Raw genomic sequence first — 115,343 nt, forward strand, 5'->3', positions numbered from 1 at the left:
CATCGGCTAAGGCGACGATTCGGCCGTAAATATGAATATCGTTACCCTTCAATCCGCGCGGATACCCGCTACCGTCCCATTTCTCATGATGTTCGTGAGCGATGACGGCGGCGGATTTAATGATTCTTCGATCCGAACGGCATAGTAATTGATAACCGTTAGTGGTATGCGACTTGATGACATTAAATTCGTCCTCGGTCAATCGCCCCGGCTTATTCAATATTTCCTTGGGTATCATCATCTTGCCGATATCATGCATCGGGGAGGCGTGATACAACATATCCATATCGTGAACGGAGAGGCTTTTATGATATTTAGCCAGCAATGCTGAAATCTCGGACAAGCGCTTGATATGCTTTCCGGTTTCATCCGAAGTCGATTCCATTAATTCGGTCAGCATAAATATCATTTCTTTTTGATTTTCTTCCAACTCCGTAAGTAAGCGGACCCGCTCATAGGCGACTTTTGCTTCCAATGCGATATTATGTTCGCGCAGTATTTTTTTTGCATGAAACAAATCGATATGCGTCTTGACGCGCGCCAACAATTCATCGGCATGAAAAGGCTTGGTTATATAATCGACGCCGCCGACGGTAAAGCCTTTCGCCATCGAATCGACATCGACACGGGCGGTCAAAAAAATAATCGGCACATCTTGATAGCGCGGATTGGCTTTTAAAATTCGACAAACCTCGAAGCCGTCCATGCCCGGCATCATAATGTCCAGCAGAATCAAATCGAACGGCGCAGGATTATCTCGAATCAACCGTAACGCTTCTTCTCCGCTGCCGGCAAACGAAAGATCGTAATTGTCTTCCTTTAAAAAGTTCATGGCGACACGAATGTTATCGATGACGTCATCGACAATCAGAATACGATTGGATGTAAGCATGGGGATTGTTGAGTTGCCTTGATATTGAAACTAAAGCGTAGCAATCAAAGCCTAAATTGTCTACCCCCCTATTGTAGACCGCAACTGTCATACATTTAGCCTATAGCTGTCGCACTTCAAATTTCGGCATCACCGGATGAGGCGCCGGGGTGTTAGGCAAAGCATTCGGTTCATGGCAATCCAGCCATAAAGTCATAAATGGGCAGTTATTCAAGGCAAAAACAACTATAATCTAGAAAATTCCACTCAAATAGCGATTCCGTATTAACAATCATTCATGTATTCCATTGTGCAGCTGATCATTCCCTTCATTTTTCTTTTTTTGTCGATACCGTCGGTTGCTGCTGATATATCAAACGATAAGGCTTCCGAACCGATACGTAGCATAACTTTAAACCCGAAAGAGCAAAAATGGCTGGAAAAACATAAAAAGATCCGAATCGCTTTCGACGGAGACTTTCCACCCTTTAGCTTTGTCAATGAAAAAGGTATTGTTGAAGGTGTCGCCGTCGAAATCATTAGCCTGATAAGTCGACGCCTTGGCATTGACTTCGAAATTTATCCGCATACCGAATGGAGCCGAGTTTACGAAGCAGCCGTAACGAGACAAACCGATGTCGTGGCAACAATGGTTAATAGACCGGAGCGTCGCACATGGTTTTTCTTTACTCAACCCTATCTCAACAAATCGCTAGTCATCATTACCCGAAAAGACAATTTCACCATCAAGCGACGCACCGATATCGCCGGCAAAAAAATTGCCCTGGTCAACAATTACCAATATATCGATCGAGTTCGCGAAGAATTTCCTTCGATCAAAATACACGCAGTCGAATCTTTCCTTGAAGGGCTTAAGGCAGTTGCGAATCGACAAGCAGATGCCGCAATCACTTTTACCGGAACCGGTCATTTTTTAATCGATAAACACCAACTCAACGACCTTAATATAGCGGCTTTCTACGATCACAACAGCGCAAACGAAAGCATCGCGATACGTAAAGATTGGCCGGAATTGGCTTCGATATTACAAAAAGGGCTCGACTCGCTCAGCTCCGATGAAAAACAGGCGATCTTCGAAAAATGGGTTCCCAAAGTTGAAACCGTAGTCACCGACTATGTGCTGATCGGAAAAATTGTCGCGGCATTCGCACTGGTACTGCTCATTATGCTGCTATGGATTATTCAAGTCCGCAGACAAAATCGCCGTATCGAGCAATCCAAGGATGAAGTGTTACTCGTCAATCAACAGTTAGTCAATCTACAAAACGAATTGGAAAACTTGGTCGAGCAAAGGACTGCCGAACTTAAAGCCAGCGAACAAAAATACCGTAGTTTGGTCGAGAATTTGCGCCACGAATATTTTTTCTATCGCCAAGACCGTTCGGGGTTATTGACCTATGTGAGTCCCTCGGTCAGTAAGATACTCGGCTATAACGTAGAGGAATTTATCGTCAATCACCGCGCTTTCCTGACCGACAACCCCGCTAACTTAAATATCGATAAAAACACGGATTTATGCTTAAAAGGCATGCCTCAACCGCCTTACGAAGTCGAGGTTTATGATAGCAATGGTTATATTCATTGGCTTGAAGTCATGGACTCGCCCGTATTTGACCAAAACGGCCAATGCATAGGCGTCGACGGTATTGCACACGATATTACCGAGCGTAAAGAAACGCATGAATTACTCACATCGCTTTCTTATTATGACGATCTGACCGGTTTGGCCAACCGTCGCTTATTTGCCGATCGTTTACAACAAGCGATCAATCTTGCGCACCGGAATAAAGCTTCGATTACGCTATTTTATCTTGACCTGGATAAGTTTAAATCGATCAATGACACGCTCGGTCATGCCGCAGGAGACGAAGTTCTTAAGGAAACGGCGCAAAAAATACTGTCGGCCATACGCGACTCCGATATTGCGGCCCGCATGGGCGGAGATGAATTCGTCATACTTCTACCTGATTCCGATGCCCAAGCCGCCATATCGGTCGCTGACAAGCTCATTAAAGTCTTGCAACAGCCTTATTACATCGGCGAACAAATGCTGACTGTCGGAAGCAGTATCGGTATTTCGGTGTATCCGAACAACGGCACCGACGGCGACAGCCTAATCAATCATGCCGATACCGCAATGTATCACGCCAAGAAGGAAAAATTAGGTTATGCCTTTTATTCCGAGGACATGCAACCGGCTTTCATAAGCTCAGAACAACTGACCGAAGACTTGGCGAAAACCGTTAAACATTGCTTGCGAATAAGCCGGATAACCTCAGCAAGCTCGTTGGAAAATACTCAAAATCCAGGCATGAACGGTCACTTTTTGATTTATTATCAAAGTCGACATTCATTAATCAACAGCGACATAATCGGTTTCGAGAGTTTAGTCCGCTGGTATCATCCCGAACAAGGCATCTTATCGCCTTCGGAATTTTTACCGCTCGCCGAAAAAGCCGGTTTAATCGATAAAATTACCGATTGGGTCGTCAGGCAGGTCTGTAGTCAGGCACTGGCTTGGGAAAAAATAAACCTTAGACCCGCCAAAATCAGCATTAATCTTTCGATCAATCAAATTCAACAACAGAGTTTGTTAGAAAGAATTCTACGCGATATCGATAACTTCGGAGTAACTCCGAACTGGCTGGAAATTGAGATTAAAGAGAGTACGATCATGCAAAATATCGATCATGCCGTTGATATCATCGATCAACTCAATGCTGCAGGCCTTTCGGTTGCCATAGACGATATCAGTTCCGACTCGCCTATTTTGGAGCGGCTCGATTCCCTTCCGGTGCAAACCATCAAAATCGATCGCGCACTCATTCGCACTCTACCTGTGAATATCGAAAATGCGGACAGCGTCATATCGATCATCAATAAAGCGCATGCTCAAGGTAAAGCTGTTACGGCGGAAGGCGTGGAAAGTGAAAATCAATTGAATTTTCTCAAAACAAGCCGCTGCGATAACGTGCAAGGATTCTATTTCAGCAAGCCCCTACCAGCTGCCGACGCAGAAAACTTTCTTAAAAGTTTGTCATGGTTTCTTGATAAAAATGACTAAGGAATATGCACAAATTTACTTCTACAAGTTTTAGGCACTGTGGAGGTTCAGCGACTCGCTTGACAGGACGCCGTGAATACATCCATGTAGACTCGACGGCGGCTATCCTTGCCGCCGACGCCTGTCAAACGAGCCACCGAACCCCCTTTCAGCATTTGTCGAAGTTATTTCATGCTCGTTCCTAAATTAAAACTATCCACACTACAAATTTCGGAATTGAGATGTCTATTGTTACCAAAATTTGATTAGCAATGTGGCGTATATTGACTCTGCTCATCAAGACATACACCGGGCCGGCAAACCAACTTCATTGCTAAGACCAACACCCCAATTCCATTGAAAATGCTTTATCATAGCGCACTCGAAACAGCATACTCTTACAGCCGATAATAATAATGAACACCCCGTCACTCTCCTTACAAGACCGCAGGCTCTCGCTCATTCTGCTTTTCGCCGCGACGCTATTCACCAGCGCCACATTGATGTTTAGCCTACAACCGATGTTCGGCAAGCTGATTTTGCCTAAATTGGGCGGTACGCCCGCGGTTTGGAATACCTGCATGGTGTTTTATCAAAGCATCCTATTCCTAGGTTATATGTATGCGCACTTTTTATCGACACGCCAAGATACTCGGCGACAGCTTCAGATTCATGCCGCCGTCCTATTCATCAGTCTGGTGATATTGCCGGTTGCCTTGCCGGATAATCTTTCGCCTCCAACCGAGAGCAACCCGACGTTATGGCTGCTTGGCACACTATTCCTTGCGATCGGCCTGCCCTTCTTTGTCGTTTCGACCACAGCGCCGCTGTTGCAAAAATGGTTCGCGCAAGTCGGCCACCACACCAGTCACGACCCTTATTATCTTTATGCCGCAAGCAATGCCGGCAGCCTGTTGGCCTTATTAAGCTACCCGTTTGTGATCGAACCGAATATCGGACTGGCTTCGCAACAAATCGCTTGGAGCGGAGGCTATGCAATCTTATGTTTGATGATTGCCGGTTGCGGTTGGCGCTTGTGGCAAAACAAGCCGCGAACGGACGCATCGGCACAGGAAGACATCCTGCTGTCCCCTGAGCTCGACAACAAAACCCGCCTGCATTGGCTCGTCTTGGCCTTCGTTCCGTCGAGCTTGCTATTAGGCTTGACTAACTTTATCAGCACCGATATCGCATCGGTGCCGCTGCTGTGGATCATTCCGCTAACGCTCTATTTGCTGTCTTTCATCATCGTGTTTTCGAAATGGAACCTCAAAACACATCCGGTCATGACGGCACTGCAGCCGGTAATATTGCTGCCGTTTATCGCTTATTCGTTCATCAACCCGGCAATCTTGCCCTATTGGCTTGATTTAGCGCTGCATTCGACCGCCTTTTTCCTGGCAATCATGGTTTGTCACGGCGAACTAGCCAGACTCCGCCCACACACGCGCCATCTGACCGACTTTTATTTGATCATGTCGTTCGCCGGCATGCTCGGCGGCATGTTCAACACCTTTGTGGCGCCGTTCGTTTTCAACGCGGTTTACGAATATCCAATCATGATCATTGCGGCATTACTGCTGCGTCCCGGACTGGATATTTCGACCGGTTATCGCTGGGCTATGCAAGCCGTTTTTCCGGCCATCGTGATTGCCTGCGGATTGATCATCTATTTAACGGTCGACGATCTACTGCAATATCTGGACACGATCGGCACAGCCTTGATTCTATTGGCCGGTCTCACTTATGCGTTCAGAAATCAGCCTTTATCTTTGGCCTTGCTCGCGGGAACGTTAATCTTCTTCACGCAGGGTTTGCATGGTTTGGTGTCCAACACGATTTTTCAGGATAGAACCTTTTTTGGCGTACTGTCGGTGCGTGAAAATGTTTTACTCGATGAACAAAACCGTCCGGAAAAATACCGTGAGCTGTTTCATGGCACGACCAAGCACGGCGCGCAACGCTTAGCAGCTCATTTGGAAACCGTTCCGTTGACCTATTACAGCCGCCCCGGACCGATGGGTCAGTTATTTAAAAGTTACGACGAACAAAACGGCGATTGGGTCGTCGGCGCGGTCGGCCTCGGCGCCGGCGCATTGGCTTGTTACGCCAAGGATAATCAGCAATGGACTTTTTACGAGATCGACCCGTTGGTCGTCGAAATTGCCGAAAACCCGGACTATTTCACTTATCTGAAACGTTGCGCCCGCAATTTGACCCATAATATCGGCGATGCTCGCCTATCGCTGGCGGAAGAACCGAACCACAAATTCGATTTGTTGATCATGGATGCATTCAGCTCGGATGCCGTACCGACCCATCTATTGACACGCGAAGCACTCGATTTGTATTTCGAAAAACTTAAACCGAATGGTATTTTGGCGTTTCATATCACCAATCGCCATTTGGCCTTGAAAAAAGTGCTGGCCGACCATGCCAAACAAATGCAATTAGCCGCATTGATCCAAGAATTTAAAACGGACGGCTCGATTCCATTGGTCACGGCTACCGATTGGGTCGTGATGGCGAAAGACGAGAAGATATTGAACCCGCTCATCGCCAGTCGGCTCGGAAATTGGGAAAAAATGCCGTTGTATTTCGGCATGCGGCCCTGGACCGACGATTTCACGAATATCATCAGCATTTGGAAGTAACATGGCAAAAGCAGCAGCGCATTGGTCTGTGCTGCTACTTTGTTGCGCCCTGCCTGTTCACGCGATCGACTGGACTGCGAGCAATGTTCAGTTGTTGTATGGAGGAGATTTCGAATTCGGCGAGCCGAAACGCACGACGATCACGGTCGAACATGCCCATGGCTGGCAATACGGAACCAATTTTTTCTTTGTCGACATCATGCCTCGCAACGATGTCGGCACCGAAGTCTATGCCGAAGTCTACACCTATTTAAGTTGGAATAAAGTAACCGGGCTCAATCTGACATTGGGTCCGATCAAGGACATTTCGTTGGCGCTAGGCCTTAACATCAGCAATCTACCGGCACAAGACCACTTTAAAGCCTACATGTTCGGCTTGAGCTTCGACCTGGCGAACAGTCTATTCGATTATCTGCAATTCGACGTAACCGTCTATAAAGCGGACGATGTGAGCAGTCGCTATGGCTTGCAGTTTACACCGGTGTGGAGCCTGCCCTTTTCGATAGGCTGTGTGGACTTTAAATTTCGGGGTTTTACCGACTTCAGAACCGGAAATACCAATACATCGGGAAACTTCAACATTCTGGCACAGCCGCAGTTATTGGTCGACATCGGCAATTTGGCCAATTGGAAAAAGGACACGGTTTACATCGGCACCGAATATTCGCATTGGTACAACAAATACGGCGTCAAGGGTGTCGATGAAAGAGCGATTCAGGCCATGATCATCGGATTTTTTTAATGCTTACTCCGGCAGAGATGCAAACCAAATGTATACCTTTCGCACTTCAAATTTCGGCAGTGCCTGAGGAGGCGCCGGGGTGCTCGGTCGATTTTCGCTCCTGCGCTGAAAATCTTGGAAACGGAGCGCTAGCGAAGTGAAGATTTTTAGTCCCCGATAGCCGTAGCGCCGGGTGTTTTGCCGGAGTCTGCGCGAATAGCGCAGGCGGAGGCAAAATACAAGGCATCGCGACACGGCGTAAAGCCATTTGCGGGAGTGCTACGGAGCCGCATCGAGTATACGAGGATGTGGCGTAGTGGCACGGACGCAGGGCGAATCGGGGCCGCCGAAGGCATTAGCAGTCGCGTAATTTTTGCTGATTTTTCAAGCAGGATGCCCGGAAAATTCTTTCGCAAAAATAGCGACTCCCTGTCAAAATCGACATTCACGCCATCCATGGCGCTCGCAAAGGCTTTGCCAGCATGGAGCTGGCTAGAGCCTACAGGGGACGTATTCACGGCGTCCTTTGACGTGCATCCCGGTGCCGAATTTTGATCTACGATGGGTATAGCGCGCTTAATGTGTCGAAGCGAAACAAAAGCGTTAGCTTGCATCTCTAAGGGAAACTATAGGTCAACCGTTAATCAGCATATGCGCGCCGATACTGGCCGCATAGCCTAATGCGATCGCGGGTGTCCATTTCAGATGACTGAAAAAGGTATAACTGCCGCGTGCCTGACCCATCAACGCAACACCTGCCGCCGAACCGATCGACAACAAACTGCCTCCGACACCAGCGGTCAACGTTACCAACAGCCACTGCACTTCGGGCATGTCAGGGTTCATCGTCAATACCGCGAACATGACCGGAATGTTATCGACAATCGCAGACATCACGCCAACGATAATATTCGCGTAAGTCGCACCCAATTCACCGTAAATGAATTCCGAAGCGATGCTTAAATAACCGATGAAACCCAAGCCGCCGACGCACATGATGACGCCGTAGAAAAAGAACAGCGTATCCCACTCGGCTTTAGCGATCTGGCTGAACACATTAAAACCGCTGCCTTGCCCTTCGCTGCCCGGAACCGAATCGAAACTGGAAAACTCGCGGCGATGCTTCATGCGCAGGTAATAACCGAAAAATTTCAGGTACCCAAGACCGGTCAACATGCCGAAAGCCGACGGCAAATGCAAAATCTGATGAAATAATACTGCTGTTAAGATAGTCATTAAGAACAAACCGACAATGACTAAGCCTCCATGTTTGATCTCGGCGCTATCTTCCTCGGGCAAGGCCGGCAAACCCACCGGAATAAAATAGTGCATGATCGCGGCAGGCACGACAAAATTGATTACCGAAGGAATAAATAGCTTGAAGAATCCGGAAAATTCGATGATGCCTTTTTGCCAAACCATCAGTGTCGTGATATCGCCAAACGGACTGAATGCGCCTCCGGCATTCGCTGCCACGACGATATTCACACAAGCTATCGCGACAAACTCCGGTCTGGTTGCGCCAACCGTCATCACCACGGTACACATAATCAGCGCGGTAGTCAGGTTATCGGCTATCGGCGAAATAAAGAAGGCCAGAATACCGGTCATCCAAAACATTTGCCGATAACTGAAGCCTTTCGAAACCAACCAAAAATGCAGAGCCTGAAACACATCCCGCTCTATCATCGCGCTGATATAGGTCATCGCCACTAACAAAAAGAAAAATAGCTCGGCATATTCCAAAAAGTTATGGCGCAACGCTTCTTCGGTCGTTTCATTTAAACCGTGCGATGCATAAACGGCGGCGATCATCGCCCAAATAATACCTGCAGCCAGTAGAACCGGCTTGGATTTTTGTAAGTGTAATTGTTCCTCGAGAATCACCAGCGCATAAGCAAAAACAAAAATCAACAATGCAAAATAACCGACCCCATGATCGGTCAAATTGAGTATTTCGTGCCCTGCGGCCGAAGCGAATGCGGACACCGGCAATAAGAAAGAAAACAATAGTAAAGAGATAAATCGGATAGGCAACATTTTCTTCACAGAATATATCCTAATTGACGAGAGGAGAATCGCAAGGAGAAATAGAGTTCGCTTGCACAAAAGCCGCCATTATCCAATAAGTTGTAGAACGATGCAAAGCAATCGCCCCTAAAAACAAACTTAAAATACTCTTTAAAAAAATTATATTACTTATATTTCAACAACATAATAAATATCAAAAAAGCATTGAATCGATACTTTTTATGCATTCATAACCTCGAATTCCGATTCTCCTAAAAAAATCAGTTGGGTTGTCAATATCCAGGACACATGAATGTGAAGCTACGCATTGCCATCCTTGGCACTGGATTCCGCCAATCCCTGACGGAATGACGCGTTCTTTCCTTAAGTTGGCGCTTATCCCTTTATACTGAAAATCGTTCAAGCTTATTGAAGGTACTTTGTAGGCTTGAAGCATCCCCGCAAAGTTGAATAATATTTCAGTAAGAAGGAGGCATAATCGGCTCAATGCCTTCGAACTCGGCGGTTGGATGGTGCTTTTTGATCAACAGCCTAATTTCATCAATTTATGCTTCAGCTTGCTGAAGCCAATTGTCCGAGCAGTGGACATTCGTAGCCACTTCTGCGGGACGGGTTATTTAACCCGTCCCCAACGTTTCGGTTTGCCCTAAACATTTCGGCTAACTTCGGCCAAAGTCAAAACGTTTAGGACGGGGTTGCAAACCCCGTCCTGCTAGGGCCTGGGAAAGAGCGGGATGCGGGTTGGCCATTTTTAGCTTGATGCATATGGATTGCAAACCCCGTTCTGCCGAGGCGCGGGGTTTGCTTACCGTTATCGAAGAATCCACGCAAAGCTGAACCTGATTAGCAAGATGCTTCAGCTTGCTGAAGCCAATTGTCCGAGCAGTGGCCAGTCGTAGCCACTTCTGCGGGACGGGTTATTTAACCCGTCCCCAACGTTTCGGTTTGCCCTAAACATTTCGGCTAACTTCGGCCAAAGTCAAAACCTTTAGGACGGGGTTGCAAACCCCGCCCTGCTAGGGATATGTGTGAGTCGCAGGTACCAACGGCTCAGTCTTAAACGGTGCGACCTATCGTGACAGGAACGTTGCGATGTGTCTAATCCTACCTGTGCGAATCCGTATTTGTACAGAAATGCTTGCTCGAACTCGTCTTAGACGGGGTACGCAGTTAGGGTCACTCAGGTAACTGGTGGCGTTGAAGGAGCCAGGCAAGCATAGTCAGGGAGGTGGCAGGTTTTCAGCCTCGAATCAGGTGTCAGGGTCTATGTCCGCCTGAAACACTGGGGAGTTTTTTTTTCTTCTCTCACTGGGATTTATACGGTTATTCTCAGTGGCTATTAGGGGTGCTTGCTGTTGTCGCCCAGACATAATGGTTATTGGTACTGACCGATGAAAGTCCTACGGCGTCTCTTGATTTTAACCCCTTCAAGAGTAATGCCCGCCTATAAGTTTATGGCGAAATGGCGGGTTTATGCGCTGGTGTGTGAGATTCCCCAAACTGAGCACTTTAAGGATGGCAGCGTCTTCGGTGTAGCCACGCAATTGCGCGGTGATAGAAGACTCCGTTGTTAGAAATACGTTGTCATGGTTTTTCCATGAAGAAAGTTAGTCCGTCGGCTACGACCCCAAAATGGTCTGTCCTTCCTCTTTTGGAAAACCCGACGGTCGCTAAGAAACGCCTTCCACGGCACGACCGTTGGCAAGGTATTGGTTAGTGTATGAGGGGTAAATCAGGTTGTCTTTATGTTAGTGAAACCGCTTAAGATTAAACATCATTCTTTAACAGGCAGAATAACCATCGAACGGGTGCGCAAGGCATTTCTTAATGTCAAACGTAACCGGGGCGCTGCCGGCGTTGATAAGCAAAGCATTGTGATGTTCGAGGCGAATCTTGAACAGAATTTGCAAGCATTGTTGAGCGATTTAAAAACGCGGGGGACATTTTCTCCGCATCCGCTCAAACGTGTGCGTATCGACAAAGGGAATGGGAAATTTCGCCCGTTGGGCATTCCCGTGGTCCGTGACAGGATTGCGCAGGATGTCTTGCGGCAACTGCTGGAACCGTTGTTCGAGCCTTTGTTCCATCCAAACTCGTGTGGGTTTCGGCCAAATAGGAACTGTCATCAGGCCATTGAACGGGTGCTGGACATCTGGCGCGAGGGCAATCGCTATGTGCTGGATGCGGATATATCGGGATTTTTCGATAACATCCCGCACCATGTCATCATGACGGGGCTATCCAATGTGGTCGCTGATGGGAATATTCTGGGTATTATTGAACGGTTTCTTAGGTCTGGCGTCATGGAAGACGGCGTTTTTAAACCAACGACGATCGGCACGCCGCAAGGCGGTGTCATTTCGCCTTTGTTGGCAAATATTGCGCTGAACTATCTGGATTGGCATCTGCATGAGCATGGCTTGAACTTTGTGCGTTTATGCGGATGACTTTGTCGTTCTATGCCCATCCGAGGAACAGGCAAAAGAGGCATTGGTTCTTGTCGGGGCGTTTTTAAACACGCATCTTGAGTTGAAACTCTGCCCTGAGAAATCGCAGGTCACCACATTTAGTGAGGGTTTTGCATTCTGGGGTTTGATATTAGCTCAAGGGCGGTCACGATGCGCCCAAAGTCCATAGAGAAATTCAAAGATAAAATCCGGGAGTTGACCTGTCGCTCCTATAACTTGGATAGTTACCGCATCATGCGGGTTAATCAGGTGATACGAGGGACGGCAAATTATTTTGCAACGCCGTTCTCTCATAATCGTTATCTGTTTACGGAATTGGACAAGTGGATTCGAGTTCGCTTACGGTGCATGAAGTTTAACAGGAAATGGAAGACCGATAACAGGCGTCTACGTCTGAAGCACTTTAAGAATAAAGGGTTGTTGAGTCTCAGGGCGTTCTATCATGAACCTGCATAGCAAATACAATGACTCCCTTTCGAGGGCAATCTAGGCGGAGCCGCCCATTGTCTGAAAGAGACACGATGGTAAATAGAGGGAATTAACCTTCTTGCGGCAACGGGGGGCTGGTGGTGATCCTCCAGCCTACCCACTGCTGGTTTTTGGGCTTTAGCTGAAGAAACTTGCTAATCAGGAAGCTGAATGATTTTTCAGTAAGAAGGAGGCAAAATTGGCTCAATGCCTTCGAACTCGGCGGTTGGATGGTGCTTTTTGATCAACAGCCTAATTTCATCAATTTCATTTTTATTAATATCGACCAACACTAACAATTGCCCTGCTTCGATAGCTTGCTCGAATTGCCTCAAGCGAGAATTACCCGAATTCATCCCCGAAAGCCCTCCCATTAAAGAGCCAATGGTCGCGCCGGCCAAAAGTACGCCCAATAAAGGACCACCGGCAATCGCAAAACCGGCAAACCGCAATGCCACCAACCCCGCCAGCACGCCTGTCGAACCGCCCAGCGCCGCGCCTCGTTCGACTGCCGCAAGAAAATCCGTTTTTATTGTCACGCCCGCTTCCGGCAACCCCTCGAGCGGCGTATCGCGTTTAGCCAAAATATGAATATGGCGCTCCTCGATGCCTTCGGACATAAGTTCATCGACAATTTTATGCGTGGTAGCAATATCCGGAACCAAAAAATAGATTCGTCTCATGATCTTCTCCGCAAAATTAGCTGGATAACATCCCAATCGATATAAAAACTCCCTTCTTTTCATTGATACTAATTAACAAGGCTCGGTTCAACAATTATTCAAAGTTGACAATAGCGACCGATTAAGAATTACGGCCTGCTCCTAACTTAAATCTTAATTCGCTTCCCCTTTCCCCTTTCCCCTTTCCCCTTTCCCCTTTCCCCTTTCATCTTTCACCTTTCATCTTTCACCTTTCATCTCACCTATTTCCTCCCATCCCGTAATTCATTAAACAGCATGATGTAAAGCTTCGTGCTAATTATCTCGTTTTTACTCAACTTGGCCAGCGTCTCCATTTGCTGGGCGTCGAGCGTTTTTTGCCCGCTAATCGAATTGAAATCCGTCAACAATTCGTAATTCGACTCAATCATCTTATCGAGGTTTTGCTTTGTATTCGCAGCCAAGGCTTTGTATAGATCGATAGTTCGACACAATGCATCGGCGTCGTCGAAAATCTCGCCTAGACTGGTATTTTGTAAACCCTCCAACCTCCCGACCACCGTTTCGAGCATTTGATATTGAGTCCGGTAATAAATATAAAGCTCTTGAGGCTGCAAATTCTGCGACGACAAAAATAACAATCTTCGCACGCCATTGATCAGATGCTCTATTCCGTCCACCGGAAACTTCTCGTCCAATTTATTTAACTGAGAATGCCCTTTTTCGATACGGGCCATTTGAATATCCAGCAAATTGAGAATTTTTTTATAAACTTTCTCATTAATGTCACCGCGATGATAGATTTCTTTCAATTCGCTCTTTTCCATGCCCAACACAAAAATACGCAGTAACTTCTCAGTCAATTCCGCAGCATTCGGAAACTTGCCTTTATATTCGCTCAAAGCCTTGTCATGTAACCGCTGATAACTGTCGCGCATCGTCCGGTATTGTTCCTCGCTGATTTTTCTATCTTGAAACAAACGTTCCAGAGAGCTCAAGACTTCATCATATATCAATGCCTTACCTTTGTAATAACTGACTTCTTCATAATCCGTCAAAGCGTCGATACCGAGCGCGTGCATCACTTTACCGATCGTGGTCGCCTTGACCAACAAGGTAAAATAAATACAACCGATCGTGATTGCGGTAACGAAATCCTTAACCGAAAAGTCATAAGTCCAACCCGGCAAGGTCGCATCGTCAGGAATCAATAAGACCATGATGACCGCTAACGACCCTCTTAAACTACCCCAGGACAACAAATGCATCCAGGAAACGGGAATCGGCTCTTCCTTCCGAGTCAGATTCAACAAACCCAGCAACGGATAAATCGACAACGCGCGCCCCAGCATCACGACAACAATCGCCAGTAATATAGGCAGAATAGCAACATGCAAATCGATCGATTGTTTGACGAACAATAAACCCATTAATATGAAAACCAGAGAATTCGTTACGAACCCGAAATAACTCCAAAACTTTTCCATGTATTCTTCGACGCCGTGCGACATTTTGAATCGGCCGAAATTACCGATCACCATCGACGCGACCAAGGTTGCGATAATCGATGAGAAGCGAAGCTGCTGACCGAATAACACAATATGCTCGGAGATCACCTCGGTCAAAATGAACGTAAAATGCGCAACCAGCAACGTCAGCGTAATTTCTAAATGCTCATGACCTTTGACCCATTCGATCAGTTTCGCGAATACAAAACCCATTAACAAGCCGAACAAAATTCCGCCGAACAGCATGATAAAAAAATTCAAAAAACCGTTCGCAATCGAAGTCGATCCGGCAAAACCATGCAGTAAAATTTCAAGAAAAACCAAAAAAATAGCGAACGCGGTACCGTCGTTAAACAAGCTTTCGCCTTCGAAAATCAACGTGAGCCTTTTCGGCGCTCCGTAATCTTTGAATAAAGACAATACGGCGACCGGATCGGTCGAAGATATGATCGCGCCGAATAACAAGGTCACGATAATCGGCACTTCAAAGCCAATCCATCTGAACACATAAAAACCGGCGATACCGATAAAAAAAGTCGACACCAACATGCCCGGTATCGCCAGCAAACTGATCGCCCGGATATTGTTAATCATGTCGCCGATTTTGATGTTATAAGCCGATTCGAAAATCAAAATCGGTAAAAATACGAAAAACAACAACTCGGGCGTCAGCTCGAAACTATTGATAAACGCGAAGGCTTCGACCCGCGACAAGGGCACCAATAACGAACCGACGATCACCAACAGCACGGTATAAGGGATGCGGGCCTTTTGCGCCGCCATGTATACACCCAACGAAATTAGCATCAAGCTAAACAACGCTAAAAATACTTCAAGATTCATTCAGAGGCCTCGAATAGAGAAGAACGGCAAATGCCGGTGAGCAGCTTTTCACAAACGATTTCGGACCGGCCGGCCATTTTAACGCCCAATCGGCTTTTTACATATACTTCGCGCGGTCATGTTTGCGGATTTTATGACAAGGCCATTTTGTTCGACGCTTACTGGGAAGTCAGAGTTAGACTGTGCGAAAACTGACAGTCGACAATATCCGCAACTGTCGAACAAATGATCACATCAAATTGCTCGATGGTAAAAGTCAGCTATGTTGACTATTACCGCTATCGCAGACAATGTTTTTAAAAACCCTATTTTGCCGTATATTAGCGACTACTCTAATCGTTAGGAACGCACTTATGAGCCGACATAAAAACCCTTGGAATATTGACGGCATTATCCGGAATATCTATCTCAATGAAATTATTTTTCTAGGCCTAATCGGATTGTGTTTTATCGGCGACCTGATCGGCTACTTATCCGAACGAGCGGTGCTTTTTTACTGGTTGACGATGACGCCGATTTTTTTTATTAGCTCTGTTATTAGCGAAAAAGCCGCCGCACTGCAAAGCGGAAGAGATACACCGCATTTTCTAAAATACGAAGCGATTTTTTGGCTGAGTGCTTTCATTGCGGTAATGCTAATCATGCTACTTTGGCATGCCAGCATTATCGAAACCGAAGCAACCGGTTTGATTATTCATATCATTCTTGCTCATACCATGCTCCTAACCGGAACGCTACTCGGAATTCGCTTCTATTTAATCGGTTTTTTTCTATTTTTAACGGCAGGGTTAACGATTGCAGTGGAAGGCGAAGTCGGACGCTCGGTATTCATCGCGGTACCCGTTATTATTTTAGGACTCTATTACGAAAAATATTTTTTGTTTCCTTCCATCCGAAACAAAATCGAACAGGCTTATCGAGGCGATGAAATTTACGAAGATGAAGAGTAAACCCTGTTCGACTTCGGCAAATTTTATTTGTCGACCGCCATCTTAAAAGGCAGTCCTCTAATAATAGGCCAACATAAGTTCTGTTTTGCGAGAATGCCGGTAACATTCAAACTAACGCCAAGCCTCCAACTATACCCATCGTAGATCAAAATTCGGTACCGGGGTGCACGTCAAAGGACGCCGTGAATACGTCTCTGTAGGCTCTATGCCAGCTCCATGCTGGCAAAGCCTTTGCAATCGCCAAGGATGGCGTGAATGTCGATTTTGCAGGAGCAAAAATCGACCTAACACCCCGGCGTCCCCTTAAACAATACCGAAATTTGAAGTGTGAAAGGTATAACTATAAAAATTTATTAAATAGGCTCCTCGCCTGTCACACCCCATGCCTTTAACCGATTTTTTAGTCAAGCATTTAAGGGAGTCATTCGTTTTCTATGAATTGGTTTATCGAGCTCATCAGCGAGGAATCGGTCCCGCACAGCCTAATCGTCATCAGTCTGGTTTCCGCGTCGGGGCTAGCCCTAGGCCGGCTCAAACTATTCAACTTTAACCTAGGAATTGCAGGCGTATTGTTTACCGGATTGGCTTTCGGCCATTTCGAGGTCACCATTTCCTCCGAAATCCTGTATTTTTTGAGAGAATTCGGCCTTATTCTGTTCGTTTATGCAATCGGACTTCAAGTCGGTCCCGGCTTTATTCATGCGTTTTATCATCACGGCATATTGTTAAACATCTTGGCCGCGACGATCGTGCTGCTTGGCGCCCTAACGGCCGTGTCGATCGGGCTGATCGAAAATATTCCGATTGCCGCGATAGTCGGTTTATTTTCGGGCGCGACGACCAATACACCGTCCCTTGCTGCGGCTCAAGAAGTCTTAGGCGGTTTACCGATGATCGACGCCGAAACCTTAAAACTCCCCGGCATGGGCTATGCGGTCGCCTATCCGTTCGGAATTATCGGCATCATTTTATCCATGCTTCTGATCAAGCGGGTTTTCAACGTGATGATTCAGCACGAAGCCGATGTGTTCTCGCGTATTCAACGGGCCAATGCTCAAGCACCGGTCTGGAAAGATCTAACGGTCGAAAATCCGAATCTTAATAATATCGCGATCGGCGAGATTTCATTTTTCGAAGCAATGGGCGTCGTGGTAACTCGAATACTTCATGACGGGCAAGTCCATGTTGCCTCAATTGACAGCAGACTGCATACCGGCGACTCGATTCGTCTAGTCGGCAGCCCGAAACAATTGGCAAAACTAAAAATGTTGATCGGCCCGGAGGCTATCGTCAATCTTCATGATATAAGCAGTAACCTTCACACCGGCCGTTTCGTCGTCACTAACAAAAAGGCCGTCGGACAATCGATCGCTCAACTTCGCGCTTTATTCGGCGTCACGATATCGAGAATACATCGGCCTGATGTGGAATTTACGCCGACCGGCGCGATGCACGTCCATTTCGGCGACGAGTTGCTGGCTGTCGGCAGCAAGGAAGGCCTGGCAGGCCTCGAGGAACTGCTGGGCAATTCGCTCGAAACTTTGAATCATCCGCAAATCGTGCCGATCTTCATCGGCATCGGCCTTGGTATCTTACTCGGCAGTTGGCCGATCTGGATTCCCGGCATGCCTTCGGCGGTCAAATTAGGCCTGGCCGGGGGACCTTTGATTATCGCGATTATATTGAGCCGCATCGGCAATTGGGGCACGATGACTTGGCATTTGCCGAAAAGCTCGAACATTATTCTCAAAGATATGGGAATCGTTTTATTTCTCGCCGCAGTGGGCCTTCATTCCGGCGACAGATTCATCGAAACGCTCATTCATGGCGACGGTTTCTATTGGATGGCCTGCGCGGCATTGATTACGCTATTGCCGTTGCTGCTCGTCGGTTTTTTTGCACGATTGTTTTTTAAGCTGAATTATCTATCGCTATGCGGCTTGTTGGCCGGCAGCATGACCGATCCGCCGGCCCTGGCTTTCGCTAACGGACTTAGCCCTTCTCCGGCTGTCTCGATCGCCTATGCAACCGTTTATCCGTTAGTCATGATTCTCAGAATCATTGCCGCACAATTGATGATCATCTTGTTAATTTAAGAATTTGCGTGTTTCATGGGCAAATTACTTAGGAACGAGCATGAAATAACTTCGACAACTTCTGGGAGGGGGTTCGGTGGCTCGATTGACAGGTGTCGGCGGCAGGGAAAGCCGCCGTCAAGCCTACAGGGACGTATTCACGGCGTCCTGTCAAGCGAGTCACCGAATCGCCGCAAAGCCTACTACTTGTAGCAGTTATTTTGGGCATATTCCTTACTTGAAATTCAAGGCTTATTCGAATCGAGTACTTGTTCCTGCATTAAAGCGCGTATCACGACCGATGCGCAGACCCCGCCGAAAGCCGCCGGCAAATACGAGATCGTTCCGTAGGCGGATTTTTTATACTGACTACCTTCGGTCATCATCAACGATTCCTTGATCACGGCTTCTGGCGAAAACACGGTTTTAACGCCGTTTCGGATGCCCATTTTTCGCAAGCGAATCCGAATGAACTGTGCAAACGGACAATGATAGGTCTTGGAAATATCGACTACTTTGATTTGTGTCGGATCAAGCTTGCCCCCCGCTCCCATCGAACTAACGATCTTCATTTTGCGTCGCTTGGCCGCCTGTATCAACGTAATTTTCGGCTTCAAACTATCGATTGCATCGACCACATAGTCGTATGGCGTGTTCAATATCTCGGGCGCGGTATCGGGCGTGATGAATTCATGCCTGACGTGCAGTTTCAAATCGGGGTTGATCGCAAGCAGGCGCTCGCCCATGATATCGGCTTTCGATTGACCATGCGTCGTCGCCAACGCCGGCAATTGGCGATTACGGTTACTCGGCTCGACCACGTCGCCGTCTACGATGGTCATTTCGCCGACACCGGCACGGCATATGAATTCGGCCGCGAACGAGCCGACTCCGCCCATACCTACCACTAAAACATGGGCCTTCTGCAAACTCTCCAGTTTGGCAGGTCCGATTAATAATTCGGTACGGGACAGCCAGCTTAAATCAGTCATGTAAAAAAACTCGGTTAAAATTATTTTCGAGGTGTTGTTGAAGTTCGGGCAAATCGATTTGCAAAATAGCCGCCGCAGCCCGGTATATACTATCGATAGCCAGACCGGAATCGTCGGTTTCCAAAAAAAACCGGTCTCTGGACACGGAGGGCAATACCTTAGCGGCATTACTATTAGGATGCAACAAAGCCTTACCGAACGACAGATAACACCCTCGCTCAATCAAGCTCGCTGCGATTGAAGACTTATTGTTGAAGCCATGCACGACCCAAGGCACAGAGGGTTTTCGTGTCGATTTGATACGGAGTAATTCGTTGAAGGCGCGAACGCAATGAATCACAACCGGTTTCCCGGATTGCTCAGCGAGCTCAAGCTGCGCAATGAAGATCGATTCTTGCTCGGAAAAAGGCGCGCCGGTCAGTCTATCGAGACCGCATTCGCCGAGTGCCAGTAAATTCGTATCGGCTAATGCGGACTCTAGAGTTTGCAGGGCAGCCCTACAATTCTGCTGTTCGATAAACCACGGATGAATTCCTAATGAATAATAACCGGTTCGCGGTTCTTGGCCGGCCCATTCCGAGGTATCGAAATTGACAATGACCCTGCCCTCGCCTTTGCCATGCCTGTGAATATCGATAAAAACACCGGGCGGCATCGATAGACTGGATTCAAACGTGATTTAGTGGAGGGAATCGAACAACACCGAACTCAAATAGCGTTCGCCGGAATCGGGCAGGATCACGACGATGGTTTTACCCGCAAATTCGTCTTGTTCGGCTAACCGAATCGCCGCGACCATAGCCGCGCCGCAGGATATACCGCAAAGAATGCCTTCCTCTTGCGCTAATCGTCTAGCCATCTCAACCGCCTCCATACTTTCGACTTGTTCGACCCGATCGACGACGGACAAATCGAGCGTATCCGGAATGAAACCGGCGCCGATACCTTGAATTTTGTGCGGTCCCGGTTGCAATTCCTGACCGGCTAATTTTTGCGAAATCACCGGACTTTCCTTCGGCTCGACCGCGACGGACAAGATATTTTTGCCTTGGGTCTGTTTGATATAGCGCGACACACCGGTGATCGTTCCACCGGTACCGACACCGCTAACTAGTACATCGACACTGCCGTCGGTATCGTTCCAAATTTCAGGACCGGTGGTTTTTTCATGAATCGCGGGATTGGCCGGATTTTTAAATTGCTGCGGCATAAAATAACGATCCGGATCGCTTTGCACGATTTCTTCGGCGCGCTGAATCGCGCCCTTCATGCCTTCGGCGCCCGGCGTCAAAAATAATTGGGCGCCGAACGCGGCCAAGACTTTACGCCGCTCGATACTCATCGTGTCGGGCATCGTCAAGGTCAATGAATAACCGCGCGCCGCGGCGACATAAGCTAGGGCAATACCGGTATTGCCGCTGGTCGGTTCGACGATTTCGATGCCGGGTTTCAAGATACCTCGTTGTTCGGCATCCCAAATCATCGCCGCGCCTATTCTGCATTTAACCGAATATGCCGGGTTCCGGCCTTCGATCTTGGCCAATACCGTAGCCTTGTCGCCGGCGATACGGTTTAGTTTCACTAATGGCGTACGGCCTATCGATAATGAATTGTCATCGAAAATATTCATATCCCCCTCCTGTTTTTGTTAACTTGACGAGGGCCTGATGATTTCATTATTGGTCCTAACCTGGCAAGTTTTTTCTTGCCGGTCGAATTCTGACAACTTGACATCATGCGAAAAGTTTATTGCGAACCCATCACCCCGGTGGCCAGCGCATCGAACGTCCGCCGAGCAAATGCAAATGCAGATGATACACCGCTTGGCCGCCATGCTCGTTGCAGTTAATGACGGTCCGGTAACCGTCCTCGGCCAAGCCTTCCTGAGCCGCCAACTTCGATGCGGTCAGCAATAAATGACCGGCCAAGCCGGCATCGTCGAGCTCGTTCAACGTGGCGATATGAATTTTCGGAATGATCAAGATATGAACCGGCGCTTGCGGATGAATATCCCTGAACGCCAAGACTTTATCGTCTTCATAAACCGTATCCGGCTTGATCTCGCCGCTCACCATTTTGCAAAACAAACAATCTGTCATCGTAAACTCCTCAAACTTGCCGGCGTCCGTTAAACGCGTGCGATAACGTGCCGCTGTCGATATATTCCAATTCGCCGCCCATCGGCACGCCGTGTGCGATACGCGTGGCCTTGACTTGATATTTCTTCGCCATCTCGGCAATCAGGTGCGCGGTCGCTTCGCCTTCAACGGTAGAATTGGTCGCTAAAATAATTTCGCCGACATCGCCTGCCGCCAATCTATTCTCTAGCAAATTCAATCCGATTTCTTCGGGGCCAATGCCATCGAGCGGAGAGAGGTGTCCATGCAACACAAAATAAACGCCCTTAAAAGTTGCGGCTTGCTCGACCGCCCAAACATCGGCCGGACTTTCAACGACGCAAACCATCGATGAATCGCGAGATTTATCGGCACACAACCGGCACAGCTTATCCTCGGTCAAGGTTCTGCATTGCTCGCAATAAGCGATTTTTTTGCTGGCCGATAACAACGTTTCGGCCAAGCGTATAGCGCCCCCCCTGTCTCGCTGCAACAAATAAAACGCCATTCGCTGCGCCGATTTAGGACCGACTCCAGGCAAGGCGCATAAATCCGAAATCAATTGCCCGAGCAATCCCTGCCTGATCATATCAGAACGGCATTTGAAAACCGGGAGGCATCGGAAAACCGGAAGTGAATGCGGACATTTTTTCTTCCTTCATTTTAGCGACTTTATGAACTGCATCATTAATCGCTGCCGCCACTAAATCTTCCAGCATATCCTTGTCGTCGCCGACCAACGAGTCATCGATGCTGATTTTTCTCACTTCCCGTTTACCGGTCATCACCACTGTTACGAGGCCGCCGCCGGATTCGCCCTGCACTTGCATCAGCGCAAGTTCTTCCTGGGCTTTTTTCAATTCTTCCTGCACTTTTTGGGCTTGTTGCATTAATGAGCCTAAGGCATTTTTCATGTGTTTCTCCTATCTTGTTGAGCGACCGGTTCTATCGTTCCGGGCAAAATTCTTGCGTCGAATCGTTCTTTAAGCGCATGTACCGTCTCGTCGTTTTCAATAGCCTCGACCGCCGAACGCTGCAATTCTTCACGGTCTTTTTGCAATTGTACCGCAGGCGTATCGACTTCGGCTTTCTCGGTAATAATGTTCAGCTTTATCGGTTTACCGCAAAAGTCTTGCAACGATTTTTGTAATTTCTCTACCGTTCGGGCGCCGCTTAATTGCTTATGTCCCGGGTCCAGCAGCAATGTACAGACTTTATCATCAATACTTTGCAGCACACAATTATTCGCCAATTCGCGGGTCATACCGCCGATTCTCATTGCGGCTATCATGTCAGCCCACTGACTTGTTTCCGATCCGGACGGACCGGACTCAAAAGCGTCCACCGGTTTTATAGTGTGTTCGGTACTCTTGAGCGATGCAACGGATTTGTTCGTAGTGTTTTTTACCGGCTCGCTGTTTGCCGGTTGCGGGACCGACGAAGTTGGCGTCTGCAACGAGGAAGGCTTAAAAGCAAGCATTCTCAGCATGACCATTTCAAAACCGCTTTTAGGATCGGGAGCCAAATCCAAATCGCGCCGGCCGATCAATGCGATTTGATAATAAAGCTGAATATCCTCGGGGCTGAAAAGTTTAGCCAACTCGACAATCATATCCGCATCGAACTCGTGTTCGATCGAGGAAGGCACTGCTTGATAAAGCGCGATCCTGTGCAACGCTTGCAAAATTTGTTGCAATACATCGCCGAAGTCGGGAGTCAAATCGGCCATTTCGCCTATCACTTTAAGCATTTCCTGCGCATTGGCAGCCGCCAAGGCGGTCAGCAAATCATTGACGGGATGTTGTGCAATGGTTCCAAGCATCAAACACACATCGTCGAGGCCAACCTTACCGTTGCCGTAAACAATCGCTTGGTCGAGCAAACTCAAGCCGTCGCGCATACTCCCGTCAGCCGCGCGCGCAAGCAATCTCAGCGCCGCCGATTCCGACTCGATGCCTTCTTGCTGAAGAATAAATTCCATTTGCTTAAATACCTGCTCCGGCAGCATTCTTTTCAAATTGAACTGCAGGCAGCGGGATAGTACGGTTACCGGAATTTTATGGGGATCGGTCGTAGCCAGCAAAAACTTGACGTGCGGAGGGGGTTCTTCGAGCGTTTTCAATAAGGCGTTAAAGCTATGCCCCGACAGCATATGGACTTCGTCGATCAGATAGACTTTGTAACGACCGCTATTCGGCGCATATTGCGCATTTTCGAGCAAATCTCGGGTATCTTCGACTTTGGTTCGGGAAGCGGCATCGACTTCGATTAAATCCAGAAAGCGGCCCTGGTCGAGTTGAGTGCAGACATTACATTCGCCGCAAGGATTATGACCTTGAAGGTTTTCGCAGTTGATGGCCTTGGCGAGAATTCGGGCTATCGTGGTTTTACCCACGCCGCGCGTACCGGTGAATAAATAGGCATGATGTAGACGATCATGTTGCAATGCATTGATCAGCGATTTGACAACATGTTCTTGACCAACAATTTCGGAGAAATTATGAGGCCGCCATTTTCTGGCGAGAACCTGGTAAGTCATTACAGACTCGGGGAGAAGGTTACTTTAAGATTGGGCGGTAACCTTGCCAGCCGCATCCCGGCACACGAATCTGCTGCTACCGTTGCTCCCTTCCGGGCCTGGCGGGGTTTACAGCGTATCGTTGCGGGAGGACCGACACGGTTACCATAATTACTTAACAGCCTGCTTGGCTGAGAACGAGCATTATCCTTGAATCATTCGTTTAATTCAACCGTAATTTTGAATTTATTTTACTTTGCCGAACTAAATTCAATGTATACCTTTCGCACTTCAAATTTCGGCAATGCCGGAGGAGGACTCGGGGTGCTAGGTCGATTTTTGCTCCTCGGCAATTGCTCCTGCATTGCCCTAATACACGCCATCCGTGGCGTAATGCAAAATCGACATTCACGCCATCCATAGCGTTCATAAAGGCTTTGCCAGCATGGAGCTGGCATAGAGCCTACATGGACGTATTTACGGCGTCCTTTAACGGGCACCCCGAGGCCGAATTTTCATCTACGATGGTATACTTGTCTCGCCACCTTATTCCTTCATCACATTCAATTATCGAAAAAGCATTATCGCCAAGAAGGGTAATGATGCAAACTTAGCGGTCTTTCAACAATTGCTCGATCAACTTCCTTTGTAAATCGATAATTTCATCTTTAGCCGCAATGGTTTTATCTTTTTCCAGCAACAATTCGTTCAGCAATTTTTCTTTTTCATTCATTTCAGGAACAGCATATTCTTTCCAATCGACCGACTTGGCCTCAACTGCCGATGTGGACGGTTCTTTTTTTAAAAACCCCGTAATATCGACCGGATTTTTATCCCAATTCATTTGCGGCTCTTTTTTAAGTCTCGAGTAAACCCCGCCGCTCCATTCCGGTTCATTGTCATTTTCAGTTAATTCATTAGGAAATGATAATTTAGGTTCGCTCATGGATACATCCCCGAAGAAGCATTAATTTAGCCAAAAAACATAAAAATTGTTTAAAGAAGTTTCGCTAACAGTATAAATTATTAACTGAAAACCACATATAAATTTTACGGCAAATAAACCTGCCAGCGCATGCCGCCCAGACTTTGACTTTTATCGCCCAACAATTGCCCCCCCAACAAATCGATAATTTCATTGACCACCGCCATGCCTATCCCATGCCCGTCGGTATTTTGATCGGCCCGGACACCCCGTTTAAGAATATCGTTCAGATGGTCGACAGGAATCCCCGGACCGTCGTCTTCGATTTGCAATAAAAACGAAAATCCTTCCTGCTTGATTTGATTTTTATTCAGAATACTGACCTTGACTTTTTTATCACACCATTTACAAGCATTGTCGATCAAATTACCGGCGATTTCGTAAAAATCCCCTTGTTCGCAATAAATCTTGAATTTATCGGGCTTTTTGATCTCGAACACAATCGGTTTATCCGCATGTACTTTTTTCATTGACGCAATAATTTTATCAACTCCCAGAGAGGCATCCATCGTGCCGGTTATCTTTTTTTCGCCCTTAGCCGCGGCCCGTTGAAGTTGATATTCAACGATTTCGTCCATCCGAGAAATCTGATCATGCACGGTCTTTTTATTCAACACAGGCGAATCAATACTCCCCCTTAGAATTGCTAGCGGCGTTTTTAAACTATGCGCCAAATCCGCCAAAGTATTACGATAACGCTCAAGATGCGCCCGCTCGCTACTGATCAATGCATTAAGGTTTCTAGCCAATCCTCGCAATTCCGTCGCATAACTACCATCAAGTAAAGACTTTTCTCCTCGCTCGATTGCTTCCAGATCTCTCACGATCAAACGAAGCGGACTCAAACCCCAGCGCAGAACTAAAAATTGAATCAGAATTAAAATCAAGCCCATCGCCAACAACCAAGAACCTAATGCAGTTTTAAATCGATCGACTTGCTTAGCGACAAACAAACTTTCCTCGGCTACGCTGAAAATATATTCTTGCTCCTTGCCTCGGTGATTTTCCCAAATCACTTTGTAATGCAAAACATAACGACCTTGTTCGTCGAGCAAAAATACAAATTTACCGGACTCCATCTCCGGTGCTGAAGAGGCATTCAAACCGATTGCCGAAGGGGAAAACCACACGACATCCCCATCGACCGGCTGTATCCAAGCATAAAGGCCGGAACCCGGATTAGAAAAGCGCGGCTCTCGTAACTCTTTGGGCATCTTGATTTGCCCGGCTCGAGTCAGCTCAGCTGCCGACAACAGCGAGTAAACTTGAATTTTTAAGTTTTCCCGGAGCGTTTGCTCGGCGCTTTCTCGATAACCTTGCTCCAAGACAATGGCAACCAATATAAAAAACGAGGCCAAAACGACGCCGGCGGAAACCAATAAACGAAAACTGAGCGATTTAGAATTCAAAGCAGACCACAGTAGTAAGTGACAAAAAGAAAGGTTTTATCCTAAATTCGGCAGTTCAACCATGAAGCTCATGAAAGATTTCAATAAATTACCAAAACATTCTCGCTAACCTTTTTGGTGAACGAAAGCTCTATAGAGACGTATAACAAGTTATTGAATTGACTTCTTATTCTTCATGACGCTCATGGTAAAACGCTTTTTCTAGGTTTATTCTGACGATCATGAAGTCGGAAGTTTCACCTCTGATCAAGAAAATAGTCGTTCAGGGCATATTATTTCCTGATTAGCAAGATGCTTTAGCTGAAGAAACTTATTAATTAGGTATTATTTTGTATTTTGGGAACTCATTATCGCCCCTATTCTCACTCAAAAGTCATATTCACAAATATTACCCAATCTCTGTGAACATGACTTGTTCCGATTACCGACCACTGAGAAAGTAAAAAATTAACCCATCGAATTGCATGAAGAAATCATACTCCCTTATGATTGAAAAACCGTCTAAGAATAAAAGGCATGGGATATGTCTATCGAGGACCGCCGTAAACCCATCCATGGGGGCTTGACGGCAGCGCTCGAACGCCAAGGATGGCGTGAATGCAGATTTTGCAGGAGCAAAAATCTGCCCTGCCGCCGACATCCTCGCTAGCCACCTCGTACCCTCATAAAGCAAACCATTTTTTTAGTATAAAGGGAGTAACTCGTACCCTATATCGTCATTCGCAGGTATAATCGAAACAAATTAATCCACGCATCCAAGCCGATCGTAAGCGCTCCTAAACGCTCGAGCCAACACGTAGGCAAATCTTATGCCAGAGATTAATTAAGGAATCAGGCAAAAGTGGCACATATTATTATTTCATCCGAAACTCCAAATCAAGCCGAACGCTGGGCAAGCATCCTCAGCGAGGAACATAAAACCAAAGTTTTGCATGATCTGAACAAAGTTTCTGAAAATACCGCTCACGATACTGTTAACTTGGTCGTTATCGATGCGAAACTTCTCGATTCGAGTTTTTCCTCCTTAGTTTCACTAGCGCAATTAAACCTTAAAGTACTTGTCATAGGTCAAAATTGGTCCGACGACAATCAAATCGAAGCCCTGGTTTCCGGATGCTCCGGTTACTGCGAAATGGATACCGTCGATCAATTACTCCTGAAAGCTGCGAACCACCTTCTGACAGGAGATATCTGGATACAAAGACACTTAATCCCTCGCTTAATCAATGCGCTGTCAGAGTTAAGTGGAGACTTAAGAAAAAATCGACATCACCAACAAGACATTGAAAATAAATTAACCCTGCTTTCTAAACGCGAATTAGATGTAGCCGAGCTTATCAAAACCGGCGAAAGCAACAAAGCAATCGCAGCCAAGCTCAACATATCCGAAAGAACGGTCAAAGCCCATTTAACCTCTATTTTCAATAAATTAGAAATACAGGACCGACTACATCTAGCATTATTTCTAAAAGAAATGAGTTCGCCATAATAAACGCTTAAGAAACTAACCTTGCCTATCCATTGGCGTCAATGCCATCAAGTTAGGCTATGTTCGCATTAATATACCCTTTGCTAGTCAAATTTCGGCAGTCCCTTAGGAGGCGCCGAATTTTGATCTACGACGGGTATAACTCGTAACAAGTTATTGAGTTAACTTCTTACTCTTCATGATCTTCATGGTGAAATACTTTTCTAGGATAATATCCTCTTTAAAAACTAAACCGTTTAGTTTAGTATTGCCTCAAACAAACAATCGCTCAGTCTATCTATGTCATCGGAATCTTGCGAACCTAAACGAGAAGCCATCATCGAAGGCGCGACACGCATGTTTATAAAACATGGCTTCCATCAAGTCAGCATGGACAGAATCGCTAAAGAAGCACCGGTTTCCAAAGCGACTCTCTACCAATATTTCGAAAATAAAAACGCGCTTTTTTCTGCGGTCATTTTTGAATTATGCCGATCCTTACTGGACACCATGGCCGAAATCACCCCCGATTCGAACGATATCAAAAAAAATCTTCGTGAAATCGCCCAAGCATTCATCGATTTAATCTATACCGAGGAAGCCTTGGCGATATATCGGCTCGTAATCGCTGAATGCCGAGATTTTCCTGAGTTGGGAGAAGTCGTTTACGACAGCGCTCCCAAAATAGCATTGACTCAATTGGAGCGTTATCTCGATAACTTGAAAGCCGGCGGACGCATCGATATTCCCGATATTGAATTTGCCGCCGATGCTTTTTTCAGCCTTCTCAAAGGCGATTTGCATTTTCAATGCTTGCTTGGCATCAGTGCACCGCCCTCCCCCGAACAAAAACGTCTCTTGATCGACCAAGTTATTGAGTTTTACCTGCGAGGTGTTTTGAATGCGACCAATTAGCATTAAACAATACAGCGCATTGTTGGCAATATTGCCGGTTTTTTGCGCTCAAGCCGAAACACTAGAAGAAGCTTTCGAACATGCATTGAATCAAAATCACCTAATTAAATCGGCCAAAGCCGATACCGAGGCATCCGAACAACAACTATACTCGGCGCAAAATCAACGTTTGCCATCGCTCAACATCAAAGGGGGCTACACTCAATTGAGCGAAACCCCCGCCGCGAAAACCGAGATCGAAGGTCAAGCCGCACAATTTCCGATGTCACAAGCCGGTAGCGGCCAAGCCGAAGTGATTGCGTCGGTTCCGATCTTCACTAGCGGGCGCATCAGTCATGGTATCGATGCGGCCGAAGCCGCCCTATCGGCGACACAGCAGAATGAAGTCGCAACCGCATTGACGATTAAATTACAGATAGCCGAAGCCTTTCTGGCAGTATTACGTGCGCAAAGCGCGCTGCAAGTAACGGAAAGTCACGCCGAAACACTGAAAGCTAACGCCGTCGATGTTGAGCGCTTGCATAGCCAAGGCATGGTTTCGAAAAACGACCGACTAGCCGCCGAAGTCGAATACGCCAATGCCCGGCAACTCGTCGTGCAAAACGACAATCGGCTTGATATCGCCAAAGCGCAATACAACCGGTTACTGAATCGCCGACTCGACGACCCTGTCGAACTGGAAGAACGCTTTCCGAGTTCCCCCGACGGCGCACCGGACGAATTATCCACCGAGGCACTCGCCCAACGCCCTGAACTTAACGCATTAAACAGCCAAATTACCGCCTTGCAAGAACAAGCCAGAAGCATTCAATCCGGCCTATTACCGCAAGTCGCTGTCAACGGCGGCTATCAATACCAGGAAAACCGTTACATGGCATTCGAAGGCATGTGGATGGTCAATGTCGGCATGGAATGGAAACTCGACGGCGGCACGCACCATCAGAGTCAATCGCTCAACAGACAGGCGTTGGCCTTGCAGGCACAGCGGGATGACATGGCTAGCATGATCGGACTTGAAGTCCGGCGCGCCTGGCTGGACATTCAGGAAACCGAAAAGCGTATCGAGGTCAGCCAACAAGCGATCGCCCAAGCCGATGAAAATTTGCGGGTCAACCGCGAACGCTATCGGCAGGGCTTATCCACGCAGACCGAAGTGCTGAAGGCCGAAGAACTCAGAATCACGACGCACAACAACTTCAATAATGCCCGTTACGATGCGGCGTTGGCGAAATTGAATTTGCGCCGTGCGCTCGGGATTTTGTAATCCGCCCAACGCATCTCGAAATATACCTTTCGCACTTCAAATTTCGGCAGTGCCTAAGGAGGCGCCGGGGTGCTCGGTCGATTTTTGCTCCTCGGCAATTGCTCCTGCATTGCCCTAATACACGCCATCCATGGCGTAATGCAAAATCGACATTCACGACATCCATGTCGATCGCAAAGGCTTTGCCTACATGGATGTATTCACGGCGTCCTTTGACGGGCCCCCGGCGCCGAATTTTGATCTACGATGAGTACAATCATTATCTTGACACTCTACCTATCTTTGCAAAGGAATCGTAACATGGGGAAATCCAAATCGACCGGACAAGCGGTTTTATTACTTGTTATCACGGCGTTGCTCAGCGCCTGCGGCAATAACGACGGAGAACCTGAACAAGAAATCGTCCGCACCGTGCGTATCGAAACGGTCAAGGTTACCGAGGCGCTTGCGCAACGCCGCTTCGTCGGCCGCGTGGACGCGTTAAAAACGGTCGATCTCTCGTTTCAAGTCGGCGGACGCCTGGCCGAATTGCCGGTACAACAAGGTACCGTGGTTGCCAAGGGCGGCTTGATTGCTGCGCTCGATCCGACCGATTTTCGACTGAACGAACAAGAAGCCAAAACACAATACGCCTTCGCACAACTCGATCTCGGTCGCAAACGCAATCTCGCGGCCTCGGATACGATACCGAAGATCATGCTGGACGAAGCCGAAACCGCCTTTAAACTGCGCCAAGTCGCACTGGACAATGCCCGCCGTAACCTATCGTATGCCCGTATCGCCGCACCATTCGATGCGTTAATTACGCGCCGTTTGTTGGATATCCATACCCATGTTGCGCCGCACCAAGCCGTAGTCAGGCTTCAGGACGTCAGTGCTTTACACGTCAAGATTAATGTACCGGAAGATCTAATCAGACTAATCGGCCTTGCCGACGCAATGAGTATCGAGGCGGAGTTTCCGGGTCAGCCCGGTAAACGCCTGCCGCTACGCTATCTGGAACATGCCACTGAAGCCGATGCGGTCGCGCAGACCTACGAAGTGACACTGGAATTGCAACGCCCGCACGATATGAAGATATTACCGGGCATGACCGTCAGCGTCTCGGTCGGCAGCCCTTTCGTCAACGGATCGACCGAAATCACGATCCCGCTCTCTGCGATCGATACCGATGAACATGGAAAGACCCGAGTTTGGCTATTTGATACGCAGACCGAAACCGTCTCGCCGCACGTTATCGAAATCGGCGCCGTCGCCGCCAGCCGCGTACCGGTATTATCAGGCTTGAGCGGCGGTGAACATATCATCACGGCCGGCGGACATTTGCTGCATGACGGCATGACGGTACGCCTTTTTACCGGATTTTAAGGACTATCGCCATGTCTATCGATATCGCACGCGCGGCCATCGAACGCCCGGTCAATACCTGGCTGATCATCCTGACTTGCCTGATCGGAGGCCTGTGGGGCCTATCCACGGTCGGGCGCCTCGAAGACCCTGCCTTTACCATTAAACAAGCCTTAGTCATTACGCCGTATCCTGGCGCGACGGCCGAAGAGGTCGAACTGGAAGTCACGGAACCCTTGGAATCGGCGATTCAACAATTACCGCAAATCAAACACATCACCTCGCGATCCAAACCCGGCATTTCCGAAATCGAAGTCGAAATCAAGGACACCTACGATGGCAATACGATGCCGCAGGTCTGGGACGAGCTGAGGCGCAAAGTCGGCGATGCTCAAAAAACCTTGCCGGAAGGCGCGAACCCATCGACCGTCAACGACGACTTCGGCGATGTATTCGGTATTTTTTATGCAATCACCGCACCGGGATTTTCGGATCGGGAAATCTTAGATCTGGCTAAATTTTTACGCCGCGAGCTGCTGACCGTGACCAATGTAGCAAAAGTCGAAACCGCCGGCATGCGCACCGAAACCATCTATGTCGAGGTATCGAATGCCAGGCTCGCGCGTTTCGGGCTACCGATGGCTCAGGTCTTAAATACCATTTCTTCGGAAAACAGGATCGCCGATGCCGGCGCGGTCACGATCGACGACCGGCGCATCCGCATTACCACTTCCGCCGGCTTCGATTCAGTCTCCGCGATCGAAGCGTTGCGCATCGGTCGTCCCGGAAGCACGGAACAAATCAGCTTGATCGATCTTGCCGAGATCCGCCGCGAACCGACCGAAATCCCGGACCATCTCGTGCACTTCAACGGCATGCCGGCCTTTACGTTGGCGATTTCTGGCGTCACCGACGCCAACATCGTCACGATCGGCCAGGCGGTCGAGGCGCGCCTGGCCGAACTGGCGCCGCGCATTCCTTTAGGGATCGAGATTCATCCGATTTACGAGCAACACAAAGTCGTTGACCAATCGATCGATGACTTCATCGTCAATCTAATCGTATCGGTCTCGATCGTGATTCTGTCGCTGTGCCTAATGATGGGCTGGCGCGTCGGTTTGATAGTCGGCGCGACGCTGCTGCTAACCGTGCTCGGTACGGTGTTCTTGATGCGTGTTTTTCATATCGATATGGAGCGCATTTCGCTCGGCGCGTTGATTATCGCGATGGGCATGCTGGTCGATAACGCGATCGTGGTTGCCGAAGGCATGCTGATTAACATGCAGCACGGCATGAACGGCAAGGACGCCGCGACCATATCGGTCAAACGCACGCAACTGCCGCTGCTCGGCGCGACCGTGATCGGCATCATGGCCTTTTCCGGCATAGGGCTGTCGCCGGACGTCACCGGTGAATTTTTGTTTTCGCTGTTTGCGGTAATCGGGATGTCGCTGCTGTTAAGCTGGATCTTAGCGATCACGGTAACTCCTTTGTTCGGTCATTTATTCTTGAAAGTCGAGCAAACCGGTGAGGACCCCTACCGTGCGTGGGTCTATCAAGCCTACCGCAAAACGCTAACCGCTACCTTAAAAGCCAGAGCCTTGACCGCTTTGATCATGGTCCTGTTGACTGCGGCCTGCTTCGCCGGTTTCGGCATGGTCAAGCAAGCCTTTTTTCCCGACGCCAACACGCCGTTGTTCTACATTCATTATCAACTGCCGCAAGGCAGCGATATCCGCTCGACCGAACGCGATATCGGCGAAATCGACGCAATTATCCGCGCCAAACCGGACGTTGTGTCAGTGGCAAGCTTCATCGGCCGCGGCGCCAGCCGCTATATGCTGACTTACGCGCCGGAACAACCGAACAGCTCCTATGGACTGTTTATTGTCCGTACAGAAAATCTCGACCCCATTCCCGCCTTGGCCGCGGAATTGAAAAACGAACTGAACGCCGCCTATCCCAATGCCGAAATCCGCACCGAACGACTGATGTTCGGTCCCGGCGGCGGCGCGAAAATCGAAGCGCGTTTTTCAGGTCCCGACTCCGCCGTGCTGCGCCGGCTCGGCAACGAAGCTTTGGATATCATGCGCGCCGACGGCAATCTCATCGATCTGCGCACGAATTGGCGGCAAAAGGAACTGGTGATGAAACCTGTCTATAGTCCCGAACGCGCGCGTATTGCCGGCATCGGTTTGAGCGACTTGGCGCAGGCCCTGCAATTCGCCAGCACCGGCATCCAAGCCGGTACTTACCGCGAGGACGACAAACAAATCCCCATCGTCGTTCGCCCGCCGGATGCCGAGCGGCGCGATGCCAAACAATTGCGCGACCGCTTGGTTTGGAGCAATGCCGACCAATCTTATATCCCGATCGCGCAAATCGCCGAACATTTCGAAACGGTCAGCGAGGATACCTTAATACACCGGCGCAACCGGGTGCGTACATTGATCGCGCAGGCCGACCCGTTACCGGAACTGACCGCCGATCAAGCCTTCCGCCGCATCCGCGCGCAAATCGAAGCCATTCCGCTACCGTCCGGTTATCGTTTCGAATGGGGCGGCGAATACGAAAGCTCGACCGACGCACAAACCGCGCTCAACGCCCAGATACCGGTCGGCTTCGTCGTCATGCTAGTCATCAGTATTTTGTTGTTCGGCAAAGTGCGTCAACCGCTGATCATCTGGCTGGTCGTGCCGATGTCGGTCTGCGGCGTCGTGATCGGTCTGCTGATTTCCAATCAGCCGTTCAGCTTCATGGCCCTACTCGGTCTGTTGAGCCTGTCCGGCATGCTAATGAAAAATGCGATCGTGCTGGTCGACGAAATCGACGCGCAAATCGACGAAGGTAAACACGGCCATGCCGCGATCGTCGACGCCGGCGTTAGCCGTCTACGCCCGGTATTCCTTGCCGCCGGCACGACGATACTCGGTATGATCCCATTGTTAACCGATGCCTTTTTTGCCAGCATGGCGGTCACGATCATGGGAGGACTGGCCTTCGCGACTGTGTTGACCCTGATCGCCGTGCCGGTGTTGTATGCGTTGTTTTTTGGGGTAAAAGCCGAAGCTGCGGCGAAATAGCTCTCTGCGGGACGGTTACAGACTTCGAAAATGGACAACGGCAACTTGAACGACGCCGGCCTCGACATCGCGACGAAGGCATCGCTCCTACAGCGACTGAAAGCCTTTGTGGGAGCGATCCCCTGATCGCGATCGTCGAAGTCGATACGACCGAAAACCGCACAACGGTATCGAAGTCGCAACGCCAAAGCCCCGAAAAAAACGGCTAAACGTTACAGACTTCGAAAAAGGACAACGACAACTTGAACGACGCCGGCCTCGACATCGCGACGAAGGCGTCGCTCCCACAGCGACGGGAAGCCTTTGTAGGAGCGATCCCCTGATCGCGATCGTCGAACTCGATACGACCGAAAAACGCACAACGGTATCGAAGTCGCAACGCCAAAGCCCCGAAAAAAACGCCTAAACGTTACAGACTTCGAAAAAGGACAACGACAACTTGAACGACGCCGGCCTCGACATCGCGACGAAGGCGTCGCTCCCACAGCGACGGGAAGCCTTTGTGGGAGCGATCCCCTGATCGCGATCGTCGAACTCGATACGACCGAAAAACGCACAACGGTATCGAAGTCGTAGCGCCAAAGCCCCGAAAAAAACGGCTAAACGTTACAGACTTCGAAAAAAGACAACGACAACTTGAACGACGCCGGCCTCGACATCGCGACGAAGGCGTCGCTACCACAGCGACGGGAAGCCTTTGTGGGAGCGATCCCCTGATCGCGATCGTCGAACTCGATACGACCGAAAAACGCACAACGGTATCGAAGTCGCAACGCCAAAGCCCCGAAATAAACGGCTAAACGTTACAGACTTCGAAAAAGGACAACGGCAACTTGAACGACGCCGGCCTCGACATCGCGACGAAGGCGTCGCTCCCACAAAAGATTTTTCTCCTGCGGGACGGAGTTGCAAACCCCGTCCCGCCAATGAACAAAAATCGTGGAGTCGGGTGCGTTCCTTATTCAGCAGAGATTAAGCGTCAAATGCGACAATCTCTCAAGTGCGGGAAAATTGACCGACGCCGATATCCGACGATCGCATGCCTTTCCTGCCTAACCCGCCAAGGCCCAAGCCTGGAGGCAAATACGATGAAAACGATTATCATGCTGCTTGTCGCGTTGATATCTTACGTGCCGACCGCATCCGCTCAACAAGAGAATCCGGCTTTCAGTCAAGCCGAACTCGATCAAATGCTGGCGCCGATCGCGTTGTATCCCGACGCACTATTGTCGCAAATACTGGTGGCGGCCACCTACCCTTTAGAAGTCGTCGAAGCGGCCCGTTGGTCGGTAGACAATCCGGGCCTCGAAGGCGAACAGGCTGCAAATGCCGCCGAACATCAACCCTGGGACCCCAGCGTCAAAGCCTTGGTTGCATTTCCGGGCGTCCTGAACCGGATGAACGACGACCTGAACTGGACTCGCGCGCTCGGCGACGCGTTTTTATTTCAAGAAGCGCAAGTCATGGATAGCGTTCAGAACCTGCGGCAACGAGCCTATGAGGCGGGCAACCTCAATTCGACGGAAAACGCGCGAGTCGTACGAGAAAATCAAGTTATCGTTATCGAACCGGCCAACCCTCAAGTCGTCTATGTGCCTTATTATAATCCACAGATCGTTTACGGCTCATGGTGGTGGCCCGGTTACGCCCCCATTTACTGGGGGCCGCCGCCCGGCATTCATTTGAACTTGGGCTTTAATTGGGGCTGGGGACGCGGCATCTTCGTATCGCCGGGTTTTTTCTTCAGCAGCTTCGACTGGTATCGACGCCAGACCGTAGTTGTCCATCGCCATCATATTTATCAACACAGACCTCATTTTTATTCGGGACGACACGTACGCTATGCAGACTTTCCTAGATGGCAGCATAATTCGAATCACCGCAGAGGTGTTGCCTATCGCCATGATTCGCTGCAGCGTCAATTCGGAACGTCAAGACGTTTCGGTGCCGACTATGCCAATACTCGCCGAAATAAATTCGATCGCACCGATAACATAAACCGGTCTCAATCGGGACGGCGCAACCAAGGCTGGAGCGGTTATGCCTCCACGCGAAATAATGACGATCGATCAACGGCCAAAAGCACCGGGCGGAGAGATAATCGCTCCGACACCGACAGAATGACAACAAGAGATCGTTGGCGCACTAATAGCACCAACTGGCCCCAATCCGACCAGCGCAATCGAGGCTGGAGCAATAATGCCGCCACGCAAAGTCATGACGATCGATCAACGGCCCAAAGCTCCGGACGCAGAGATAATCGCTCCGACACCGACAGAATGACAACAAGAGATCGTTGGCGCACTAATAGCACCAACCGGCCCCAATCCGACCAGCGCAATCGAGATCGGAGCAGTTATGCCACCACGCAAAGTCATGACGATCGATCAACGGCCCAAAGCTCCGGACGCAGAGATAATCGCTCCGACACCGACAGAATGTCGACAAGAGATCGTTGGCGCCAATCCAGCGGAATTTCGTCAAGCGGTTTGTCAAACGATTTAGGTTCGCGCAATTCCAGCACAAACGCTCAAAGCGCTTCATTCGGCAATACCCGGAGGCAAAGCAGTACCTATAATCGTGGCAACGCGCAACGGCGAGAAATTTCTTCGCAGCGAACGGCCTCCGATTTATCTTCAAACCGCGAAGCCGGGAGTCTTCCTGCGCAACGACGCTCTAGCGCCCCTAACCGAGAAACTAATCGAAACCAAGATTTTCATCGTCAAATTTCTAGTGGAGCAACTATTCAAAATAGACGCGCCAGCTCATACGGACCAACGTCTCCAGCTTTTTCACCAGAACGTCAACAAACCCGCCCCTCCACTAATGCGCGCGTAACAAGAACCGAAAACCGACTTCAGACTCCGTCTTCCTCGACGACCGTTAGTCGCGATAGAGGCGGCTCATCGACAGGTGTGCGTTATCGACCCTCAAACAGTAACAATAGTCGCGGCGACTCAGGCGGTTATTCCTCCGGCAGGTCATTCAATCGAAGAGAGTCATCAAATTCACGCTGACATACTTCGTGAGTAAAATCTCGCATTTAGGTTTATTCTAAAGTAGCATTTCACCATGAAGAATAAGAAGTTATAACTTTCGCACTTCAAATTTCGGCATTAGCCAACCTGATTAGCAAGATACCTCAGCTTGCCGAAGCCAAGTGTCCGAGCAGGGGCCAGTCGTAGTCGAAAAAACTAAAATATGCCTTCTGCGGGACGGGTTATTTAACCCGTCCCCAACGTTTCGGTTTGCCCTAAACATTTCGGCTGACTTCGGCCAAAGTCAAAACGTTTAGGACGGGGTTGCAAACCCCGTCTTGCTAGGGATATGCTGGTTTTTGGGCTTTAGCTGAAGAAACTTGCTAATCAGGTTAGCCAATGGAGGTGCCGGGGTGTTCGGCAAAGGCTTTGATAGCATGGATGCTATCATAGAGCCTACATGGACGTATTTACGGCGTCCTTTGACGGGCACCCCGGCACCGAAATTTGACAAGCAAAGGGTATAATACAATAACGTGTTATTCGTTTGTATAGAGCTTTCGTTCACGCAAGAGGTTAGCAGGAATGTTCAGATAATCTCTTAAAATACGTCAACTGCTTCATGGTTAAACTACCGAATTTAGGTTTATGCCCAACAATTCATTGCTTGGCATAAACCTAATCCGTAAAAATCAACCTACTTCTCAGTCGACGTTTGCTTAAACACCACATCGGCTTTCGTCCCACCCTTGCCTGGCGAAGTGCCGAGAACTAGCTCCGCTTGATGTAAGTCGGCAATTTCCTTGACAATCGGAAGTCCTAATCCGCAGCCATCCCCAGGACTTCCCGGAATTCGATAAAAGCGCTCGAAGATTTTATCCATTTCGGATACCGGTATGCCCGGCCCATCGTCCTCGACAGTCAACGTAGGCGAAGAACCCGGCTTTAACCTTACGATTATGCTACCGTTCTCTCGTCCGTAACAAATCGCGTTATCGAGAAGATTGACCAATAACTCGCGAATTAAAATTTCGTTGCCATTGATATAAACCGCATGTTTAGGGCCTTCGAAACTGAGCTCGATATTATTCTGCAAGGCCTTAGGAACCCATTCGCTGCTGACCTCCCTCACCAGCGCCAATAAATCGAACTTTTCCAAAAGCAGCCCGCTTTCAATTGCACCCGATTTAGCTAATGCCAAAAGTTGAGAGATGATATGAGAAACCCTGTCGGCACTGCTTTGAATTTGCAGTAAGGCCGGCTTCATTGCCGCCATGTTATCTTCCCGTAACGCTCTCTCCGATTGCAATTTCAGCCCCGCTAGCGGCGTACGAAGTTGATGCGCGGCATTAGCGATAAAGCGTTGCTGAGAAGCAATCGCGCCATCCAAGCGCTTCAACAAGCCATTAATGGTATCGGTCAAAATCCGTACTTCCGCAAAAACATGCGCTTCAGGGATCGGACTTAAGTCTTTCGGGGAGCGCATCGCAATTTCATCGGCCAATCCGCGTAAAGGACTCAAGCCTCGATAAACGGCCTTGCGCATATAGAAACCAATAAAAATCGCTAAAACAATCGGCGGAATCAAATCGGCCAATAAAATATCCATCATCATGTTGCGGCGCTTGTTGAGCGTCTCGGCAACATGCACGAATACGATTTCCGGAAGATCTTCCCGCGCGACAAGGATAGAGACTCCTCGGACAGACTCGCCTCGAACCGTATCATTGAAAAAAACCGGCGTCGACCAATCGGTCGATTCATCGAAAGGTTCGGGAACGAAGCTATCTCCGGCGATCATGCCTTGGTTTTCAGCGATGATTTTGAAATAAGTCTTGTCTAATTCATCCCATTTGAAAATGGTCAACGCAGCCGGGGGTAATTCCGCAATAATCCGATTGTCATTCACTTTGATTTCCTGCACCAAAGAACCTGCCGAATCCAATAGCCATCGATCGTAAGCTTCATCGACATAATGCCGCGTAACATAATAGGAACTAACGGCTTCAAACACGACAAACAGCAAAACCGGCGTGATTAACCGAATCAGTATTTCGGTTCTTAGCGTTCTATTTTGCTCCATCGCTACCCGTCTCCAGCAAGTAACCTAAACCCCGTACTGTCCGTATAACGGCGTCGTAAGGTTCGATGCGCTTTCGAACGCGGTGCACATATACTTCGATCGCATTATCGGCCAATGCATCGCCGTCCGCCGACAAACGCTGCGCGATACGATCCTTGCAAACCACTTTGCCTGCTTGTAACAGCAAAATTTCGAGAACCGCCGCTTCACGAGCCGATAACACCAATAACTGCCCATCCGCGGAAACTTGGTTATTTTGAGTATCGAGCGAAAGACGACCCACTTCGATGGTATAGCTGAAGCCCCCATAACAACGCCTGATCAAAGCGTGAATACGCGCTTCCAACTCCATTAGCTCGAAAGGTTTGGTCATGTAGTCGTCCGCACCTTGACGAATACCCTCGATGCGGTCGTTCATACTTTCCCGTGCCGTCAAAATCAATATTGGCAATGAAACCTTGCGGTTACGAAATTTGCGCAATAATTCTAAACCGTCCATATCGGGCAACCCCAAGTCGAGCACAATCAAATCGAAATCTTGTGCTTCTACCAATTGCTCGGCATAACGCCCGCTTTTGGTGGCGGTAACAACGTAACCGGTTTTTTTAAGCGTATGAATCAATCCATCGGTAAGAACGGAATCATCTTCGATCAATAAAATATTCATAATAGTTAAAGCATAAACAAAACGATAAACCTAAAAAATCAGTCGGAGCGCTTGGAATTCGTTCGTGTTGGGCAAAGAGAGCCCCTCATGGACGGGTTCACCCCGCATAGGCGCCAACTTAAGGAAAAACGCGCCATTCCGCCAGGTTGGCGGAATCCAGGGCCAGGGATGGCAATGCTTAGCTTCACACTCATGTAGACAATCCATGCCGATATGACGAATAAAGCCACAAATACACCATAGTATAGGCACTAAGTTGGCGATTATGGGGTCACCCCGCACCAAAAATTATCTAAATAGTCATTTACTGTGAAAGTCCGCAAATCCGAAGTCCTTATCTAATTTTTCGATATGCAAAGCTCAGCAACGAAAATGCCGGTTCCGAAGAGGGTGCGGTTACTCGTCCGACAGGCGTCGGCGGCAAGGATAGCCGCCGTCGAGACTACATGGACGTATTCAAGGCGTCCTGTCGGGCGAGTGACCGCACCCTCCCCAACGCCCCGCACTTTCATTTACTGGGGCGATTGCCAGGCTTTCATGAACTTTAGGCTATCGAACATTGATACTGAGTTCATAACGTTCCGTAATAAGCATACCTCATACCTAACAAAATTGAACGATTATTAAGTAAGAATGGACCAGAAATCAATGCCTAATACTAAACTGCATACTCAGGCTAAATAGTTATACCCATCGCACTTCAAATTTCGGCATTGACGTATGGAGGCGCCGGGGTGTTCGGCAAAGGCTTTGACAGCAGGGATGCTGTCACAGAGCCTACATGGACGTATTCACGGCGTCCTTTGACGGACACCCCTGCGCCGAAATTTGACCAGCAAAGGGTATACAATCCGGTTAAAAATAAACATCGTTGAATTGAAAGCATTTTGAAAGGTAGTATCGATACAATACCTTCCAAACCAAACTATCGGTCCTCATTAGATTCGATAATCGCTAATTGATGCGATTGGTTTAAACCAAACAAAATTAATTTGTAACAATTCGGTTTTTTGCCGGACTGGTCTAGTGTATTGATTTAACAGGAAGCGTTTCACTGACACATAAATTCTTTTTCACTGTATCGAACTTTAAGAATTTAAGCGTCCGTTGTACCTCCCTTTGAAAACTCTAAAACATGGACTCGCAGGTCACCGCCTCGAACAAAACGAAACGAAGACCAGTGAAGAGTATATGAAGAAAATCTGTCTTGCCGTTGTAAAGCCGACAAATCAATAAGCTATAACATCCAGATTAAACAGATCGAAACGTTACGATTTTCAACTATAGAAAATTGCAAACAGCAAGGCGGAAACTATGAAATCATTCGAAAAGCTGTTAATGGAAAACAAAAAATGGGCCTCTGACAAGCAAAGCATAGACCCCAATTTTTTTAAACATCTTGCAAAAGAGCAAAGACCCGAATTCCTTTGGATCGGATGTTCGGATAGCCGTGTTCCGGCAGAACTCATCGTAAATGCCGAACCCGGCGAAATTTTCATTCATCGCAACATTGCTAATCAGATGGTGGCGACCGACTTCAATTGCTTAAGCGTCTTGCAATATGCGGTAGCTGTGTTGAAAGTCAAGCACATTATCGTTTGCGGTCATTACAACTGCGGCGGAGTTAAAGCCGCTTTATCCAAACAACACCCGAAATTGGTGCTGACCAATAAATGGCTCATGCATATCAAGGACGTCTATCGCTTAAATAAAGATGAAATCGACAGCCTTCCCACCGAAGAACAGCGCGTTAACCGGCTGGTAGAGCTCAATATTCTCGAGCAAGTCCAAACTCTCGCGCATACATCGATTATTCAACAAGCCTGGCATCAAGAACAGCGACCGATCATTCACGGCTGGGTCTATGGCCTGGAGAACGGCTTATTAAACTCGCTAGCGACGATTTATCCGGATGCCGAAATTGACCCGATATTCAAATACGATTATCAATATGCATGAATATAGAGCGGACAATACGTCCCAAATCACGAGGAAATGAACGATGATTTTGCAACGTTTACGACTATTTAACACATTTTTCGACAGTCGCTGGGAGGACCTGACCCGCGACACTTGGATGCAAACGACCTATCGAGATTTCAGCGCCGGCTTGATCGTGGCACTGACAGCAATCCCGATGGCCATGGGCTTTGCAATGGCCATGGGCTTGCGTCCCGAACAAGGCATTATCGCCGGAGCGTTAGCTTGTGCAGTCGGGCGAACCTGGGGCGGCTCAAAATATCAAGTTTACGGCCCTACCGCAGCCTTTATTCCCTTAATTGCCGCACTGATGATGAAGTACGGCGAAACCAATGGGGGCAGCGCTCAGGAAGCCCACGGCTTTCTCGTATTAGTCTCGATCATAGCCGGCGTGATATTGATGCTAATGGGCGTCTTCGGTCTCGGCAAATACGCCAAGCTGGTCCCGAACTCGATTGTCGTCGGCTTTACGGTCGGCATCGCAATCGTGATTGCGCTCACCAATGTCGAAGATATCCTAGGCGTGGAAAACTTCAAGGATATGCTCGGCCAAGATGAGGGAATCACCGGAGGTTTGACTCATAATATTGCAGCCGCGTTTAACAATCTCCACATGATCAATGGCTGGTCTGTCGCAATAGGCTTGGGTACGTTTGTCCTGACGAAGTTTTTGCTGCGCATCTCGATTTTTATTCCGGCACCGCTGATTGCGATCGCTGCCTCGACTATCGTGACCGCGACACTGCTGAAAGATAAAGGTATTATTTTAGTTGGCGATATTTACGGTTCCATTCCCAACAATTTCTTCGTCTTCACCCCGCCGGTGATGCCGACGATGACTTCGGGTGTTATGGTCGATATCGTTTATTTCACACTAGCCATCGTTTTCGTATCGGGCGTCGAAAGCTTGCTGTGTTCGTCGATGGCCGACCGCCTTGCCGATAATCGTAAAACCCCGTTCAATCCCGATAAGGAATTTTGGGGACAAGGCTTGGTACAAGTTCTGGTCCCGATGGTAAACGGCTTTCCTTGCACCGGCGCCTTGGCGAGAACCGCGACCAGCATCAAGGCCGGCGCGGTGACGCCTTTGGCCGGTTATTTCAAAGCCGTTCTCAAATTGGCGTTGGCTTATTACATCGCCAGCTATCTGGAAGCCGTACCCATGGCTTGCATCGGCGGTATTTTATTATGGGTGGCCACCAACATGGTTAAACCATCCGAAATGAAGGAAGTGCTGGGACACAATAAATTCCATGCCGGATTGATGATTTACACTGCGGTAATGGTGCCGATGACCGACTTTTTGACCGGCGTACTTTCCGCTTTAGTTATTTATGTCTTGTTGTTTAAATTTCTGGACAAGCCCGTCAAGCGCGAAGAAGAGCACGTTGCCGAGGTGGTCGGCGCGGATCAAGCCATTATTTCCGCCCCAGGCCGTTTTAACAGGGTAACGATTCCTTTGGCGATGACCGCCGAAGACGCGGAATTACTGCATTACGCCGCCAAATTGGCGGAACGCGATATTGCCAAGGAATTTCATTTCGTCCATGTCATTCCTCCGCAAAAACAACCTATTAAACCGAATCAAGAAGCATCGATCAAACAAAGTATACGCGACGAAGTCGAGAAGTATTTCGATACCGATATCGAGCATGTGACTTTTATGTCGCATGTACTGAGCGGTCCATCGCGTCTCGATAAGTTGATTGAATATACTGTCGCCTCCAATTCGGACCTGATCCTATTAGGTCACCGGAAAAACCGTACCGGACAACGCTCGTTGGGCCGCCGTCTGGCAATGGTAACCAAGGCATCTGTTTGGATGGTTCCCGAAGGCACGAGCCGGGATATCAAGCGCATTATCGCTCCGGTGGATTTCTCGCAGCCTTCGGCCGATAGCTTATCTCATGCGACTGCAATAGCTAAATTGCATGGCCTGAATGAAGTTACAGCCTTGCATGTTTATTTCGATCCGTCGACGATTCGCTATGATGAACATATCGATGAAGTCAAGTGGCACGAACAACAAGCTTTCGAAGAGTTTTTAGCTAAAATAGAAACTCACGGCATCACCGTAAAACCGGAATTTGTCGAAAGCAGTATTCCGAGCAACGCGATTCTGCATAGAGCCAAGGAACTGGATGGCGACTTGATCGTAATGAGTACCCGCGGGCGAAGCAACACCGCGACTATTCTACTCGGCAGTGCAACATCGCAAATCATGATGGACTCTCCGATTCCGATTGTTGCGATTAAGCATTACGGGGATCAATTAGATTTGCTCGATGCCTTAATCGCCAGTCGATTCTGGGAGCGCTCAGACCCGAAAACGAACTAACTATTCGTCACAACCGGTCTGCAACTCCTTCGTTGCAGGCCGGTTGTGCAATTGAACCAAGTCGCCGAAACCAAACCATGACCTTGGTTTCCGCCCCCCAAAAATAGATATTTCCTCTATCGCTTATACAAGCTCGCAATACTTGACCGCACAGTTGCCCGTTTCACTGTTATAATCTTTAACAGGACTTGAGTTATCAAACTTCCTGATCGCCGCCTGATACGACCATCATACAAAGACTTAGGATTTCGCGATAAATAACTCCCTGGAGCTACCAGCTTTGTCGAGAATTCGATTACTCGTTTGACAGGATTACGTCCTTGTACACTTCCCTGCGGCCGATACCAGTTAATCGAGCAACCGAACCCTCCATAAAATAGGGAAATTGTTGATGACCAAATCCTTACGCGTCTATTGAAATGATATTGTCAGCATAAAATCAACCATAAAGGAGCTTTATATGGGCAAATCAAAGCAAAAAGTCGAGAAAATAGCGAAGATCGATTGGCACGCATCATCGACCGAGAAAGTTCTCAAACAACTCGGCGGCAACCCGGACGGACTTTCCGGACAAGAAGCCGTATCCCGTCTGCAAAAATATGGCGCAAATCGTTTGCCCCCGGCCAAAACCCGAGGTCCGTTACTGCGCTTTTTTTCCCAATTTCATAACTTATTAATCTACGTCTTGATAGGTGCAGCAGTCGTCACGGCATTGCTCGATCATTGGATCGATACTTACGTGATCATCGCCGTCGTGTTTGTCAATTCGATTATCGGTTTCGTTCAAGAAGGCAAGGCTGAAAAATCGCTCGAAGCAATTCGACATATGTTGGCGCCACGCGCGACGGCATTGCGCGACGGTAATCGAATAGGGATTCCGGCCGAAGAATTGGTTCCCGGCGATATCGTGATTCTCGAACCGGGCGATAAAGTTCCCGCCGACCTGCGCTTAATTTCGGCAAAGGGCCTGCAAATCCAAGAGGCCGTCCTGACCGGCGAATCGGTCGCTGTCGAAAAAACAACCCAAGCGGTCGAAGCAAATGCCGACTTAGGGGACCGTTTTCCGATGGCCTATTCCGGAACGATGGTTGCAGCCGGACACGGCAAAGCGATCGTCGTAGCGACCGGTGCCGATACCGAAATCGGCCGCATCAGCGGCATGATTTCTAGTATCGAAGAGTTGACTACTCCGCTGCTTAAACAAATCGCGATTTTTTCCCGCTGGCTGACCTTGGCGATCATCCTGATTGCCGCAAGCGTCTTTGCTTTCGGTTTTTATATCCAGGGAACCGATCCCTCGGAAATGTTCATGACCGTGGTCGGCCTCGCTGTAGCGGCCATTCCTGAAGGTTTACCGGCAATCCTAACGGTAACATTGGCCATCGGCGTCCAGCGCATGGCCTCCCGCAATGCCATTATCCGCCGACTGCCGGCAGTCGAAACACTCGGCGCCGTATCGATCATTTGTTCGGACAAAACCGGCACACTGACGCGTAACGAAATGACCGTCAAATCCATCGTAACGTCATCCAAACTCTATGAAATCAGCGGCGTCGGCTATGAGCCTTCCGGCGACTTTTTCTCGGGCGGCGAACATGTCGCTATCGACAAGCGCCCTATTTTGCAGCAAATCGTTAAATACGGCGCCTTATGTAACGATTCGTCCCTGCGCCAAAAAGACGATCAATGGATTGTCGACGGCGACCCGATGGAAGGCGCCTTATTAACCGTTGCCATGAAAGGCGGTTTCGAACCTACCGACCTGCACCGCAAAAATACTCGAGGCGATGTGATTCCGTTCGATGCCCAACACCGCTTCATGGCTACCTTGAATCACGACCATGAAAACCATCAGTATATTATCGTCAAAGGCGCACCGGAACGTTTGATCGAACTATGCACCTTAGAACGTCAAAAAGACGGCGATGTTGCTATCAATCCTGCTTATTGGACCGGCTGGATCGATGAGGTCGCCTCACTCGGACAACGCGTTTTGGCCATCGCTTTCAAACCGGTCGAAGAAGGTAAAACCGAGCTTAATTTTTCGGACCTGGATGACGGTTTGATACTGTTGGGACTTATCGGCCTAATCGACCCGCCGCGCGAGGAAGCGATACAAGCCGTCAAGGAATGCCGCGCGGCCGGTATCCGCGTCAAAATGATCACTGGCGATCACGCCGCGACTGCCCGCGCGATTGCCGCGCAATTACACCTTGAAAATCACGATGAAGTCATGACCGGCCAAGACCTGTCTTCGATCGGCGACGATGAATTGATCGAAGTCGCCGCGCGCGTCGATATCTTCGCCCGAACATCGCCGGAACACAAATTGCGACTGGTTACCGCCATGCAGGCAGGCGGCAATGTCATTGCCATGACCGGAGATGGGGTTAACGATGCTCCAGCTTTGAAACGAGCCGATGTTGGTATCGCAATGGGTCGGACCGGAACCGAAGCCGCCAAGGAAGCTTCGGAAATGGTGCTGGCGGACGACAATTTCGCATCGATCGCACGCGCAGTCCGCGAAGGCCGTACCGTCTACGATAATTTAAAGAAAGCCATCATTTTTTTATTGCCGGTCAACGGCGGCGAATCGATGAGCATCATCGCCGCGGTATTGACCGGCCTGACTTTGCCGATCACGCCGCTACAAGTCCTTTGGGTCAATATGGTCAGCTCGGTCGCCTTGGCAATGGCGCTGGCCTTCGAGCCGTCCGAGCCTAGCGTCATGCAGCGTCCTCCGAGACCTAAAGACGAAGCGATGTTGTCCGGCTTTTTATTGTGGCGCATCACCTTCGTTTCGCTGCTGTTTTTTGCCGGCATTTACGGTATTTTCCTCTGGAGCCAACTGCACGGCTCGACGCTCGAAGAAGCACGAACTTATGCGGTCAATACGTTGGTTATGCTGGAAGTCTTTTACCTTTTAAATGTACGTTACCTAAGCAGTTCCTCTCTATCGTTCAAACACTTATTCAGCTCTAAAGCCGTTTTAATCGCAATTTTTGTCGTTATTACGCTTCAAGCCATATTTACTTATGCACCGTTCATGGAACACTTTTTCGACACCCGTCCGGTCGACTTCATCCATGGCATGGAAATCGTCGGAATCGGCCTGTTCTTGTTCATCATACTGGAATTGGAAAAATTGATTAGACGCCTATTTTCTAACCGTCGGGCTAAAAACCTTAAAGCCCAACCGAAAGCCAAGAGGTAAATCTTAAGGAACGTGCATTTTCCTCAAACAGTTTCTATGCAGAGCATCACTGCTATTAAGTTAACGGAAACTCGTCATTCCGACATGGACTGGCGGAATCCAGTGCCATGGATGGCAAGCTTTTGAGGTGTATTAGAGCCTGAATGCAAGCATTATTTATTTCTGTGATGGCTTAACTTAATGGCATTGATGTAGAGACTGGGAACCATAGACAACGCCCATGACGCTCGGACCACATTCTCGTTTACATTTGGGTATAATACCTTTTTGTTTTCAATAGAATCAGCTCATTGAACGTGCAATACTCTAAAGTTAGCGTGATAGCCCCCGCCCGTCTGCATATGGGCTTTATCGATTTGAGCGGCGCGCTGGGGCGCCACTTCGGCAGCATCGGCGTCGCGCTGAATGAAATCAACACCCGCTTAAGTATTAGACCGGCCGATCATTTGACCGTAACCGGGATGTCCGCTTCTCGAGCCGAAAAATGTGCGCGCAAACTCTGTGCGGCACTCAATCTTCCCGAGTCATTTAGCATCGATGTCGAAACGTCGATCCCGGAACATGTCGGATTAGGCTCCGGTACGCAAATGTCGCTGGCGGTCGGCATGGGCTTGAACCATTATTTCGGCTTAAATCTAACGGTTCGCGATATCGCGCGATTAACCGATAGAGGCATGCGTTCGGGTATCGGCATCGGTGTATTTGAACGAGGAGGATTGGTTGTCGATGGCGGACGGGGCGAGCGAACGGTGACCCCCCCGGTATTGGCGCACATGCAAATTCCCGACGATTGGCGCATTATTTTAGTGTTCGACAAGCGCGGACAAGGCTTGCATGGTAAGCAAGAAATTCAGGCTTTCGAAGCGCTACCCCCATTTCCGCAACAAGAAGCGGCTCGGCTTTGTTATTTATTGATGATGCAAGGATTACCCGCAGTTGCCGAACACGATATTGTCAGATTCGGCGAAGTCGTTACGCAATTGCAGCGCTCGGTCGGCGAACATTTCGCTCCGGCACAGGGCGGCATTTTCACCAGCCCGGAAGTTGCCGAATCCATGGCATGGTTGGAAGCGCAAGGCTGCGTCGCGATCGGCCAGACCTCCTGGGGGCCGACCGGCTTTTGCGCTTTGCTGGGAGCCGAGCAAGCCGAAGCGATCACCGAACAAGCGCGCCGACAATTTTCACGCCATCCTCATTTGAGTTTTGTCACGGTCGGCGTCAGTAACAGCGGCGGCCAAGTATCGGCCGTCTAATTCGCTTATTGATTCCTAAAGCCGGCACATACTCGCTTAAGCGATAGACTTTTAACATCATAAACTGCCATTTTTGAATCCCAGCATTAACAACCCTATTTTGATTATTGCCAACTCCGGCCGCATGCTGGCCGAGGCAGCCTTCCAGTCGGGGTTCATGCCGTGGGTAATCGATTTGTTTGCCGACCAAGATACCCTGAAATATTCCGAACGGTTATTTCGAATCGAAGCATTGGACGAACCCTTTTTAAAAGCCATTATTGCCGGTTTCAGCTCCCTGCACCCGATGTCTCCAGCGGTATATGGCAGCGGCCTCGAGCATTATCCCAAGGCGCTCGAGCTCATTAGCCGCGAATGCGAATTAGTCGGCAACGATATAAAAACCATTCGACTGATTCAGCAAAAAAAATGTTTTTTCGAATTACTCGATCATTTGGAAATAGACTATCCTCACGTCTCCTTTACCGAACCGAAAGGGACTGAACAATGGTTGGTCAAACCCGAAACCGGTGAAGGCGGCCTGGGTATTCGTCTGTTTCGAGCCGGCATGCCGACCCAACGAAACCTCTACTGGCAAGAATTTATCGAAGGGACGGCCTGTTCCGCTTTATTTCTTGCAGACGGAAGAAATATTCGCATTATCGGTTTCCATACGCAATGGTGCGAAAACCTGAATGCCGACCAACCCTTCCTATTTGCCGGCGTCATCAATCGCTGCCCCCTGTCCGCCGAGCAAGCCGATATCATTCATTCGTGGATCACCGCCATTGTGCGAGCAATCCCGCTTAAAGGCCTCAACACCCTCGATTTCATTATCCAAAGTGAGCGAATTTATGTATTGGAGATCAATCCCCGCCCATCGGCTAGCATGCAATTATATGATGCCGATTTATTCCGAGCGCATCTCAATGCCTGTCGGGGCAACTTAGACAATACGAACTTTACGAGTCGTACGGTTTGCGCTTATCGAATCATTTACGCCGACAGAAGCATCACTATTCCCGATGCCTTTTGCTGGCCGAAAGCCTGCCGGGATTTACCGATTGCCGGCTCGATAATTCGCAAAGGACAGCCTATATGCAGTATCATTGCCCGCGATATAAACGTTCGGAACGTTCAGCGGCAATTGAACGAAATCCGGCAAACCATTTTTCAATCATTCAATTAAAGGTGTTTTAGGTCATGGCATCAAAAGCGAGCGTTAATAGACTAGCGCAGCCTCTGGTTAGAGAACTCATCGAAAATGCGGCTAAATTACGAGTCGGCGTAGAAAAGTTGGCGAACGGCTGCACCATCATCGACGCCGGCATCGACATGCCGGGCGGTTTGGAAGCAGGCCGAATCATTGCCGAAATTTGTTTGGGCGGCATGGGCTCGGTCTCTATCTCGCACAGTTGTTACACCGCGAATTGGCCATTGACAGTCAATGTGCATACCGGTAACCCGGTCTTGGCCTGTCTCGGCAGCCAATACGCCGGCTGGAGTTTGTCGCATGAAAAATATTACGCGCTCGGCTCCGGTCCTGCACGGGCCATGGCGGTCAAAATCAAGGATGGCCAACAAGAGCCTGTCGAGGAGCTATACAAAGAATTGGCCTATCGCGACGATGCGGAAAACACCGTATTGGTGATCGAAAACGATGCGATCCCGCCGCTCGAAATCGTCGAAAAAGTAGCAAACGCTTGTCAAGTAGACCCTTGCAACTTAACCATCATCGTCACGCCGACCAGCAGCCTGGCAGGCGGCGTTCAGGTCGTCGCGCGGGTTTTGGAAGTTGCGATGCATAAGGCGCATGCCTTGCATTTTCCGCTGGAAAACATCGTCGACGGTAGCGGCAGCGCGCCAATCTGCCCGCCGCATCCGGATTTTATCAAGGCGATGGGGCGCACCAACGATGCGATATTGTTCGCGGGGCAAGTTCATATTTTCGTCAAAGGCAGCGACGAAGCAGCCGAGAAGCTCGCAAAAGAGTTGCCTAGCTCGACTTCGAAGGATTACGGCAAACCGTTCGCGCAAGTCTTCAAAGAATACAATTACGACTTTTTCAAGGTCGATGCAATGCTGTTCAGCCCGGCAAGTGTCATCGTGACCGCAGTCGAATCCGGCAAGAGTTTCCGCGCCGGCAAACTCGACAATGCGTTGCTCGATCAATCGTTCGGCGCTTAAGAGTTTCGACACATGGGTAGAATTGCCGTTTTCACAGACGATCCGGGTTGGCACGGCAAAGCATTGCGTCTTGCATTCGCCGCTCGCGGCTATTCGGCGGACTATGTATCGTTAACTGAGTGCCGCTTGAATCTGGTTTCGGAAGGACTTCCTGTTTCGATTCCGGGTTTCGAGCATGCCCTGCCCGACGCCGTGTTTGTACGCGGCGTACCGGGCGGCTCCCTCGAGGAAGTCGTGTTTTATCTCGACATCCTCCATGCGCTGAAGATCATCGGCGTTCCGGTGTACAACGACGCCGGAGCAATCGAACGCAGCGTCGACAAGGCGATGACCAGCTTCCTGCTTCGGCAAAACGATTTGCCGACGCCTCCGACCTGGGTTTTACGCGATAGAAAAGAAGCATTAACCATCGCCGAATGCGAACTCGCGCAAGGCCGCATGATCATCAGCAAACCTTTATTCGGCTCGCAAGGCGAAGGCGTCCGACGCATCGAAAAAATGCTGGATTTGTTTTGGTTAACCGGCAGCCGCGGCATCTATTATTTGCAACGCTTTGTCGATTGTTACGGCGAAGGCTATTCCGATACGCGAGTATTCGTTATCAACGGCCGCGCGGTCGCCGCGATGCGGAGGAAAGGTACATTTTGGTTGAATAATGTTGCCAAAGGCGCTAGTTGCGAACGGGTCCAATTGGAATCCGAATTATCGAAATTAGCTATCAAGACAGCGGAAGTCGTCAAAATGGACTATGCCGGCGTCGATATCATTCGCGAAAAAAACGGCGATTACACCGTGATCGAGGTCAACAGTATTCCCGCATGGAAGGGCCTGCAAAGCGTTTGTGATATCAATATCGCCGAATTACTCGTCGCGGATTTACTGGACAGGCTTGTCGGCGATCATCGCCCCGAATTGCAAACGGTTGCCTCATGATGACTATCGAAACGCTTGAAGATTTGTACCGACAAGCTTGCGAGATCGAATTACAGGCTTTTAAGCCGGGCAACGTCAGTGTTCATGCAGACGGGCACGACATGTCCGTCGATGATTTCAGAATCAGCGCAAAGGTCAGCGCACCGCATATCGCAAATCCAAATTACTCGCTTGGCGAAAAAATTTATTATGCGATCAAGGCCACGCGCGATGCAGTCGGCTGTAATACCAATCTGGGCATTGTTTTATTATGCGCGCCACTTCTTCAAGCCGCATTATTACGAAAACCGAATTCGACGTTAAGACAAGCTTTACACGACGTATTAAATAATACGTCAGTCGACGATGCCGACTGGGTCTTCAAAGCGATCGTTTTAGCCTCTCCGGGCGGTTTAGGCCACTCATCCGAACAAGACGTTTCAGAGCGGCCGGCCGTCAATTTGACTGAAGCGATGCGAATCGCGGCCGACAAGGATCGCATCGCTTTACAGTACTGCTCGGATTATAAAGATATTTTTGATTTCGGAGTTTTAAGGTATAATGCTTGGCTAACTCGATGGGCTGAAGCTAATTGGGCGGCTGTAGCAGTCTATGTCGGGTTGCTGAGCCTTTATCCCGATAGTCATATCGAGCGGAAATACGGCAATCGCTTTACGCTTTCGGTGACATCCAAAATGGACATGGTTAACCAAGCCCTGCAAGATTCTGATAATCCGAAAGAAATCGAACCTTTACTGCGTAGGATTGACGCGGAATTTAAATCCGAAGGCATCAATCCGGGCACGACGGCCGATTTAACAGTAGCGACGATTTTAGCGGTATTTCTGGAGGATCATATTAGCAATTCGAATTGCTAATGGGTCTTCAAAACGGATTTACACTTAAAGTAAATAAATTAATTCTCACTGTTCATATTATTCTTCAAAGGAGACAACTAGCATGGCTAAAATCAACAACCTGCGCGTAGGCGAATCATTGGTAGGTGACGGCAACGAAGTTGCGCACATCGACTTGATCATCGGCCCACGCGGCTCGGCTGCCGAAACCGCTTTCGCTAACTGCTTGACTAACAACAAAGACGGTTTCTCCAGCTTGTTGGCTGTTGTTGCACCTAACCTGATGGTTAAACCTGCAACTGTTATGTTCAACAAAGTAACCATCAAAGGCTCGAAACAAGCCGTTCAAATGTTCGGCCCTGCGCAACGCGGCGTAGCCATGGCTGTTGCGGATTCAGTTGAAAACGGCACCATTCCTGCCGATGAAGCTGACAACCTGTTCATTTCTGTTGGTGTTTTCATTCACTGGATGGCTGAAGACGACGCAAAAATTCAACAATACAACTACGAAGCAACTAAAGAAGCTATCGAACGCGCTGTTGCCGGCTCTCCAACAGCTCAAGAAGTTGTTGCTGCTAAAGCCACTGCAACACACCCATTCGCTGCCAACTAAAATTTAGCTCGGCATAGAATGACCAAAAACCCCGGCTAGCCCGGGGTTTTTTTTGCCTAAAAGAAATTGGATAGCGGTGAGTAGTAAGCGGCCGAATCCGGGCTTTTATCCTAGAATGGGCAGATATATATCTTTCGCACGTCAAATTTCGGCAGTGCCTGAAGAGTGCCGCCGCGCTGCCGACATCTTAGCCGAACACGTACCCTACCTTCAATGCAGCTTAACTATTTTCAGTAAAATACGTTATACCCATCGCACTTCAAATTTCGGCATTGATGCGTGGAGGTGCCGGGGTGTTCGGCAAAGGCTTTGACAGCAGGGATGCTGTCACAGAGCCTACATGGACGTATTCACGGCGTCCTTTGACGGACACTCCGGCGCCGAAATTTGACCAGCAAAGGGTATATAACAATAGGAGCCGTGCTTCAGCTGGCTCGTTCTCAATGGAACATAAGCCCAATACAAAAGAACTAACAGAATATGAAAAAGATAAGAAGCATCGCGCTTTATTTCACAGCGTTTGCGTCACTGACGTTTTTGATAGGACTGGGCGGCACTTATTGGTTACTGCAAGAATCGATGCCGAAACTGGACGGCGAAATCGAATTAACCGGTCTTGTCGAACCCGTTACAGTCGACTCCGATGAATTCGGAATACCCGCCGTACACGCCGAAAATCGCCTCGACGCGATTCGAGCACTCGGCTATCTAAGCGCGCGCGACCGCTTATTTCAAATGGACTTGATGAGACGAAAAACCGCAGGACGTCTAGCAGAAATATTCGGCGAAATGGCCGTCAGTAGCGACACCAGAGCCCGAACGCTCGGTTTCAATCAAGTTGCCGAAAAAACGGTAACACAACTGCCGCGACGCCATAAGCACTTCCTCGATGCCTATGCCGAAGGCGTCAACAGCTATATCGAGCAAACTAATGCCTTAACCTTTGAGTTTAGCGTATTGAATTATCGCCCCTCCCCTTGGCAAGCCGAAGACAGCATTCTGGTCATGCTCGGCATGTTCGATACGCTCACGGGTTGGACCGAAAGAGAGGAACGCATGTTGTCCGTGATGGAAAAAACCTTGCCTCCCGATCTGATTGCATTTTTGACACCGGACACCGACCGATTTACCGAGCAATTACAAGATTATCGCGAATCATCGCGACCGGCTCGGCCTATCCCTTTAGCCTCGATGACGGCGGCCCTTGATCAATACTCCTCGGATGCCCTGAGAGTAGCCGACGCCGTGCAATTACACGACACTCTGCCGGGATCCAATGCGTGGGCCGTCAGCGGCAAGAAAACCCAGGACGGACGCGCGATACTTGCCAACGATATGCACTTAGGCATTACCGTGCCCAATTTATGGTATCGAATCGAAGTTCATTATACCGAAACTCATGCAAGCGGCGTGATGCTACCCGGCGTACCGATAATAATTGCCGGCAGCAACAAGCATTTAGCTTGGGGTGCAACCAATCTTTCCGGTGATTTTCTGGATCTGGTCAGCCTTGAAATCAATCCTGACAACTCAAATGAATATCGTGTTGACGGAGGCTGGCAACGGTTTGAGCAACGGCGTGAAATCATCGCCGTGAAAGGAGGGGATTCTCGAGAAATAACAGTCAAACAAACGGAGTGGGGCCCGGTTGCCTCCGAACCTCTGATGGATAACTTAGTGGCCGTCCGCTGGACCGCATTGGACCCTAACGCCATCAATATCGAATTGATCGACTTGGAGCAAAATCGAACGTTGGAACAAGCCATTCCGACGATCAACCAAAGCGGCGGGCCGCAATTGAATTTTTTACTGGCCGATAAGACAGGCCGAATCGCCTGGACGCTGATGGGACGCATACCTAAGCGGTACGGCAACGACGGCTCGGTAAGCCGATCTTGGGCTGACGGTTCCGCGGGCTGGAACGGTTATTTGGCTCCTGAGACATTGCCCCACATAATCGATCCGCCGGAAGGTATTTTAGTTTCGGCCAATGATCGTCGCTTCGACAAAAACTACCCCTATATCATCGGACGACAGTTTGCCAACGGCTATCGAGCTTACCGAATTACTGAGCGGCTTGGACAAATTGAGATACTGAACGAACAAACGATGTTCGCATTACAACTCGATAGCAAGAGCGAGTTTTATCAGTTTTACCAGCAATTGGCGTTATCGGTTCTGACGCCGAAAAATTTCGAGCAAGAACCGGAGTTAACCGAATTGCGAGGCTACATTCAATCCTGGAACGGTAATGCGGATCGAGACAGTTTGGGGTTTGCGTTATTGGTGGAATTTCGCAAGCAATTGGCAAAATCGGTATTCGAGCCTTTTTTATCGGCATGCCGCAAATCGGATAGGAATTTCAACTATTCCTGGACATACATCGACACGCCATTACAACGGCTTTTGACTGAAAAACCGGCCGAACTATTACCTGACCCGGCGCGCTTTCAAAATTGGGATGCGTTCATTCTAAACCAATTAAAAAAAAGCCTCAGTCGACTCAAAAACCTACGCCCCGAAGCGAGCTTTCCGGAGCTGACTTGGGGAAAAATCAACCAAGCGCAATTTCGTCATCCATTCTCAAGGGTTTTGCCATGGGCCGGACGTTTCCTTGATATGCCGGAGGACCCATTATCGGGCTGTTCTTATTGCATTCGAGTGGCCGGACCCGATTTCGGCGCCAGCGAACGACTTGTGGTTTCTCCGCGTCATATCGATGCAGGAATACTGCACATGCCAGGCGGCCAATCGAATCATCCTTTATCGCCTCATTACCGCGACCAACAAGCATACTGGGTGGAAGGTTTACCGATACCGCTCCAGGTAAGACAACCCGAGCATCGATTGGTTTTGCAGCCGCGGAGGGATAGTGAACAGTAAATAGTTAGCGGTAAGCAGTTAGCCGTAAATAGCGAATGAAGCGATATACCCCTATAAGCGCCAACTTAAGAAAATAACGCGTCATTCCGCCAGGGATTGGCGGAATCCAGTGCCATGGATGGCAATACATAGCCTCCCCCCATGTAACTTGAATATCGGCAATCCATGCCGATATGACGAATAATGCAGTAAATACACTATAGAGTGGGTGCTAAGTTAGCGCCTATGCGATATACCACTGTGTCGAACAAATTGACAGAATCTTCTACAGAATTAACAAACAATTTATTCGAATTCATTGTTAGCGATTTGTTTAATGTCGTTCTCCGACAATGCGCCGGAATGTAAGGCGCTGGCTATCAAGACATCGTTCACGCCGATTTTTTGTAGCTCGACTAGGTCTTGTTTGTGCCGAATACCGCCGGCGGCGATGATCCGTTTTTCAGGAAACTCTCGACAATAATAGTCCAGCTTCGCGAAATCCGGACCGAGCTCGCTACCGACTTGCGCTAGCGTCATGATAATAATTGCGTTCGGCCATAACTTAGGATTGTCAAAAATCAACGACGAGCCGAGCCGGCCGTTTGCCGAATAATCGAGCGATAGCACAAAATCATCCGGTAATCGTTCGATATGCTCGACATCGTCATCGATCAACGACTCGGAGCCGATAACCGGCAAATAATTTGCACAACCTTGGTAATGCCGCTGGACCCCATGATTTCCCGAGTCGACCCAAAACCGTCTATCCGGATAGCGGCTGAATACATCGAGTAAAAGGCTTTGATGAACCGACTCGCAAGCGGTAATGGCATTCAGATCGGCGATATAAAACACTTTAAAATCGTATAGCGACAAAAAAGCCTCGATTACGCGATCGATGCTCGGCTCTTTGCATAATGAAGAACAAACCGGCGCGTATTCGGCCCGATTACCTCTGACGGCATGAACGACATGATGGTCTTTGAGATCGATGACCGGAATAATTTGCATATTACTCCCTTTATACTCAAAAAATGGTTAGCTTTATGAAGGTATGGGATGTGACCAGCGAGGATGTCGGCAGCTGGGAGAGCTGCCGTCAAGCCCCCATGGATGGGTTTACGGCGGTCCTCGATAGACATATCCCATACCTTTTATTCTTAGGCGGTTTTTCAATCAAAAGGGAGTACGAAACCAACCCTCTGAATTTTTAAGAAATGATATGTATTATACTGTGCGCAATGAAAATACTCGTTTTTGAATATGTCACCGGCGGCGGCTTTAACCGTGAACGCATTCCCGATACACTCGCCACGGAAGGCCTGTTGATGCTGAAGGCTTTATTACAGGATTTATCGGAAATAGCCGATATCAAGTTGATAGTGATGCTCGATACTCGATTTGCCGACTCAATATCGGAATATGCCGGAACTATCGAAATTGTGCCGATTGATGCGCACCAATCGGTACTCGAAACATTTCAAAAACAAGTCGTGCGTTGCGATGCGGTTTGGTCGGTCGCTCCCGAAATAAACAATATTTTGTTCGATTTAACGCGCATGATCGAACGCCTTGGGAAAAGACTGCTGTCATCTTCGTCCGAAGCCGTCGCAATCACCTCGAATAAGCTCGAAACATTTCGTTATCTGACACAACACCGGATCGAAACCGTGCCATCGGAACCATTCATTCCGCATCGCTTCCAACCGATCGGTAGACAAGTGATCAAACCGGTAGACGGCATGGGTTGCGAACGAACATTCCGAGTCGATAACGCCGAGGATTGGGCGCTCGTCAGACCGCAACTCGGTGAAGAACCTTATATTGTTCAGCCTTACATCGACGGGACGCCGGCTAGTTTGAGTTGTTTATTCAACCATGGCAAGGGGTGGCTCTTGTGCCATAATGTGCAACGAATCGAAATCAAGGACTGCCGATTTAAGTTGAACGCTTGCCGAGTCAACGAACCCGGCGTGAATGCTAATTATAAAGCCCTGGTCGACCGTGTCGCCCATGCATTACCAGGCTTATCCGGTTATGCCGGAATCGATATCATCGAAACACCTGAATACATTACAGTATTAGAAATCAATCCGCGTTTGACAACGTCTTACGCGGGAATACGAGAGGCCTTGGGGATTAATGTCGCGGCAGAGGTTTTGCGAATGCCGCAAAACCGACCAAGCGTGAATCCCATTATCAATCGAAGCATCAATCTACTCATCGACGGAGACGAAACCTATGCAAACTAACATTATCGGCTGGGATATCGGCGGCGCCCATTTAAAAGCGGCGCTGATTAACGAATTGGGCGAAGCTCTGGCAATCGTTCAACGACCCTGCGCGTTATGGCAAGGCATCGAACAATTGCAACAAGCCGTACAAGCCGTTACCGCCGAACTGCCGGAAGCCCGATACCGGCATGCGATTACGATGACGGGGGAATTAGTCGATCATTTCGAGAGCCGAGAGCAAGGCGTTCAACGTATCGTCGAAGCCATGTCGGTTTACTTTCCAGGCGATCCACTGTGGATTTATGCCGGCTTGTCCGGATTCATTCGAGCCGGTTCGGTGCTGCCTGAGCATAGCGAAAGCATCGCGTCGGCGAACTGGTTGGCGAGCGCATCTTTTGCCGCACGCAACATAGACAGCGGATTATTTATCGACATCGGCAGCACCACAACCGATATCATTGCGATGGCAAACGGAAAAATTAATGCCAAAGGTTTTACCGATTATAAGCGGCTCATTTCCGAAGAGTTAGTTTATACCGGCGTCGTGCGCACCCCGGTAATGGCCATCGCGCAAACAGCCATATTCAAAGGCGTCAAAATCGGCTTGATGGCCGAGTATTTCGCGACGATGGCCGATGTATACCGCATAACCGGCGAACTGGACGAAGCCCATGATCAAAACGATACCGCCGATGGCGGCGAAAAAACCGTTACGGCCAGCGCCAGGCGTTTATCGCGTATGATCGGTCATGAAGTCGAACACGAGTTGCCGGAATGCTGGCGCCATTTCGCGCTTTATCTTCGCAACCAACAATTGCACAAAATACAAATGGGCTGCGAAAGGCAAATATCCAGAATTCGTTTACCTTCAGATCAGCCTTTTGTCGGCGCCGGTGTTGGCCGCTTTTTGGTCAAACAATTAGCCGCCAACTTAGGTCACCCTTATCTGGATTTCAACGATTTATTCGAACAGTCTTTAGTCTCCTCGCCAATGTCCGCTGCCGATTGCGCACCGGCCATCGCAGTAGCCTATTTAGCGTTGGCGCAATTCAAATAAGGGAAACAAGGGGCAATTCCCAATTTACTCCCTTTTGATCGAAAAACCGTCTAAAAATAAAAGGTATGGGGTGTGTCTATCGAGGACCGCCGTGAACCCATCCATGGGGGCTTGACGGCAGCAATCGAACGCCAAGGATGGCGTGAATGCAGATTTTGCATGGAGCAAAAATCTGCCCTGCTGCCGACATCCTTGTCGAATACGTCAGCATCCTCCGTGATATTCCTAGAGAATGTTGAGTTTCGGGCGCCGAAGAGGCGCCCGGTATTTATTTTGCCTGGTAATATTGAGCCAATTCCTTGATTTCCTCGGCAGTCAATTGCTTACTGAGAATTCTCATACGGCCGAAAATATCGTTACGCCGCTCGTCTTTTTGGTAGGCCTCAAGGGTCTGCACGAAATAGTCCGCTTGTTGACCGGCTAACGCCGGAATATCCATTTTTTCTCCTTTTCCTTCGACCCCATGACATACCGCACAAGGCGGCAGAGTCCGTTTGCCGTCGCCCTTCTTGACTAAAAATTCGGCTTTAGCCAGCGATTGGCGACTTCCCTGGGGTTTGGGAGTAGGTAACGTACTAAACCAAACGGCAAGATCGGCCATATCCTGATTGCTCAACCCGGTCACCATCGACCCCATCAGCTCATGCTTTCGATGACCGGTTTTATAATCCTGTAACTGTTTATAAGTATACGTCGCCAACTGTCCCGCCAAAGACGGATAATTCGGCACCTGACTCACGCCTTGCTCTCCATGACAACCCGTACAGGTCGCGGATAATTCCTTGCCTTTGGCGGCGCTGCCTTTTTTGACGAAGTTCAACTGCTCCGGCGTCCAGGCGACTTTTGACGCCGGCTCGGCCTGGGCGGCAGTCGAAACGAGAAGACCCGTAAGGGCCGCGACAACCATTTTATTCATGTTCAAAATCCCCACGCGCTTGAGCCGAATGTTTTCATAAAAAAGAATTGCAGAATCGGTACGCCGAAACTCACAGCCATCAAACCGGCAATGACTTTATTCCATAGCGTAAAATCGTTCAGGTATTCAGGCAGATCGGTAACCGGGTGAATCGGCTCGGCATATTCGATTTCGGCTTCGAATACCTCTTGCGAACGGTGCGTCATCGCTAAATTGTAAACAAACAAACACGCGGAACCGAGCATCACCAAACCGCCGAAGATCATCGCCAGCTCATAAGGATCCCAGGCCAGCGTCAACAGCGAGTTATATTCGACACCGGAAATGCGCCTTGGCTGCCCCAACAAACCGAGCACATGCCAAGGCGTGGTTAAAATCGTCATGCCGATAAACCAGGTCCATAATTGCACCAGCGCCATATCTTTGGAAAATAGCGGCTTACCGGCCATGATCGGCCAAAGATAATAAGCAATCGCAAAATACATGATCACTGTCGTACCGGCGAAGATCAAATGAAAATGTCCCGGCACCCAAGCCGTGTTATGAATCATTGCATTCATTGCATAACTGGCATTGACTAGGCCGCCGAAGCCGCCGAGAATCAGCATTAACAAAGCCAGAATAACCGACAGCACCATCGGATTACGCCAGGGCAGCGAACCGATCCAACCGAACAACCCCTTGCCGCCGCGCAACCGGCCGGCGATTTCGAGCGATGCAATCACGGTAAAACCGGTAATGAAGGTCGGAAGCGAAACAACGAAAGTCCCGACGCCATGCAGCAATTTCCACCCCTTGGCTTGCTCGGGGTCCATATATAAATGATGAAAACCGATCGGCAACGCAAAGACGATCAAGACCACGAAGGCGGCACGGGCAATTTCATCGCTGAACAAATAACCGCCGGCCTGTTTCGGAACGAAGACATAAAAGGCGGTATATGCCGGTATCAACCAGAAATAAACGATCGGATGCAAGGTCCATGCAAACAAAGTGCGCGCGAGGCCCGGATCGAGCGTATCCATCCAGCCGAGTGCCATCGGAATCAATTGGAAGAGCACTTCCAGCGCGACACCGGCACTAGTCCAAAGCCACAATAGCGCATTGCCGGCGGTTGCAAACATCGCGAGCGGCACCGGCGCGCCGGGATTGGCCTTCTTCCATTCGCGCATCATCATGATCATGATGACGCACCACAACCAGGAACCGACAATCAATAATGTCGCACCGACATAAAACATCCAATGCCCGATAATCGGCGGATAAAACGTATATAAAACCGAGGCTTTACCGGTCAATAGCGGTATTGCCGCCAGCACGGTGCCGAACGACGATATTCCGAATCCGGCCCAGGCCCATTGAGGATTCCAAATAGGTTGCTTCAGACTAGTCGTCGCGACGACATAACCGAAACCCATGATGAAAAATGTCGTTAGCACGAAAGCCATCAATACGCCGTGCGTACTGACCGATGCAAAATACACCGACGGCGATTCGATTGCCGGAATGAAACCGCTCCGTTCCAAGACTTGATACTCGCCCATGAAACAGGCCAAAAGAAACGCGCCGAAGGCGACCCACAGATGGCAGAACGCCAGTTTTTTGGTGACCGCATCAATCATTGTCTTTTCCTCCTTTTGAAGGGGCTTTTCCCGGCGCGGCCCAATGTTCTTTTGCGACAACCGAAACATTGCTCCACATGTGGTCGTGCCCTATGCCGCAATATTCATTACATAGCAGCGGATATTCGCCGGGTTTCGGCAAGGTTGTCGTCACTTGCGCGACATAGCCCGGTACGATCATCGTGCTCATATTCGTCATCGGCATATGCACGCCATGAAGTACGTCCATGCTGACCCAGCGGAATGTCAAAGAAGTATCCGCAGGGACGGTAATGTGTTTCGGATAAAAACCGTAGCGCCCGGCAACCATTCGGATGGTTATATTGCCGCTTTCGTCGACTTGCACGCCCAGGTTATCTTCGTCGAATTCCTCGCTCAGATGCAGACTCGCCGAGTCGATGGTCTCGACATGACTCGGAGCATTAATGCCGTGAAATAATGCGTCGATCAAGATAATGCCGACAAAAAGACCGGCGATGCCGACCGCCGCATAGGCCCATTTTTTTTCAAGAGGATCTATATGCATAAACTCACCACTAATTGATCGCGCCGCGCGGCAAGAATACCCCGTAGTAAAGGAACAGCCATGCGACAACCATGCTTGCGCCGACAGCGATCATCAACGCCCAAGTGCCGACCGGCGAGCTGTTCAGGATTTTTTCACGTTCATCTTCACTTAATGGTTTCATGGCTTCCTCTTAATTTATTTTTATTAATTTGGTATGAATCGTACGGATATTAGCGGCAAGTAAACGCGAAGGAAACGTTAGCGTCAAGCAGTTTTACAAGTCCCGCGCCGCCCATAAAGCCGCGACCTCGCCCAAATCGCGGCATTGTAGGTGTGATAATTCGCTGGTATAAAGGTCGGCCGGCAATACCGACGGAATATAGACGGTAAAAGCACCGGACGCAGACGCCGCCATCACACCGGCAGTGGAATCTTCCAATGCTAGACAACGTGAAATAGGAATCGACAAACGTTCGGCCGCATTCAAGAAAATATCGGGCGCCGGCTTGCCTAGCTCAACATGATCGCGAGCGACAATCGTCTCAAAAACATTGCCGAGACCGGCAAAATCGAGACACTCGAGTGCATTATTCAGGCGACTGTTAGTCGCAAGACCGTAGGGAATGCCGGAATCCTGCAATAACCTAAGCAACGTCAAAAAACCCTTTTTTATGCCGATGCCTTGTTTTTCGACGATGCGATACCAACACACACCGCTCAGACGGTTAAATTCCTGAAGATCGAAAGCATTCCCGCAAAATTCGAGCAAGCGCATTTCGACATCGCGATAATGAAGTCCCGACAAAGACAAACAAAAAGCACTCGGCAGCTGATATCCCATGTGCTCGGCAGCTTGACGCCACGCCATAAAATAAGTGCTCTCGGTATCCAACACCAAGCCATCCAGATCGAATATCACCCCCTCGACAGCCCTCAAAGCCTGCCGAACGGCATCCGCCTCACCGTTCACCATTCACCTTTACTAAGGAATATGCACAAAATAACTTCTACAAATAGTCGGCTTTTTCGCCATTGTGATAAATCGCGGGCTTGATTAATGGCGGCATTACCGCAACCGTACCTGCGCTCAAAAAAAAACGATGGGTTTCCGCTTCGCTGCTACCCATCCTACGGCGCTTAACCAATGTGACTTCGATACCAAATTAGTGTTATCCAAGCTTATCGACTCCGAAATCGCGATCTGGGGATCGCTCCCACAAAGACCTCCATTCACCCCCCTTTCACCTTTCACCTTTCACCTTTCACCTTTCACCTTTCACCTTTCACCTTTCACCTTTCACCTTTATATACTCCCCTTTCGCCTCGCGGCTCGAACCGACGATAATACGCTTCAAACCGCTCTGTGACTCTTCCAACAAACCGCAAACCTCGATTTCTTCTCCGTTTTGCGCTTGACCGGTATAAGTCGCGGTAAAAACGACAATCTCATCGATAGTCGGATCATTGCACTTAAACAGCGCCGGATAATCGAAAGCCCGGCTATCGTCTATCACGACGCAACGCAATAAGATTTCGCCGCATTTGCGGTAAGTCTCGGTAGCAAACGACTCTGGATCGATGAAATTCAAATCGAATTTACGATCATTGACCAAAGCCTTATTGAATTTGCGCTGTTCATGCCAAACATAATCATCGAAATCGATATGACAATCCCGGCGACGGAAACTCTCTTGCCAATGCCTCAGGTCGAGCTCATGCAGCAAGCCGGCTTGAATCAACTCACGGTTAATCGCTCTGGCCTGATGAAACAGATCCCTGTCATAAAAAACCAAATCGATATCCGATAACTTGCCTTGAGCGCCGATTAGCAAAGAGCCGGTCACGCCCATTTGCTTAACATCCAACCCCCGACTTTGATACAGATTCGATAATCGAAGCAAATCTTGTTCGACCGGGTCTAGCCGCGCCGCCGATAATAGCTCGCTCAAGCGTTGTCGCGGCTGATAATGCCTAATCACTCGTTCTTCTGGAACGGCATGAACACGGACATCCCGCATCGGGCAATAATACAAATATTCAGGATGATTTCGGCTCAATAAGTCGTCCGCTTGCCGGGTGGATTGCTTTTGCCAGCCGTCTGCGCTTCGCCGATAACGTAAAAAACACAACACCCTGCCCTGCTCGATACCGTGCTCCACTACGGCAAAAACCAGCCCTTCAGCAGTCTCAATGAAATCTTTCGCTAAATACATAATAATTACTAAATTCCGATAAAAACATTCGTTTAAATCGTTTTATTCGACACATCCTGGCCTACTAAATGCTCAGACACTCTCGAGCCGGTTTCGGCCTTTTTCCTTGGCTCGATAGAGCGCGTCGTCGGATGCTTTCATCAATTCATCAATGTTTTTAAACTGACCGTTGTAGGTTGCAAGACCCAAACTCAGCGAAACATAACTATCGGCTTTCGACCCTTCATGAGGAATTTGCCGAGCGGACACGGCCGACCTAATTTTTTCGGCTAAACCCCTGCCTACCTGCCAGTCCGTATTCGGCATGATCACAGCAAATTCCTCGCCGCCGTAACGGCAGGCCAAATCGGTCGCGCGCTGAGGCACCGAAGCGATCGCCTCGGCGACTTTTTTCAAGCAGTCATCGCCCGCCATATGCCCATACCGATCGTTATAAACTTTAAAATAATCGATATCGCACATCAACAACGAAAGCGGTTGCTTGTCTCGTCTGGCATGATTAAATTCCCTTGACAAGGTAGTATCGAAATTGCGTCGATTCGCGATACCGGTCAGTTGGTCGTGTAGCGATGCAAAACTGAGCGCTTCATTGGCATGCATCAAATCCCGTTGGACGGCATGCAGTTTTCGCCGCATTTCATAAATGCGCTCCATCGCAACGATTTGCATTTCCAAACGCTTCGGACTAATCGGCTTGGCCAGATACGCATCGCCGCCCGCTCTGATACATGCGGCATAGGAGTCGTCATCGGTTTTGATCGTTAAAAAAATAATCGGAAACCAATCGTCGCCTTTCAAAGACCGGATCGCTTGTGTCGTCTCGAATCCGTTCAAACCGGGCATTTCAATATCCATCATGACCAAATCGACATCGTTCGATCGAATAAATTCAAGCCCCTCTGCTCCGTTTTCGGCATGAATCACATGATGTCCAAGCTCCTTGACACACTCCGCAACCAGCATTCGAATGGCTTTACTATCGTCTATTACCAATATTTTCATAAGAATTTCTTTACTATAAACCCGATTTCCAATACTAATTTTCCCGAAAAAGCGCCCTTTAAAATAGACTATGTTCGCGTTAATAGTTGAAATTAATACCACACCAATTTCAAAACTTGAAGACTGTAGGTACGCACAGCGTAACCTACAATTCACATTGAATTGTAATTATTCCCCCCCCTATCGTTCCCACGCTCTGCGTGGGAATGAAGACCGAGACGCTCTAGCGTCTCGTACCGCTGGAGCGGTTCTCAGGCATTCCCACGCAGAGCGTGGGAACGATAATTGTCGGGGGACTGAATAGTTACATTGAATTTTAAGTGCGTCCGGTAATGGCGCGTGTTTTCAACTATTAACGCATACATAGCCATAAAATAACGCTTATCCAGATATCCGGAATAAATGTTGTTTGCGAAATCTAAAATAACGTCTCTTTACACATCCAAGAATTAGCCGATCAGTGCTTAATACTAGCACTCCTTAAAATAAATATGGGAGTTCGTCACCAGCCTCTCATTGGGTAATCGTTTAGCCCCCCCCTGTTCCTATCACGCCAAAACCGGCATAGGCAAACGAGGGACGGGTTGGTTTTTACGGCGTTCGGCCAGTGTTTGAGCAATAAACTCCCAAGGATTCAGGTCTCTCAAACGCGCGGTATCAATCACGCTCGCCAGCAAGGCAACCACGCGACTGCCTTGTGCCGTCCGCGAACCGAAGGTGATTTTGCGCAGCAATACCCAGTGCCGCAAACTGCGTTCCGCCACGTTGTTGGTCAATGGATGCGCCGGCGTTTCGACCACGCGCACGATGGCCTCCCAATCGTTGAGAAATTCGCCGGCTAATTGTCGGCTGTCAACATGCGCGATGTCTCGGTGCGTCTCGCAGAGCGAGCGCAGCAAGGTCAGCAACTGTTGATTCTGCGCCCATAAGGATTCGGCATCCGGCGGCGATTCGCGGAGTCGGTGGATGTTGCGCATCAACAGGATCATGGCCAATAACAAGGCTTCGCCGAAAGCTTGTCCTTCGCTATCCAGGCACTGATACAGTGCTCGGGCCTTGCGCACCAAGTGCGCCCAACAGCGCAAGCGCCTAGGAAAGATGCGATAGACGCTTAGCCGTCGGTCATCAGTAAGCCGCAAAACGCTTCCCCTAAGAGCTGGTTCACGACGAGACGATGGCGTTTGCCCACTTGATAAATCACCGTCTGTGCGCTGACAAAGACCCAGAGCCAAAATAACTGCCCGGCTTCTTTCCAGGGTGTTTCATCGATATGTAAGAGGCCGGCGGCCTTGAGTTCCGCGATCAACTGCTCGTCGACGACCGGCGCAACGGCACGTCCCGCTTCATGAATGCATTGATTGATGGTGCTGGTGCTGAGGTAGATTCCCAGCCAATCGCGCAAATAGGCTTGGATTCTGCTGCGCGATGCCCGTAGGGACAATGAGAGATAAACCAAAAAGCTAACCAACCGAGGGCCGCACAGATGCCATTCGCTCAGGGCTACGCTCCAGCCATCTTCGTCGGCGCCTCGCCCGGGCTCGGCGCGGGTTTGATGACCGCAGGGACAGGTCGCCGAGAAGTAGTCATGTCGGCTATGTTCGATTTGTAATTTCGGCGATTCGGCGTTGCCGATTTCAAGCTCCAGTTCGAACCGGGCGTTCCAGGGTCGGTAGTCGGTGTTGTCGGCAAACGATTGCCTACACGCGGCGCAGCAATCCGGGCGATGCTCAATTGTCCGTGTCACCGGTAAGGTCAGGTTGCGGCTATAGCCTGGGCTACCGACTTGGCGCCCGGCTTTTTTAGGCTTTCCGCTATCACCGGTCGCCGCCGGAGGTGTTGCCGAGTCCTGGCTAGGTAAGTCATCTGACGAAGACTCAGACGAATCCAGTGCCGACAAGTCGTCCGTTGCCGGCGCTTCTTCCGACGGTTCGGCGCTGGATTGATTCGATTGCCAAGGCTCCCGGGATGACGGCGGACGCGAACTCGTATCCGGGGATTGTTTGAGTCGTTCTCGGGCTTCTTTGAGATCCGCCAACAGTTGCTTACTCAATGGACGCAACTCACCCTCCGGCAAATCATCCAGATAGTCCGTGTCCATTTGGCTAAGGTCTCGGTCGCTCAACGTCATGTCCTATAGCTTTTCATGTTTTAACGGGAGATGCTACTTTTTTAGTGATGGGGGGCTAAACGATTACCTCATTGGTTTTATTAATACCCCAAAATTATGAGGTAGGGAATTTTTTATAAATCGTCCACTTTCGAGTTGATTCGTTATAATACGTTGCTAAAAAACAATTACCGCGACAAGCGGAAAATAAGCTGGGGGATGCATGAGTGATAGCAACAACGAACTTCATAAGATTCTGATTGTCGGCGGCGGCGCGGCCGGACTGGAGTTGGCAACGACACTGGGTAATAAACTAGGCAAAGCGGGGTTGGCTGAAATCAACCTCATCGATGCCTCCTCGACTCATATTTGGAAACCCTTATTGCATGAGGTCGCGGCAGGTACCTTAGATGAAACCGAGCAAGTCGACTATCTGGCGCAGGCCTATCGCAGTCATTTCCGTTTCCGCCTCGGCAAAATGGCCGGTTTAAACCGGATTAAAAAAGAAGTCTATCTAAGCCCGACTTACAGCGATAGCGGCGAAGAACTGATACCTGAACGCACATTCAAATACGACACCTTGGTCATGGCTGTCGGTAGCGTCAGCAACACTTTCAATATCAAAGGCGTGGCCGAACACTGCATGTTTCTCGATACCACCTCGCAGGCTTTCAAGTTTCAAAAACAATTGGTCGAAACCTATATCAAACGCCATGTCAGTAAAGGCGGCAGCAAGGACAAACCGTTATCGATCGCGATCGTCGGCGCCGGTGCAACCGGCGTCGAATTATCAGCCGAACTGCACGAAGTGACGCATCTTTTGAACGTCTACGGACTCGACCAAGCCGGCGATGTAAAAATCACGATTATCGAAGCGGCCACGCAATTATTGCCCGCTCTCCCGACTAAGCTGGCACACGCGACGCAACAACAATTGGTCAAGCTCAATATCGACCTAAAGCTTGGACGTCGCGTAACCGAAGTGTCGAAAGTCGGCATCACGACCCATGACGGCGAATTCATTCCAGCCGACCTCAAAGTCTGGGCGGCGGGTATTAAAGCTCCGGACTGGCTGCAACAAATCGACGGATTGGAAACGAACCGAATTAATCAGTTAGTCGTCGATGACACTTTACAAACAGCCGACCCTACCATTTTCGCGATTGGCGATTGCGCAGCCTGTTCGTGGCCGGGGCATGAACAAAACGTTCCTCCGCGCGCTCAGGCCGCTCATCAACAAGCCTCGACCGTGGCCAAATCCATCGTCAATCGCTTGCAAGGCAAAGACCCCGTCAAATTTGTATATCACGACTACGGTTCGCTAGTCTCGTTGGGCAAATATTCCACCGTCGGCAATTTGATGGGCAACTTAATGGGCTCGGTCACGATCGGCGGCTTTATCGCCCGCATTGTTTATCTGTCGCTTTATAAAATGCATCAGGTCGCGATACACGGTTATTTTAGAACCGCGATGTTGACACTTTCCAATTTATTCCGACGCAGTGCCCATGCCAAAATCAAAATGCACTAAGAACCAGACTCAATCAGCTTCTTTTTTACAAACCACATACCTTTAATAACTATCATGTTTGAAATTGAATACATTTTTCGTGAAGAGGATTTAATCCATTTCAACGAAGTCCAACTGCAACAAAACGACGAAGTCCTGAATAATATCCGTAAAAACCGGCTAGTTTTCCCCGGTGCGCTAGTGATTATCGGTATTTTTTATTATTTGTACTATGGCGATATGATGACGGCGGCCTATATTTCCAGCATTGCCATCCTTTGGGCGCTGCTCTCGCCGAAAATCATGATGCTCGACATGCGTCGCCAAATCATGAAAAACTATACCGAAAAAGAAAAAGCCGATATGTTCGGCCGATATACGCTCAAGATAGAACCCGATCATTTGCTCGAAATATCGCCGAGCGGCAAACACAAAATGCCGTGGAACGAATTGATCCGAGTCGAACAAGAAGGCGATCATTATGTCTATATTTTTATTAGTCTCAATACGGCTTTGGTCATTCCTGCAAAAACCGTTAAAAAAGGCAAACTGAAAGAATTTGCTGAACAAGTGCAGAGTATGATCGATCGAAAAGGCTAAACCCAAGCATGTTGAACTTTAAAAACGTATCCTTGAGACGTGGCCCTAACGTTCTGTTCAGCCAAGCGTCTTTTACGATTCATCAAGGCCAAAAAGTCGGCCTGACCGGTGCGAACGGCGCGGGAAAATCCAGCCTTTTCGCACTACTGAGGGGCGAGTTGCACACCGATGAAGGCGACTTTTCGATGCCGCCAGGCCTCGAAGTCGCCCATGTCGCACAAGAAACGCCGGCAGTCGCCTGCTCTGCGATCGATTACGTGATCGATGGGGATCAAGAGTTAAGACGACTGCAAAAACAGTTAAGCGCAGCCGAACAAACCGGCGACGGGCTAAAACTGGCAGAATTACATGCGGCCTTGGATATCATCGGCGGTTATACCGCCGAAGCCCGCGCCGCCCGTTTGATGAACGGATTAGGGTTTCGCCCCGATCAAGAACAAAACCCGGTAGGTTCGTTTTCGGGCGGTTGGCGCATGCGCTTGAATCTGGCGCAAGCCTTGATGTGCCGTTCGGATCTTTTACTACTCGACGAACCGACCAATCATCTCGATCTGGATGCGGTCATTTGGCTGCAGGATTGGCTTTGCAAATATCCAGGCACCCTATTGTTGATCTCGCACGATCGCGACTTCCTCGATGCCATCGCTAGCCATATCGCGCATATCGAACAACAAAAAATCGAGCTCTATACCGGCAATTATTCGGCTTTCGAAAAAATGCGCGCGGAAAAACTCGCACAGCAACAATCCGCATTCGAAAAACAGCAACGCGAAATCGCTCATATTCAAAGTTTTGTAGACCGGTTCAAAGCCAAGGCCACCAAAGCCAAACAAGCGCAAAGCCGAATTAAATCGCTTGAACGCATGGAACTCATCGCTCAAGCGCACGTCGATTCGCCCTTTAATTTCAGTTTCCGTAAACCGCAAAAAATGCCTAACCCGCTGCTCAAATTGCAAGAGGCCGGTATCGGTTACGGAACGACAATAGTGATCGACGGTGCGGAATTGACGCTTGCTCCCGGCGATCGAATCGGCTTATTAGGCCCCAACGGCGCAGGCAAATCTAGCTTAATCAAAGTATTAGCTGGAGAAATGCAGCCTCTGGCCGGCAAAATACTGATCGCCGACGCACTGAACATCGGCTATTTCGCCCAGCATCAACTCGAGCAATTGCGAATCGATGAAAGTCCGCTGCAGCATCTGCAAAGACTCGATAAACAAGCGACCGAAAAGGATTTACGCAATTATCTCGGCGGTTTCGATTTTAGGGGCGACAAAGTTCTGGAACCGGTCGGTCCCTTTTCCGGAGGCGAAAAAGCACGCTTGGTTTTAGCGATTTTGGTGTATCAAAACCCGAACTTATTGCTGCTGGACGAACCGACCAACCATCTCGACTTGGAAATGCGCCACGCTTTGAGCGTCGCGCTGCAAGATTATGAAGGCGCCATGCTGATCGTCTCGCACGACCGTCATTTACTGCGCTCGGTCACCGACCAACTCCTTTTAGTCGCGGACGGCAAGGTTAGGCCTTTCGACGGCGATCTGGACGATTACCGCTCCTGGCTGACCGAACAAACTAAAAACGAAGAACCGCCTGAGGACATCCCCAATCAATCGCTTTCGCGAAAAGATCAGCGCAAGCTCGACGCCGAACGCCGGCAAAAAAACAAGCCGCTGCTCGACGCACTGAAAAAAGCCGAACTCGCTGTAGAAAATCTACATCGGGAACAATATGAATTGGAACAGCAATTAGCCGATCCGGCTGTTTATCAAGACCAGGAAAAAGACCGTTTGAAACAACTACTGGCGCGCAAAACCCGGATCGATAAGGACCTTGAAGAAGCCGAAGCGGAATGGCTCGAGGCCGAAACGAAACTTGAAGAGGCCGACTAGCTTATGTACGGATGGGTCCTGCTATTTTTCGATCTTTGCCGATTTCGGAAAGGCCCGCAAGACCTTCCATATTCTCAGGCTTTGCTGCTGAGTTCTATTACGGCCTATGCCATACTGGGATTTTTGATGCTGTATATCGAAAGCGGCTGGTTTAACGCAATTATGCAGGTATCGGTCGGCGCCTTATTATTGCTGGCTTTCGCCAAAATCATATTGCTCATTTCACGGAAACCCGGCCGTTTTGTGCAAACATCGAGCGCGCTCTTTGGAACCGATGCCTTAATCAGCTTTTTCGCGATCCCGATCATTGCCGGAATGACTACGGGCAGGGTTTCAATGTTATCTTTCGCGGCAATGGTTGCGCTAATGATCTGGAATTGGCTAATCATCGGCCACATCTTGCGTCATGCTTTGTCCGAAACTTTTAGTTTCGGTTTGGGTATCGCATTCTTGTATATCATGGCCTCTTATTGGGTCATGGCTCAGTTGTTCCCCTAACACCGGCATTTCAACAGGAATCCTTATGAAAAACTATACCCATATCTTACTCGCGGTTGACTTTTCCGATCATACCGATCCCATTGCTGAACGCGCACGCGACTTGGCCGATAAATCCCAAGCTAAAATAAGCCTGCTGCATGTCGTCGATAACCTTCCGATTGTCGACACAGTGAACGGGCCGATTATCCCCTATGAAATCGACTTGACCGAGCAATTAATGGAGTCGGCCAAATTACGACTGGAAAAACTCGCAGAACGATTCAAAATTCCCGAAAACAATCGCTTCCTCGAATTAGGCAGCCCGAAAATCGAAATCGTCAGAATTGCCGAGGAAAACGCGGTCGACTTGATCGTCGTCGGCTCGCACGGCCGGCACGGACTCGCATTGCTGCTAGGATCAACGGCTAATGGCGTATTACATCATGCCAAATGCGATGTCCTTGCGGTACGCATCAAAGACGAATAACCCCCCTCGACCTTAAACCCTAAACCTTGAACCTCATTTTACAAACATGATCGGACATATAGAAAGTTTTGACCTCGGCAGACAAACCGGCGTAATAAAAAGCGGCGACTCTTTTTACGAGTTTCATCTCGACAGCTGGCAATCGCCCGGCTTACCGGAACCGGGCGACGATATCAATTTCGAATTGGAAGAAGGCGAAGCCAAATCGGTTATCTTGATCGGATCCTATCTCAATCCGCACAAACCGGTAAAATCTCGACTGCTGGCAACGATACTCGCGTTGCTTTTGGGCGGCGTCGGCGCGCATCGTTTTTATCTCGGCTATTATTGGATCGGTCTTGCTCAGATCGCAGTGACCGTTTTAACCATCGGTTTCGGCGTGGTATGGGGCTTTATTGAATTCGCCCTGTTACTCAGCAAAAATTTCGATATAGACGCCAAAGGCAGACCGTTGAAATAAACGATCATTATGCCTTTCGCACTTCAAATTTCGGCAATGTCCGAGGAGGCGTCGGAGTGTTCGACAAAGGCTTTTCCAGCATAGAGCCTACATGGATGTATTTACGGCGTCCTTTGACGGACACCCCGGCACCGAAATTTGACTAGCAAAGGATATAACTTGCGAAAGGTATATATCGAATGACAGAATCTAAACCGCTTTACCTCATTCACTCCGATGAGTTGGATAAAAAGAATTTGGTTCTAGTCAAGCAACATCCGCTAATTGTTGAGAACGACATCTCAATTCGCCCGATTAAGGTGTCGAACCTTAGCGGACTGCATGTCAACGGCAATCTAAATCATGCCTTGGTTTGGGTTAAACATACCGAATTTCAAGCCGTACTGACTGCTGCATTCAATAAAACCATCGCATTAAGTTTTCTGCCGTATCCCAACGAATTACGACCCGTATTTTTCGATCATCTCGGTCTGCCCAATAAGCTTGACGACTGCTTGGCCTTAGTATTAGAAACAGAAAGAGTTCCGGTCGATTTGATCCGCTGCAACGGAGAATTCATTAGCCGCGGCATCGGCCTGTTGAATCAAACAGCACTAGCCGAATTGATCGAGGCCGGCAATACGCGAAATCTCTTCAAGAAAACAAAGTTTTATTGTCAGCGTTTGATTCATGCCTTCAACTTACAACCGATTGCCATCGAAATAGAAACCGCGAAAGGAAAATCAGTCAAAACGGCGATCATCGGCTTGTATCTATTGGATCTTGCAAAACGAAATCCATTCGCCAAACTTTTCGGCGAATCGGCATCGCTTAAAGATGGCCGATTGTCGTTCGTGTTCTTTGCACCGCAATCGATTTTAAGCTACATACAATCGACATCGATAACTATTCCGCAGGCTTCGGCACAACTACCGAGACAACTAGGATTCGTTCGAAGCGTTTCTTTGCGCATAACTGCAAAACAGGATATTGACTTTTGGATAGAACACAAACCGGTCTCGACTCGCGAGCTATTGTTAGAAACGGTTCCTGCAGCCCTTAAAATCACCGTCGGCGACAGTTTTCGATCGCTCAACTCGCAATCCGGCGACAAAGAAAATTTCAATGTCGAAAACCTGCCGCAAGGGGAAGCGCGGCTGAAATATTTCAGTAAAACCTTACCGTTTTTTCCCCATGCGCTCGAATCCGACTTTAAGGACTTGTTCCTAGCACTCAAGGAAAACGCCAGGACGACGAGTACCTATGTCTTATTAATGGTACTCAGTTCCATGCTGGCCACGTTGGGTTTATTCCTGAGTAGTCCATCCGTCGTTATCGGCGCGATGGTTTTGGCACCCTTGATGGCACCGATTATTTCTTTGTCGATGGGCTTGCTTCGCTCCGAAAAATTCTTAACTCGAGAATCAATCGTTTCGCTGCTGATCGGCATTGGCATCGCGCTTGCGATTTCATCGGCAATGGCGGCATTACTGCCTTTCAAAGATGCCACGCCGGAAATCGAAGCCCGTTTGCATCCTTCGACGTTGGATTTATTGGTCGCGGTTTTTTCCGGTATCGCCGGCGCGATGGCCCAAGCCCGCGAAAGCATAGCCAAAAGTTTGCCGGGCGTTGCCATCGCAGTCGCCTTGGTGCCTCCCCTCTGCGTTGCAGGTATCGGCATCGGTTGGCTTGAATCCGATATTTTTTTTGGCGCCATGCTCTTATTCTTGACCAACTTAATCGGAATTACGATGGCCGCCCTCATCTCATTTATGGTTATCGGGTTCGCGCCTTTTACTCGGGCCAGAAAAGGAATTTTGCTATCGAGCCTATTGTTGGCATTGATTTCCGTTCCCTTGTTCTATTCTTTCCAAACCATGGAGCATATCGCCGATATCAAAACGCAACTGGCCGGTAGAACCTATCAAATCAATGGACACCGGCTTGAACTTAGGAATATCAAAGTCAATACGCTACGACCGCTCAATCTAAATGCCGATCTACTCACCAATACCATGCCGGACGAATCGGTGTTTACTCGGCTCGAGGATGATTTACATACGGAACTCGGTAGGCCTGCCCGCTTCAATTTTGCTTTGCATTTTGTTAGGGAAACCGTTGCCGTCGATGAAAATGAACAATAAGCCGCGCTCCGCAGCTACGTCATAGACGACGCACTAAAATCTACTCCGCAATGCACCAGACCGGTTCACAAAGACACAAAACAACCCTTACCCAACAAGAGCTAATATTTACTATTTATAATATCAATAGCTTATATTTTTAATAGAACTTGGCACGATTTCCGCTTATCTTCATTCGAGTTTCTTAAAGCAAAGGCGCTTTATCCCCACTAGGGATTAAAGCGCCTTTTTTTTGCCTTGTGTTTTTGTAATTATTCAGCATAAGTCATGTATGAGAAGGTGTCAGGCACTGATTTATAAGGCTGTCTGCAACAGGACGTTGCAGTCAGAGCTTACAGGGATGTATTCACGCGTCCTTAGAAATCAATGCCTGACACCAACCTACCGCATGCGCTGAATAGTTACGTATTTTTTAACTTGATCAGAGGAATGCCATGTCTTATTTAGTCCCTTCGGAATTTGTCACAAAAATGGTAGATGCCGGTGAATCCAAAGTCTATATGTCAACACGAGATACGCTGATCAGAGCTTATATGGCCGGTGCGATCCTTGCATTAGCCGCCGTATTTGCAGTCAGTATCACTGTAGAAACCGGTTCTCCTATCTTCGGCGCGATTATGTTTCCGGTCGGTTTTTGCATGTTGTACTTGCTAGGCTTCGATCTTTTGACCGGTGTTTTTGTTCTGGTGCCGTTGGCATGGATCGATAAACGCCCGGGAGTGACGGTAGGCGGTATTTTCAGAAACTGGGGATTGGTCTTCGTCGGCAATTTCCTCGGCGCTTTGACCGTGGCGTTGTTGATGTCGATAGTCTTCACCTACGGGTTTTCGGTGGAACCGAATGCCGTCGGAAAAAAACTCGCCGGCGTCGGCGAGGCCCGTACGTTGGGATATGCCCAATATGGTGTCGCCGGCTGGTTTACGATCTTTACTAGAGGCATGCTATGCAATTGGATGGTATCTACCGGCGTGGTCGGCGCGATGATATCAACCACGGTCAGCGGTAAAGTAATCGCGATGTGGATGCCGATCATGCTGTTCTTCGGCATGGCCTTCGAACATTCCGTAGTGAACATGTTTCTGTTTCCCGCCGGCTTGATCATGGGCGGTAATTTCTCGATCATGGACTATTTCATCTGGAACGAAATACCCACGGTTCTGGGCAACCTAGTCGGCGGACTCGCATTTACCGGCATGACGCTGTACAGCACTCACATAAGAACCGCACCGAAGCGTGCTCTGTAACTCGCCCCCTTAACAGAGTCTCAAACTTAGCTTAAGGTTGAGACTCTTCATTAAACGAAAACCCATGTCCGGTACACTAAAAATATCCGTAGGGCAATATTCCGATAAGGGCCGAAAGGAAATCAACCAGGATTTTCATGGCGTCTATATGCCGAAAGAACCGCAATTGAGTTCAAAAGGTGTTGCCATTGCGATGGCCGACGGAATCAGCAGCAGCACTGTAAGCCATATTGCCAGTGAAGCTGCGGTCACCGGATTCCTAGAAGATTATTTTTGCACCTCGGAAGCTTGGTCGGTCAAAAAATCGGCGCAACGGGTCTTGCTTGCAACCAACTCCTGGCTGCATGCTCAAACCCAACAAAGCCAATATCGTTACGATAAAGACAGAGGCTATGTTTGTACCTTTAGCGCCTTGATTTTCAAGTCTAATACCGCGCATATTTTTCATGTCGGCGATACGCGGATTTATCGATTACAGGACAATCATCTGGAGCAATTAACTAACGATCATCGACTTTGGGTTTCCCAAGACAAAAGCTACCTGAGTCGTGCATTGGGTATCGATCATCACCTTGAAATCGATTACCAAGCGCTACCGATCGAAATGGGCGATCGCTTCTTGTTGATGACCGATGGCGTTTATGAATTTGTTAATCATGTTTTCATCATTAATGCGATCAAGAAGCATGGCGACGATTTAGCTACTGTCGCAACAATGATCGTCAACGAAGCTTACCGGCAAGGGAGTTCGGATAACTTGACGATACAGATTGTCGCTGTCGAGGAATTGCCGAATCAAAATGCGGATGAGATTTATCGGCAAATAACAGAGCTTCCGTTTCCGCCGACATTGACCGCCAGGATGATTTTCGACGGTTATCAAATCATGAGAGAGCTGCATAATAGCAACCGGAGCCATGTCTATTTGGCAATGGATACCGAAACGAATACACCGGTCGTCATTAAAACGCCTTCGATCGATCTTCGAAACGATCCCGCTTACCTTGAGAATTTTCTCATGGAAGACTGGATAGCGCGCCGCATCGATAGTCCCCATGTCTTAAAACCCTGCGAACAAACCCGAAAACGCAATTATCTCTACATTGTCACCGAATTCATCGATGGCCTAACCTTGAAACAGTGGATGATCGATAACCCGAAACCCGATCTGGAAACCGTACGCGGCATCATTGACCAAATTGCCAAAGGCTTACGCGCGTTTCACCGGCTGGAAATGGTCCATCAGGACTTGAGACCGGAAAATATCATGATCGATAGCTCCGGCACGGTAAAGATCATCGACTTCGGCTCGACTCGAGTTGCAGGACTGACGGAAATGAACAGCCCCATCGAACGGCACCCATTACTCGGCACCGCTCCGTATAGCGCCCCCGAATATTTTTTAGGCGAAATCGGAACGGCTCGCTCGGACTTATTTTCGTTAGGTGTCATTACCTATCAAATGCTGACCGGCAAGCTGCCTTATGGCACTCAAGTCGCCAAATGTAAGACGAAAGCGGCTCAAAATCGATTGAACTATTACTCCATCCTGGACGATGCGCGAGCGATTCCTGCCTGGATCGATGATGCCATCAAGAAAGCCGTTCACCCGAATCCCTACAAGCGATATGAAGCATTATCCGAATTTATTCATGACCTGCGTTATCCGAACCAAACTTTTTTGAATAAAACGCATCCGCCGCTCATAGAGCGCGACCCAGTAACCTTCTGGAAAAGCATTTCTCTCATCTTGACGATTATCGTCGTCACGTTATTAATCCAACAAAGCAAAAGAGGTATTTAATATGAAAACGACTCCATCATCTTGCAAAGCCGACTCCTTGCTCACCAAAGAGCAAATGACCGATCGGATCATCACGGCAAAAGTACAAAAGCAACTCACCTGGACGGCCATTGCCGAACAAATCGGCGTCGATGAAGTTTGGCTGACCTCGGCTTGCCTTGGCATGAACAGCATGAAACCGGAACTGGCCGAAAAGCTATGCACCGTTCTGGAACTACCCAACGAAGTACAAGTCGCCTTGGCAATGTTCCCTTACAAACAATGGGCTTTCGACGTACCTCAAGATCCCCTCATTTACCGGCTTTATGAAGTCGTCGGCGTTTACGGCGAAACCTTGAAAGAAATCATTCACGAAAAATTCGGCGACGGCATCATGAGCGCGATCGATTTCAGCATGACGGTCGGCAAAGAAGAAAACCCGGCGGGCGATCGCGTTATTATCACGATGAACGGCAAGTTTTTGCCTTATAAGTCTTGGTAAGCTAGGTAGATTTGCTTTATAACCCAACTCTATTCAAACCGTAATGTGGCAGCATGTATACCTTTCGCACTTCAAATTTCGGCAGTGCCTTAGGAGGCGCCGGGGTGCTCGGCAAAGGCTTTGCCAGCATGGAGCTGGCATAGAGCCTACATGGACGTATTCACGGCGTCCTTTGACGGACACCCCGGCGCCGAATTTTGATCTCCGATGAGTATAACCCGTATGCAGCATAGTGGAATACGGGAATGACATGGCTTCGAACGTCCCGGATTGGGCTACGCTTCCCGGGCTACACGGCTAAAGGTAAACCTTCATTTCGGCAAATCGATTAGCCCCTCGGCAAACATCACGGCCTCGCCGCCGACGCGAAGAGGCAGTAACTCCTCGCCTTTGTTATCCATTTCGATGCGAATAACACTGCGTCGCGAACGTTCGTCGCCACGTTCCACAGCGAAACTGTGCGTGCCCTTACGCGTATGCTCGAACGAACACAAATACGAACAAAAAGCCGGCACCGCATTGCCGACCGGCGGATCTTCGGTTAAAGCAAGGCGTGGCCCAAGAAGCCGCAAATTGAAATCGGCATCGGGGAACGGCGTTTTCGGCGCAAATAGCAAAATCTCTTGCGCGGCGGTTTGCGGCGCGGCGGATTGGCTCCAGGCGGGGTAATTGAAAAGCGCTTTTCTTACCGACTCGTATTTCCAAACCGGCACGATCAAATAGGGATACCCACAGGAAACCAGTCTTGGCGAATACTTTTTGTGATCGAGTTCCGATTGCTCCAACCCTAGAAAAGCGGCTAATTCTTCATCGCCCGGTGCAAACCGGTCGACAATGGCGCTGACTTTTCGGGTAAATTGCACAAAACCAGGCTTACCGCCGACACTCGTAATGTTCGCCTCGACAGGCCCCGCATTTTGTTCGAACACGACCCGGGTAATCGGCTCGTTTAATTCGATATCGCCGCAACTGGCCAAGACAAAAGCCGCGGCAATGACCGGATGACCGCCTAAATGAATCTCCGCCAGCGGCGAAAATATGCGCATTCTTCGTACATTGCCGCCGTTGATCTTATGAAAAATGAAGACGGTTTCGGACAAATTCAGTTCCTTGGCTATCAAGGCCATTTTTTCGGCATTGAGTCCGTCCGCTTTCGGAAAAACGGCAATCTGCGCGCCATTGAAAACCCGATTCGTGAAAACGTCGGCAATATAATAATGATATTTCATAAATCTCCCTAAACGTTAACGGCAACCCGCCGATTTTCGATACGAACACCATAGGTTTCGATTTTCACAGTCTCGTCCTCGAAGCAAACGCCCGTCTCCAAATTGAAATGCTGTTTATAAAGCGGCGATGCTACCATCGGCTGACCGCCGATATCGCCGATCATGCCGCGCGATAATACATTGACTTTGCCGAAAGGGTCGAAATTATCGACCGCGTAAACCGCCTGTTCCTTCGGCATATAAAACAAAGCAATTTGCCTGCCATCCGCCCAGACGCAAACACCGGAATCCGGCTGCAGATCGTCGACCGAGCAGACATCGATCCATTCGCTCATGCTCATGCCTCCTCCAATATATTGAAATGCTTCCTGGCCTTCAATGCCTCCCGCTCTTGTTCATCGGCAGGGCGAACTTGGCCGCGCTCCTCGACGAACACGATGTTGTCGTCGAGTCGGTCGCTATTGACGAAATGCCGGAAACGTTTCAATTTGCTCTCGTCCTCGATCGTGGTTTTCCATTCGCATTGATAGGTGTCGATGACATGGCGCATTTGTTTTTCCAGTGCCTCGCCTATGCTGAGACTATCCTCGATCACGACCGAACGCAAATAATCCAAGCCGCCTTCCATGTTTTCCATCCACACCGACGTCCGCTGCATCCGGTCGGCCGTGCGCACATAAAAAATCAGCACGCGGTCGATATATTTGATCAGTGTTTCCTTGTCGAGTTGGGTCGCAAACAAATCGCCGTGCCGAGGCTTCATACCGCCGTTGCCGCAGACATAGAGATTCCAACCGCCCTCGGTCGCGATCACGCCGATATCTTTGCTCTGCGCCTCGGCGCATTCGCGTGTGCAGCCGGACACGGCAAATTTGATCTTATGCGGCGCCCGAAGTCCTTTATAACGGTTTTCCAACTCGATCGCGAGACCGACACTGTCGTCGACGCCGAAACGGCACCAAGTGCTGCCGACACAAGATTTGACGGTTCTGAGCGATTTGCCGTAAGCATGTCCGCTTTCGAAGCCTGCGTCGATCAATTCCCGCCAGATCGACGGCAATTGCTCGACCCGGGCGCCGAATAGATCGACCCGCTGACCGCCGGTAATTTTCGTATACAACCCGTATTTTTTCGCGACCTGCCCCAACACGATCAATTTCTCGGGCTGGATTTCGCCGCCGGTCACGCGCGGCACGACCGAATAGGTGCCGTCTTTTTGCATGTTCGCGAGAAAAATATCGTTGGTATCCTGCAAACCGATATGCTCTTTCTTGAGAATATAGTCATTCCAATAAGAAGCCAGAATCGAGCCGACCGCTTGTTTGCAAACTTCGCAGCCGCGGCCGCGCCCATGTTTTTCGATCAATTCGTCGAAGGTCTTGATTTCCTCGACCATGATCAAATGATACAACTCCTGCCGGGTATGCGGAAAATGTTCACAAATGTCGGTGCTGACTTCGATGCCGAGTTTGGCCAATTCGCATTCCATCACCGATTTCATCAACGGCACGCAACCGCCGCAACCGGTCCCCGCCTTGGTTTCCGACTTGAGCGCGGACACCGTATTGCAACCGGCTTCGATCGCCGAACAAAGCGTTGCTTTGTCGACGTCATGACAGGAACAAATTTGCGCCGACATCGGCAGTGCATCGGGCCCGAGGCCGACCGACTCGTCGGAACGGTGCGGCAAAATCAACGAATCGGGATTTTCCGGCAGTTCGATGCCGTTCAAGCAATATTGCAGCAAAGTTCCGTAACCCGAAGCATCGCCGACGAGCACTGCGCCCAACAGCCTTTTTTTATCGGTACTGACCACGAGTCGCTTGTAGACTTCGCTATCGCCGTTTTGATAAGTGTAGACCAATGCGCCCGGCGTCTGCGCATGCGCGTCGCCGATGCTCGCGACATCGACGCCCATCAGCTTTAGCTTGGTGCTCATGTCGGCGCCGGTAAAATAATTGTCGCCGCCTTCGAGCACCGAGACGACGGTGCGCGCCATCGCGTATCCCGGCGCGACCAGGCCGAAGATCCGGTTATTCCACAAGGCGCATTCGCCGATCGCGAAAATATCCGGATCGGAGGTCCGACATTGATTGTCGATCACGATGCCGCCGCGCGGGCCGACCTCCAATTCGCAGTCCCGGGCGATATCGTCGCGCGGACGGATACCGGCCGAAAACAAAATCAAGTCGGTTTCGAGTGCATCCCCGCCGGCGAAATTCATTTTATGCAAACAGCTCTCGCCGTCGTCGATCAAGGTCGTGTTCTTATTTAAATGCACAGTCACGCCGAGCGCTTCGATCTTGCGCTTCAACAACGCGCCGCCGCCGTCGTCCAATTGCACCGCCATCAGGCGCGGCGCGAATTCGACGACATGCGTGGTCAAGCCTAAGTCTTTCAAGGCTTTGGCGGCTTCCAGTCCGAGCAGGCCGCCGCCGACCACGACGCCGACCTTGGATTGTTCGGCCGCAGTTTCAATCGCTTCCAAATCCTCTATGGTTCGGTAAACCAGGCAACGATCGCGTTCGTGCCCCGGTACCGGAGGCACGAACGGGTATGACCCGGTCGCCAACACGATTTTGTCGTAAGCGATCCGGACGCCATTTTCCGACAGCACTGTTTTAGCGCTACGGTCTATCGATTTTGCTCTGTCGCCTAAGTGCACGGTGATGCCGTGTTGTTCGAAAAACCCTTCCTCGACCATCGATAGATCCTGTGCGGTCTTGCCGGAAAAAAACGCCGACAGATGAACCCGGTCGTAAGCCGGCCTGGGCTCCTCGCAAAACACGACGATCTCAAAATGTTCCTTCGCGCCACTACTCACCAGTCCGGCCAAAAAGTTTTGGCCGACCATACCGTTACCAATCACGACTAATGTTTGTTTCTTGCTCATCGGCAACCTCGGTTTTCTGTATCTAAATTTTAGGCAAAAAAAAGGCGTCCAGTCGATGTGACGAATCACTCGAACAGGACGCCAATGCCCCAACAAAATCGGTACTCCGTTAGGAGTCTTGCTAATGATAAAGCAATATGAATGCCATGTTTTCAAGCAACTTTCGCGAAGCCTTGATTTAACTGGTTTTAACAAACCATTAATTAGTCAATTCGAATTCGATAATCATTAAGTTACCGCTTTCATCGCACACATTCGGTGAATAGCGTTAACTTTCCGCACCAATATAAAGCAAGATATTTATCCGCAACCGGATGAACAAGCGTGCGATACCAAAACATAAATCGGCATATTAATTGCTATATTTATTAAATTGAGCACTATTCACCTCTCGGTCACCGTAACTCTCATGAAGGCCCGGCCATCGCCCCGGCAAATGAAAGCTCTCTGTGTGGGGAGGGCGCGGTCACTCGCCCGACAGGACGCCGTGAATACGTCCGTGTAGGCTCGACGGCGGCGACTGATTGCCATGGATGGCATGAATGCAGATTTTGCAGGAGCAAAAATCTGCCCTGCCGCCGACGCCTGTCGATCGAGCAACCGCACCCTCTCCGGAACCGGTATTTTCTCTGCCGAGCTTCTTATATCGAAAGATTAGATAATGAGTCCAAATCTACGAACTTTCACAGTAAAACCAGCTAATGTCCATACTACAACTCAAGTTACTCGGCTTTTCCGGCAAAATCAAAATACTGCATTTGACCTGGACGGCTTTTTTCATCAGCTTTGTCGTCTGGTTCAATCACGCCCCTCTGATGCTGATGATCATGGATTCTGTGAATCTCACCGAATCCGAAGTCAACATTCTGCTGTTATTAAATTTTGCGTTGCCCATTCCTGCTCGCATCATCATCGGCATGGTCGTAGACCGCTTCGGCGCAAGAATCAGTTACAGCACTCTACTGGCACTGAGTAGCCTACCTTGCTTCGCCTTTGCGATGGCTGAATCGTTTCAACAATTAGCTTGGGCGCGCTTCTGTTTGGGGTTTATCGGCGCGGGCTTCGTGATCGGCATTCGCATCATCGGCGATTGGTTTCCGGCTCGGCAAGTCGGCGTTGCCGAAGGCATCTACGGGGGCTGGGGCAATTTCGGTTCAGCCGCCGCGACCATCCTGCTACCGGGACTGGCATTATATTTCGGCGCCGAAAACGGCTGGCGTTATGCGATTGCGGTAACCGGTATTTTGTCGCTAGCATATGCGCTCATCTATTACCGGAATGTCGAGGATACGCCGCCCGACGTGCCCTATTTGAAACCTAGACGTTCGGGCGCAATGGAGGTTACTTCGATAAAAGATCTATTCCTTTACATCTGCACGACCGTACCGCTTTATACCGCAATGTCTTTGCTCACTTGGCAGCTATCGACACCGGAAGCCGATTTACTTAGCACACCCTGGGTCATTGCGATTAACATCATTATTTGGGCCCTTTTCTTTTTTCAAGCTTGTCAAATCGTCGACATCAATGCGGAACGGCTCAGTCGTCCAATCGACAGCATTCACCATTATCCATTCAAACAGATCACTATCCTTAGCGTCGCCTATTTGATGACGTTCGGCTCCAAATTAGCCGTGGTATCGATGCTGCCGATGTTTTTCTTTACGATTTACCGCGAAACCCAAGCAGTCTCTATGATCGATGCAGGCCTGATGGCATCGAGCTTCATTGTCATGAATCTTATCGCCCGCCCGGTCGGCGGCTGGCTTAGCGACAGAATCGGCCGCAAGCTCTCGCTGACGATGTTTCTAGCCGGCACTTCGCTCGGTTATTACTTGATGTCCTTTATTGCCGGCGATTGGCCCATTTTGATGACTATTTCAATGACGGTGTTGTGTTCGATATTTCTTCAGGCCGCCGAAGGTGCGGTATTTGCCATCGCACCTTTGATCAAAAGACCCATGACCGGCCAGATCGCCGGCATCGTCGGCGCTTACGGCAATGCCGGAGCCATCTTTTTTTTAGCGCTAATGGGCCATGTCGCACCATCTACGTTTTTCATCATTCTGGCAGTTTGCGCACTGGCATCGGCAATCTTGGCGCGCCGCCTCGAAGAGCCTAAAGAGTTCATTACCGAAATCATGCCTGACGGCACTTTAGTGAAAATCGAACTGGATTGACATGCAAGCGCTGAAAGTCTTAATCGCCGATGAAATTCAAGGCGAAAAACTACTCGAGAAAACCCTGAAAAAGCATGGTTTCGAAACCGCTTGTCTTCCGTTCGATACTATCGATTTAAATTCGTTGGTATTAAATTTATTGCCGGACATCGTGGTGTTGAATGTTTATACCCCGACACCGAAGATACTCGATGCCATATTGACGATCAATCAAAGCCATTCGGCGCCGGTGATCCTGTTTGCCGAGGATCAAGATAGCGACACGATCGATAAAGTCATCAAGGCCGGCGTCAGCGCTTATATCGTCGACGGGCTCGATCCCAAACGCATCAAAACCATCATCGATATCGCGGTGGCTCGATTCAAAGAGCAAAACGCCATCAAGGAAGAATTGAAAAAAACCAAATCGCAACTGGAAGAAAGAAAAGCGGTCGACCGAGCAAAAGGGATTCTAATGAAATCGCAAGGCTTCGACGAAGCTCAGGCTTATCATGCGCTGCGAAAACTGGCGATGGACCGGAATATTTCGATCGGCGAAATGGCTAAAAACGTCATTTCTATGGCGGATTTATTGAAGTAACGATCACGCTTTCTATCGTTTCGATTTACGGGTAGACTGTCCTTCTCTTATCAATCACGAACGAGAAAGCCGATGAAAAACTCTGTTGATGCTCGCCTCATTGCCGCTTTTTTCCTGATGATATTCGGAACGAGCGCCTTAGCGGAATCTCGAATTGCCGTTTTGGTTTTCGAACTAAAAGACCTCACATTGGCTCCCGGCATCCCCGAGGAACAGGAGCGCACCGCTTCGATCAAGCCTCAACTTGAAGCCGAATTAACCACATTAGGGAATGACATAGTCGAAACCGACTTCGCATCCCAACAACAGGCCGATGCCGGAACCGGATATCTATTCGATCACCATGATGTGGCCGCGAAACTGGGCAAGCAATTCGGCGCCGATTACATTCTAGTCGGTAGACTGCATAAACCGAGCTTCTTGTTTGCTTATATCATGGGACATTTGATACGAGTCGAAGACGGCAAACTGATTGCCGATTACACTTTCGAAGCCAAAGGACCCAATCGATTCCAAACCAATAAGACCGTAAAAACCCTGGCTAAAGCGATCGACAAAGATTTAAAGCGCCTGTCTCAATCCCACTAAAAAACCAGGTTGAGTACACCCCGCGCACTAATGCTGGCGCGGGGCGGGTTATTAACCCGCCCCAAACGTTTTTCCTGATTAGCAAGATGCTTCAGCTTGCTGAAGCCAATTGTCCGAGCAGTGATCAGTCGTAGCCACTTCTGCGGGACGGGTTATTTAACCCGTCCCCAACGTTTCGGTTTGCCCTAAACATTTCGGCTAACTTCGGCCAAAGTCAAAACGTTAGGACGGGGTTGCAAACCCCGTCCTGCTGGGAAAAACCAGGTTGAGTACGCCCCGCGCACTAATGCTGGCGCGGGGCGGGTTATTCAACCCGCCCCAAACGTTTTTTGTTTGCTTTGAGCATAGTCGAAACTTTCCGGACGGGGTTATACCTTTCGCACTTCAAATTTCGGCAGTGCCGGAGGAGGCCTCGGGGTGCTCGGTAAAGGCTTTGCCAGCATGGAGCTGGCATAGAGCCTACATGGACGTATTCACGGCGTCCTTTGACGGGCACCCCGAGGCCGAATTTTCATCTACGATGAGTATACAAACCCCTTGCGGCAAAGGTAAAGAGCGACTATTCAGTCGCTAACACTTCGATTTTAGTTTGATTGTAAGTGACTTTATTATCCTTAATCTCTATAGCCTTCTGTTGAATCAACTCATCGAATAAATCCTCCTCATTAACCACATTATTCTTAAATTTACTGCGAATACTATTGAGCAGGGTTTCTTTTTTGACCGGCCGGCTTCGACTGTGCTTGATCAAATGCGCGCAAAACTCTTGTACCAAGACTTCAGGGCTTTTCGGTGCGAAGCCCGGCATATTTTCGAGTTTGACACCGATACGTTGCGCGCTCCGATTCTGGCTGATTAACAGGCTAACCGCATGATCGAGGTCGTTGTCGTCGGAAACGACATCGAAATGGGTATTTTCGGGGAGCCGGGCCATCATTGCGCCGGCCCAAAAGGTGATGCCGAAATCGGCGGAATTCTTGCCGCCGTTCGGCATTTTAATGATTTTAAGACGATTTTGATTGACCGTTGCGGTCAGCGGCACGATCCAATCGAGCGGAACGCGCGCGCCGCACTGCGCATAGCAAATCACGACGTGGGTATAGGCGGCTAAATCTTCCATCAACTGATAAACTTGTTTCGGACAATTTTCGAGGTCGATCAACAAGACGCGGGCCGCGTAATCCGCATCTTCGTCATCCTTGACCGCCTCCTTGTCCGAAATGCTCTCGTTCATGTCTGCCGGCCTCTTCAGTTCATCGTTTTACATCGTCATAGCCTGACCAACACTTCACCGCGCCCCATTTCAGCCATGTCGCCGCCGTAACGCCGGACACGATTAAAGACCGCCGCAGGGTCTGCAAATTTCGAATCAAACGATCTGAACGACGCGAACAGCATCGGCAAAAACGCCAACGTATGCGAGCCGCAATCGTTGAAGGTCGCCGGCAGTTCGGGCTTATTCCAGAGCAATAAGGTACCTCGGCGCATTGCAAAACCGGTATAGCGTCCGGTTTTTCCCATTACCGCGATCGTGCCGGCCGTCATTCTCGACCCGCAGTAATCGCCAGCATTGCCTTCGATCAAAATGACGCCGCGGCGCATGTGATCGCCGACCCGCTCGCCGGCGTTGCCTTTAACCAAAACGGTGCCGCCTTTCATGCCCATTTTGTTACCGGGCAAGGCCGCCCCGAGAAAATCGCCGGTGTTTCCGTTGATCTGAACGAAACCTTTTTTCATTTCGCAAGCCGCGAATAATCCTGCGTTGCCGTTGACGGTAATCGTGCCGGACTTCATGCCTAGGCCCAAATAAGAACCGACATCGCCTTCGATACGGATCTCTCCTTCAGTTAATTCTTTGCCGATAAAATCGAGCTTGGCATAACTGTTCTTGATGACAATCTGTTGTGTATCGTAACCGGCAATCGTGAATAGTTCGTCGACGCGAATTTTGCGCTTGCCGCTATCGAGTTCGAGTGCTGCAATGTCGGTCGGCGATAACCCCGCCAGTTTTTGACAAACCAGAGGCGACAAATCGACGCGCTGAGCCGGTCGCTGTTTCAGCGTGAAGGTTAACGCAGTCATGCCATGATCTCCTGTAAATGAAAATGGAAGGGGCCGAGTTTGCCGCCGTAATTGCCGGCGCTGATGCGTTTGATGCCGTTTTCGGCGCCCAAATCGCAGACCGCTTGAATGCCGACGCGCATCGCCTTGTCGATGTCTTCCTTGGTTAGACCGTCGATCACGATTTCCATCACCGATTCGATTTCAGGCGACAAATCGGTTTTGGTGATGCCTTTCAGGGTCGGACAAAACGCATCGTTGGTCGATGCGCCGAGCGCCTTATATTTCGAGCCGACTTTCGAGCCGGAACGCACGACGCCACCCGGAAACGGCATGATCACGTTCGGAATCTTGCGCATTTCCTCGATCGCGGCCTCGCAGGCCGCCAACGCTTGCGGCTGCGATTCGGCCAATACCAAGAAATTACCGCCGCCGACCGCATCGACCTGGCCGGTCGTCGCTTCGGTCAGAAACTCGCCGTCCATGACCGGCACGCGCCAATAGCGTTTACCGCCGATGACTTTGGAAATCTGGAAACCGTCGCCGAAATAGCGCAGGTTTTTACCCAGCGGAATCGGTTTGTCGCTTTCAATGCCGGCGAACAATGCCGAAGTCGGCGAAGTCAGCACGCATTGCCCGGCGCGCGTTTCCAATTGTTTCGCAAGGCCCTTGCCGCCCATCGCGAAGATCATCACAGAGACGCCAGGGCGTCCGTCGGGTGTTTCTGAAGGATCGAGCACACGCTCAATGCCGGCCTCGCAGCCGCAAGCGATGACCGAAGTCGCGAAACCGGTCATCGCCTGTGCCGAGATCATCGCCCATTTTTCGTTTTGCGCGGTGATGATCGCGCGCGTCGCCTTCATCGGAAAGGCTTCGGCAAAGGTTTTGTCTATCGTTACGCCGTTAATAATCATCATGGGTACACATGGTTAAATATTTGAAAGTAAGTAAAGTGTTGACGTTATCGGTATATCTCGATGCAGGCCTTGTTTTCGTCGATCAATGCCATTTCTATCGCGTCCTTTTTAGTCAACAAAGAATTGATAATCGCCGCTTTGGACTGATTGCCTATTTTCAGCCAAACAATTTTAGGCGGTTGACCGTAAAGATTCGACATTTCAAAATAATCAGCGTCCTTCGTGACGATAACAAAGTCGTTGGTTTTGGCATATTCCCAAATTTCCCAGTCACCGGCGCGTTCCAAACCTAATATCGCAACTTGTGTGGATTCAGAATATGCTTCAACTAAAAAGGCCACTGCACGGCGCGACAAGTTTTCATCCAACAGCAGCTTCATTAAATAATTGCCGCTAAGCTATGCTCACGTTCGGCTGCAAAAGCCAAACAAGCCCTTATATCGTTTGACTCCAGTTCAGGATAATCGTCCAAAATTTCCACTTCGCTCATACCCTCCGCAAGCCATCCCAAAACATCGTAAACCGTAATCCGCAACCCGCGAATACAAGGCTTACCACCTCGCTTTCCGGGTTCGATAGTAATGATGCTGCGATAATCTATAGCCATAGGTATCTCCGGATTTTTTGTTTATTTCTTCTACGGCTGTTATCAATCTATTTTCGTTTGATAATGCCGCGGAAACGCTGATATGTTCCAATTTTGCGAGTTGTCCAATTAACTACCTCAAGCAGCCTTCAAATCACGCTGCAACTTACCTTGCTGCTTGAGTTTGTTATGTATATTTCCAGGACTGAGCTCCAAACCATTTTTCCAGCATAATGCCCCTAGCTCTATAAAGAATCGTTTAAAGTAACCTTCATCTTGTAATGGAATGACTAACTCAGTTTGTTTGTCCAACAGAAGCTGCAAATCGTAATCGCCGACGGTTTGATCGGAAAACCACAAGCGTATGGTTTTATGTTCAATATATTTGGCTTTGACGATTTTAATCATTATCGGCTCCGGCTATACGCTGCAACGGCTTTAACTGAATGGCTAACTGCCAATCCGCCATTAATTCTTCCTGATGCTCTTTCGCCCATTCTCTAACCAGTTTTAATGCTTTACTCGGCAAACGGCCTTCAAGCACCTCACCGCTTTCGATCGCAATTAACGCCTGATGACCTTGATACTCAGCGTGAAATTGCGGTGGATTGTGATCATCGTGATACATCCGGATGTAAATGCCAAAAAAATAGGAAATATACCTTTCGCACTTCAAATTTCGGCAATGTCCGAGGAGGCGTCGGGGTGTTCGACAAAGGCTTTGCCAGCATGGAGCTGGCATAGAGCCTACAAGGACGTATTCACGGCGTCCTTTGTCGAACACCCCTGCGCCGAATTTTGATATACGATGAGTATAACAGGCATCAGCTAGTAGTCTCGTAGTCCATACGCTGATTTCCAAAATCCAGCATGGGAATCAGCGATGCGAAAAACAGCTTCGTCACACCTGCAACGGATGCACCGTCAAACTTCCCCGCCCGTCCTCGGTAAATTCGTCGTCGCTGATTTTGAAATTGCCCATTTTCATCGTCAGATAGCGGTCGAAATAAGACTTGAGGTCTTTTTCGACGGCCGCGTCATAATCAGGTTTGACAACATGTGTCGTTCCCCATTTTACATGGACGATCTGACCATCTTTGACGACCATCTCACCGTCCTTGAACACGTAATCCGGTTTTTCGAACATTTTTTGCCGATCGGCGTTTTCGGTGTACACGGTGATGTCGCCCCAATTCCCAGCGGTCAGGCCGCCGCGATCTTTAAGGCCGATCAATTTGGCCGCACCCGCGCGCGTCATGATCGCAATTTCGTTCAGCGTGTACTCGCGGTCGATCGATGCCAGCGTCGTCATTTTTTGCGCTTCCGGATGAATCGTCGCGAGCATATCGTTGCGGAAGCTTTTATCCATAAGCAAACGAATCAGATGCGGATAGGTCGTGAACGGCGCGCCGTTCGGATGGTCGGTGGTCAAAAATACACGCCACGGATCGTCGACCAGCAAGAAAATTTCAAGACCGATCGCCCATTGCAAGGCATTGACGAAATTTTGGTCCCTGTATTTGAACGGCACGACGCCGCAACCGGAATCGCATTCGATATCCATGCACACCCACTTGTTCGGATGCGCGTGCTTGTGGTTCGCATGCTGACGCATCGTATCACCCGAAGCCGTAACGGTCTGCCCAAACAAAATTTGCCCGACATCGATCGTAATGTTCTTGTGCTTATTGACGGCTTCGGCGATTTGCGCGGCGCCCGATGAAAACTTGAAGTCGCCTTCGGTGCCGTAGCTATGAAACTGAATGTGCGTCAAATGCATCGGCAGGCCGCCCACGCCTTGAATCGTATCGAGCGTCGTGTCGACATTGCCCGGCACGCCCAGATTACAACCATGCACATGCAAAGGATGCGGAACGCCTAATTCTTTGACCGCAGTCGCCAAGGTTTGCAGAATTTGCCTGGGCGTCACGTCGTAATACGCATTTTTTTCGTCGAGATCGAGCTTGCGCTGATTAAACTTGAACGCGCTGATGCCGCCGGCATTGACGACTTTAATGCCGATACATTTGGACGCTTGAAGCGTCCATGCGACATAATCGTTAACCGCTTTCTGATCTTTTTTTGCAGTCAACATGCGCAGCAAGTAGTCGTCGCTGCCGAGCATCGCGTAACCGCCTTTGTCGAGGATCGGAATATCGCCCATTTCCATGTGCGCTTGTCGGGCGTTAACCGGCAACACCGCCGGCTCGAATGCGGCCGTATAGCCCATCTCGGCATAACGATAGCCGGTAACATAAGTGCTCGGCATCGCATGACCGCTTCCGGAACGCGTCAAATCGGTGCGGATGACCGGATCTGAGCGGTGGTCTTCCGGTAACAAGATTCTCGCGATATTGCCCTTACCGCCGCCGATATGCGTATGCATGTCGATCGCACCGGACATCACGACTTTACCGGTTAAATCATATTCTTGATCGATTTTGAGATCGGCCGCAGGTTTATCGACGATGCGACCGTCCTGAATATAAATATCCCGTTTTTGGCCGTCGATTCCGCCGGCGGGGTCATAAACCGTTCCACCTGTTAATTTAATCAGCATAGCTTTTCCAAATGATTAGAGATGAGCAGTACATCGAAGCACATAGACATCGGATTATTAGGTTGAATTGTATCATTATCGCGCCAAGGCGCTGAGGCGCAGAGAGTTGATGGTTAAAAAACCAAACGATCGTTTCATATGCAATGACGACCGTAAAACAAAATGTCTGACGCTATCCTACCAACAATCTCGTATTCTTATTTTTTCCGCGCCCTGCCCGAGATATACCCATCGTAGATCAAAATTCGGCACCGAGGTGCCTCCTTAAGCACTGCCGAAATTTGAAGTACGAAAAGTATAATTAAATCAATAGCCCCCGCTCGATTGCCGATAATACGTCAGCGGCAGCAGGCAAGCCTGAATCGCGCAATTTTTTCAGACGTATCGCCACAACGCTATCGGCGCGATAAGCGTGGCCGGCATGATCGATACCCGGAGTTCCAAGCGGAATATAAACATCCGGCTCTTTATCGAATAGCATGCCCGAACGACCTAAGACAATGGTCGGCACATCGGTAACAGGCGGTATTGCTTTGCTATTGAATGCTTGCACCCACAGCAAAGCGTCGCCCTCACCGTTCTCGATCATTACACGACTGTCGTACAAATAAGGATCGTATTCGGGATAGCCTTTTGCATAGCTAATACGTGCCGGATATCCGGAAATCCATCCGGCAACTTGATTGGCTGTCAGGTCGCCTTCCTTGCCGCTCAACGGCAAACCGGAACAACGGCTTCCCTGATCGTTGATATCCTTGATCAACTCGCAAATCGATTGGACAGTAAGTTCGGCTTGATCGAAAACCAACGAGGACGCGGCCCAAGTCACGACGCCGTATTTCGCAGCTTGCAAACGCTCGGCCACGGTCTGCAAGTCGGAAACCTTAATACCTCCCACCGAATCGATAACGATCTTATGTCCCTTGACTAGAGCTCTCAATACCGTTACAACCTCGGGCAAATCGGTATCGGCACAAGTCAATACTTGCGCTTGTTTACCGTTTGGCGAAACCTGGGCAGTACCGGAGGGAGCCTTGCCTAAATAAATCACCTCTCGGTTAGCGGTATCTTCCAGAAACATCGACTCCTGGTTCCAAAAATAACGTTCGAAAAAACGCGGAACGAAACTTTCCAAATCCTTACCGACCACCAACAGTAAATCGCAACGATTCTTGACCTCGGCCAGCGTTGTCGTCATCCATCCGGAATCTTGCATCGCCAAGTAATTCCGTCTTGATGCATTGAAGTTCATCTGATCGACCACGGCGCCACAACGGTCGGCCAACGCCAGCAACGCGCGCATACCGTTAACATCGGTCGCACACCCCCCGATGATAGGCTGATTGGAATCTTGCAGTATTTCAACGGCTTTAGCCACAGCATGCTCAAGAGCGACTTGCTTCCCGGCGACTCTAGGCTTAAAGTCGGTAATGACTTGTTCAAATGCAGGGGTATTGACCGCGCAGCCGTTGCTAAGCACCTTCAACGACAAACCGTCGACACTGATTGTCAGATCATCGGTTCCAATACCGCAAAAAGGACTGGGCACTTCGGTAATTTCAGTCACGCGCTTTTCCTCTTTTATCTTAAATTGATTTGGATTTAGCCATGCCGATTAAACGAATAACGCGAACCGACACTGCAGCAATGGCAGGCATTTTAACCCGAAATAACGGCCCTGTCCCGTTTCACCCGGCATTTCCTGCTTAGAATTTTTCATTCATCCTATACAGACAACCATTAGATTGAGAGCCCGAAAAATCAATCAACTTTTTGAGAGCCCGAAAAATCAATCAACTTTGAAAGCACGACATGACCTCACCATTATCCGTTTAAAATCTTCTTGAATACTTTTTCGAACCTTCAATATCGAGTTACGTTAAAATATCGATCGAAATTACGAATATTCATTGCAGATTACGGCGATCTCACAGTATAAACCCATCGCCCTTCAATTTTCGGTTTTAGCGTATGCAGGCACCGAAATTTGACTTGTCTGATTAGAGTATGTTCTCGCCGATAATCGCATAAGTATTCCTGATCAACCTAACGTCTTCAATTCGGCAAAGGGTACCGCATTATGTTTAATAAAATCTCACTTGCACTTAGCGTCACCCTGTTATTGAGCGCCTGCGCCACCAGCCCGACAGGCAGAACGCAATTCGCATTCATGCCCGATACCCAACTCAATCAAATGGGGCTTCAGGCTTTCGACAGCTTAAAAAGAGAAAATCCGGTCAGCACCAATCAAAGGCATACCCAATTTGTTACATGCGTATCCAATGCGATTATCCGGGAGGTTGGCGGCAATTGGGAAGTCGTTGTATTCGAAGACGACAGCTTGAACGCCTTCGCCTTGCCCGGCAATAAAATCGGCGTGCATTCAGGCATGGTCAAATTCGTCGACAATCAAGACCAATTAGCATCTATCATCGGTCATGAAATCGGCCATGTATTGGCAAGACACAGCAACGAACGCGTCTCGCAGCAAATGGCCGTCAGCTCAGGCATGGCCTTGATTCAAGCCGTCAGCGCACCGCAAACCGCAATGGGCCAAACGGCTCTCGGACTGCTCGGTGTCGGCGCTCAATACGGCGTGCTATTGCCCTACAGCCGACTACATGAAAACGAAGCCGATAAAATCGGCCTCGACTTGATGGCCAAGGCGGGTTTCGACCCCCGCCAAAGCGTTACACTCTGGCAAAAGATGGCGCGAGCCGGCGACGGTCAACAACCGCCGGAATTCATGTCTACACATCCAGCTCATGCCACTCGAATTCAAGAACTGCAAAATGCCATACCAAGAGCATTAGAAATTCAAAAACAAGCAGCCGCTCAAGGCAAACAACCTCGTTGCAGTAAATAATGAATCCAAATTTAAACCATCTACAGCCTTACCCGTTCGAAAAGCTAGCTCGGCTCAAACAGGGCATCGTTCCGCCTACCGACAAAGCCCACATCGCTCTATCGATAGGCGAACCCAAACACATTACGCCGCACATCATTCAAGAAGCGCTCATCACGCACATGCATGGTCTATCGGCTTATCCATCGACGCGCGGATTGCCGGAACTCCGGCAATCGATGTCCGAATGGATCGCGAGGCGCTTTCAAATACCGGCCGATTTACTCGATCCTGAAACACAAATACTCCCGGTTAACGGAACCCGCGAAGCCTTGTTTTCGTTCGCGCAATGCCTCGTCGAACCGAGCGAAAAACCGTTGGTCTTGATGCCGAATCCGTTTTACCAAATATACGAAGGCGCGGCCTTACTGGCCGGGGCACAGCCTTATTTCCTGAATACGACCGAGGAAAACGCATACCTACCCGACTTCGACACTGTTCCCGAATCGGTTTGGCGGCGTTGCCAGTTATTGTATATTTGCTCGCCGGGCAATCCGACCGGTGCGGTCATCCCCCAAACGCAGCTGGAATATTTGATCGAATTGGCCGAGCGATACGATTTCGTAATTGCGTCGGACGAATGCTACAGCGAAATTTATGCCGACGAAAATAACCCGCCAACCGGACTTTTGGAGGCGGCCGTTGCGATCGGCAACACCGAGTTTAAGCGTTGCGTGATTTTTCACAGCCTATCGAAGCGCTCGAATGCGCCGGGTTTGCGATCGGGCTTTGTTGCCGGAGACGCAGAAATACTGCAGCGTTATTTTCAATACCGCACCTATCACGGCTGTGCGATGCCGGTACCGACGCAACATGCCAGCATAGCAGCCTGGCGCGATGAAGCGCATGTCGTCGACAATCGCCAGTTATACCGGGAAAAGTTCAGTGCATTCAAAGATATATTATCCGAAGCCACTGCCGTTACCATCCCTCCGGCAAGTTTCTATATCTGGCTAAAAACGCCGGTATCGGAAATTCAATTTGCACAACAGCTGTTTGCATCCGAAAATGTAACAGTCTTGCCGGGCAGTTATTTATCCCGACCGTTCAATGAGTCCGACCCCGGCCGGAATCACGTCAGGATCGCCTTAGTAGCACCGATCTACGAATGTATCGATGCTGCAAGGCGCATTAAAAATTTCATTCACACGTTATAACAAATGGAAAATCATGTCTGAACTAGAAAACATCATTAATGCCGCCTTTGAAAACCGCGCCGACATCACACCGACAAACGTCTATCCGGAACTGCGCGAGACGATAAAAGAAGTCATTAATCTGCTCGACAGCGGCAAAGCCCGCGTCGCCGAAAAAATCGACGGCGAATGGGTCGTTAACCAATGGCTCAAAAAAGCGGTGTTATTGTCGTTCCGCGTCAATGAGAACCGCGTCATGGACGGCGGCGTCAACCGTTATTACGACAAGGTCGAAACCAAATTTGCGTCTTATACGCCGGACGATTTTGCCAAAGCCGGAGTACGCGTCGTGCCGAACGCGAATGCGCGCCACGGCTCCTACATCGCGCCCGGAGCGGTATTGATGCCCTCTTACGTCAACATCGGCGCTTATGTCGACAGCGGCACGATGGTCGATACCTGGGTCACGGTTGGATCGTGCGCGCAAATCGGTAAAAACGTACATTTATCAGGCGGCGTCGGCATCGGCGGCGTACTTGAACCTTTGCAAGCGGGACCGACTATCATCGAAGACAACTGTTTCATCGGCGCGCGTTCGGAAATCGTTGAAGGCGTGGTCGTCGAAGAAGGCTCGGTCATTTCGATGGGCGTTTACATCGGCCAAAGCACCAAGATCTACAACCGCATGACCGGCGAGATCATTTACGGCCGCGTCCCGGCAGGTTCTGTCGTCGTGCCTGGCAACTTACCTTCCTCGGACGGCAAATACAGCCTATACTGCGCAGTGATCATCAAGCAAGTCGACGAAAAAACCCGCAGCAAAACCGGCATTAACGAATTACTGCGCGATTGATTCGCATTTTGCCCGATACGCATTCCCACGCCCCAAAGGCTGCGAAAATATTGGCGGATACAAGATAAAAAATTATTCACCATGAAGAACATGAAGGTAATGAAGGTAATGAAGAAAAAGACTACAAGATCTTTCGTGCTGAGCCAAGTCGAAGCATGAAGGATCTACAACCCCAACGTTTCGGTTTGTCCTAAACATTTCGGCTAACTTCGGCCAAAGTCAAAACGTTTAGGACGAGGTTGCAAACCCCGTCCTGCTAGGGTAAAAGATTATTCACCATGAAGAACATGAAGGTAATGAAGAAAAAGACTATAAGATCTACAGCCTAATTCATCATGTGACTTCATGCCCTTCATCCTAAAAAGAGCAGTTGACATGTGTTGTAGACCGTTCGTGCTGAGCAAAGTCGAAGCATAAAGGGTCTACAACACTCTCACCGACTTGGTGAAGCCTCAAACCACCCTCACCCTTCGACAGGGCTCTCCTGAGCGTAAGCCGAAGGGCTCAGGGCGAACGGTAGCTTGAGGCACTCAAATGCTATTTTTAGGTTCATAGTTATTTCGTGATTTTGAATACTTTCACAGTATCAGGACCGTGGGAACCAAAAATCCGCCCCAAGAAAATACCCGCTTCTTGAATGACTGCGATTAAAACGGTAAATCACTGATGAGCTTAAAACGAGCCGAACATTTCATAAGCGAGGAAGAGTATCTCCAAGGCGAACAAGAAGCCGAGACTAGACATGAATTGATCAATGGTGAAGCCTATGCGATGGCCGGCGCGAATGAAAACCACAATCTAGTGTCGGGCAACGTTTTTTCCGAATTGAAAAACCGACTAAAAGGCTCGTCTTGTAAAACCTTCATGTCGGATATGAAAGTCAAAGCCGGCGGCGATTTTTTTTACCCGGATGTCGTGGTCGTTTGCGAAGAAGACAGCGAACATGAATACTACAAAAGTGCACCGATCTTGATTATCGAGGTTTTATCCGAAAGCACCCGGAAATTCGATAAAACTCATAAACGTTTAACTTATCAGAATATTCCTAGCTTGGAAGAATATGCGATCATCGAACAGGAACGTTGCGAAATCGAGGTTTTCAGAAGAAAAGATCACTGGCAGTCGACTTATTACTACCTAGGCGATGACGTCTACTTTGCTTCGCTAGACGTATCGGTTTCGGTTGAGGACATTTATTATCAAGTCGACAATGCCGACATAATCAAGTATTTTGCTGAACGTTGATTCTTAACGCTCCCCGAACAAGGTACGCGATGCGTGCCCTAAAAGCTTTTTAACTCTTAACCAACCACACCTCGACCATGACAGAAAATTTATCCAACGATGCCGTCATCTACGCAATGCTTTCGATCAACAGCGAAATTGCCATACAAAAAGATTATCTCGATTCGCCGGAACTGCCGGTAGACGAAAAAGAATACGAAGAAGAAACGCTCGCCGATCTCGAGCAAGCCTTAATGGAGTTTATCGAGCTATATAAAAACCGCCTTAAAGCGGATAAAACCCTACCTAGCCTAGATGAACTGCTATATAGCGAATTATAAACCCAACCTATGCCTACACTTTACGGAATCAAAAACTGCGACACGATCAAGAAAGCCCGAAAGTGGCTCGATCAAAACGGCATCGATTACCGCTTTCACGATTATCGCGAAGACGGCCTGACGACCGAATTACTGAAAGACTTTTTGGCTCGAAGCGACTGGCAAACCTTGCTCAACCAGCGCAGCACCAGCTGGCGCCAACTCGACGAGGCGCAAAAAGCGGACCTGGACGAAAACAAGGCCTTACAATTGATGCTCGAAACGCCGACACTGATCAAACGCCCGGTTTTCGATACCGAAGATAAATTAATCGTCGGCTTCAAGGCTGAACACTATCAAGCCGAATTTGACCGCTGACCCTTTTCAACTCGCCTCGAACGTTTTGGTTTGCTTTGGGCATGGTCGAAACGTTCAGGACAGGGTTGCAAACCCCGTCCTGCATAGATCCTACATTGGAATCAAACTCGCAAGCTCTAGCTTGCCAACTTCGATAAACTAGAGCTTCTCGCATTGCACTTCCGTGCAAAGAGTTTGGAAATTAGCGAAAACACCTCATTCAATAACAACGAAATACGCTACAAAACCCGCCGCACACAACTCATGAACGATCCATTGGAATTACTTAAAGACTTGATCAGCCGCGCATCGGTCACGCCCGACGACGCCGGATGCATGGAACTGCTCGCCGAACGTCTCGAAAAAACCGGTTTCCGTGCCGAATATCTCGATTTCGAAGATACCCGAAATATCTGGCTGAAACGCGGCGAAGACAAACCGCTGTTCGTTTTTCTCGGTCACACCGATGTCGTGCCGACCGGCCCGATCGAGCGCTGGCAATCGCCGCCGTTCGAACCGACGATACAGGACGGCAAACTCTATGGACGCGGCGCGGCCGACATGAAAAGCGGCATCGCCTGTTTCGTCACTGCGGTCGAACGCTTTATCGAAAAACACCCAGATCACCGAGGCTCTATCGCGATAATGCTAACCAGCGACGAAGAAGGCCCCGCAACGAACGGCGTCGTCAAGGTCGTCGAAACCTTGGAACGACGCAACGAAAAAATCGACTGGTGCTTGGTCGGCGAACCGTCGAGCGACAAAAAACTTGGCGACGTCATTCGAGTCGGCCGGCGCGGCTCGCTGTGCGCGAAACTGACCGTACACGGCATACAAGGCCATGTCGCCTACCCCGAAATCGCCGAAAACCCGATTCATCGTTTCGCCCCGGCACTGAAAGAACTAACCGAGGAAATCTGGGATAGGGGCAATGCATTCTTTCCGCCGACCAGCCTGCAAGTCTCGAACATCAACGCCGGCACCGGCGCCGAAAACATCATTCCGGGCAGTATCGAGGTCCAGTTCAACCTGAGATTCAGCACCGAATCAAACGAAGACAGTATCAAAAGGCGCACAAAAGCCATTCTGGATAAATACGATTTAAAATATGATTTGGAATGGCGATTGTCGGGAAAACCTTTTCTGACCGACAAAGGCGATTTGATCGATGCGGTACACGCCGCGATCGATTCAGTCACCGGTTTCGAACCGGTCGACGATACCGGCGGAGGAACCTCGGACGGACGTTTCGTTGCCCCCACCGGCGCGCAAGTCGTCGAACTCGGACCGATCAACGCAACGATTCACAAAATCAACGAAAACGTCGATCTTAAAGATTTGGATACTCTGACCGATATCTATCACAACATACTGGTTGAATTGATGACATAAACTCGGAGGGTAGCATGCCCGAAATCAAACTACCCGGACCAATGCGCATGGTCTGGGGAAGCCTCGGCTGTCTTTGGCTGGCGGGGATCATAAACAAAGGCTTTTATACGACGGCGATTATTCTGCTTTTATTCGTTCCGGTACTAATTATGATTAACGGCGAAACGCCTAGCCAAATGAGAAAACTGCAGAAAGCCCCTCGCACAGAACCATCCGATTCGTCAACCGCTTAGACTCCGGGCAGCAATTCCCAGTTTGAGCATTTTCGCCGATCTTAGGGTGTGGGGTATGCCTGTCGAGGAACGCCGTAAACCCATCCATGGGGGCTTGGCGGCAGTTAAGCGCCAAGGATGGCGTGAATGCAGATTTTGCATTACGCCAAGGATGGCGTGTAGTAGGGCAATGCAGGGCAGAAAAATGCTCCTGCATTTTCTGCATTCATTACATCCATGTAACTCAGCAATTGCCGAGGAGCAAAAACTGCCCCTGCTGCCGACATCCTCGCCAAGCACACCCCACACCCTTTTTGATCCCCAAATTGGGAATTGCAGGACTCCGGGCGAACGTCCCACAAGACTTCCTTCTGAAGTTGATGCATTGTTTATCTTAGAGTAACTATTCAGCCCCCGGCAATTATCGTTCCCACGCTCTGCGTCACTGCCATTAAGTTAAGGATTTTTCCGTTCGCCCTGAGCCTGTCGAAGGGTGAATGGAAAAATCCTGGGTCGATAAGTTAAGCCGTCCATGGTTCGACAGGCTCACCACGAACGGCTTAACTTAATGGCAGTGACGCTCTGCGTGGGAATGCCTGAGTACCGCTCCAGCGGTACGAGACGCTAGAGCGTCTCGGTCTTCATTCCCACGCCGGAGCGTGGGAACGATAGGGGGTGTGAATAATTACATCTTAGACTGGGTGTGAAATATTATTCATCCAATAGCGCTTTCGCTACCAACTAAGGAACGAGCATGAAATAACTTAGACAACTGTTGGAAGGGGGTTCGGTGACTCGCTTGACAGGACGCCGTGAATACGTCCCTGTAGGCTTGACGGCGGAATCTGATTGTCATGGACGGCATGAATGCAGATTTTGCAGGAGCAAAAATCTGCCCTGCTGCCGACATCCTCGCTAGCCACACCCCATACCTTCATAAAGTTAGCCATTTTTTGACTATCAAGGGAGTAATTGCTTATAAGCTATTTCTCAGTCGACCCACAGAACACTTAAGTCAAATGTAATTGCATCGAACGGCGCGATCGAAATCGCATCGTCATTCTCGAATACGCCTAGCAATAACCAGCCGGCTGGCGTGTTTTCAAAAACCTCCAGCGTACGCAACACCGGATCGATCAACCAAATATGACAAACACCCTCCCGCGCATAAATCGGCATTTTTTCGACGCGATCGATCCTCGCCGTACCGGGCGAAAGCACCTCGCAAACCCAGTCCGGCGCTAAATCGAAAAAAGCGCCCTCCGGCAATTTCGGTAAACGTTCGCGCCGCCAGCCGGCCAAGTCAGGAACCAAAATATCGAAACCCAAATGACATTCGGGTTCATCGAGAATCCACCAACCGCCCGGCCCATCCATTCCTTCGTCATAAGGCCCTGTAAGTTTTCCACCCAAAAGAGACGAAGCCCGAGCATGGCGCGGAGAAGGACGCGGTTGGCTATACAAAGCGCCGCCAATGATTTCCGCAACCATGTTTCCCGGCACCGCGCACAAATCCTGATAAGTCGCTGGTTTCAATTGAGGCAAACCCATTTCACACCTATTTGTCTTTAACGAAACGATTAAACAGTCTATTGGCTTCGGGAAGCTGGAGCTTCCCGCACTGCGTTCCCAAGCAGCGTATAGGTCGGGTTAAGCGCGAGCCGTAACCCAACCTACCTAGGCTGCATTCCAATGCTATTAAGTTACCTGATTAGCAAGATGCTTCAGCTTGCTGAAGCCAATTGTCCGAGCAGTGACCAGTCGTAGCCACTTCTGCGGGACGGGTTATTTAACCCGTCCCCAACGTTTCGGTTTGCCCTAAACATTTCGGCTAACTTCGGCCAAAGTCAAAACGTTTAGGACGGGGTTGCAAACCCCGTCCTGCTAGGGATATGTGTGAGTCGCAGGTACCAACGGCTCAGTCTTAAACGGTGCGACCTATCGTGACAGGAACGTTGCGATGTGTCTAATCCTACCTGTGCGAATCCGTATTTGTACAGAAATGCTTGCTCGAACTCGTCTTAGACGGGGTACGCAGTTAGGGTCACTCAGGTAACTGGTGGCGTTGAAGGAGCCAGGCAAGCATAGTCAGGGAGGTGGCAGGTTTCAGCCTCGAATCAGGTGTCAGGGTCTATGTCCGCCTGAAACACTGGGGAGTTTTTTTTTTCTTCTCTCACTGGGATTTATACGGTTATTCTCAGTGGCTATTAGGGGTGCTTGCTGTTGTCGCCCAGACATAATGGTTATTGGTACTGACCGATGAAAGTCCTACGGCGTCTCTTGATTTTAACCCCTTCAAGAGTAATGCCCGCCTATAAGTTTATGGCGAAATGGCGGGTTTATGCGCTGGTGTGTGAGATTCCCCAAACTGAGCACTTTAAGGATGGCAGCGTCTTCGGTGTAGCCACGCAATTGCGCGGTGATAGAAGACTCCGTTGTTAGAAATACGTTGTCATGGTTTTTCCATGAAGAAAGTTAGTCCGTCGGCTACGACCCCAAAATGGTCTGTCCTTCCTCTTTTGGAAAACCCGACGGTCGCTAAGAAACGCCTTCCACGGCACGACCGTTGGCAAGGTATTGGTTAGTGTATGAGGGGTAAATCAGGTTGTCTTTATGTTAGTGAAACCGCTTAAGATTAAACATCATTCTTTAACAGGCAGAATAACCATCGAACGGGTGCGCAAGGCATTTCTTAATGTCAAACGTAACCGGGGCGCTGCCGGCGTTGATAAGCAAAGCATTGTGATGTTCGAGGCGAATCTTGAACAGAATTTGCAAGCATTGTTGAGCGATTTAAAAACGCGGGGGACATTTTCTCCGCATCCGCTCAAACGTGTGCGTATCGACAAAGGGAATGGGAAATTTCGCCCGTTGGGCATTCCCGTGGTCCGTGACAGGATTGCGCAGGATGTCTTGCGGCAACTGCTGGAACCGTTGTTCGAGCCTTTGTTCCATCCAAACTCGTGTGGNTTTCGGCCAAATAGGAACTGTCATCAGGCCATTGAACGGGTGCTGGACATCTGGCGCGAGGGCAATCGCTATGTGCTGGATGCGGATATATCGGGATTTTTCGATAACATCCCGCACCATGTCATCATGACGGGGCTATCCAATGTGGTCGCTGATGGGAATATTCTGGGTATTATTGAACGGTTTCTTAGGTCTGGCGTCATGGAAGACGGCGTTTTTAAACCAACGACGATCGGCACGCCGCAAGGCGGTGTCATTTCGCCTTTGTTGGCAAATATTGCGCTGAACTATCTGGATTGGCATCTGCATGAGCATGGCTTGAACTTTGTGCGTTATGCGGATGACTTTGTCGTTCTATGCCCATCCGAGGAACAGGCAAAAGAGGCATTGGTTCTTGTCGGGGCGTTTTTAAACACGCATCTTGAGTTGAAACTCTGCCCTGAGAAATCGCAGGTCACCACATTTAGTGAGGGTTTTGCATTCTTGGGGTTTGATATTAGCTCAAGGGCGGTCACGATGCGCCCAAAGTCCATAGAGAAATTCAAAGATAAAATCCGGGAGTTGACCTGTCGCTCCTATAACTTGGATAGTTACCGCATCATGCGGGTTAATCAGGTGATACGAGGGACGGCAAATTATTTTGCAACGCCGTTCTCTCATAATCGTTATCTGTTTACGGAATTGGACAAGTGGATTCGAGTTCGCTTACGGTGCATGAAGTTTAACAGGAAATGGAAGACCGATAACAGGCGTCTACGTCTGAAGCACTTTAAGAATAAAGGGTTGTTGAGTCTCAGGGCGTTCTATCATGAACCTGCATAGCAAATACAATGACTCCCTTTCGAGGGCAATCTAGGCGGAGCCGCCCATTGTCTGAAAGAGACACGATGGTAAATAGAGGGAATTAACCTTCTTGCGGCAACGGGGGGCTGGTGGTGATCCTCCAGCCTACCCACTGCTGGTTTTTGGGCCTTAGCTGAAGAAACTTGCAAATCAGGTTAAGTTAAGCCGTTCGTGGTGAGCCTGTCGAACCATGGACGGCTTAACTTATCGACTCGGACTTCTCCATTGCCCCTTCGACAAGGCTCTCCTGTGCGCAGCCGAAGGGCCCAGGGTGAACAGAAAAGTCCTTAACTTAATGGCAGTGAAGCTGCATTCCCAAGCAAAGAGGGGGGCCAAAAGCAAACTGGAATCCGGCAATCAATGCGTTGAATTATCGGTCTCGAACACCGCTTCTATCGTGGGCGCATCGATAATGTTGTCCAGCCATTGCTCTAATTCGCTTTGACCGGCCTGTGCAATACGTTCATCCGCCCAAGCCGGTAAGGTTTTGAACCGGCGGGAAATCTGTCGCCGCAGCGTGTTTTGCTCCGCTTCCAATTTTCCTTTTTCCATGCCCTTTTCCAAGCCTTTTTCCAAGCCTTTTTCCAAGCCTTTTTCCAAGCCAATACGTTCCACACTTGATATATATTGCATTTTGCCATGCTCCTCGAGTTCATGAATGTTATGCCACAATTGCCGCTCCAGCTCTTTCGGCAATCTCATCATCCAATCGATCACCTGAAATAGATCAATGACACGCTGCTTGTCCCAACCCCGCTCATAAAGCAAACGTATCAGACGCCATTTGGCCTGAAAGCGAAAACGATCATCGCCTCGCGTTTGCTGGGTCAGAATATGGGCCGCAGTCACGATGGCAAACGGATTATGCTCAGTCAACAAAGCTTCCAAACGATCATGATAATCGGTAATTTTGGCGACAGGAAACCGAATCGACGTCTCGCTACCTAGCACGCTATAGCCGAAACAATCGGGCTTCCAACCGGGATGCTCGTCCGCCAAAACCGCCAGACTGGCCACGGGTCGATCATAACGGTCGAAAATTCGGTAATTATAAGTAAACATGCGCTTGGCAAAACGCGCTTGTTTGGAGCCCTGCACTTCGACATGGATATAGACCCATTGCTCAACGCCATCGAGCAACATCACTTGGACCAATTTGTCGACGAAGCGTTTCCCAAGCGTCGCATCTCGAACGACCGCGCGTAATTCCTGATCCAAAAACGTATAGGCTTGGTTCCAATCGATCAGATTCGCGGCGTCCGGAAAATAAAACGCCATGAATTCCGGAAAGTAGCGCTCAACCGCTTCTTTCCAAGGGCTATCGTATTCGTCCGGAGCGGATTCGTTCATGACACTAAAATAGAAGTCAATACTGGATCTGTCATTTTACGCCTATTCGGGTAAAAAACATCAATGTGATTCGCGTAGCAGCAATTCCCAGTTTGAGCGTTTTCTCCGGGCTGTTCGCGTAGGCTGGGTTACGGCTACCCGGCTTTTTTGGTGCTTTATGTCAACACCAACGGTGGTTATAGTGTTGATACTTTTTATTGAGTAATTATAATAACCATCATGGACAGTAAACAACTCATCAAGCAACTTGAAGCCGACGGCTGGATTCTGGCACGAATCAAAGGCTCACATCACCAGTTCACAGCACCCGGATAAACCCGGCTTGGTGACGGTCAAACATCCTGACAGCGACATTCCCGCCGGTACGCTGAACAGCATTCGCAAACAGGCGGGATGGAAATAAGAGGTTATCATGCGCTTTTCTGTAGTATTGCATACCGATGACGGCGTTCGTTACGGCGTTACCGTCCCCGACTTGCCCGGCTGTTTTTCGGCGGGCGACACCCTTGACGATGCATTGGCTTCCGTTGCTGAAGCGATTGATTGTCACATTGAAACATTGATTGAAGACGGAGCCCGATATTCCTGATTGCAAACCGATTGCCGAGCACCTATCCAATCCGGATTATTCGGGCGGCGTTTGGGCTTTCGTCGACGTTCCGGTTGAAAAATACTTCGGCCCCGCCGAGAAAATCAACATCACGCTGCCGCGCCTGTTGTTGGCGAGAATCGATCGCTATGCGAAAGCGCACGGCGCAACGCGCTCCGGTTTTTTGGCTGAGGCGGCTCGTGCGGCAATGCGTTAAAGGAAAAGACGTAGAATAGATCGGGTTACGGCTAACGCCTAGTTTGACCTATGCGGATCGCCTGATGGATGCCCCCATCCGTGCGCTTGCCATAGAACGCTGATAAAACGTCCTGATTAGCAAGATGCTTCAGTTTGCTGAAGCCAACTGTCCGAGCAGTGGCCAGTCGTAGCCACTTCTGCGGGACGGGTTATTTAACCCGTCCCCAACGTTTCGGTTTGCCCTAAACATTTCGGCTGATTTCGGCCAAAGTCAAAACGTTTAGGACGGGGTTGCAAACCCATACGCATCAAGCTAAAAATCGCCTTCCTCGATTTGGTGGTCGAGAGCGTACTACGTGGTTTCACAAATCCGCTTTGGGATGTATAGTTTGCGGTCCACATTACTCAATGGATAACCAGAAATGGAAGCCGCCCCGATTGAAACGCTCACACATCAAATTGACCAGTATTTAGCAACTTGGTTCGACGAAGAAACCTGTGAAACCTTGGCCAAGTCTAGCGGATTTATTCAACGCAGCACGAGTCGCTTGACCGGCAGCGATTTTTTTAAATCTGCTGACGGTCGATACGCTCAGCGAGCCGACGATCAGCTATGAAGGTTTGTGCGATAGCCTGGAGGAACGAAGCGGCGTGGATCTGACGCCGCAAGCCTTGTGCGGGCGAATGAACAGCGATGGTGCGGTACAGTTTATGGAAGCGGCGCTGACCAAGACTTTGCGCGAGACGGTCGGTCCGCCTTTGACGGCACAAGAAACCGCATGGCTAGCTCCGTTTCCTCGGGTTTTACTGCAAGACAGTAGCCAAATCGAAGTGAACGAAGCCTTGACCGAAGCGTTCCAAGGGAGTGGCGGTAACGCCAGCACGGCCAGCGTTAAAATCGATTTCAGCTATGACGTCAAAAACGAACGGGCCGAACATATCGCGATACGTCAGGGCACCGACAGCGATCAGGGTTTTGCCACAGACGTGCTCGCGCGAGTGCGTAAGGGAGATTTGATCATTCGAGATTTGGGCTATTTCAGTTTGGCCGCCTTTGCTCAAATCATGCTGATCGGTGCGTATTTCTTAAGCCGACTTAGCTATACCGTCAATCTCTATAAGAGCGCCGATGAAGCCGCGTCACCGATTAATTTGATCCAGTACATCAATCGTTTCGGCGGTGGTCAGCAAACGATGGAGTTTTCGCTGTTTGTCGGTGAGAAACACCGTCTGCCCATCCGCTTAGGAACGAGCACGAAATAACTTGAGCAACTTATAAATTTACCGCTTCAGGTATGGCGACATAATTCCATTGCCTCAGATGCTTATCAAATACAATTCGCATGGATTCTTTAAAGCCCTCCACAACTTTTCTGCCCGTTTCATAAACCTTGTTAAAAATACAGGCAAAGACTTTTAATCCCGCTTTTGTTGTTGTCTTTTCAATTAACTCTTTCATAAAGACATGGCTGATTAAAATCATGCCGGATAATTCACGAGTAATATGAGGAAATACCCGGTGCTCGATGGGATTCCATTTAGAGGTGTACGGAGGATAATGCGCTATCCGTATTTCAATGCCTATTTCTGCCACTAATGCCTGCAAATCCTGTTTGAAAATATAGTGTCTGGATGAGTTACTGCCACCGCCATCCATCAGCAATAAAATGGATGTTGCCAGCGGATAGTAGAGGTTGCCATAGGTGTACCACCAGTGACGAATCGAATCACAGGAAAACTCGCTGGTGTCACAGCTTGTGCCAATGTTGACGTAGGCTTCGTTGCGCTCAGTGTCATAAAGCGCATGAGGTACGGCAACGCCTTCGGCTAATGACGGAAAGTCATGATCATAAACTTCAACTGTTTGAGTGGTATAGACCTTGCCATCGCGAAACAGATTACCAATCAGCTCCTTTTTCTTGGTATCCACGCTGATGACAGGATTTCCCGCAGCCGTATATAAAGCTCTCAATTGACTGATATTCTCAAATTGCGCATTACGATTTACATGCCCGCCAGCCGCTTTCTTTTTCAAGGCCTTACGCTTCACATAATCATTCTTTTTTAATAATTTTCTGACAATATTGCGACTGACTTTGAAACCCTTTTCAGCCAATAGACAGGCCATTTTGGCACACGTCAAATTAGTCCATTTTTTCGTTTCATCCATCGGGTCGCCTGCCGTATGCTCTTTTAAAATAGACAGAAACGCGTCATTAATATCCGTGTGTTTTTTAATAGTTTGTTTTCGACCTCCGCCCGCTTTTCTATCTCGTTTTTTGGGGATAATTGCCTTCTCTTTCAGTTCATTTATCCCTCGTCGGATGGTATTGCGAGAACAGGAAAACAGCTGAGCAATATAGCTGATGCCGCCATAAGGAAATTTTAATGCTTCAACCCCCGCATACAAACGCTTATCTTTTTCGGATAGACGGTCGAACACTTCTTGCATTTGTTTTTCAATTTCTATTGGGTAAGCAGGCTTCACTATAAGTTTTGGGGTAATGTTTTAGGTTCGTTAACTTTACCGCATTGCAACGACTACTTGCTCAAGTTATTTCGTGCTCATTCCTTAGTGGTTTATCGGCTGCCGCAAGAGGTCTACCGGAAGCGACAAAAAGCGGCGATTAAAACGGCCAAACGCAAAGGCCGCCGGGCGCGCTTGTCCTACTTGAAATTTCTCAAGTATAGCTTCTTCATGACCAACGTCCCCGCCGATGTTTGGCCGAAAGAAGCGTTAGGTACCCTGTACCGCTTGCGTTGGCAAGTCGAATTGACGTTTAAACACTGGAAATCGTTGTTCTGCATCGACCTCTTGAAAGGCACGCGTCCGGAACGTATCCGATGTCTTCTCTATGGGCGTCTGATCGTCATTCTGACCGTGCAACGGTTGCTCGCGCTGGCTGCACGGCAGGCGGAAAACGAAGGTCGCGAACTGTCTTTTGACAAAGCTATCCAATGGTTGTTGCGACAGGATCGGTTTTTGAAAGCCTTTGTCGAGCGGCAGTTCGACACGCTGATGCGTAAGCTGTTAGGTAACCTGCGAAGGCTGCTTAAAGCCAAGCGAAAGCGGCGCACGACTCGGCAATTGATTGCACAACAAGTAGGATACTTGGACAGCTTCTCAGACTCGTCGGAGGAACTCGATAACGGTTTAGCTGCGGGGAGCTACGCTTAGCTTGATGCGTATGGGTTGCAAACCCCGTCCTGCTAGGGATATGCTGGTTTTTGGCCTTTAGCTGAAGAAACTTGCTAATCAGGAAAATTAATATCGAATAGCAATAAGTTCGGAAAGAAACTATACCTTTCGCACTTCAAATTCCGGCAGTGCCTGAGGCGTCGCCGGGGTGTGCAGCAAAGGCTTTGCCAGCATGGAGCTGGCATAGAGCCTACAGGGGCGTATTCACGGCGTTCTTTGACGGGCACCCCGGCGCCGAATTTTGATCTGCGATGAGTATAACAAGTCCAGATCTGCGAACTTTTACAATAATTGCCCTTTAACCCATTCGATCGATTTTTCGATACCCTGGTCGAACGGCACCGCAGGCTCAAATCCCAATCGGCTCCGTGCTTTATCGATCGAAAAGTCCTGATGAATACCTAGAACTTGCACAGCCTGTCTCGATAACAAGGCTTGCGTTTGCAAACCGGTGACGCCTCTGACATGACGGTAACCGCTTTCCAAAAAATGTCCCAGCCTAAAAGCTAAAGGATACGGCAAACTGATTTTTCGATAACGCGAGCCAAGCCCCAATGCAATATGATCGACAAATTCGGCCCAGGTGACCGAACTCGCATCCGAAACATTAAACACTTCGCCAAAGGCGTTTTCATTGAACAGCGTCAACTCGATCGCATCGATGAGATTGTCTATGTATGTCAAACCGGCACATTGCTTACCGCCGTCAATCAACAACATGAAGCCCGATTCGACCGCTTTCGCGATTTCGCCGACCAAGGTTTTCGAACCGGGCCCATAAATCGTTGCCGGACGCAAGATCGTATGCACCACTGAACTTGCCGACACCACACCCTCGGCTTCTTTTTTGGTTTCGGCATACCAATTCGCAAATTTTTCCACCGGTCGATGGTCTTCCGACACCCCTCTTTTTCCGGAATGACCGTAGACATCGGTCGTACTGACATGAATAAAATGACTAATTCCGCATTTAGCCGCTTCCTTGACCAAGACACGGGTCGCCCCAACATTCGCGGTTTTGATTTCATGCACGGTTCCCCAATCCGAAACCAAGGCCGCACAATGAATCACGACATCGCAACCGGTTAACGCCTCGCCAACGAAACCGGCATCGGTTAAAAATCCGCGCTTGAGCTCGACTTGCGGCCGCTCGAGACCCAAGGCGTTGGAGGTCGGCCTTAGCAGGCACACCACCGAATGACCTTGGCTACACAAGCGCTCAACCAAACGTTTGCCGACAAATCCCGATGCGCCGGTCACGGCGACTTTGAGGCTCGGCACCATCAATCGCCTCCCTTGATCGTCCGCTTTGCGATTTGATAAATCGTCTTCCAGTTTTCGCTGCCGACTTCCTGGCTGTTACGCAAGATCGTCTCCATCGCATTCAGGAAATGATCGACTTCTTTTTCGGTGATCACCATCGTCGGCAATAGTTTGATCACATCGTTATGGCCGGATGCCATCGTGATGATCTGATGATCGCGGTGTAGCGGAATCACAATCAACTGCGGGAACAAACCGGAGCTCGCGGCATGAATCAATTTCCATTCCATTTTACTGCGTAGCGAGTCGGGACAACCCAGTTCGAAACCGATCATCAGGCCCATGCCGCGTACGTCCTTGAGCAGCGAATAACGCTCTTTCAGCCTGTTCAAACCGTCCATCAAACGTTTGCCCATCGCATCGGCATTCTCGACCAATTTGTCGTTTTCCATCACTTCGAGCGTCGCGAGCCCCGCGACCATCGCCAAACGATTGCGCGCATACGTCGAATGATGCACATAACAGCGATCGAGCGTATTGAAGACTTTATCGAAAATACTTCGCCGCGAGATCATCGCGCCGACCGGCATGTGACCGCCGCTCAAGGCTTTTGCGACCAAAACGAAATCGGGCTCGATACCCCAATGATCGAGCGCGAACCAGCGCCCGGTTCGTCCGAGCCCGGATTGAATCTCGTCGAAGATCAAGAAGGTACCGTATTTACGGCACAGGCGCTCGACTTCTTTGAAATAACCGTGGCTCGGCATCGTCACGGCGCGTCCCTGAATCGGTTCGACGATGAACGCCGCGACGTCCCTCGCGCTCAATTCTTCTTCGAGCCGCTCTAGATCGTTGAACGGAACTCTATAGCAGCCCGGCAATAGCGGACCGAAACCTTTGCGGAAATACTCCTCGCTCGATACCGACAATGCACCGTAAGTCAGGCCATGATAACCGCTCTCGCATGACAACAGACGGTGACGCTTTGATGCCGCACGCGCGAACTTCAACGCCGCCTCGACCGTTTCAGTACCCGAATTCGTGAAAAACACGCGGTCCAAACCGTCCGGTAAGCGCTTGCACAGATTCTCGGCCAACAAACCGGACAAGGTCGAATGATGAATTTGCACGCCGTCCGGCAAGTTCGAATCCAACGCCTTGATCAAAGCGCGATTGATCGCGGGGTGATTGTGCCCGAGGCTCGCGAAACCTTCGCCGCTGTGCATATCCAGATAGGCCTTGCCTTCGTTGTCGTAGAGATAATTCCCCTCGGCTTTCGCATAATGCTTGTTGAAGCCAAGGATATCCATCACTTCGACCAGTTTCGGATTCATATACTCGCTGGCCAAATCATAGCTGTGTGTATGGCGTTCCTCGTATTCGCTTAGAAACTTCATGTCGATATCCCATACATTTGAATCGCTCACATTCACTCCTCAATCGTTTTATTATTAAAAATAATATTCAATTTAACCAAGATAAATCATTCCACTATGAAGACCATAAAGAATAAGAAATTAATTCCAAGCGCGCCAAGATTTTTCGCGAAAGCTGAAATGGGGTCCGTCCGATTTCAGCAGCGAAAAATGACTTGGCGATTATTGCCTTCGGCGGCCCCGATTCGCCCTGCGTCCGTGCCACTACGCCACATCATCGTATACTCGATGCGGCTCCGTAGCACTCCCACAAATGGCTTTACGCCGTGTCGCGATGCCTTGTATTTTGCCTCCGCCTGCGCTATTCGCGCAGACTCCGGCAAAACACCCGGCGCTACGGCTATCGGGGACTAAAAATCTTCACTTCGCTAACGCTCCGTTTCCAAGATTTTCAGCGAATGACTTATTCTACCCATGCAATTCATTTTTCTCCCCTAAAAGGTTATTCGCAATTTTAGGACTAGCCTTTGAAAGACTTCATGAACTTCAAGTGCTTCATGGTTAAATTGCCGAATTTAACTTTAATTCTAACAATACAACATAGGAGATCGCTTGATTCATCCGAAACTATCGACAAACCGGATATTGTCGTCTATTAATCTTTCATAGCTCTTACAAGAAGCTGCTTCCAGCTTCATTTAGCCCCCCCTCTCTACCCGCCTATTCCGGAATGAAAGTTGTCGCGTTACCGGCAAAAGTCAAGGTCAATTCGTGCATCGCTCGCTTGCAAGCGACATAGAGCAGATTTCCGTCAAACTCGGTCGCATAATTCATTTCGGAAGCGTCGGGTACGATTTCCCGCGTGGAATTTTTTTCGGCATGATCCATCTCCGCGCGTCTTTCCCAGAGATAGGTCTTTTGTTCCTGAATGTCTTCGGCATAGCTCCTGACTCGGGCGTCGATGCTTTGCAAGGCATCGCCGAGTTTGGTTTTGACTCGTTCGAGATAGGTTCTTTCAGCTGCTTCGGTAGGATTGAATATCGACGGATGTATCATGACTAAAACTGTGGTGATTCGAATGACCGCGGATCGATTTCAGCCAAACGGACTTTATGCGATTGATAATTCTTGCGGCGGAAATCGACGATGACAGACCGGTAGATTTTTCGAGCATCTTAAGAGAATGAAGGTCTAAGGCGTCATTGATACGTCTGAACTCAACATGAAAAACTTGAATATACCCATCGTAGATCAAATTTCGGCAACGGGGTGACCGTCAAAGGACGCCGTGAATACGTCCATGTAGGCTCTGTGACAGCATCCCTGCTGTCAAAGCCTTTGCCGAACACCCCGGCACCTCCATAGGCCAATGCCGAAATTTGAAGTGCGAAAGGTATAATTGTTTTTCCAACAGCACCTTGAATCGGGTTATTTCCGCATCAGACAACATAAACACCTCAACTTGAGAGCCTCAAAATAAAAGTTCACGTTACGCATTAACCCTACTTTATTACATGGCTACAACTAATCGTCATTACGGACTAAATTGCCGTAATCTTAGCAACAAAAATAGCCCGAAGTAGCCACCCATTCTTCATCAGTATCCCAATCTTTGCCGATGCAACCTTGATGGCATTTATTTTTAGCCAACCTTCATGCCCTCGAAATCGCGATCAGAGGATCGCTCCCACAGAACATGAGCCCCCTTGAAGATCTGACGTCTTTCCTCGCCCCTCGCCTGTTTATCTCAGCAACAACAACGGCTTTTTGCTATGCAGCAGCATTTTCGCGGTAAAACTGCCGAGCAAGAGATCGCGTAACTTGGTATGACTAAACGCGCCCATCACGGTCATATCGATATCATGGGTTTCTTGATATTCGCAGAGTACCAAATCGGGTTTTCCTGCCAGTTTTTGTGCAACCACTTCGATACCGCCAGACTGCTTCAGTTTGTTCTCGGCGATTTCGAGCAATTGTCCCTTACCGTCGTCCTTACTGACACAGACTAGATGACAAACCAAGCCTTTATAGAGCGGGCTGTTGGCAACGATATCCAACGCTTTTTCGGCCGCCGAGCTACCGTCGTAGGCGAGCATGATACGCTCAGGCGCTTTGAACGACTCGTTGACGACCAATATCGGTCTGTGTAGCGAACGAATAATCGATTCCAGTTTCGCGCCGATCTTGTCGGGCTGGTTTTCATGCACCTTGCCGCGAAGGCCGATTACCAAAACGCGCGTCACATCTTCCAGTTCGATCAAGGCCTCGACCAAACTGCCATGCCGTTGAGTTAGAATCGGATCGCTGGCGCCGGCCTGTATCACGCGCTGTTTTGCATGCTCCAATAATAATTTACCTTGCTGCAGACGCAACTTGATGCGTTGCTGGTCCAATCGAGTAATTTCCTCCAACAATTCGTCGCGGCTGTCCAAACCGATATTGCCGGACAGATCGGACATTGTCGCGGTTTCGGGATGATGATC

General features: G+C 49.3%; 99 protein-coding genes and 1 other RNA gene (2 of these 100 only partly in view). 55 read left to right on the forward strand and 45 right to left on the reverse strand.

The window, feature by feature from the left end; all coding sequences use genetic code 11:
• On the reverse strand, positions 1–892 hold the 5' portion of the coding sequence (locus tag METBU_RS0105955; protein ID WP_017839756.1) for an HD-GYP domain-containing protein. It extends 164 nt beyond the left edge of the window; only the first 892 of its 1,056 coding nucleotides appear in the window; it begins with the start codon at positions 890–892; its stop codon lies off the left edge, out of view.
• Positions 893–1,181: 289 nt separating this feature from the next.
• Here METBU_RS0105955 and METBU_RS23435 point away from each other — a divergent pair, with 289 nt between their 5' ends.
• The 3 genes from METBU_RS23435 to METBU_RS0105970 all read left to right on the forward strand — a co-directional run bounded on the left by METBU_RS23435 (position 1,182) and on the right by METBU_RS0105970 (position 7,331).
• Entirely contained in the window at positions 1,182–3,956 is a 2,775-nt protein-coding gene (locus METBU_RS23435; RefSeq protein WP_235726385.1) for a bifunctional diguanylate cyclase/phosphodiesterase, read from the forward strand.
• A 395-nt stretch (positions 3,957–4,351) separates the two neighbouring features.
• Positions 4,352–6,589, forward strand: a complete 2,238-nt coding sequence (locus METBU_RS0105965; protein ID WP_017839758.1) for a spermidine synthase — start codon at positions 4,352–4,354, stop codon at positions 6,587–6,589.
• Position 6,590: 1 nt separating this feature from the next.
• A complete protein-coding gene (locus METBU_RS0105970; protein WP_017839759.1) occupies positions 6,591–7,331 on the forward strand; it encodes a DUF5020 family protein in 741 nt (246 codons plus the stop codon).
• 612 nt (positions 7,332–7,943) lie between these two features.
• On the opposite strand, the gene nhaD is transcribed toward METBU_RS0105970, so the two are convergent.
• The gene (gene nhaD, locus METBU_RS0105985; protein WP_017839762.1) at positions 7,944–9,350 is read right to left on the reverse strand and encodes a sodium:proton antiporter NhaD; all 1,407 of its coding nucleotides are present in this window, start codon (positions 9,348–9,350) and stop codon (positions 7,944–7,946) included.
• Positions 9,351–11,086: 1,736 nt separating this feature from the next.
• Here nhaD and METBU_RS23440 point away from each other — a divergent pair.
• The 3 genes from METBU_RS23440 to METBU_RS29205 are packed head-to-tail and all read left to right on the forward strand — an operon-like array spanning position 11,087 to position 12,265.
• Positions 11,087–11,788, forward strand: coding sequence for a reverse transcriptase domain-containing protein (locus METBU_RS23440; RefSeq protein WP_017839763.1), 702 nt, complete (start codon positions 11,087–11,089; stop codon positions 11,786–11,788).
• Entirely contained in the window at positions 11,769–11,978 is a 210-nt protein-coding gene (locus METBU_RS29200; RefSeq protein ID WP_083877643.1) for a reverse transcriptase domain-containing protein, read from the forward strand. Before METBU_RS23440 ends, METBU_RS29200 begins: the two co-directional genes overlap by 20 nt.
• Complete coding sequence (locus tag METBU_RS29205; protein ID WP_083877644.1) at positions 11,960–12,265, forward strand: group II intron maturase-specific domain-containing protein; 306 nt, start codon at positions 11,960–11,962, stop codon at positions 12,263–12,265. Before METBU_RS29200 ends, METBU_RS29205 begins: the two co-directional genes overlap by 19 nt.
• Before the next feature lie 191 nt (positions 12,266–12,456).
• On the opposite strand, the gene METBU_RS0105995 is transcribed toward METBU_RS29205, so the two are convergent.
• Positions 12,457–12,960 (reverse strand): glycine zipper family protein, encoded by a 504-nt coding sequence (locus tag METBU_RS0105995; protein ID WP_017839764.1) that lies wholly within the window; start codon positions 12,958–12,960, stop codon positions 12,457–12,459.
• 242 nt (positions 12,961–13,202) lie between these two features.
• Complete coding sequence (locus METBU_RS0106000; protein WP_017839765.1) at positions 13,203–15,290, reverse strand: cation:proton antiporter; 2,088 nt, start codon at positions 15,288–15,290, stop codon at positions 13,203–13,205.
• A gap of 353 nt (positions 15,291–15,643) precedes the next feature.
• Between METBU_RS0106000 and METBU_RS0106010 the strand changes: the two genes are divergently transcribed.
• Positions 15,644–16,240 carry a hypothetical protein gene (locus METBU_RS0106010; protein WP_014148855.1) on the forward strand — a complete coding sequence of 199 codons (597 nt, stop codon included), beginning with the start codon at positions 15,644–15,646 and terminating at the stop codon, positions 16,238–16,240.
• A 434-nt stretch (positions 16,241–16,674) separates the two neighbouring features.
• The gene (locus METBU_RS0106015) at positions 16,675–18,336 is read left to right on the forward strand and encodes a putative transporter (RefSeq protein ID WP_017839767.1); all 1,662 of its coding nucleotides are present in this window, start codon (positions 16,675–16,677) and stop codon (positions 18,334–18,336) included.
• Positions 18,337–18,560: 224 nt separating this feature from the next.
• Here the strand turns inward: METBU_RS0106015 and METBU_RS0106020 are convergent, their stop codons facing one another.
• The 10 genes from METBU_RS0106020 to METBU_RS0106060 all read right to left on the reverse strand — a co-directional run bounded on the left by METBU_RS0106020 (position 18,561) and on the right by METBU_RS0106060 (position 26,336).
• Complete coding sequence (locus METBU_RS0106020; protein WP_017839768.1) at positions 18,561–19,307, reverse strand: tRNA threonylcarbamoyladenosine dehydratase; 747 nt, start codon at positions 19,305–19,307, stop codon at positions 18,561–18,563.
• Positions 19,300–19,962 carry a TatD family hydrolase gene (locus METBU_RS0106025; RefSeq protein WP_017839769.1) on the reverse strand — a complete coding sequence of 221 codons (663 nt, stop codon included), beginning with the start codon at positions 19,960–19,962 and terminating at the stop codon, positions 19,300–19,302. Before METBU_RS0106025 ends, METBU_RS0106020 begins: the two co-directional genes overlap by 8 nt.
• A 24-nt stretch (positions 19,963–19,986) precedes the next feature.
• The gene (cysK, locus tag METBU_RS0106030) at positions 19,987–20,937 is read right to left on the reverse strand and encodes a cysteine synthase A (protein WP_017839770.1); all 951 of its coding nucleotides are present in this window, start codon (positions 20,935–20,937) and stop codon (positions 19,987–19,989) included.
• A 130-nt stretch (positions 20,938–21,067) separates the two neighbouring features.
• Complete coding sequence (locus tag METBU_RS0106035) at positions 21,068–21,406, reverse strand: histidine triad nucleotide-binding protein (RefSeq protein ID WP_017839771.1); 339 nt, start codon at positions 21,404–21,406, stop codon at positions 21,068–21,070.
• 10 nt (positions 21,407–21,416) lie between these two features.
• Positions 21,417–22,013 (reverse strand): recombination mediator RecR, encoded by a 597-nt coding sequence (gene recR, locus METBU_RS0106040; RefSeq protein WP_017839772.1) that lies wholly within the window; start codon positions 22,011–22,013, stop codon positions 21,417–21,419.
• A gap of 1 nt (position 22,014) precedes the next feature.
• A complete protein-coding gene (locus tag METBU_RS0106045; RefSeq protein WP_017839773.1) occupies positions 22,015–22,338 on the reverse strand; it encodes a YbaB/EbfC family nucleoid-associated protein in 324 nt (107 codons plus the stop codon).
• Positions 22,335–23,963 carry a DNA polymerase III subunit gamma/tau gene (gene dnaX / locus METBU_RS0106050; RefSeq protein ID WP_017839774.1) on the reverse strand — a complete coding sequence of 543 codons (1,629 nt, stop codon included), beginning with the start codon at positions 23,961–23,963 and terminating at the stop codon, positions 22,335–22,337. Before dnaX ends, METBU_RS0106045 begins: the two co-directional genes overlap by 4 nt.
• Positions 23,964–24,004: 41 nt before the next feature.
• Positions 24,005–24,101, reverse strand: an RNA gene (gene ffs, locus METBU_RS25925) — signal recognition particle sRNA small type.
• Between the two features lie 451 nt (positions 24,102–24,552).
• Positions 24,553–24,888, reverse strand: a complete 336-nt coding sequence (locus METBU_RS0106055; RefSeq protein WP_017839775.1) for a hypothetical protein — start codon at positions 24,886–24,888, stop codon at positions 24,553–24,555.
• Between the two features lie 104 nt (positions 24,889–24,992).
• The gene (locus tag METBU_RS0106060) at positions 24,993–26,336 is read right to left on the reverse strand and encodes an ATP-binding protein (protein WP_017839776.1); all 1,344 of its coding nucleotides are present in this window, start codon (positions 26,334–26,336) and stop codon (positions 24,993–24,995) included.
• Between the two features lie 841 nt (positions 26,337–27,177).
• Here METBU_RS0106060 and METBU_RS0106070 point away from each other — a divergent pair.
• The 6 genes from METBU_RS0106070 (at position 27,178) to METBU_RS25175 (ending at position 37,430) form a co-directional block, all read left to right on the forward strand.
• A complete protein-coding gene (locus METBU_RS0106070; RefSeq protein WP_017839778.1) occupies positions 27,178–27,825 on the forward strand; it encodes a response regulator transcription factor in 648 nt (215 codons plus the stop codon).
• Positions 27,826–28,104: 279 nt separating this feature from the next.
• The gene (locus METBU_RS0106075) at positions 28,105–28,719 is read left to right on the forward strand and encodes a TetR/AcrR family transcriptional regulator (RefSeq protein WP_017839779.1); all 615 of its coding nucleotides are present in this window, start codon (positions 28,105–28,107) and stop codon (positions 28,717–28,719) included.
• Positions 28,706–29,983, forward strand: a complete 1,278-nt coding sequence (locus METBU_RS0106080) for a TolC family protein (RefSeq protein ID WP_017839780.1) — start codon at positions 28,706–28,708, stop codon at positions 29,981–29,983. Before METBU_RS0106075 ends, METBU_RS0106080 begins: the two co-directional genes overlap by 14 nt.
• A gap of 246 nt (positions 29,984–30,229) precedes the next feature.
• On the forward strand, positions 30,230–31,351 hold the full coding sequence (locus METBU_RS0106085; protein WP_083877646.1) for an efflux RND transporter periplasmic adaptor subunit: 1,122 nt from the start codon (positions 30,230–30,232) through the stop codon (positions 31,349–31,351).
• Between the two features lie 11 nt (positions 31,352–31,362).
• Positions 31,363–34,413, forward strand: a complete 3,051-nt coding sequence (locus METBU_RS0106090) for an efflux RND transporter permease subunit (RefSeq protein WP_017839782.1) — start codon at positions 31,363–31,365, stop codon at positions 34,411–34,413.
• 1,088 nt (positions 34,414–35,501) lie between these two features.
• Positions 35,502–37,430, forward strand: a complete 1,929-nt coding sequence (locus METBU_RS25175) for a DUF3300 domain-containing protein (protein ID WP_017839785.1) — start codon at positions 35,502–35,504, stop codon at positions 37,428–37,430.
• A 658-nt stretch (positions 37,431–38,088) separates the two neighbouring features.
• On the opposite strand, the gene METBU_RS0106110 is transcribed toward METBU_RS25175, so the two are convergent.
• Positions 38,089–39,474 carry a sensor histidine kinase gene (locus METBU_RS0106110; protein ID WP_017839786.1) on the reverse strand — a complete coding sequence of 462 codons (1,386 nt, stop codon included), beginning with the start codon at positions 39,472–39,474 and terminating at the stop codon, positions 38,089–38,091.
• Positions 39,461–40,141 carry a response regulator gene (locus tag METBU_RS0106115; protein WP_014148876.1) on the reverse strand — a complete coding sequence of 227 codons (681 nt, stop codon included), beginning with the start codon at positions 40,139–40,141 and terminating at the stop codon, positions 39,461–39,463. Before METBU_RS0106115 ends, METBU_RS0106110 begins: the two co-directional genes overlap by 14 nt.
• A gap of 1,314 nt (positions 40,142–41,455) precedes the next feature.
• Here METBU_RS0106115 and METBU_RS0106120 point away from each other — a divergent pair.
• From METBU_RS0106120 to METBU_RS0106165, 10 genes are all read left to right on the forward strand, one after another.
• Positions 41,456–42,100: a carbonic anhydrase gene (locus METBU_RS0106120; protein WP_017839787.1), complete on the forward strand. Its 645-nt coding sequence runs from the start codon at positions 41,456–41,458 to the stop codon at positions 42,098–42,100.
• 43 nt (positions 42,101–42,143) lie between these two features.
• Entirely contained in the window at positions 42,144–44,459 is a 2,316-nt protein-coding gene (locus METBU_RS0106125; RefSeq protein ID WP_014148879.1) for a SulP family inorganic anion transporter, read from the forward strand.
• 460 nt (positions 44,460–44,919) lie between these two features.
• Positions 44,920–47,673, forward strand: a complete 2,754-nt coding sequence (locus METBU_RS0106130; protein ID WP_017839788.1) for a cation-transporting P-type ATPase — start codon at positions 44,920–44,922, stop codon at positions 47,671–47,673.
• A 296-nt stretch (positions 47,674–47,969) separates the two neighbouring features.
• Positions 47,970–48,926 carry a beta-ribofuranosylaminobenzene 5'-phosphate synthase family protein gene (locus METBU_RS0106135; protein ID WP_328285778.1) on the forward strand — a complete coding sequence of 319 codons (957 nt, stop codon included), beginning with the start codon at positions 47,970–47,972 and terminating at the stop codon, positions 48,924–48,926.
• 100 nt (positions 48,927–49,026) lie between these two features.
• Positions 49,027–50,094, forward strand: coding sequence for an ATP-grasp domain-containing protein (locus tag METBU_RS0106140; protein WP_208976559.1), 1,068 nt, complete (start codon positions 49,027–49,029; stop codon positions 50,092–50,094).
• Between the two features lie 14 nt (positions 50,095–50,108).
• Entirely contained in the window at positions 50,109–51,092 is a 984-nt protein-coding gene (gene mch, locus METBU_RS0106145) for a methenyltetrahydromethanopterin cyclohydrolase (protein WP_014148883.1), read from the forward strand.
• Positions 51,093–51,104: 12 nt separating this feature from the next.
• A complete protein-coding gene (locus METBU_RS0106150) occupies positions 51,105–52,025 on the forward strand; it encodes an ATP-grasp domain-containing protein (RefSeq protein ID WP_017839791.1) in 921 nt (306 codons plus the stop codon).
• A complete protein-coding gene (locus METBU_RS0106155; RefSeq protein WP_014148885.1) occupies positions 52,022–52,882 on the forward strand; it encodes a triphosphoribosyl-dephospho-CoA synthase in 861 nt (286 codons plus the stop codon). The genes METBU_RS0106150 and METBU_RS0106155 overlap by 4 nt, the downstream gene beginning before the upstream one ends.
• An 82-nt stretch (positions 52,883–52,964) precedes the next feature.
• The gene (gene fae, locus METBU_RS0106160) at positions 52,965–53,474 is read left to right on the forward strand and encodes a formaldehyde-activating enzyme (RefSeq protein WP_014148886.1); all 510 of its coding nucleotides are present in this window, start codon (positions 52,965–52,967) and stop codon (positions 53,472–53,474) included.
• Between the two features lie 480 nt (positions 53,475–53,954).
• On the forward strand, positions 53,955–56,357 hold the full coding sequence (locus METBU_RS0106165; RefSeq protein WP_017839792.1) for a penicillin acylase family protein: 2,403 nt from the start codon (positions 53,955–53,957) through the stop codon (positions 56,355–56,357).
• 285 nt (positions 56,358–56,642) lie between these two features.
• Here METBU_RS0106165 and METBU_RS0106170 read toward each other — a convergent pair whose 3' ends face one another.
• Positions 56,643–57,350 carry a HisA/HisF-related TIM barrel protein gene (locus tag METBU_RS0106170; protein ID WP_017839793.1) on the reverse strand — a complete coding sequence of 236 codons (708 nt, stop codon included), beginning with the start codon at positions 57,348–57,350 and terminating at the stop codon, positions 56,643–56,645.
• Positions 57,351–57,580: 230 nt separating this feature from the next.
• On the opposite strand from METBU_RS0106170, the gene METBU_RS0106180 reads away from it, so the two are divergent.
• Together METBU_RS0106180 and METBU_RS0106185 are read left to right on the forward strand one after the other, a co-directional pair.
• On the forward strand, positions 57,581–58,591 hold the full coding sequence (locus tag METBU_RS0106180) for an ATP-grasp domain-containing protein (protein WP_017839795.1): 1,011 nt from the start codon (positions 57,581–57,583) through the stop codon (positions 58,589–58,591).
• Complete coding sequence (locus METBU_RS0106185; protein ID WP_014148890.1) at positions 58,581–59,630, forward strand: hydantoinase/oxoprolinase family protein; 1,050 nt, start codon at positions 58,581–58,583, stop codon at positions 59,628–59,630. Before METBU_RS0106180 ends, METBU_RS0106185 begins: the two co-directional genes overlap by 11 nt.
• A 268-nt stretch (positions 59,631–59,898) precedes the next feature.
• Here the strand turns inward: METBU_RS0106185 and METBU_RS0106190 are convergent, their stop codons facing one another.
• The 9 genes from METBU_RS0106190 to METBU_RS28940 form a co-directional block, all read right to left on the reverse strand.
• Positions 59,899–60,546, reverse strand: coding sequence for a c-type cytochrome (locus METBU_RS0106190; RefSeq protein ID WP_017839796.1), 648 nt, complete (start codon positions 60,544–60,546; stop codon positions 59,899–59,901).
• A 2-nt stretch (positions 60,547–60,548) separates the two neighbouring features.
• Positions 60,549–62,168 carry a b(o/a)3-type cytochrome-c oxidase subunit 1 gene (locus tag METBU_RS0106195; RefSeq protein ID WP_017839797.1) on the reverse strand — a complete coding sequence of 540 codons (1,620 nt, stop codon included), beginning with the start codon at positions 62,166–62,168 and terminating at the stop codon, positions 60,549–60,551.
• A complete protein-coding gene (locus tag METBU_RS0106200) occupies positions 62,161–62,694 on the reverse strand; it encodes a cupredoxin domain-containing protein (protein ID WP_014147779.1) in 534 nt (177 codons plus the stop codon). Before METBU_RS0106200 ends, METBU_RS0106195 begins: the two co-directional genes overlap by 8 nt.
• Positions 62,695–62,704: 10 nt before the next feature.
• Positions 62,705–62,857: a hypothetical protein gene (locus tag METBU_RS27965; protein WP_017839798.1), complete on the reverse strand. Its 153-nt coding sequence runs from the start codon at positions 62,855–62,857 to the stop codon at positions 62,705–62,707.
• 93 nt (positions 62,858–62,950) lie between these two features.
• Entirely contained in the window at positions 62,951–63,649 is a 699-nt protein-coding gene (locus METBU_RS0106210) for an HAD family hydrolase (protein WP_017839799.1), read from the reverse strand.
• Positions 63,650–63,959: 310 nt separating this feature from the next.
• Positions 63,960–64,889, reverse strand: coding sequence for a hypothetical protein (locus METBU_RS0106220; RefSeq protein WP_017839801.1), 930 nt, complete (start codon positions 64,887–64,889; stop codon positions 63,960–63,962).
• A 72-nt stretch (positions 64,890–64,961) separates the two neighbouring features.
• Positions 64,962–65,891: a diguanylate cyclase gene (locus METBU_RS0106225; protein ID WP_017839802.1), complete on the reverse strand. Its 930-nt coding sequence runs from the start codon at positions 65,889–65,891 to the stop codon at positions 64,962–64,964.
• Positions 65,892–66,439: 548 nt separating this feature from the next.
• Complete coding sequence (locus METBU_RS28935) at positions 66,440–67,030, reverse strand: IS66 family transposase (RefSeq protein WP_268869766.1); 591 nt, start codon at positions 67,028–67,030, stop codon at positions 66,440–66,442.
• Positions 67,003–67,989 carry an IS66 family transposase gene (locus METBU_RS28940; protein WP_026130069.1) on the reverse strand — a complete coding sequence of 329 codons (987 nt, stop codon included), beginning with the start codon at positions 67,987–67,989 and terminating at the stop codon, positions 67,003–67,005. The genes METBU_RS28935 and METBU_RS28940 overlap by 28 nt, the downstream gene beginning before the upstream one ends.
• Positions 67,990–68,221: 232 nt before the next feature.
• Here METBU_RS28940 and METBU_RS0106240 point away from each other — a divergent pair, with 232 nt between their 5' ends.
• The 10 genes from METBU_RS0106240 to cynS all read left to right on the forward strand — a co-directional run bounded on the left by METBU_RS0106240 (position 68,222) and on the right by cynS (position 79,079).
• Entirely contained in the window at positions 68,222–69,529 is a 1,308-nt protein-coding gene (locus METBU_RS0106240; protein WP_017839803.1) for an NAD(P)/FAD-dependent oxidoreductase, read from the forward strand.
• Between the two features lie 54 nt (positions 69,530–69,583).
• Complete coding sequence (locus METBU_RS0106245) at positions 69,584–70,108, forward strand: YcxB family protein (RefSeq protein WP_014147773.1); 525 nt, start codon at positions 69,584–69,586, stop codon at positions 70,106–70,108.
• Positions 70,109–70,116: 8 nt separating this feature from the next.
• Positions 70,117–72,000 (forward strand): ATP-binding cassette domain-containing protein, encoded by a 1,884-nt coding sequence (locus METBU_RS0106250; protein ID WP_017839804.1) that lies wholly within the window; start codon positions 70,117–70,119, stop codon positions 71,998–72,000.
• 3 nt (positions 72,001–72,003) lie between these two features.
• The gene (locus METBU_RS0106255; RefSeq protein WP_017839805.1) at positions 72,004–72,498 is read left to right on the forward strand and encodes a hypothetical protein; all 495 of its coding nucleotides are present in this window, start codon (positions 72,004–72,006) and stop codon (positions 72,496–72,498) included.
• A gap of 25 nt (positions 72,499–72,523) precedes the next feature.
• The gene (locus METBU_RS0106260) at positions 72,524–72,967 is read left to right on the forward strand and encodes a universal stress protein (protein WP_017839806.1); all 444 of its coding nucleotides are present in this window, start codon (positions 72,524–72,526) and stop codon (positions 72,965–72,967) included.
• 46 nt (positions 72,968–73,013) lie between these two features.
• Positions 73,014–73,427, forward strand: coding sequence for an NINE protein (locus tag METBU_RS0106265; protein ID WP_017839807.1), 414 nt, complete (start codon positions 73,014–73,016; stop codon positions 73,425–73,427).
• Between the two features lie 179 nt (positions 73,428–73,606).
• Positions 73,607–75,550: a TIGR00341 family protein gene (locus METBU_RS0106270; RefSeq protein WP_017839808.1), complete on the forward strand. Its 1,944-nt coding sequence runs from the start codon at positions 73,607–73,609 to the stop codon at positions 75,548–75,550.
• Positions 75,551–75,984: 434 nt separating this feature from the next.
• A complete protein-coding gene (locus METBU_RS0106275) occupies positions 75,985–76,794 on the forward strand; it encodes a formate/nitrite transporter family protein (RefSeq protein WP_017839809.1) in 810 nt (269 codons plus the stop codon).
• A 64-nt stretch (positions 76,795–76,858) separates the two neighbouring features.
• Positions 76,859–78,598 (forward strand): bifunctional protein-serine/threonine kinase/phosphatase, encoded by a 1,740-nt coding sequence (locus METBU_RS0106280; RefSeq protein WP_017839810.1) that lies wholly within the window; start codon positions 76,859–76,861, stop codon positions 78,596–78,598.
• 1 nt (position 78,599) lies between these two features.
• Positions 78,600–79,079 (forward strand): cyanase, encoded by a 480-nt coding sequence (gene cynS / locus METBU_RS0106285; RefSeq protein ID WP_014147765.1) that lies wholly within the window; start codon positions 78,600–78,602, stop codon positions 79,077–79,079.
• A 311-nt stretch (positions 79,080–79,390) separates the two neighbouring features.
• On the opposite strand, the gene METBU_RS0106295 is transcribed toward cynS, so the two are convergent.
• From METBU_RS0106295 to nirB, 3 genes are read right to left on the reverse strand one after another with little or no spacing between them, the layout of a single operon-like run.
• The gene (locus METBU_RS0106295) at positions 79,391–80,308 is read right to left on the reverse strand and encodes a PhzF family phenazine biosynthesis protein (RefSeq protein WP_014147764.1); all 918 of its coding nucleotides are present in this window, start codon (positions 80,306–80,308) and stop codon (positions 79,391–79,393) included.
• A gap of 8 nt (positions 80,309–80,316) precedes the next feature.
• Positions 80,317–80,643: a nitrite reductase small subunit NirD gene (gene nirD / locus METBU_RS0106300; RefSeq protein ID WP_026130071.1), complete on the reverse strand. Its 327-nt coding sequence runs from the start codon at positions 80,641–80,643 to the stop codon at positions 80,317–80,319.
• A 2-nt stretch (positions 80,644–80,645) separates the two neighbouring features.
• On the reverse strand, positions 80,646–83,201 hold the full coding sequence (gene nirB, locus METBU_RS0106305) for a nitrite reductase large subunit NirB (protein WP_017839812.1): 2,556 nt from the start codon (positions 83,199–83,201) through the stop codon (positions 80,646–80,648).
• 701 nt (positions 83,202–83,902) lie between these two features.
• Between nirB and METBU_RS0106315 the strand changes: the two genes are divergently transcribed.
• The 3 genes from METBU_RS0106315 to METBU_RS0106325 all read left to right on the forward strand — a co-directional run bounded on the left by METBU_RS0106315 (position 83,903) and on the right by METBU_RS0106325 (position 86,549).
• Entirely contained in the window at positions 83,903–85,381 is a 1,479-nt protein-coding gene (locus METBU_RS0106315; protein ID WP_017839814.1) for an MFS transporter, read from the forward strand.
• 1 nt (position 85,382) lies between these two features.
• On the forward strand, positions 85,383–85,961 hold the full coding sequence (locus METBU_RS0106320) for an ANTAR domain-containing response regulator (protein WP_014147760.1): 579 nt from the start codon (positions 85,383–85,385) through the stop codon (positions 85,959–85,961).
• A 72-nt stretch (positions 85,962–86,033) separates the two neighbouring features.
• On the forward strand, positions 86,034–86,549 hold the full coding sequence (locus tag METBU_RS0106325) for a DUF2380 domain-containing protein (RefSeq protein ID WP_014147759.1): 516 nt from the start codon (positions 86,034–86,036) through the stop codon (positions 86,547–86,549).
• Between the two features lie 559 nt (positions 86,550–87,108).
• Here METBU_RS0106325 and METBU_RS23460 read toward each other — a convergent pair.
• The 9 genes from METBU_RS23460 to METBU_RS0106370 all read right to left on the reverse strand — a co-directional run bounded on the left by METBU_RS23460 (position 87,109) and on the right by METBU_RS0106370 (position 94,240).
• A complete protein-coding gene (locus METBU_RS23460) occupies positions 87,109–87,783 on the reverse strand; it encodes a PIN domain-containing protein (RefSeq protein ID WP_017839815.1) in 675 nt (224 codons plus the stop codon).
• A gap of 35 nt (positions 87,784–87,818) precedes the next feature.
• Positions 87,819–88,631 (reverse strand): formylmethanofuran dehydrogenase subunit C, encoded by an 813-nt coding sequence (locus METBU_RS0106335; protein ID WP_017839816.1) that lies wholly within the window; start codon positions 88,629–88,631, stop codon positions 87,819–87,821.
• On the reverse strand, positions 88,628–89,524 hold the full coding sequence (fhcD, locus tag METBU_RS0106340; RefSeq protein WP_026130072.1) for a formylmethanofuran--tetrahydromethanopterin N-formyltransferase: 897 nt from the start codon (positions 89,522–89,524) through the stop codon (positions 88,628–88,630). Before fhcD ends, METBU_RS0106335 begins: the two co-directional genes overlap by 4 nt.
• Positions 89,525–89,571: 47 nt before the next feature.
• Positions 89,572–89,907: a DUF5615 family PIN-like protein gene (locus tag METBU_RS0106345; RefSeq protein WP_017839818.1), complete on the reverse strand. Its 336-nt coding sequence runs from the start codon at positions 89,905–89,907 to the stop codon at positions 89,572–89,574.
• Positions 89,907–90,134, reverse strand: a complete 228-nt coding sequence (locus METBU_RS0106350) for a DUF433 domain-containing protein (RefSeq protein WP_014147754.1) — start codon at positions 90,132–90,134, stop codon at positions 89,907–89,909. The genes METBU_RS0106345 and METBU_RS0106350 overlap by 1 nt, the downstream gene beginning before the upstream one ends.
• Positions 90,135–90,251: 117 nt before the next feature.
• A complete protein-coding gene (locus tag METBU_RS0106355; protein WP_014147753.1) occupies positions 90,252–90,521 on the reverse strand; it encodes a DUF2442 domain-containing protein in 270 nt (89 codons plus the stop codon).
• On the reverse strand, positions 90,514–90,789 hold the full coding sequence (locus METBU_RS0106360; RefSeq protein WP_268869767.1) for a DUF4160 domain-containing protein: 276 nt from the start codon (positions 90,787–90,789) through the stop codon (positions 90,514–90,516). The genes METBU_RS0106355 and METBU_RS0106360 overlap by 8 nt, the downstream gene beginning before the upstream one ends.
• A 225-nt stretch (positions 90,790–91,014) precedes the next feature.
• A complete protein-coding gene (locus METBU_RS0106365; protein ID WP_017839819.1) occupies positions 91,015–92,673 on the reverse strand; it encodes a formylmethanofuran dehydrogenase subunit A in 1,659 nt (552 codons plus the stop codon).
• Between the two features lie 301 nt (positions 92,674–92,974).
• Positions 92,975–94,240, reverse strand: coding sequence for a formylmethanofuran dehydrogenase subunit B (locus METBU_RS0106370; protein WP_017839820.1), 1,266 nt, complete (start codon positions 94,238–94,240; stop codon positions 92,975–92,977).
• A 513-nt stretch (positions 94,241–94,753) separates the two neighbouring features.
• On the opposite strand from METBU_RS0106370, the gene METBU_RS0106375 reads away from it, so the two are divergent.
• From METBU_RS0106375 to METBU_RS0106410, 8 genes are all read left to right on the forward strand, one after another.
• Positions 94,754–95,539 carry a M48 family metallopeptidase gene (locus METBU_RS0106375; protein WP_017839821.1) on the forward strand — a complete coding sequence of 262 codons (786 nt, stop codon included), beginning with the start codon at positions 94,754–94,756 and terminating at the stop codon, positions 95,537–95,539.
• On the forward strand, positions 95,539–96,735 hold the full coding sequence (gene dapC, locus METBU_RS0106380) for a succinyldiaminopimelate transaminase (protein WP_017839822.1): 1,197 nt from the start codon (positions 95,539–95,541) through the stop codon (positions 96,733–96,735). The genes METBU_RS0106375 and dapC overlap by 1 nt, the downstream gene beginning before the upstream one ends.
• 13 nt (positions 96,736–96,748) lie before the next feature.
• Positions 96,749–97,567 carry a 2,3,4,5-tetrahydropyridine-2,6-dicarboxylate N-succinyltransferase gene (dapD, locus tag METBU_RS0106385; RefSeq protein WP_026130075.1) on the forward strand — a complete coding sequence of 273 codons (819 nt, stop codon included), beginning with the start codon at positions 96,749–96,751 and terminating at the stop codon, positions 97,565–97,567.
• A gap of 666 nt (positions 97,568–98,233) precedes the next feature.
• Positions 98,234–98,812, forward strand: a complete 579-nt coding sequence (locus METBU_RS0106390; RefSeq protein ID WP_017839824.1) for a Uma2 family endonuclease — start codon at positions 98,234–98,236, stop codon at positions 98,810–98,812.
• Positions 98,813–98,889: 77 nt separating this feature from the next.
• The gene (locus METBU_RS0106395) at positions 98,890–99,132 is read left to right on the forward strand and encodes a hypothetical protein (protein WP_014147745.1); all 243 of its coding nucleotides are present in this window, start codon (positions 98,890–98,892) and stop codon (positions 99,130–99,132) included.
• A 9-nt stretch (positions 99,133–99,141) separates the two neighbouring features.
• Positions 99,142–99,489, forward strand: coding sequence for an ArsC family reductase (locus tag METBU_RS0106400; protein WP_014147744.1), 348 nt, complete (start codon positions 99,142–99,144; stop codon positions 99,487–99,489).
• Between the two features lie 243 nt (positions 99,490–99,732).
• Entirely contained in the window at positions 99,733–100,860 is a 1,128-nt protein-coding gene (gene dapE, locus METBU_RS0106405) for a succinyl-diaminopimelate desuccinylase (protein WP_026130076.1), read from the forward strand.
• Between the two features lie 14 nt (positions 100,861–100,874).
• Positions 100,875–101,093, forward strand: a complete 219-nt coding sequence (locus tag METBU_RS0106410; RefSeq protein ID WP_017839826.1) for a hypothetical protein — start codon at positions 100,875–100,877, stop codon at positions 101,091–101,093.
• Between the two features lie 969 nt (positions 101,094–102,062).
• Here METBU_RS0106410 and METBU_RS0106415 read toward each other — a convergent pair.
• Complete coding sequence (locus METBU_RS0106415) at positions 102,063–102,623, reverse strand: Uma2 family endonuclease (protein ID WP_017839827.1); 561 nt, start codon at positions 102,621–102,623, stop codon at positions 102,063–102,065.
• 1,062 nt (positions 102,624–103,685) lie between these two features.
• Between METBU_RS0106415 and ltrA the strand changes: the two genes are divergently transcribed.
• Entirely contained in the window at positions 103,686–104,864 is a 1,179-nt protein-coding gene (gene ltrA, locus METBU_RS0106420; protein WP_017839828.1) for a group II intron reverse transcriptase/maturase, read from the forward strand.
• 378 nt (positions 104,865–105,242) lie between these two features.
• Here ltrA and METBU_RS0106425 read toward each other — a convergent pair whose 3' ends face one another.
• Positions 105,243–106,235 carry an RpnC/YadD family protein gene (locus METBU_RS0106425; RefSeq protein WP_017839829.1) on the reverse strand — a complete coding sequence of 331 codons (993 nt, stop codon included), beginning with the start codon at positions 106,233–106,235 and terminating at the stop codon, positions 105,243–105,245.
• Positions 106,236–106,454: 219 nt separating this feature from the next.
• Here METBU_RS0106425 and METBU_RS28945 point away from each other — a divergent pair, with 219 nt between their 5' ends.
• The 6 genes from METBU_RS28945 to METBU_RS27345 all read left to right on the forward strand — a co-directional run bounded on the left by METBU_RS28945 (position 106,455) and on the right by METBU_RS27345 (position 108,285).
• Positions 106,455–106,550: a type II toxin-antitoxin system HicA family toxin gene (locus METBU_RS28945; protein WP_268869768.1), complete on the forward strand. Its 96-nt coding sequence runs from the start codon at positions 106,455–106,457 to the stop codon at positions 106,548–106,550.
• A gap of 10 nt (positions 106,551–106,560) precedes the next feature.
• On the forward strand, positions 106,561–106,638 hold the full coding sequence (locus METBU_RS28950; protein ID WP_268869777.1) for a type II toxin-antitoxin system HicA family toxin: 78 nt from the start codon (positions 106,561–106,563) through the stop codon (positions 106,636–106,638).
• A 9-nt stretch (positions 106,639–106,647) separates the two neighbouring features.
• Positions 106,648–106,824, forward strand: coding sequence for a type II toxin-antitoxin system HicB family antitoxin (locus METBU_RS28955; RefSeq protein ID WP_017839830.1), 177 nt, complete (start codon positions 106,648–106,650; stop codon positions 106,822–106,824).
• Positions 106,799–107,041, forward strand: a complete 243-nt coding sequence (locus METBU_RS28960) for a type II toxin-antitoxin system HicB family antitoxin (RefSeq protein ID WP_017839831.1) — start codon at positions 106,799–106,801, stop codon at positions 107,039–107,041. The genes METBU_RS28955 and METBU_RS28960 overlap by 26 nt, the downstream gene beginning before the upstream one ends.
• Positions 107,042–107,444: 403 nt before the next feature.
• Positions 107,445–107,639 carry a hypothetical protein gene (locus METBU_RS0106435; RefSeq protein WP_017839832.1) on the forward strand — a complete coding sequence of 65 codons (195 nt, stop codon included), beginning with the start codon at positions 107,445–107,447 and terminating at the stop codon, positions 107,637–107,639.
• 4 nt (positions 107,640–107,643) lie between these two features.
• Complete coding sequence (locus METBU_RS27345) at positions 107,644–108,285, forward strand: transposase (RefSeq protein ID WP_144053576.1); 642 nt, start codon at positions 107,644–107,646, stop codon at positions 108,283–108,285.
• A gap of 10 nt (positions 108,286–108,295) precedes the next feature.
• Here METBU_RS27345 and METBU_RS0106445 read toward each other — a convergent pair whose 3' ends face one another.
• Positions 108,296–109,474 (reverse strand): ISAzo13 family transposase, encoded by a 1,179-nt coding sequence (locus METBU_RS0106445; RefSeq protein WP_017839834.1) that lies wholly within the window; start codon positions 109,472–109,474, stop codon positions 108,296–108,298.
• Positions 109,475–109,567: 93 nt separating this feature from the next.
• On the opposite strand from METBU_RS0106445, the gene METBU_RS25180 reads away from it, so the two are divergent.
• Complete coding sequence (locus tag METBU_RS25180; RefSeq protein ID WP_186005678.1) at positions 109,568–110,200, forward strand: transposase; 633 nt, start codon at positions 109,568–109,570, stop codon at positions 110,198–110,200.
• Between the two features lie 303 nt (positions 110,201–110,503).
• Here METBU_RS25180 and METBU_RS0106455 read toward each other — a convergent pair whose 3' ends face one another.
• The 4 genes from METBU_RS0106455 to METBU_RS0106470 all read right to left on the reverse strand — a co-directional run.
• Positions 110,504–111,505 (reverse strand): NAD-dependent epimerase/dehydratase family protein, encoded by a 1,002-nt coding sequence (locus tag METBU_RS0106455; protein WP_017839836.1) that lies wholly within the window; start codon positions 111,503–111,505, stop codon positions 110,504–110,506.
• Positions 111,505–112,911, reverse strand: a complete 1,407-nt coding sequence (locus tag METBU_RS0106460; protein ID WP_017839837.1) for an aspartate aminotransferase family protein — start codon at positions 112,909–112,911, stop codon at positions 111,505–111,507. Before METBU_RS0106460 ends, METBU_RS0106455 begins: the two co-directional genes overlap by 1 nt.
• A gap of 669 nt (positions 112,912–113,580) precedes the next feature.
• On the reverse strand, positions 113,581–113,916 hold the full coding sequence (locus tag METBU_RS0106465) for a hypothetical protein (protein WP_017839838.1): 336 nt from the start codon (positions 113,914–113,916) through the stop codon (positions 113,581–113,583).
• Positions 113,917–114,602: 686 nt separating this feature from the next.
• Positions 114,603–115,343: the 3' portion of a universal stress protein gene (locus tag METBU_RS0106470; RefSeq protein WP_014147815.1), read on the reverse strand. The gene runs 126 nt beyond the window's last position; only the last 741 of its 867 coding nucleotides appear in the window; its start codon lies off the right edge, out of view; it ends in the stop codon at positions 114,603–114,605.

Origin of the sequence: Methylotuvimicrobium buryatense 5G (genome assembly GCF_000341735.1) — a bacterium.
In the GTDB taxonomy this organism is placed as follows: Bacteria; Pseudomonadota; Gammaproteobacteria; order Methylococcales; family Methylomonadaceae; genus Methylotuvimicrobium; species Methylotuvimicrobium buryatense.

Excerpts from the sequence above, each read along its gene's own strand:
- METBU_RS0106400 (WP_014147744.1), top strand. The coding sequence starts at position 99,142 with ATGCCTACACTTTACGGAATCAAAAACTGCGACACGATCAAGAAAGCC.
- METBU_RS0106445 (WP_017839834.1), bottom strand. The coding sequence starts at position 109,474 with ATGCAAGAAGTGTTCGACCGTCTATCCGAAAAAGATAAGCGTTTGTAT.
- METBU_RS0106350 (WP_014147754.1), bottom strand. The coding sequence starts at position 90,134 with ATGGCTATAGATTATCGCAGCATCATTACTATCGAACCCGGAAAGCGA.
- METBU_RS0106085 (WP_083877646.1), top strand. The coding sequence starts at position 30,230 with ATGAGTACAATCATTATCTTGACACTCTACCTATCTTTGCAAAGGAAT.
- METBU_RS0106130 (WP_017839788.1), top strand. The coding sequence starts at position 44,920 with ATGGGCAAATCAAAGCAAAAAGTCGAGAAAATAGCGAAGATCGATTGG.
- METBU_RS0106395 (WP_014147745.1), top strand. The coding sequence starts at position 98,890 with ATGACAGAAAATTTATCCAACGATGCCGTCATCTACGCAATGCTTTCG.
- METBU_RS0106020 (WP_017839768.1), bottom strand. The coding sequence starts at position 19,307 with ATGACTGATTTAAGCTGGCTGTCCCGTACCGAATTATTAATCGGACCT.
- METBU_RS0106170 (WP_017839793.1), bottom strand. The coding sequence starts at position 57,350 with ATGCAAATTATTCCGGTCATCGATCTCAAAGACCATCATGTCGTTCAT.
- dnaX (WP_017839774.1), bottom strand. The coding sequence starts at position 23,963 with ATGACTTACCAGGTTCTCGCCAGAAAATGGCGGCCTCATAATTTCTCC.
- METBU_RS0106455 (WP_017839836.1), bottom strand. The coding sequence starts at position 111,505 with ATGGTGCCGAGCCTCAAAGTCGCCGTGACCGGCGCATCGGGATTTGTC.
- METBU_RS0106355 (WP_014147753.1), bottom strand. The coding sequence starts at position 90,521 with ATGATTAAAATCGTCAAAGCCAAATATATTGAACATAAAACCATACGC.
- dapD (WP_026130075.1), top strand. The coding sequence starts at position 96,749 with ATGTCTGAACTAGAAAACATCATTAATGCCGCCTTTGAAAACCGCGCC.
- METBU_RS0105970 (WP_017839759.1), top strand. The coding sequence starts at position 6,591 with ATGGCAAAAGCAGCAGCGCATTGGTCTGTGCTGCTACTTTGTTGCGCC.
- METBU_RS27965 (WP_017839798.1), bottom strand. The coding sequence starts at position 62,857 with ATGAAACCATTAAGTGAAGATGAACGTGAAAAAATCCTGAACAGCTCG.
- METBU_RS0106435 (WP_017839832.1), top strand. The coding sequence starts at position 107,445 with ATGGAAGCCGCCCCGATTGAAACGCTCACACATCAAATTGACCAGTAT.
- METBU_RS0106260 (WP_017839806.1), top strand. The coding sequence starts at position 72,524 with ATGAAAAACTATACCCATATCTTACTCGCGGTTGACTTTTCCGATCAT.
- METBU_RS0106225 (WP_017839802.1), bottom strand. The coding sequence starts at position 65,891 with ATGAAAATATTGGTAATAGACGATAGTAAAGCCATTCGAATGCTGGTT.
- METBU_RS0106120 (WP_017839787.1), top strand. The coding sequence starts at position 41,456 with ATGAAATCATTCGAAAAGCTGTTAATGGAAAACAAAAAATGGGCCTCT.
- METBU_RS0106415 (WP_017839827.1), bottom strand. The coding sequence starts at position 102,623 with ATGGGTTTGCCTCAATTGAAACCAGCGACTTATCAGGATTTGTGCGCG.
- nhaD (WP_017839762.1), bottom strand. The coding sequence starts at position 9,350 with ATGTTGCCTATCCGATTTATCTCTTTACTATTGTTTTCTTTCTTATTG.
- METBU_RS0106010 (WP_014148855.1), top strand. The coding sequence starts at position 15,644 with ATGAGCCGACATAAAAACCCTTGGAATATTGACGGCATTATCCGGAAT.
- METBU_RS0106195 (WP_017839797.1), bottom strand. The coding sequence starts at position 62,168 with ATGATTGATGCGGTCACCAAAAAACTGGCGTTCTGCCATCTGTGGGTC.
- dapE (WP_026130076.1), top strand. The coding sequence starts at position 99,733 with ATGAACGATCCATTGGAATTACTTAAAGACTTGATCAGCCGCGCATCG.
- METBU_RS28940 (WP_026130069.1), bottom strand. The coding sequence starts at position 67,989 with ATGGACACGGACTATCTGGATGATTTGCCGGAGGGTGAGTTGCGTCCA.
- METBU_RS0106025 (WP_017839769.1), bottom strand. The coding sequence starts at position 19,962 with ATGCCGCCCGGTGTTTTTATCGATATTCACAGGCATGGCAAAGGCGAG.
- METBU_RS0106320 (WP_014147760.1), top strand. The coding sequence starts at position 85,383 with ATGCAAGCGCTGAAAGTCTTAATCGCCGATGAAATTCAAGGCGAAAAA.
- METBU_RS0106210 (WP_017839799.1), bottom strand. The coding sequence starts at position 63,649 with ATGGTGAACGGTGAGGCGGATGCCGTTCGGCAGGCTTTGAGGGCTGTC.
- recR (WP_017839772.1), bottom strand. The coding sequence starts at position 22,013 with ATGATCAGGCAGGGATTGCTCGGGCAATTGATTTCGGATTTATGCGCC.
- METBU_RS28955 (WP_017839830.1), top strand. The coding sequence starts at position 106,648 with ATGCGCTTTTCTGTAGTATTGCATACCGATGACGGCGTTCGTTACGGC.
- METBU_RS0106180 (WP_017839795.1), top strand. The coding sequence starts at position 57,581 with ATGAAAATACTCGTTTTTGAATATGTCACCGGCGGCGGCTTTAACCGT.
- METBU_RS0106220 (WP_017839801.1), bottom strand. The coding sequence starts at position 64,889 with ATGTATTTAGCGAAAGATTTCATTGAGACTGCTGAAGGGCTGGTTTTT.
- METBU_RS0106325 (WP_014147759.1), top strand. The coding sequence starts at position 86,034 with ATGAAAAACTCTGTTGATGCTCGCCTCATTGCCGCTTTTTTCCTGATG.
- METBU_RS0106465 (WP_017839838.1), bottom strand. The coding sequence starts at position 113,916 with ATGATACATCCGTCGATATTCAATCCTACCGAAGCAGCTGAAAGAACC.
- METBU_RS0106390 (WP_017839824.1), top strand. The coding sequence starts at position 98,234 with ATGAGCTTAAAACGAGCCGAACATTTCATAAGCGAGGAAGAGTATCTC.
- METBU_RS0106000 (WP_017839765.1), bottom strand. The coding sequence starts at position 15,290 with ATGAATCTTGAAGTATTTTTAGCGTTGTTTAGCTTGATGCTAATTTCG.
- METBU_RS23440 (WP_017839763.1), top strand. The coding sequence starts at position 11,087 with ATGTTAGTGAAACCGCTTAAGATTAAACATCATTCTTTAACAGGCAGA.
- METBU_RS0106295 (WP_014147764.1), bottom strand. The coding sequence starts at position 80,308 with ATGAAATATCATTATTATATTGCCGACGTTTTCACGAATCGGGTTTTC.
- METBU_RS0106015 (WP_017839767.1), top strand. The coding sequence starts at position 16,675 with ATGAATTGGTTTATCGAGCTCATCAGCGAGGAATCGGTCCCGCACAGC.
- METBU_RS28945 (WP_268869768.1), top strand. The coding sequence starts at position 106,455 with ATGGACAGTAAACAACTCATCAAGCAACTTGAAGCCGACGGCTGGATT.
- METBU_RS0106125 (WP_014148879.1), top strand. The coding sequence starts at position 42,144 with ATGATTTTGCAACGTTTACGACTATTTAACACATTTTTCGACAGTCGC.
- METBU_RS0106155 (WP_014148885.1), top strand. The coding sequence starts at position 52,022 with ATGATGACTATCGAAACGCTTGAAGATTTGTACCGACAAGCTTGCGAG.
- METBU_RS0106270 (WP_017839808.1), top strand. The coding sequence starts at position 73,607 with ATGACAGAATCTAAACCGCTTTACCTCATTCACTCCGATGAGTTGGAT.
- METBU_RS0106315 (WP_017839814.1), top strand. The coding sequence starts at position 83,903 with ATGTCCATACTACAACTCAAGTTACTCGGCTTTTCCGGCAAAATCAAA.
- METBU_RS0106035 (WP_017839771.1), bottom strand. The coding sequence starts at position 21,406 with ATGACAGATTGTTTGTTTTGCAAAATGGTGAGCGGCGAGATCAAGCCG.
- mch (WP_014148883.1), top strand. The coding sequence starts at position 50,109 with ATGGCATCAAAAGCGAGCGTTAATAGACTAGCGCAGCCTCTGGTTAGA.
- METBU_RS0106045 (WP_017839773.1), bottom strand. The coding sequence starts at position 22,338 with ATGAAAAATGCCTTAGGCTCATTAATGCAACAAGCCCAAAAAGTGCAG.
- METBU_RS0106075 (WP_017839779.1), top strand. The coding sequence starts at position 28,105 with ATGTCATCGGAATCTTGCGAACCTAAACGAGAAGCCATCATCGAAGGC.
- METBU_RS0106365 (WP_017839819.1), bottom strand. The coding sequence starts at position 92,673 with ATGCTGATTAAATTAACAGGTGGAACGGTTTATGACCCCGCCGGCGGA.
- METBU_RS0106090 (WP_017839782.1), top strand. The coding sequence starts at position 31,363 with ATGTCTATCGATATCGCACGCGCGGCCATCGAACGCCCGGTCAATACC.
- METBU_RS23460 (WP_017839815.1), bottom strand. The coding sequence starts at position 87,783 with ATGAACGAGAGCATTTCGGACAAGGAGGCGGTCAAGGATGACGAAGAT.
- METBU_RS0105995 (WP_017839764.1), bottom strand. The coding sequence starts at position 12,960 with ATGAGACGAATCTATTTTTTGGTTCCGGATATTGCTACCACGCATAAA.
- METBU_RS25175 (WP_017839785.1), top strand. The coding sequence starts at position 35,502 with ATGAAAACGATTATCATGCTGCTTGTCGCGTTGATATCTTACGTGCCG.
- METBU_RS0106190 (WP_017839796.1), bottom strand. The coding sequence starts at position 60,546 with ATGAATAAAATGGTTGTCGCGGCCCTTACGGGTCTTCTCGTTTCGACT.
- METBU_RS0106280 (WP_017839810.1), top strand. The coding sequence starts at position 76,859 with ATGTCCGGTACACTAAAAATATCCGTAGGGCAATATTCCGATAAGGGC.
- cysK (WP_017839770.1), bottom strand. The coding sequence starts at position 20,937 with ATGAATATTTTCGATGACAATTCATTATCGATAGGCCGTACGCCATTA.
- METBU_RS0106265 (WP_017839807.1), top strand. The coding sequence starts at position 73,014 with ATGATCGGACATATAGAAAGTTTTGACCTCGGCAGACAAACCGGCGTA.
- METBU_RS0106425 (WP_017839829.1), bottom strand. The coding sequence starts at position 106,235 with ATGAACGAATCCGCTCCGGACGAATACGATAGCCCTTGGAAAGAAGCG.
- fhcD (WP_026130072.1), bottom strand. The coding sequence starts at position 89,524 with ATGATTATTAACGGCGTAACGATAGACAAAACCTTTGCCGAAGCCTTT.
- dapC (WP_017839822.1), top strand. The coding sequence starts at position 95,539 with ATGAATCCAAATTTAAACCATCTACAGCCTTACCCGTTCGAAAAGCTA.
- METBU_RS0106275 (WP_017839809.1), top strand. The coding sequence starts at position 75,985 with ATGTCTTATTTAGTCCCTTCGGAATTTGTCACAAAAATGGTAGATGCC.
- METBU_RS0106345 (WP_017839818.1), bottom strand. The coding sequence starts at position 89,907 with ATGAAGCTGCTGTTGGATGAAAACTTGTCGCGCCGTGCAGTGGCCTTT.
- METBU_RS0106110 (WP_017839786.1), bottom strand. The coding sequence starts at position 39,474 with ATGGAGCAAAATAGAACGCTAAGAACCGAAATACTGATTCGGTTAATC.
- nirB (WP_017839812.1), bottom strand. The coding sequence starts at position 83,201 with ATGAGCAAGAAACAAACATTAGTCGTGATTGGTAACGGTATGGTCGGC.
- METBU_RS0106255 (WP_017839805.1), top strand. The coding sequence starts at position 72,004 with ATGTACGGATGGGTCCTGCTATTTTTCGATCTTTGCCGATTTCGGAAA.
- METBU_RS0106335 (WP_017839816.1), bottom strand. The coding sequence starts at position 88,631 with ATGACTGCGTTAACCTTCACGCTGAAACAGCGACCGGCTCAGCGCGTC.
- METBU_RS0106150 (WP_017839791.1), top strand. The coding sequence starts at position 51,105 with ATGGGTAGAATTGCCGTTTTCACAGACGATCCGGGTTGGCACGGCAAA.
- METBU_RS0106185 (WP_014148890.1), top strand. The coding sequence starts at position 58,581 with ATGCAAACTAACATTATCGGCTGGGATATCGGCGGCGCCCATTTAAAA.
- METBU_RS29205 (WP_083877644.1), top strand. The coding sequence starts at position 11,960 with ATGCGCCCAAAGTCCATAGAGAAATTCAAAGATAAAATCCGGGAGTTG.
- METBU_RS0106080 (WP_017839780.1), top strand. The coding sequence starts at position 28,706 with ATGCGACCAATTAGCATTAAACAATACAGCGCATTGTTGGCAATATTG.
- METBU_RS0106375 (WP_017839821.1), top strand. The coding sequence starts at position 94,754 with ATGTTTAATAAAATCTCACTTGCACTTAGCGTCACCCTGTTATTGAGC.
- METBU_RS0106250 (WP_017839804.1), top strand. The coding sequence starts at position 70,117 with ATGTTGAACTTTAAAAACGTATCCTTGAGACGTGGCCCTAACGTTCTG.
- METBU_RS0106115 (WP_014148876.1), bottom strand. The coding sequence starts at position 40,141 with ATGAATATTTTATTGATCGAAGATGATTCCGTTCTTACCGATGGATTG.
- METBU_RS0106200 (WP_014147779.1), bottom strand. The coding sequence starts at position 62,694 with ATGCATATAGATCCTCTTGAAAAAAAATGGGCCTATGCGGCGGTCGGC.
- METBU_RS0105965 (WP_017839758.1), top strand. The coding sequence starts at position 4,352 with ATGAACACCCCGTCACTCTCCTTACAAGACCGCAGGCTCTCGCTCATT.
- nirD (WP_026130071.1), bottom strand. The coding sequence starts at position 80,643 with ATGAGCGAATGGATCGATGTCTGCTCGGTCGACGATCTGCAGCCGGAT.
- fae (WP_014148886.1), top strand. The coding sequence starts at position 52,965 with ATGGCTAAAATCAACAACCTGCGCGTAGGCGAATCATTGGTAGGTGAC.
- METBU_RS0106165 (WP_017839792.1), top strand. The coding sequence starts at position 53,955 with ATGAAAAAGATAAGAAGCATCGCGCTTTATTTCACAGCGTTTGCGTCA.
- METBU_RS0106245 (WP_014147773.1), top strand. The coding sequence starts at position 69,584 with ATGTTTGAAATTGAATACATTTTTCGTGAAGAGGATTTAATCCATTTC.
- METBU_RS0106240 (WP_017839803.1), top strand. The coding sequence starts at position 68,222 with ATGAGTGATAGCAACAACGAACTTCATAAGATTCTGATTGTCGGCGGC.
- METBU_RS0106055 (WP_017839775.1), bottom strand. The coding sequence starts at position 24,888 with ATGAGCGAACCTAAATTATCATTTCCTAATGAATTAACTGAAAATGAC.
- METBU_RS0106410 (WP_017839826.1), top strand. The coding sequence starts at position 100,875 with ATGCCCGAAATCAAACTACCCGGACCAATGCGCATGGTCTGGGGAAGC.
- cynS (WP_014147765.1), top strand. The coding sequence starts at position 78,600 with ATGAAAACGACTCCATCATCTTGCAAAGCCGACTCCTTGCTCACCAAA.